This is a genomic window from Bacillus sp. z50 (assembly GCF_058313585.1).
Map to the genome: position 1 here is coordinate 922,745 of NZ_JBZFQL010000001.1, position 115,343 is coordinate 1,038,087.

General features: G+C 38.5%; 120 protein-coding genes and 2 riboswitches (2 of these 122 running past the window's edge). Of the genes, 17 read left to right on the top strand and 103 right to left on the bottom strand.

What is annotated here, in order from left to right; translation table 11 throughout:
- From AC4G3N_RS04335 to AC4G3N_RS04355, 5 genes are all read right to left on the bottom strand, one after another.
- Positions 1-683, bottom strand: partial view of an alpha-ketoacid dehydrogenase subunit beta gene (locus AC4G3N_RS04335; RefSeq protein WP_066104899.1) — the 5' portion only. 301 nt of this gene lie to the left of the window's left edge; 683 of the gene's 984 nt are visible here — the first part of the coding sequence; its start codon is at positions 681-683; its stop codon lies off the left edge, out of view.
- A 3-nt stretch (positions 684-686) separates the two neighbouring features.
- Positions 687-1,691, bottom strand: a complete 1,005-nt coding sequence (locus AC4G3N_RS04340; RefSeq protein ID WP_139892477.1) for a thiamine pyrophosphate-dependent dehydrogenase E1 component subunit alpha — start codon at positions 1,689-1,691, stop codon at positions 687-689.
- 34 nt (positions 1,692-1,725) lie between these two features.
- Entirely contained in the window at positions 1,726-3,147 is a 1,422-nt protein-coding gene (gene lpdA / locus AC4G3N_RS04345) for a dihydrolipoyl dehydrogenase (RefSeq protein WP_139892479.1), read from the bottom strand.
- 208 nt (positions 3,148-3,355) lie between these two features.
- Positions 3,356-4,453 carry a branched-chain amino acid dehydrogenase gene (gene bcd / locus AC4G3N_RS04350; protein ID WP_491089800.1) on the bottom strand — a complete coding sequence of 366 codons (1,098 nt, stop codon included), beginning with the start codon at positions 4,451-4,453 and terminating at the stop codon, positions 3,356-3,358.
- 338 nt (positions 4,454-4,791) lie between these two features.
- On the bottom strand, positions 4,792-6,855 hold the full coding sequence (locus tag AC4G3N_RS04355) for a sigma-54 interaction domain-containing protein (RefSeq protein WP_139892481.1): 2,064 nt from the start codon (positions 6,853-6,855) through the stop codon (positions 4,792-4,794).
- Between the two features lie 148 nt (positions 6,856-7,003).
- On the opposite strand from AC4G3N_RS04355, the gene AC4G3N_RS04360 reads away from it, so the two are divergent.
- Positions 7,004-7,252 carry a DUF2627 domain-containing protein gene (locus AC4G3N_RS04360; protein WP_066104911.1) on the top strand — a complete coding sequence of 83 codons (249 nt, stop codon included), beginning with the start codon at positions 7,004-7,006 and terminating at the stop codon, positions 7,250-7,252.
- Positions 7,253-7,584: 332 nt separating this feature from the next.
- Here the strand turns inward: AC4G3N_RS04360 and AC4G3N_RS04365 are convergent, their stop codons facing one another.
- The 26 genes from AC4G3N_RS04365 to spoIIIAA all read right to left on the bottom strand — a co-directional run bounded on the left by AC4G3N_RS04365 (position 7,585) and on the right by spoIIIAA (position 31,326).
- The gene (locus AC4G3N_RS04365) at positions 7,585-7,887 is read right to left on the bottom strand and encodes a hypothetical protein (protein ID WP_066104914.1); all 303 of its coding nucleotides are present in this window, start codon (positions 7,885-7,887) and stop codon (positions 7,585-7,587) included.
- The gene (locus AC4G3N_RS04370; protein WP_139063837.1) at positions 7,887-8,117 is read right to left on the bottom strand and encodes a helix-turn-helix transcriptional regulator; all 231 of its coding nucleotides are present in this window, start codon (positions 8,115-8,117) and stop codon (positions 7,887-7,889) included. The genes AC4G3N_RS04365 and AC4G3N_RS04370 overlap by 1 nt, the downstream gene beginning before the upstream one ends.
- A gap of 655 nt (positions 8,118-8,772) precedes the next feature.
- Entirely contained in the window at positions 8,773-9,498 is a 726-nt protein-coding gene (locus tag AC4G3N_RS04375; protein WP_140462039.1) for a glycerophosphodiester phosphodiesterase, read from the bottom strand.
- A 453-nt stretch (positions 9,499-9,951) separates the two neighbouring features.
- Positions 9,952-10,743, bottom strand: coding sequence for a sporulation transcription factor Spo0A (spo0A, locus tag AC4G3N_RS04380; RefSeq protein WP_066104919.1), 792 nt, complete (start codon positions 10,741-10,743; stop codon positions 9,952-9,954).
- 259 nt (positions 10,744-11,002) lie between these two features.
- A complete protein-coding gene (spoIVB, locus tag AC4G3N_RS04385; protein WP_066104920.1) occupies positions 11,003-12,289 on the bottom strand; it encodes a SpoIVB peptidase in 1,287 nt (428 codons plus the stop codon).
- 182 nt (positions 12,290-12,471) lie between these two features.
- A complete protein-coding gene (gene recN / locus AC4G3N_RS04390; RefSeq protein WP_066104921.1) occupies positions 12,472-14,184 on the bottom strand; it encodes a DNA repair protein RecN in 1,713 nt (570 codons plus the stop codon).
- A 17-nt stretch (positions 14,185-14,201) separates the two neighbouring features.
- On the bottom strand, positions 14,202-14,651 hold the full coding sequence (ahrC, locus tag AC4G3N_RS04395) for a transcriptional regulator AhrC/ArgR (protein WP_066104923.1): 450 nt from the start codon (positions 14,649-14,651) through the stop codon (positions 14,202-14,204).
- Between the two features lie 145 nt (positions 14,652-14,796).
- The gene (locus AC4G3N_RS04400; RefSeq protein WP_066104926.1) at positions 14,797-15,633 is read right to left on the bottom strand and encodes a TlyA family RNA methyltransferase; all 837 of its coding nucleotides are present in this window, start codon (positions 15,631-15,633) and stop codon (positions 14,797-14,799) included.
- A gap of 2 nt (positions 15,634-15,635) precedes the next feature.
- Entirely contained in the window at positions 15,636-17,531 is a 1,896-nt protein-coding gene (gene dxs, locus AC4G3N_RS04405; RefSeq protein WP_139892485.1) for a 1-deoxy-D-xylulose-5-phosphate synthase, read from the bottom strand.
- 5 nt (positions 17,532-17,536) lie between these two features.
- Entirely contained in the window at positions 17,537-18,151 is a 615-nt protein-coding gene (locus tag AC4G3N_RS04410; RefSeq protein ID WP_066104932.1) for a CNNM metal transporter family protein, read from the bottom strand.
- A gap of 719 nt (positions 18,152-18,870) precedes the next feature.
- A complete protein-coding gene (locus AC4G3N_RS04415; protein WP_066104933.1) occupies positions 18,871-19,758 on the bottom strand; it encodes a polyprenyl synthetase family protein in 888 nt (295 codons plus the stop codon).
- Position 19,759: 1 nt separating this feature from the next.
- Complete coding sequence (xseB, locus tag AC4G3N_RS04420; RefSeq protein WP_066104937.1) at positions 19,760-19,996, bottom strand: exodeoxyribonuclease VII small subunit; 237 nt, start codon at positions 19,994-19,996, stop codon at positions 19,760-19,762.
- 1 nt (position 19,997) lies between these two features.
- Positions 19,998-21,341: an exodeoxyribonuclease VII large subunit gene (gene xseA / locus AC4G3N_RS04425; RefSeq protein WP_066104940.1), complete on the bottom strand. Its 1,344-nt coding sequence runs from the start codon at positions 21,339-21,341 to the stop codon at positions 19,998-20,000.
- Between the two features lie 109 nt (positions 21,342-21,450).
- Positions 21,451-22,299, bottom strand: a complete 849-nt coding sequence (folD, locus tag AC4G3N_RS04430) for a bifunctional methylenetetrahydrofolate dehydrogenase/methenyltetrahydrofolate cyclohydrolase FolD (protein WP_140462037.1) — start codon at positions 22,297-22,299, stop codon at positions 21,451-21,453.
- A 39-nt stretch (positions 22,300-22,338) separates the two neighbouring features.
- Complete coding sequence (gene nusB / locus AC4G3N_RS04435; RefSeq protein ID WP_066104944.1) at positions 22,339-22,725, bottom strand: transcription antitermination factor NusB; 387 nt, start codon at positions 22,723-22,725, stop codon at positions 22,339-22,341.
- A 372-nt stretch (positions 22,726-23,097) separates the two neighbouring features.
- Positions 23,098-23,505: an Asp23/Gls24 family envelope stress response protein gene (locus AC4G3N_RS04440; protein WP_066104947.1), complete on the bottom strand. Its 408-nt coding sequence runs from the start codon at positions 23,503-23,505 to the stop codon at positions 23,098-23,100.
- 29 nt (positions 23,506-23,534) lie between these two features.
- Positions 23,535-24,887 carry an acetyl-CoA carboxylase biotin carboxylase subunit gene (gene accC, locus AC4G3N_RS04445; protein WP_066104950.1) on the bottom strand — a complete coding sequence of 451 codons (1,353 nt, stop codon included), beginning with the start codon at positions 24,885-24,887 and terminating at the stop codon, positions 23,535-23,537.
- A 13-nt stretch (positions 24,888-24,900) separates the two neighbouring features.
- The gene (accB, locus tag AC4G3N_RS04450) at positions 24,901-25,392 is read right to left on the bottom strand and encodes an acetyl-CoA carboxylase biotin carboxyl carrier protein (protein WP_066104953.1); all 492 of its coding nucleotides are present in this window, start codon (positions 25,390-25,392) and stop codon (positions 24,901-24,903) included.
- Positions 25,393-26,146: 754 nt separating this feature from the next.
- Positions 26,147-26,704 carry a SpoIIIAH-like family protein gene (locus tag AC4G3N_RS04455; RefSeq protein WP_066104956.1) on the bottom strand — a complete coding sequence of 186 codons (558 nt, stop codon included), beginning with the start codon at positions 26,702-26,704 and terminating at the stop codon, positions 26,147-26,149.
- Positions 26,705-26,724: 20 nt separating this feature from the next.
- Positions 26,725-27,384 carry a stage III sporulation protein AG gene (gene spoIIIAG / locus AC4G3N_RS04460; protein ID WP_066104959.1) on the bottom strand — a complete coding sequence of 220 codons (660 nt, stop codon included), beginning with the start codon at positions 27,382-27,384 and terminating at the stop codon, positions 26,725-26,727.
- Positions 27,381-28,007: a stage III sporulation protein AF gene (gene spoIIIAF, locus AC4G3N_RS04465; RefSeq protein WP_066104961.1), complete on the bottom strand. Its 627-nt coding sequence runs from the start codon at positions 28,005-28,007 to the stop codon at positions 27,381-27,383. The genes spoIIIAG and spoIIIAF overlap by 4 nt, the downstream gene beginning before the upstream one ends.
- 12 nt (positions 28,008-28,019) lie before the next feature.
- A complete protein-coding gene (spoIIIAE, locus tag AC4G3N_RS04470; protein ID WP_066104964.1) occupies positions 28,020-29,216 on the bottom strand; it encodes a stage III sporulation protein AE in 1,197 nt (398 codons plus the stop codon).
- 39 nt (positions 29,217-29,255) lie between these two features.
- Positions 29,256-29,639, bottom strand: coding sequence for a stage III sporulation protein AD (gene spoIIIAD, locus AC4G3N_RS04475; protein WP_140462035.1), 384 nt, complete (start codon positions 29,637-29,639; stop codon positions 29,256-29,258).
- A gap of 26 nt (positions 29,640-29,665) precedes the next feature.
- Positions 29,666-29,869 carry a stage III sporulation protein AC gene (spoIIIAC, locus tag AC4G3N_RS04480; RefSeq protein ID WP_049670184.1) on the bottom strand — a complete coding sequence of 68 codons (204 nt, stop codon included), beginning with the start codon at positions 29,867-29,869 and terminating at the stop codon, positions 29,666-29,668.
- Between the two features lie 21 nt (positions 29,870-29,890).
- Positions 29,891-30,406: a stage III sporulation protein SpoIIIAB gene (gene spoIIIAB / locus AC4G3N_RS04485; protein ID WP_140462034.1), complete on the bottom strand. Its 516-nt coding sequence runs from the start codon at positions 30,404-30,406 to the stop codon at positions 29,891-29,893.
- The gene (gene spoIIIAA, locus AC4G3N_RS04490; RefSeq protein ID WP_140462033.1) at positions 30,403-31,326 is read right to left on the bottom strand and encodes a stage III sporulation protein AA; all 924 of its coding nucleotides are present in this window, start codon (positions 31,324-31,326) and stop codon (positions 30,403-30,405) included. The genes spoIIIAB and spoIIIAA overlap by 4 nt, the downstream gene beginning before the upstream one ends.
- A 56-nt stretch (positions 31,327-31,382) precedes the next feature.
- Between spoIIIAA and AC4G3N_RS04495 the strand changes: the two genes are divergently transcribed.
- The gene (locus AC4G3N_RS04495; RefSeq protein WP_180350001.1) at positions 31,383-31,526 is read left to right on the top strand and encodes a hypothetical protein; all 144 of its coding nucleotides are present in this window, start codon (positions 31,383-31,385) and stop codon (positions 31,524-31,526) included.
- Positions 31,527-31,604: 78 nt separating this feature from the next.
- Here the strand turns inward: AC4G3N_RS04495 and efp are convergent, their stop codons facing one another.
- The 4 genes from efp to AC4G3N_RS04515 all read right to left on the bottom strand — a co-directional run bounded on the left by efp (position 31,605) and on the right by AC4G3N_RS04515 (position 34,283).
- Positions 31,605-32,162: an elongation factor P gene (gene efp, locus AC4G3N_RS04500; RefSeq protein WP_066104976.1), complete on the bottom strand. Its 558-nt coding sequence runs from the start codon at positions 32,160-32,162 to the stop codon at positions 31,605-31,607.
- Between the two features lie 21 nt (positions 32,163-32,183).
- Positions 32,184-33,245 (bottom strand): M24 family metallopeptidase, encoded by a 1,062-nt coding sequence (locus tag AC4G3N_RS04505; protein ID WP_491089802.1) that lies wholly within the window; start codon positions 33,243-33,245, stop codon positions 32,184-32,186.
- A gap of 22 nt (positions 33,246-33,267) precedes the next feature.
- Positions 33,268-33,702 carry a type II 3-dehydroquinate dehydratase gene (gene aroQ / locus AC4G3N_RS04510; protein WP_491089803.1) on the bottom strand — a complete coding sequence of 145 codons (435 nt, stop codon included), beginning with the start codon at positions 33,700-33,702 and terminating at the stop codon, positions 33,268-33,270.
- A 68-nt stretch (positions 33,703-33,770) separates the two neighbouring features.
- Positions 33,771-34,283 carry a YqhR family membrane protein gene (locus AC4G3N_RS04515; RefSeq protein WP_491089804.1) on the bottom strand — a complete coding sequence of 171 codons (513 nt, stop codon included), beginning with the start codon at positions 34,281-34,283 and terminating at the stop codon, positions 33,771-33,773.
- Between the two features lie 132 nt (positions 34,284-34,415).
- Here AC4G3N_RS04515 and AC4G3N_RS04520 point away from each other — a divergent pair, with 132 nt between their 5' ends.
- Positions 34,416-35,363 carry a DUF1385 domain-containing protein gene (locus AC4G3N_RS04520; RefSeq protein WP_066104984.1) on the top strand — a complete coding sequence of 316 codons (948 nt, stop codon included), beginning with the start codon at positions 34,416-34,418 and terminating at the stop codon, positions 35,361-35,363.
- Between the two features lie 86 nt (positions 35,364-35,449).
- Positions 35,450-35,842: an SA1362 family protein gene (locus AC4G3N_RS04525; RefSeq protein WP_077248061.1), complete on the top strand. Its 393-nt coding sequence runs from the start codon at positions 35,450-35,452 to the stop codon at positions 35,840-35,842.
- Between the two features lie 155 nt (positions 35,843-35,997).
- On the opposite strand, the gene AC4G3N_RS04530 is transcribed toward AC4G3N_RS04525, so the two are convergent.
- From AC4G3N_RS04530 to AC4G3N_RS04570, 9 genes are all read right to left on the bottom strand, one after another.
- Positions 35,998-36,606, bottom strand: a complete 609-nt coding sequence (locus AC4G3N_RS04530; RefSeq protein ID WP_066104987.1) for a hypothetical protein — start codon at positions 36,604-36,606, stop codon at positions 35,998-36,000.
- The gene (locus AC4G3N_RS04535) at positions 36,606-37,223 is read right to left on the bottom strand and encodes a phosphate starvation-inducible protein PhoH (protein WP_491089805.1); all 618 of its coding nucleotides are present in this window, start codon (positions 37,221-37,223) and stop codon (positions 36,606-36,608) included. Before AC4G3N_RS04535 ends, AC4G3N_RS04530 begins: the two co-directional genes overlap by 1 nt.
- Before the next feature lie 832 nt (positions 37,224-38,055).
- A complete protein-coding gene (locus tag AC4G3N_RS04540) occupies positions 38,056-38,844 on the bottom strand; it encodes an ABC transporter ATP-binding protein (RefSeq protein WP_066104997.1) in 789 nt (262 codons plus the stop codon).
- Positions 38,845-40,338, bottom strand: coding sequence for an ATP-binding cassette domain-containing protein (locus AC4G3N_RS04545; RefSeq protein WP_491089806.1), 1,494 nt, complete (start codon positions 40,336-40,338; stop codon positions 38,845-38,847).
- Positions 40,319-41,305 (bottom strand): ABC transporter permease, encoded by a 987-nt coding sequence (locus AC4G3N_RS04550; protein ID WP_139892494.1) that lies wholly within the window; start codon positions 41,303-41,305, stop codon positions 40,319-40,321. The genes AC4G3N_RS04545 and AC4G3N_RS04550 overlap by 20 nt, the downstream gene beginning before the upstream one ends.
- The gene (locus AC4G3N_RS04555; RefSeq protein ID WP_491089807.1) at positions 41,298-42,881 is read right to left on the bottom strand and encodes an ABC transporter substrate-binding protein; all 1,584 of its coding nucleotides are present in this window, start codon (positions 42,879-42,881) and stop codon (positions 41,298-41,300) included. The genes AC4G3N_RS04550 and AC4G3N_RS04555 overlap by 8 nt, the downstream gene beginning before the upstream one ends.
- 301 nt (positions 42,882-43,182) lie before the next feature.
- Complete coding sequence (locus AC4G3N_RS04560; protein WP_066105006.1) at positions 43,183-44,079, bottom strand: patatin-like phospholipase family protein; 897 nt, start codon at positions 44,077-44,079, stop codon at positions 43,183-43,185.
- A 61-nt stretch (positions 44,080-44,140) separates the two neighbouring features.
- A complete protein-coding gene (gene splB / locus AC4G3N_RS04565; RefSeq protein ID WP_066105011.1) occupies positions 44,141-45,169 on the bottom strand; it encodes a spore photoproduct lyase in 1,029 nt (342 codons plus the stop codon).
- A 96-nt stretch (positions 45,170-45,265) separates the two neighbouring features.
- The gene (locus AC4G3N_RS04570) at positions 45,266-47,818 is read right to left on the bottom strand and encodes a vitamin B12-dependent ribonucleotide reductase (RefSeq protein WP_491089808.1); all 2,553 of its coding nucleotides are present in this window, start codon (positions 47,816-47,818) and stop codon (positions 45,266-45,268) included.
- Between the two features lie 579 nt (positions 47,819-48,397).
- Between AC4G3N_RS04570 and AC4G3N_RS04575 the strand changes: the two genes are divergently transcribed.
- Positions 48,398-48,781 (top strand): rhodanese-like domain-containing protein, encoded by a 384-nt coding sequence (locus AC4G3N_RS04575; protein ID WP_225983605.1) that lies wholly within the window; start codon positions 48,398-48,400, stop codon positions 48,779-48,781.
- A 57-nt stretch (positions 48,782-48,838) separates the two neighbouring features.
- Here AC4G3N_RS04575 and AC4G3N_RS04580 read toward each other — a convergent pair whose 3' ends face one another.
- Positions 48,839-49,441 carry a DUF1836 domain-containing protein gene (locus tag AC4G3N_RS04580; protein WP_491089809.1) on the bottom strand — a complete coding sequence of 201 codons (603 nt, stop codon included), beginning with the start codon at positions 49,439-49,441 and terminating at the stop codon, positions 48,839-48,841.
- Positions 49,442-49,523: 82 nt separating this feature from the next.
- Positions 49,524-50,201, bottom strand: coding sequence for an NAD(P)H-binding protein (locus tag AC4G3N_RS04585; protein WP_491089810.1), 678 nt, complete (start codon positions 50,199-50,201; stop codon positions 49,524-49,526).
- A 120-nt stretch (positions 50,202-50,321) separates the two neighbouring features.
- Here AC4G3N_RS04585 and AC4G3N_RS04590 point away from each other — a divergent pair, with 120 nt between their 5' ends.
- On the top strand, positions 50,322-50,447 hold the full coding sequence (locus tag AC4G3N_RS04590) for a DUF4023 domain-containing protein (RefSeq protein ID WP_077248062.1): 126 nt from the start codon (positions 50,322-50,324) through the stop codon (positions 50,445-50,447).
- 645 nt (positions 50,448-51,092) lie between these two features.
- On the opposite strand, the gene AC4G3N_RS04595 is transcribed toward AC4G3N_RS04590, so the two are convergent.
- The 5 genes from AC4G3N_RS04595 to AC4G3N_RS04615 form a co-directional block, all read right to left on the bottom strand.
- Positions 51,093-52,175, bottom strand: a complete 1,083-nt coding sequence (locus tag AC4G3N_RS04595; protein ID WP_491089879.1) for a DNA/RNA non-specific endonuclease — start codon at positions 52,173-52,175, stop codon at positions 51,093-51,095.
- Positions 52,176-53,322: 1,147 nt separating this feature from the next.
- Positions 53,323-54,333 carry an NAD-dependent epimerase/dehydratase family protein gene (locus AC4G3N_RS04600; RefSeq protein ID WP_139892499.1) on the bottom strand — a complete coding sequence of 337 codons (1,011 nt, stop codon included), beginning with the start codon at positions 54,331-54,333 and terminating at the stop codon, positions 53,323-53,325.
- A gap of 155 nt (positions 54,334-54,488) precedes the next feature.
- Positions 54,489-56,525: a Na+/H+ antiporter gene (locus AC4G3N_RS04605; RefSeq protein ID WP_491089811.1), complete on the bottom strand. Its 2,037-nt coding sequence runs from the start codon at positions 56,523-56,525 to the stop codon at positions 54,489-54,491.
- 99 nt (positions 56,526-56,624) lie between these two features.
- On the bottom strand, positions 56,625-57,296 hold the full coding sequence (locus AC4G3N_RS04610; RefSeq protein ID WP_491089812.1) for a hypothetical protein: 672 nt from the start codon (positions 57,294-57,296) through the stop codon (positions 56,625-56,627).
- Positions 57,250-57,459 carry a hypothetical protein gene (locus tag AC4G3N_RS04615; RefSeq protein WP_148630112.1) on the bottom strand — a complete coding sequence of 70 codons (210 nt, stop codon included), beginning with the start codon at positions 57,457-57,459 and terminating at the stop codon, positions 57,250-57,252. The genes AC4G3N_RS04610 and AC4G3N_RS04615 overlap by 47 nt, the downstream gene beginning before the upstream one ends.
- A gap of 133 nt (positions 57,460-57,592) precedes the next feature.
- Here AC4G3N_RS04615 and AC4G3N_RS04620 point away from each other — a divergent pair, with 133 nt between their 5' ends.
- Positions 57,593-58,210 carry a kinase gene (locus tag AC4G3N_RS04620; protein WP_491089813.1) on the top strand — a complete coding sequence of 206 codons (618 nt, stop codon included), beginning with the start codon at positions 57,593-57,595 and terminating at the stop codon, positions 58,208-58,210.
- A gap of 58 nt (positions 58,211-58,268) precedes the next feature.
- Here the strand turns inward: AC4G3N_RS04620 and AC4G3N_RS04625 are convergent, their stop codons facing one another.
- The 15 genes from AC4G3N_RS04625 to AC4G3N_RS04695 form a co-directional block, all read right to left on the bottom strand.
- The gene (locus AC4G3N_RS04625; protein ID WP_148630117.1) at positions 58,269-59,711 is read right to left on the bottom strand and encodes a DEAD/DEAH box helicase; all 1,443 of its coding nucleotides are present in this window, start codon (positions 59,709-59,711) and stop codon (positions 58,269-58,271) included.
- Between the two features lie 138 nt (positions 59,712-59,849).
- The gene (locus tag AC4G3N_RS04630) at positions 59,850-60,242 is read right to left on the bottom strand and encodes an acetylxylan esterase (RefSeq protein WP_491089814.1); all 393 of its coding nucleotides are present in this window, start codon (positions 60,240-60,242) and stop codon (positions 59,850-59,852) included.
- Between the two features lie 81 nt (positions 60,243-60,323).
- Positions 60,324-61,451 (bottom strand): SGNH/GDSL hydrolase family protein, encoded by a 1,128-nt coding sequence (locus AC4G3N_RS04635; RefSeq protein ID WP_491089815.1) that lies wholly within the window; start codon positions 61,449-61,451, stop codon positions 60,324-60,326.
- A gap of 120 nt (positions 61,452-61,571) precedes the next feature.
- A complete protein-coding gene (locus tag AC4G3N_RS04640; RefSeq protein ID WP_491089816.1) occupies positions 61,572-63,452 on the bottom strand; it encodes a beta-N-acetylhexosaminidase in 1,881 nt (626 codons plus the stop codon).
- On the bottom strand, positions 63,449-64,168 hold the full coding sequence (locus AC4G3N_RS04645) for an alpha/beta hydrolase (protein ID WP_491089817.1): 720 nt from the start codon (positions 64,166-64,168) through the stop codon (positions 63,449-63,451). The genes AC4G3N_RS04640 and AC4G3N_RS04645 overlap by 4 nt, the downstream gene beginning before the upstream one ends.
- Before the next feature lie 16 nt (positions 64,169-64,184).
- A complete protein-coding gene (locus AC4G3N_RS04650) occupies positions 64,185-65,066 on the bottom strand; it encodes an ROK family protein (protein WP_139892510.1) in 882 nt (293 codons plus the stop codon).
- A complete protein-coding gene (locus AC4G3N_RS04655) occupies positions 65,063-65,782 on the bottom strand; it encodes an N-acetylmannosamine-6-phosphate 2-epimerase (RefSeq protein ID WP_139892513.1) in 720 nt (239 codons plus the stop codon). The genes AC4G3N_RS04650 and AC4G3N_RS04655 overlap by 4 nt, the downstream gene beginning before the upstream one ends.
- 156 nt (positions 65,783-65,938) lie before the next feature.
- On the bottom strand, positions 65,939-67,114 hold the full coding sequence (locus AC4G3N_RS04660; protein ID WP_139892514.1) for an alpha amylase family protein: 1,176 nt from the start codon (positions 67,112-67,114) through the stop codon (positions 65,939-65,941).
- 15 nt (positions 67,115-67,129) lie between these two features.
- Complete coding sequence (locus AC4G3N_RS04665; protein ID WP_491089818.1) at positions 67,130-68,704, bottom strand: FAD-dependent oxidoreductase; 1,575 nt, start codon at positions 68,702-68,704, stop codon at positions 67,130-67,132.
- 39 nt (positions 68,705-68,743) lie between these two features.
- Positions 68,744-70,273 carry a DUF4127 family protein gene (locus AC4G3N_RS04670; RefSeq protein WP_491089819.1) on the bottom strand — a complete coding sequence of 510 codons (1,530 nt, stop codon included), beginning with the start codon at positions 70,271-70,273 and terminating at the stop codon, positions 68,744-68,746.
- A 38-nt stretch (positions 70,274-70,311) separates the two neighbouring features.
- Positions 70,312-71,145, bottom strand: a complete 834-nt coding sequence (locus tag AC4G3N_RS04675) for a carbohydrate ABC transporter permease (protein ID WP_257469160.1) — start codon at positions 71,143-71,145, stop codon at positions 70,312-70,314.
- A 14-nt stretch (positions 71,146-71,159) separates the two neighbouring features.
- Complete coding sequence (locus AC4G3N_RS04680; RefSeq protein WP_491089820.1) at positions 71,160-72,059, bottom strand: carbohydrate ABC transporter permease; 900 nt, start codon at positions 72,057-72,059, stop codon at positions 71,160-71,162.
- A 58-nt stretch (positions 72,060-72,117) separates the two neighbouring features.
- Positions 72,118-73,395: an ABC transporter substrate-binding protein gene (locus tag AC4G3N_RS04685; protein ID WP_491089821.1), complete on the bottom strand. Its 1,278-nt coding sequence runs from the start codon at positions 73,393-73,395 to the stop codon at positions 72,118-72,120.
- Positions 73,396-73,566: 171 nt separating this feature from the next.
- Complete coding sequence (locus AC4G3N_RS04690) at positions 73,567-74,163, bottom strand: DUF624 domain-containing protein (protein WP_139892526.1); 597 nt, start codon at positions 74,161-74,163, stop codon at positions 73,567-73,569.
- A 28-nt stretch (positions 74,164-74,191) separates the two neighbouring features.
- Positions 74,192-75,049, bottom strand: a complete 858-nt coding sequence (locus AC4G3N_RS04695; RefSeq protein WP_139892528.1) for a MurR/RpiR family transcriptional regulator — start codon at positions 75,047-75,049, stop codon at positions 74,192-74,194.
- Positions 75,050-75,366: 317 nt separating this feature from the next.
- Between AC4G3N_RS04695 and AC4G3N_RS04700 the strand changes: the two genes are divergently transcribed.
- Positions 75,367-76,437, top strand: a complete 1,071-nt coding sequence (locus AC4G3N_RS04700; RefSeq protein WP_491089822.1) for a hypothetical protein — start codon at positions 75,367-75,369, stop codon at positions 76,435-76,437.
- A gap of 376 nt (positions 76,438-76,813) precedes the next feature.
- On the opposite strand, the gene AC4G3N_RS04705 is transcribed toward AC4G3N_RS04700, so the two are convergent.
- The 4 genes from AC4G3N_RS04705 to gcvT form a co-directional block, all read right to left on the bottom strand.
- A complete protein-coding gene (locus AC4G3N_RS04705) occupies positions 76,814-77,314 on the bottom strand; it encodes a GNAT family N-acetyltransferase (protein WP_139892643.1) in 501 nt (166 codons plus the stop codon).
- A 121-nt stretch (positions 77,315-77,435) separates the two neighbouring features.
- Positions 77,436-78,893, bottom strand: a complete 1,458-nt coding sequence (gene gcvPB, locus AC4G3N_RS04710; protein WP_066105034.1) for an aminomethyl-transferring glycine dehydrogenase subunit GcvPB — start codon at positions 78,891-78,893, stop codon at positions 77,436-77,438.
- Entirely contained in the window at positions 78,886-80,232 is a 1,347-nt protein-coding gene (gene gcvPA / locus AC4G3N_RS04715; RefSeq protein ID WP_066105037.1) for an aminomethyl-transferring glycine dehydrogenase subunit GcvPA, read from the bottom strand. The genes gcvPB and gcvPA overlap by 8 nt, the downstream gene beginning before the upstream one ends.
- Positions 80,229-81,347 carry a glycine cleavage system aminomethyltransferase GcvT gene (gene gcvT / locus AC4G3N_RS04720; protein ID WP_491089823.1) on the bottom strand — a complete coding sequence of 373 codons (1,119 nt, stop codon included), beginning with the start codon at positions 81,345-81,347 and terminating at the stop codon, positions 80,229-80,231. Before gcvT ends, gcvPA begins: the two co-directional genes overlap by 4 nt.
- A 176-nt stretch (positions 81,348-81,523) precedes the next feature.
- Positions 81,524-81,615, bottom strand: a riboswitch (glycine riboswitch).
- A gap of 3 nt (positions 81,616-81,618) precedes the next feature.
- A riboswitch (glycine riboswitch) is annotated at positions 81,619-81,709 on the bottom strand.
- A 463-nt stretch (positions 81,710-82,172) separates the two neighbouring features.
- Here gcvT and AC4G3N_RS04725 point away from each other — a divergent pair.
- Both AC4G3N_RS04725 and AC4G3N_RS04730 read left to right on the top strand, forming a co-directional pair.
- Positions 82,173-83,804 (top strand): DEAD/DEAH box helicase, encoded by a 1,632-nt coding sequence (locus tag AC4G3N_RS04725; RefSeq protein WP_491089880.1) that lies wholly within the window; start codon positions 82,173-82,175, stop codon positions 83,802-83,804.
- Entirely contained in the window at positions 83,782-84,576 is a 795-nt protein-coding gene (locus AC4G3N_RS04730) for a YqhG family protein (protein ID WP_148630124.1), read from the top strand. Before AC4G3N_RS04725 ends, AC4G3N_RS04730 begins: the two co-directional genes overlap by 23 nt.
- 145 nt (positions 84,577-84,721) lie before the next feature.
- Here AC4G3N_RS04730 and AC4G3N_RS04735 read toward each other — a convergent pair whose 3' ends face one another.
- The 9 genes from AC4G3N_RS04735 to comGA all read right to left on the bottom strand — a co-directional run bounded on the left by AC4G3N_RS04735 (position 84,722) and on the right by comGA (position 89,457).
- Positions 84,722-84,901 (bottom strand): YqzE family protein, encoded by a 180-nt coding sequence (locus AC4G3N_RS04735; protein ID WP_491089824.1) that lies wholly within the window; start codon positions 84,899-84,901, stop codon positions 84,722-84,724.
- Positions 84,902-84,969: 68 nt separating this feature from the next.
- Entirely contained in the window at positions 84,970-85,473 is a 504-nt protein-coding gene (locus AC4G3N_RS04740; protein ID WP_066105050.1) for a shikimate kinase, read from the bottom strand.
- Between the two features lie 17 nt (positions 85,474-85,490).
- Positions 85,491-85,904, bottom strand: coding sequence for a hypothetical protein (locus AC4G3N_RS04745; protein ID WP_491089882.1), 414 nt, complete (start codon positions 85,902-85,904; stop codon positions 85,491-85,493).
- Positions 85,861-86,349, bottom strand: coding sequence for a competence type IV pilus minor pilin ComGF (gene comGF / locus AC4G3N_RS04750; RefSeq protein WP_077248063.1), 489 nt, complete (start codon positions 86,347-86,349; stop codon positions 85,861-85,863). Before comGF ends, AC4G3N_RS04745 begins: the two co-directional genes overlap by 44 nt.
- Positions 86,285-86,578 carry a hypothetical protein gene (locus tag AC4G3N_RS04755; RefSeq protein WP_066105056.1) on the bottom strand — a complete coding sequence of 98 codons (294 nt, stop codon included), beginning with the start codon at positions 86,576-86,578 and terminating at the stop codon, positions 86,285-86,287. The genes comGF and AC4G3N_RS04755 overlap by 65 nt, the downstream gene beginning before the upstream one ends.
- 19 nt (positions 86,579-86,597) lie before the next feature.
- Entirely contained in the window at positions 86,598-87,041 is a 444-nt protein-coding gene (comGD, locus tag AC4G3N_RS04760; protein ID WP_491089825.1) for a competence type IV pilus minor pilin ComGD, read from the bottom strand.
- 2 nt (positions 87,042-87,043) lie between these two features.
- Positions 87,044-87,352, bottom strand: a complete 309-nt coding sequence (gene comGC, locus AC4G3N_RS04765; RefSeq protein ID WP_491089826.1) for a competence type IV pilus major pilin ComGC — start codon at positions 87,350-87,352, stop codon at positions 87,044-87,046.
- Between the two features lie 13 nt (positions 87,353-87,365).
- Complete coding sequence (gene comGB, locus AC4G3N_RS04770) at positions 87,366-88,406, bottom strand: competence type IV pilus assembly protein ComGB (protein ID WP_491089827.1); 1,041 nt, start codon at positions 88,404-88,406, stop codon at positions 87,366-87,368.
- Positions 88,396-89,457 carry a competence type IV pilus ATPase ComGA gene (gene comGA, locus AC4G3N_RS04775; RefSeq protein WP_066105067.1) on the bottom strand — a complete coding sequence of 354 codons (1,062 nt, stop codon included), beginning with the start codon at positions 89,455-89,457 and terminating at the stop codon, positions 88,396-88,398. The genes comGB and comGA overlap by 11 nt, the downstream gene beginning before the upstream one ends.
- A gap of 341 nt (positions 89,458-89,798) precedes the next feature.
- Here comGA and AC4G3N_RS04780 point away from each other — a divergent pair, with 341 nt between their 5' ends.
- Both AC4G3N_RS04780 and AC4G3N_RS04785 read left to right on the top strand, forming a co-directional pair.
- Positions 89,799-90,506 carry a helix-turn-helix transcriptional regulator gene (locus tag AC4G3N_RS04780; RefSeq protein WP_066105070.1) on the top strand — a complete coding sequence of 236 codons (708 nt, stop codon included), beginning with the start codon at positions 89,799-89,801 and terminating at the stop codon, positions 90,504-90,506.
- 101 nt (positions 90,507-90,607) lie between these two features.
- Entirely contained in the window at positions 90,608-90,850 is a 243-nt protein-coding gene (locus tag AC4G3N_RS04785) for a DUF2626 domain-containing protein (protein ID WP_066105073.1), read from the top strand.
- A 32-nt stretch (positions 90,851-90,882) separates the two neighbouring features.
- Here AC4G3N_RS04785 and AC4G3N_RS04790 read toward each other — a convergent pair whose 3' ends face one another.
- A complete protein-coding gene (locus AC4G3N_RS04790) occupies positions 90,883-92,004 on the bottom strand; it encodes a class I SAM-dependent methyltransferase (protein ID WP_491089828.1) in 1,122 nt (373 codons plus the stop codon).
- A gap of 119 nt (positions 92,005-92,123) precedes the next feature.
- On the bottom strand, positions 92,124-92,756 hold the full coding sequence (locus AC4G3N_RS04795; RefSeq protein WP_491089829.1) for an MBL fold metallo-hydrolase: 633 nt from the start codon (positions 92,754-92,756) through the stop codon (positions 92,124-92,126).
- Positions 92,757-92,976: 220 nt separating this feature from the next.
- Here AC4G3N_RS04795 and AC4G3N_RS04800 point away from each other — a divergent pair, with 220 nt between their 5' ends.
- Complete coding sequence (locus tag AC4G3N_RS04800; RefSeq protein ID WP_066105081.1) at positions 92,977-93,150, top strand: DUF2759 domain-containing protein; 174 nt, start codon at positions 92,977-92,979, stop codon at positions 93,148-93,150.
- 79 nt (positions 93,151-93,229) lie between these two features.
- Here the strand turns inward: AC4G3N_RS04800 and AC4G3N_RS04805 are convergent, their stop codons facing one another.
- The 6 genes from AC4G3N_RS04805 to AC4G3N_RS04830 all read right to left on the bottom strand — a co-directional run bounded on the left by AC4G3N_RS04805 (position 93,230) and on the right by AC4G3N_RS04830 (position 98,137).
- Complete coding sequence (locus AC4G3N_RS04805; protein ID WP_490551142.1) at positions 93,230-94,396, bottom strand: M14 family metallopeptidase; 1,167 nt, start codon at positions 94,394-94,396, stop codon at positions 93,230-93,232.
- A 490-nt stretch (positions 94,397-94,886) separates the two neighbouring features.
- Complete coding sequence (locus AC4G3N_RS04810; RefSeq protein WP_491089830.1) at positions 94,887-95,030, bottom strand: hypothetical protein; 144 nt, start codon at positions 95,028-95,030, stop codon at positions 94,887-94,889.
- Between the two features lie 167 nt (positions 95,031-95,197).
- A complete protein-coding gene (locus AC4G3N_RS04815) occupies positions 95,198-96,244 on the bottom strand; it encodes a DUF2332 domain-containing protein (protein WP_066105087.1) in 1,047 nt (348 codons plus the stop codon).
- 58 nt (positions 96,245-96,302) lie between these two features.
- Positions 96,303-96,743, bottom strand: a complete 441-nt coding sequence (locus tag AC4G3N_RS04820; protein WP_491089831.1) for an NUDIX hydrolase — start codon at positions 96,741-96,743, stop codon at positions 96,303-96,305.
- 185 nt (positions 96,744-96,928) lie between these two features.
- Positions 96,929-97,903 carry an ROK family glucokinase gene (locus AC4G3N_RS04825; RefSeq protein WP_066105090.1) on the bottom strand — a complete coding sequence of 325 codons (975 nt, stop codon included), beginning with the start codon at positions 97,901-97,903 and terminating at the stop codon, positions 96,929-96,931.
- Positions 97,904-97,909: 6 nt separating this feature from the next.
- Positions 97,910-98,137 carry a YqgQ family protein gene (locus tag AC4G3N_RS04830; RefSeq protein ID WP_066105666.1) on the bottom strand — a complete coding sequence of 76 codons (228 nt, stop codon included), beginning with the start codon at positions 98,135-98,137 and terminating at the stop codon, positions 97,910-97,912.
- 223 nt (positions 98,138-98,360) lie between these two features.
- Between AC4G3N_RS04830 and AC4G3N_RS04835 the strand changes: the two genes are divergently transcribed.
- Positions 98,361-99,236, top strand: coding sequence for a hypothetical protein (locus tag AC4G3N_RS04835; RefSeq protein ID WP_066105093.1), 876 nt, complete (start codon positions 98,361-98,363; stop codon positions 99,234-99,236).
- A gap of 10 nt (positions 99,237-99,246) precedes the next feature.
- On the opposite strand, the gene AC4G3N_RS04840 is transcribed toward AC4G3N_RS04835, so the two are convergent.
- The 7 genes from AC4G3N_RS04840 to AC4G3N_RS04870 form a co-directional block, all read right to left on the bottom strand.
- Positions 99,247-100,782: a rhomboid family intramembrane serine protease gene (locus tag AC4G3N_RS04840; RefSeq protein WP_139892552.1), complete on the bottom strand. Its 1,536-nt coding sequence runs from the start codon at positions 100,780-100,782 to the stop codon at positions 99,247-99,249.
- 84 nt (positions 100,783-100,866) lie between these two features.
- Positions 100,867-101,022 (bottom strand): protein YqgO, encoded by a 156-nt coding sequence (yqgO, locus tag AC4G3N_RS04845; RefSeq protein ID WP_175354273.1) that lies wholly within the window; start codon positions 101,020-101,022, stop codon positions 100,867-100,869.
- A 59-nt stretch (positions 101,023-101,081) separates the two neighbouring features.
- On the bottom strand, positions 101,082-102,038 hold the full coding sequence (locus AC4G3N_RS04850) for an L-lactate dehydrogenase (RefSeq protein WP_066105102.1): 957 nt from the start codon (positions 102,036-102,038) through the stop codon (positions 101,082-101,084).
- Positions 102,039-102,088: 50 nt separating this feature from the next.
- Positions 102,089-102,877, bottom strand: a complete 789-nt coding sequence (locus tag AC4G3N_RS04855) for a DUF92 domain-containing protein (RefSeq protein ID WP_077248066.1) — start codon at positions 102,875-102,877, stop codon at positions 102,089-102,091.
- A complete protein-coding gene (locus AC4G3N_RS04860) occupies positions 102,870-103,433 on the bottom strand; it encodes a 5-formyltetrahydrofolate cyclo-ligase (protein ID WP_066105107.1) in 564 nt (187 codons plus the stop codon). Before AC4G3N_RS04860 ends, AC4G3N_RS04855 begins: the two co-directional genes overlap by 8 nt.
- A 67-nt stretch (positions 103,434-103,500) precedes the next feature.
- Entirely contained in the window at positions 103,501-103,650 is a 150-nt protein-coding gene (gene rpmG / locus AC4G3N_RS04865) for a 50S ribosomal protein L33 (RefSeq protein WP_066105110.1), read from the bottom strand.
- 63 nt (positions 103,651-103,713) lie between these two features.
- Entirely contained in the window at positions 103,714-104,283 is a 570-nt protein-coding gene (locus AC4G3N_RS04870; RefSeq protein WP_066105112.1) for a hypothetical protein, read from the bottom strand.
- A 223-nt stretch (positions 104,284-104,506) separates the two neighbouring features.
- On the opposite strand from AC4G3N_RS04870, the gene AC4G3N_RS04875 reads away from it, so the two are divergent.
- Positions 104,507-104,869 carry a hypothetical protein gene (locus AC4G3N_RS04875; RefSeq protein WP_491089832.1) on the top strand — a complete coding sequence of 121 codons (363 nt, stop codon included), beginning with the start codon at positions 104,507-104,509 and terminating at the stop codon, positions 104,867-104,869.
- A complete protein-coding gene (locus tag AC4G3N_RS04880; protein WP_066105120.1) occupies positions 104,866-105,327 on the top strand; it encodes an MltG/YceG/YrrL family protein in 462 nt (153 codons plus the stop codon). The genes AC4G3N_RS04875 and AC4G3N_RS04880 overlap by 4 nt, the downstream gene beginning before the upstream one ends.
- A 19-nt stretch (positions 105,328-105,346) precedes the next feature.
- On the opposite strand, the gene AC4G3N_RS04885 is transcribed toward AC4G3N_RS04880, so the two are convergent.
- Entirely contained in the window at positions 105,347-105,739 is a 393-nt protein-coding gene (locus AC4G3N_RS04885) for a hypothetical protein (RefSeq protein WP_066105123.1), read from the bottom strand.
- A 224-nt stretch (positions 105,740-105,963) separates the two neighbouring features.
- Between AC4G3N_RS04885 and AC4G3N_RS04890 the strand changes: the two genes are divergently transcribed.
- Positions 105,964-106,581, top strand: coding sequence for a LysE family transporter (locus tag AC4G3N_RS04890; RefSeq protein WP_066105670.1), 618 nt, complete (start codon positions 105,964-105,966; stop codon positions 106,579-106,581).
- A gap of 69 nt (positions 106,582-106,650) precedes the next feature.
- Here AC4G3N_RS04890 and phoU read toward each other — a convergent pair whose 3' ends face one another.
- From phoU to AC4G3N_RS04930, 8 genes are all read right to left on the bottom strand, one after another.
- Positions 106,651-107,310: a phosphate signaling complex protein PhoU gene (gene phoU / locus AC4G3N_RS04895; RefSeq protein WP_066105126.1), complete on the bottom strand. Its 660-nt coding sequence runs from the start codon at positions 107,308-107,310 to the stop codon at positions 106,651-106,653.
- A gap of 29 nt (positions 107,311-107,339) precedes the next feature.
- Positions 107,340-108,140 (bottom strand): phosphate ABC transporter ATP-binding protein PstB, encoded by an 801-nt coding sequence (gene pstB, locus AC4G3N_RS04900; protein WP_140462017.1) that lies wholly within the window; start codon positions 108,138-108,140, stop codon positions 107,340-107,342.
- Positions 108,141-108,172: 32 nt separating this feature from the next.
- On the bottom strand, positions 108,173-109,087 hold the full coding sequence (gene pstA / locus AC4G3N_RS04905; protein WP_066105131.1) for a phosphate ABC transporter permease PstA: 915 nt from the start codon (positions 109,085-109,087) through the stop codon (positions 108,173-108,175).
- Positions 109,084-109,971, bottom strand: a complete 888-nt coding sequence (gene pstC / locus AC4G3N_RS04910; RefSeq protein ID WP_066105134.1) for a phosphate ABC transporter permease subunit PstC — start codon at positions 109,969-109,971, stop codon at positions 109,084-109,086. The genes pstA and pstC overlap by 4 nt, the downstream gene beginning before the upstream one ends.
- 71 nt (positions 109,972-110,042) lie before the next feature.
- Entirely contained in the window at positions 110,043-110,939 is an 897-nt protein-coding gene (locus AC4G3N_RS04915) for a phosphate ABC transporter substrate-binding protein PstS family protein (protein WP_139892573.1), read from the bottom strand.
- 282 nt (positions 110,940-111,221) lie between these two features.
- Complete coding sequence (locus AC4G3N_RS04920) at positions 111,222-113,306, bottom strand: peptidoglycan D,D-transpeptidase FtsI family protein (RefSeq protein ID WP_254654710.1); 2,085 nt, start codon at positions 113,304-113,306, stop codon at positions 111,222-111,224.
- A gap of 93 nt (positions 113,307-113,399) precedes the next feature.
- Positions 113,400-114,608 (bottom strand): MFS transporter, encoded by a 1,209-nt coding sequence (locus tag AC4G3N_RS04925; protein WP_066105141.1) that lies wholly within the window; start codon positions 114,606-114,608, stop codon positions 113,400-113,402.
- Positions 114,609-114,770: 162 nt separating this feature from the next.
- Positions 114,771-115,343 carry the 3' portion of a superoxide dismutase gene (locus AC4G3N_RS04930; protein ID WP_140462014.1) on the bottom strand. It continues 36 nt past the right edge of the window, so only the last 573 of its 609 coding nucleotides appear in the window; its start codon lies beyond the right edge, outside the window; it ends in the stop codon at positions 114,771-114,773.

A 115,343-nucleotide genomic window follows, 5' to 3' on the forward strand; every position in this document is an offset into this window, starting at 1 on the left:
CCATCCTGAGCTAATTTTTCAGCAGCCTGAAGCGCAAAGTGAACACAAAGTCCATAAGTGATAACCGTAATATCATCTCCATCTCTTTTTACATCCGCTTTGCCTATCGGCAATACATAATCATCATTGGAGACTTCCCCTTTGATCAGACGGTACGCACGTTTATGCTCAAAGAAAAGTACAGGATCTTCATCACGTATTGCTGCTTTTAAAAGCCCTTTTGCGTCGTATGGTGTAGATGGCATAACAATTTTTAAACCAGGCTGGTTGGCAAAAATGGCCTCTACTGATTGTGAATGATATAAGGCACCGTGTACCCCACCACCGTAAGGAGCACGTATGACCATCGGACAATGCCAATCATTATTGGACCGATAGCGGATTTTGGCAGCCTCAGAAATGATTTGGTTTATTGCCGGCATAATAAAATCCGCAAATTGTATTTCTGCAATCGGTCGCATTCCATACATTGCAGCTCCGATTCCTACTCCCGCAATAGCAGATTCAGCCAAAGGCGTATCAATTACTCGATCTTCACCAAATTGCTCGTACAGCCCGTTTGTAGCCTTAAACACTCCTCCTTTTCTGCCAACATCTTCACCAAGGATAAAAACTTTTTCATCTCGTTCCATTTCTTCTTTCATCGCCATGGTTATTGCATCAATATATGAAATGACAGGCATGGTTTACTCTCCTTCCGTCTCAGCATATACAAACTTCAAAGCATCTTCTGCTTTTGCATACGGAGCATTTTCAGCGTAATCTGTTGCTTCATTTACGATTTTCATGACCCTTTTATTGATTTCTGTTTCTTTCTCTTCATCCAGAAGGTCAATTTCCTTTAAATACGCCCCAAATGTGAGAATCGGATCCTCCGTTTTTGCCTTTTCCACTTCATCTCGAGCACGGTAGCTTCGATCATCATCATCACTTGAGTGCGGAGTAAGCCGGTAGGATACAGTTTCAACCAAAGAAGGGCCTTCCCCGCGTCGGGCACGGTCAGCAGCCTCTTTAACAGCTTTATACACTTCGAGCGGATCATTGCCATCTACTGTGACACCAGGCATCCCATATCCAATAGCTCGGTCTGACACTTTTTCACAGGCTAATTGTTTTTCAATTGGTACCGAAATTGCATATTTATTATTTTCAACCATAAAAATAACAGGGAGTTTATGTACACCAGCAAAATTGGCACCTTCATGAAAATCTCCCTGATTTGATGAACCTTCACCAAAAGTTACGAATGTAACCAAATCTTTCTTTTCCATTTTTCCAGCCAATGCGATTCCGACTGCATGGGGAACTTGAGTGGTAACCGGCGATGAACCTGTTACAATTCGATTTTTCTTCTGACCAAAATGACCTGGCATCTGCCTGCCGCCGGAGTTTGGATCTTCCTGCTTGGCAAATCCTGAGAGCATCAACTCAGTTGGTGTCATACCAAATGTTAGAACTACCCCCATATCGCGATAGTAAGGCAGTACATAATCCTTTTCCCTATCAAGGGCAAAAGCTGCTCCAACCTGAGCTGCCTCCTGACCCTGACACGAAATCACAAACGGAATTTTCCCAGAGCGATTTAACAGCCACATTCTTTCATCTATACGCCTTGCCATCAGCATTGTTTCATACATTTCCAATACCATTTCGTCCGTTAATCCCAGGACTTCATGCCTGTTTTTTGTCATTTAGTAAACCTCCTCTAAAGCCTTGCTCAAATTTTTACGAATGAATCGCTTTTCCATCAACAGCCAGAGCTGCTTCTCCAATCACTTCAGACAATGAAGGATGCGGATGAATAGTATGAGCAACCTCCCAAGCTGAAGCATTTAATACAAGGGCCAAGCCTGCCTCAGAAATCATATCTGTTACATGCGGGCCAATCATATGTACACCTAATAAATCATCCGTTTCTTCATCAGAAATCATTTTCACAAAACCGTCTGACTCTCCGAAGACCAATGCCTTTCCAATTGCTTTGAACGGGAATTTTCCGACCTTGACCTTATGACCGCGCTGAATAGCTTCATCTTCTGTGATTCCTACACTTGCTGCCTCAGGACTACTATATATGCATCTGGAAATAAAATCGTATTGGATAGGATGTGGACTTTGGTTAGCTATATGCTCCACTGCAGTGATTCCTTCATGGCTTGCGACATGAGCCAGTTGCATGCCTCCAATCACATCACCAATGGCATAGATATGCGATTCCTTTGTTTGATAAAACTCATTAACAGCTATTACGCCGTTATCAATTTGTATATCGGTGTTTTGAAGACCAATCCCTTCAACATTTGCCTGGCGACCAACCGATACAAGAATTTTTTCAGCCTTATATTCCTTCTTTTCTCCGTTTAATTCTGCGGATATGGATACGCCCTGTCCTGTTTGCAGCGTTTCTGGCATTACTTTTGCTTTAGTAACGATCCTAATACCTTTTTTCTTTAAGATCCTTTGCATCTCTTTCGAAATATCTCGGTCTTCTGTTGGTATAAGACGATCTGCGTATTCCAGTATAGTTACCTCCACTCCAAAATCAGCCATCATCGATGCCCATTCTACTCCAATAACTCCTCCTCCGATAACAAGCAAGGAAGATGGCAGTTCGGATAGCTGTAAAGCTTCATCTGATGTTATTACGGATTCACCGTCAATTTTTAAACCCGGCAAGGATTTTGGTCTTGAACCCGTTGCAATAATGACATTTTTCGGAATTAACATCTCATTTTCCGTTCCATTATTCATCTCAACTGAAATGGTCCCTGGCATTGGCGAAAATATGGATGGTCCAAGAATGCGTCCATACCCTTCATATAAATCGATTTTTCCTTGTTTGATTAGATGTTGCACACCTTTATGGAGCTGTTCAACGATTCTTTCTTTTCTTTCCTGTGCCTTTAGAAAATTTAGACGAGGTTCGGATACTTCCACGCCAAACTCTCCTGCATGTTTGATAGTTTGGTAGACCTCTGCACTGCGTAAAAGTGCTTTTGACGGTATGCATCCAGCATGGAGACAGGTTCCGCCTAGCTTGCCCTTTTCAACAATAGCTGTTTTCAAACCTAACTGGGAGCCTCTTATGGCTGCTACATAGCCGCCTGTGCCGCCGCCCAAAATGACCAAATCATAATCAGTTGCCATTTAAAATCCACATCCTAACATCTATATTCAGTACTTAATATTTAAGAGATACACACTTTCTCATATAACTCCATCCTTATTCTACTGGTCTTACCACATGGTCAGAGATTATTAAGTTAAACCCCTTTCGCAAACCAGAAATGAGCCTGATTAGAGAACAAGAGTCCGCAAGTTTACACGTATACGGACTCTTCATTCTCAGGTGACTCTAACGGCGACGATTTAGTATATGGCGGCCGTTTAATAAAAACTGGCTTCTGGATTGTTTTAATTTTTCAATTCTCTCCTCAGCCATTCGGTCCGCTGCAACATAGGTCGGAATTCCGTCTCTTTTAGCAATCTCTATGACTCTTTCAATATTGCTATATATACCCTCTACTTTTTTCAATGCCCGATCCTTGTTATAGCCATATAACTCATCTGCGACATTAATAACCCCACCGGCATTAATCACATAATCAGGTGCGTAAACGATACCCATTTCATGAATGGCATCTCCATGACGAGTTTCCTTTAATTGATTATTAGCTGCACCCGCAATTACTCTTGCTTTGATTCGCGTAATAGTTTCATCATTTATAGTTGCACCGAGCGCACAAGGTGCATAGATATCACAATCGACACTATATATATCTTCAGGATCCACTGCTTTTGCTCCAAAATCCTCCACAGCACGATTCACTGATTCTTTATTAATATCTGTCACTATTAATTGTGCACCCTCTTCATGTAGATGCTTACAAAGATTATAGGCCACGTTTCCTACTCCCTGGATAGCAATTACTTTTCCTTCCAGCGAATCTGTGCCAAATGCTTCTTTTGCTGCTGCTTTCATTCCTCTGTACACGCCATAAGCAGTGACAGGGGATGGATTTCCTGATGAACCAAAAGCAGGTGAAATACCCGTTACATAGTCCGTTTCCTCATGAATTATATCCATATCAGCCACTGTTGTTCCAACATCCTCAGCCGTAATATATCTTCCATTCAACCCTTGAATATAACGCCCAAATGCACGGAACATTTCTTCATTTTTATCTTTACGCGGGTCACCGATAATAACGGTTTTACCTCCGCCAAGATTCAGGCCGGCAGCTGCATTTTTATACGTCATTCCCCTCGCTAATCGAAGAGCGTCCTCTATTGCAGCATCCTCTGTATCATATGTCCACATTCTTGTGCCGCCAAGCGCAGGTCCGAGGGTTGTATCATGTATGGCAATAATAGCTTTTAAACCAGATTGTTTATCCTGTACAAACAGCAATTGTTCATAATCATATTGCTCCATATATTTAAAAATTTCCATTTTTCATTTCCCCTCTCTATCTTCGGTCTAACCTTTACTTTTTACTGACCTTTCACACTTTAAGATTTAAAATGAAGTTATTTGGCTTTTTAGGTCCTTTTAGGGTGTAATTCTAAATCGTGCTTGAACTTGCCTCCTCTGCAGACTTGTTATGAACAGCATAGCTGCTGTAAAACTCAAGCCATACCATCTTGGCCCCTTGTTTTGGTTCACCCACAGTCTTTAGATGCAAGAATCGTGCCAACATGAATTTTGTTGAGTAATCGACCTTTTTAGAAGAATCCTTTTTTCATAGAACCTGCAAAAATTTGCACACACGAAAAATTCTGCATGCAAGTTTATTCAAGACTAAACTTTTGCAATTTATAATAAAAATTACGAATGGACAAACCCAGATCACGGCTGGCAGCAGTTTTATTCCCATTATGCTTTTCTAAAGAACGCATAATAATGCTTTTCTCCACTTCATCCAATTGATCCGCTAAACTTTGTTTATTATTTAATGTTGGTCTTTTTTCGATTGTATGGTTAGGAGAACCTTCTGCAGCCTTCAATAATTTTTCAGGTAAATGCTTCTTTTGTATAATTTTTTCATGCTGATCCATAAAAATTATGGCTCTCCCTAATATATTCTCTATTTCCCTTACATTTCCAGTCCAATCATATTCCTGAAGCATGATGAGTGCCTCACCGCTTATATCCTCAATACTTCGGCCATACTCCAAATTTAACTTTTTGATTAAGTGGACGCATAATGGGGGAATATCTTCCTTACGTTCCCTTAAAGGCTCAATATAAATAGGCATTCTGTTAATTCGGTAATATAAATCTTCTCTGAAGTTTCCTTTTGCAATCGCTTTCTCAAGATTGACATTGGTCGCTGTTATCACACGCACATCAATGGAAATAGGCTTGGTTCCTCCTACACGAACTATTTCATTCTCCTGCAAAACGCGAAGAAGCTTTGCCTGCATATTTTGAGAAAGCTCACCAATTTCATCAAGAAATATGCTGCCATTATTGGCTTCTTCAAACAGTCCTCGTTTACCGCCTCGCTTTGCACCTGAAAAAGCTCCATCTTCATAGCCAAATAACTCACTCTCCAAAAGCGACTCCGATATCGCTGCGCAATTCACGCGAATGAATTTATTATATTTTCGATCACTGGCATTATGGATTGCATGGGCGAATAATTCCTTGCCTGTACCCGATTCACCCCTCAATAATACGGTAACTGGCGTACGGGCACATAAACGCGCCTGCTCCAATGCCAATTTCATCTCTTTAGATTGGCCAATAATATCGTCAAATGTATATTTGGCCTCTAGATTACGAATGATTTGTCTCGCCCTTTTCAGTTCCTGTGTTAGGCTTTGTATTTCAGAAAGGTCATGAATGACGCCAACGCTTCCCTTCAAATGACCATTCACCATAATCGGTGCTACATTAACCACCACATCCCGGTTCGATGCCCCTACCTTCATTCGTACGCCCCGGACAGGTTTTTTTGTTTTCAAAACCTGCATATGCATACTTTTACCTTCTGTAATATCTGCCGTAGCCGGTTTGCCCAGGACATCCTCTTCGGTCAACCCGGTAATTCTGGTATACGCAGGATTAATTAAGATTCCATTCCCATCCTCATCCACTACAGTTATTGCATCTTCACTCGAATGAATAATAGCTTCGAGCATGTTTTGAATATGCTTTAAATTTGTAATTTCCTCTGCTAAGCTTGTAAATTCCGTGATTCCTTTAAAAACGGCCAAAGCTCCCAGTAAACCGCCTTCTTCATTCTTGATAGGCATTCTGGTTGTTACCACATCTAAATTTTTATCCAAATGAGCCCGCTGATTGCTCTCCGTTTTTCTTGTTTTGAGGATTTCAGGAAGACGGGACGCAGGAATAACTCTATGTATGTGCTGACCGATTGCTTGTTTTCTGGGGACACCGGTAATCGTTGCTGCAGCCTGATTAAAAAAGATGATTTTCTCTTCTGTATTAATAAGCACCATCCCGTTATCGGTCGCATTCAAAACTAATTCATGTAAATATGCCTCTTCTTTCGACTTCCTGATTAAACTTTCTTTCTCTTGAATCAGATTGGCTAACAGAAAGGCAATCTGCCCGTGAACTAAAAGAGTGTGATTACTTTTATGGCGGGCTATATCCTGGTAAACTTGCTCATCCCCTGTCACTTCAAAAATGATATCCGAGCCATCAGTGATAAAATCTACCCAGTCACTGCCTGTTTTTATATGATTTTGTTCAGCTAATTGAAGTCCCACTGCACTCGAATGACGATCCACTACTCCTATAACCTGATAATCCTTTGCCTCAAGTAAGATTTTTAAAATGGATAGCCCTCCAGTGCCCGCCCCAATAATCAAAACTGTTTGCAAGGCAATCTCCTCCTTTTGAAGTGAAGGTGCAGAATAGTGCAAATTTTTTCATTGTTTCCTCTATCATAAGTTATTTGAATAAACTTGACAAATTTTCTATATTTTATAAAGTTGAAGATAGAAATACACTTAATCAGGACGTGATGAATTGCAACGGATAATCGCCTTTGCGCTTTTATTGATTCCGGGCCTTCTAACCGCACTCGGAATTAAATGGATGAGAGACATGATTTTTGGCAGACTCAGCCCAATGCTACCTGCCCTTTGGGTACAATTTTTATTAGGTTTACTATTATTTATTGGCGGACTTTCTTTTATTGCCGGATTCGTGTTTTATCGCGATCGAAAACGTAATAAAGTTCAAAATCGATTTAGTGAGAAACCTGTCCGTAAATGAATTTCAGGTGATCCTTACAGGCATACAACCATTAAGTTTTGCAAGGGTGCCAATAGAAGTACCAATTTTGAAGACCAGATCCTACATGATTTGGTCTTTTTTTATGACACATATTTAAAAGAGTTGGTAATTGAAATGTTATTTAAATTAATCGCTATATGAGGATAAGGCAGGAGGTGAGGGAATTATAAAAGGATTTGTTCGTAACCTTGGTACTTATGACTAAAGAAGGAGACAGCTTTTATTGGCTGTCTCCTTAATTGACCTAATTTCGCAATTAGTTCTAAAAGATGTAAAACTATTTTATTTAATGGCTGAACTTCCAGTAAACTTTATGAAATCCTTTTCAAATTATATAAACTAACAGCGTGAATAATATAGGTTCCAGTTAATAAGAACCATATAGCCATTTTGTAACCATCAAAAGAAAATGGTGTTATAAATTCATCAATTAAAAAAATAAAGAACCATCCTAATATGAATATCGGGAAAGCAATTGAGTAAGATGTGTTTAATATACCCTTCCCTCTCTCATCCTTACTCTCGTCTCCAAATTGGAATTTCACACTAAAGAACACAGAACCAAAAAAGATCAATATATACGCGATTATAGCGATAAGCAGAAACACTGCCATTATAACCCCTCCCCTTTTTTTCTATACTGGAATACTTCATTAATCCCAACATTAAAAGCTTCTGCAATATCAAAGGCTAGCACTAATGACGGGGTATAGTTACCTTTTTCTATCGAAATAATTGTCTGTCTGCTAACCCCTGCGCTTTTAGCTAAATCCTGTTGAGTCATTTTTCGTTCGGCTCTTAGAATACGAATTCTATTTGATAATAAATATCCCTCTCCTCCCACACAAGCCCTCCTTTGTAAATATTTGTTAAGTTAATTGTAAAACTAATTTTACCAAAAGTAAAGTTTGTTTTACAAATTAGTTTAAAATTGGTAACCTCATTCCACTCTTCTAACCGTTAGCTGAAAAAGTATATATTCGTTTTCCATTTCCGAAATACCTTTTTTCATACTAAAAAACGAACGTATACAATACGTTCGTCTGTTATAATGCTATTCACGAAACACGATTCCACGCTTCGACTATATCACGATTAGAAAGGCTCCAACCAAAAGATATCCTATTGCTATATCCTACTTTAGTTGATCTATTTATGTACGCATATATCTAATTTTAAACCAAAGGCTGCCCATTTTAGTCTACTTATATGATCTGCCTTCTTGCAAATACTTTTGGTAGGCCTCTTTTACTTTATCTTTTCTTGGCTCATCTTTTAAAAGATAATTATGTACCTTAGTTATAAGGTATAAGCTTCTGACAAGACATCCTAATACTATTCCCAAAACAATTATACCGCCATATAAGTAGCCAAATATCGCAAAGGTAAAATACCCTATAACTATGCAGCCGACGATACAGAGTAACACTAACAATTCATCATCCCCTATTTATCTATATGGATAAATATACCACGAAAATGGATAAGTTCAGATGAAATTATTGATATTGATTCCTGAGCTGAATCGCTTTATCTGGGTCATCCGTAATAAATGCAGTGCATCCCACCTTAAATAATCGCTTCATATCTGCTTTGCGGTTCACCGTATAAGGCCTGACTGCAATCCCAGCTTTCATAGATTCCTCAATGATTTCATTAGGTGCTGCTTTGTATTTTGGATGAATCCCTTTCGCTTTTATCGAGCTTGCATAAATCCAGGGCATATATAGCCCATCTGAGTATAATGGCGCTGTTTCAATCTCAGGAGCCAATCGATGACAATAGACCATACTATAGTGATTAAACGAGGACAAAACCGTCCTCTCTTCCATGTCATACTCACGAATCATTTCAATCACTTTTTCTTCCATGCCTGGATAGGGAAATACCCCATTTTTTAATTCAATGTTCAATAGTAAATCATTTGTAGCCAACCACTCCATAACTTCCCGAAGAGTAGGTATACTAGCAAATTCTACAGTTTTGGAGTTATTGGCAGCATTGAGCTTTTTAATCTCTGCAAGAGTAAAATCACGAACATTACCTTCTGAGTCTGTCGTACGGTCAACCGTTAGATCATGGATGACAACAAGCTCACCATCTTCCGTTAATTGTACATCCAATTCAATCCCATCTGCACCTGCATTAAAGGCTTCGATAAAAGAAATCATCGTGTTTTCCGGATACACAGCAGCATATCCTCTATGTCCAAATATTAATGTCAATATTCATACCTCCGTTCAAAACATATAAATTCCTATTCCCTATATCAGTTTATTTCATGCATCTATTTTATAGGACAGGATTTAGAATACAAACTAACAAAACCGGAGGAAGTAGGATATTTTCTCTGGAGGTAATTATTAAACAGTATTCCCGTAAAGGTAGCTGTTCTTTCATTTTTGAGTCTCACAAGATTAGGAAAATCTGCAAGGCATAAAGCTAGGGGAGTACATGAAGAAGGGGTTAAAACAAAACGGGTAGACTTTTGTAGCTAATATGTGGTATTTAATCCAGATTAAAGGTCAGATGATTAGAAAGAAAAGAAGTATCCATGCAAATTTCATTTCACAGATACCTCTTTATGATAATAAACCAGACAGTTGGTACATAAGGTTTATTAATTAATCGCGTCGCACCACTAAGGGTTAGATCACAAGTACGTCAATTACATATGATTAAGATGCTTTATGCTCGAGTCGAAGCTTATCAGCGACCATTGCAATAAACTCACTGTTTGTCGGTTTCGCTTTCGTCATACTGACTGTGTATCCAAATAATGAGGAGATGGATTCAATGTTTCCTCTGCTCCATGCGACCTCAATTGCATGTCGAATAGCACGTTCTACACGGCTCGCAGTAGTGTTGAATTTTTTCGCAATATCCGGATAAAGGACTTTAGTAATCGAACCAAGCAGTTCAATGTCGTTATAAACCATAGAAATTGCTTCACGTAAATACATATAGCCTTTAATATGCGCAGGTACCCCAATCTCGTGGATAATGCTAGTGATACTTGCATCAAGGTTTAGAGGCTTAGATTCCGATGGCTGACGCGGTGTATATGTGCTCGTTCTCGCTATGCCAGCACCCTTTTCACCTGTCTGTCTAATATGATTGACAAGGTTATCCATATCAAATGGTTTAAGTATAAAATATGACGCTCCTAGTTCAACCGCTTTTTTCGTAACATCTTCCTGGCCAAAAGCAGTTAACATGATGACATTCGGAACACTCGTTCCTTTTTGAGAATCTTTAATTCGCTCCAAAACGGCCAGACCATCCAAATGCGGCATGATAATATCAAGTACTAAAACATCCGGCGTTTGCTGTTCAAGCATGCTTAAACAATCCTGTCCATTATGGGCAACCCCTGTAATCTCCATATCCGGCTGTTCTGATATATACTCTTCCAATAAAGCAACAAGTTCACGATTGTCATCAACGACACATACTTTTATTTTTTTCAACCAGATATCCTCCTCAGACATTTCCTTTATTTTCTATCATTTCTAATCTTTATTCTAACCGAGAAATTCGACATTGCAATATAAAAAGCATTGAAAAAATGAAAAATACTTAAAATTATATATTAATACAAGTTTTGCTCCTGAATCCTCTTTATTTCGACTGTTTTCGTCTTAACATGCAAATAATATTATTCATTTGTCGAAAAATCTCCACTCTACTCCCCATTATACTACCAATAAAAGGAAAAAGCAGGCTGAATTACCCTGCTTTTTGATCCTTTTGATAGATATTAATACCTGCTTCATTGAGCATCCATTCAATATGAACTCCGTATCCGCTTGTTGGGTCGTTGACAAAAACATGCGTGACTGCGCCAATAACCTTCCCTTTTTGTATAATTGGACTCCCACTCATTCCTTGCACAATCCCGCCAGTTTTGCTTAATAAATCTTTATCGGTAACCTTCAAAACCATTCCTTTAGTTGCCGGAAATTTTTGCGGAATAGTACTGATTATCTCAATATCGAATTTCTCTACCTTATTTCCGTTCACAACTGTATAAATCTCAGCTGGTCCTTCTTCGACTTCATTTGATAAAGCAATTGGCATTGGTGTATCATTTACTCCATTGTCCACTTGCCGATTCAACCGTCCAAAAATACCGAATGGAGAATTACGGTTTATATTCCCGATTACTTCCCGATCAGCTGCAAAACGAGCCAGCTTTTCTCCAGGATTTCCATTGCTTCCTTTTTCTATCGAGGTAACGGTTGACTTAACAATTTGACCATCCTTCACTACAATTGGCTTTTTTGTATCCATATCAGAAATAACATGACCTAAAGCCCCATATTTTCTCGTCTGTGGATGGTAAAAGGTCATTGTACCTATACCCGCAGCTGAATCACGAATATATAACCCCAATTTAAATACTTTCTCATTCTTATCCTTTAAAGGAGATAATTGTTTGGTCAATTTTACATTATCCCGAAATATATCTACAATCAGCGGTTTATTATTCTTCTCAAATTCCTGAACGAAAGGAGCGACATCCTGCATTTTGGTAATTGGTTTCCCGTTTATAGCAGTAATAATATCTCCAACTTGCACTCCTGAAATCTCACCTGGCGAAAGATTGCCTTTCTCGGTTGCTATTTGATGATGGCCTACCACAAGGACACCCAATGTATTCAATTTCACTCCAATGGATTGCCCTCCCGGAATTACCTTAAAATCCTTTAAAACCTCTATGTCAACCGTTTTAACAGGAATACCTGCAATATTAAAAACGACTTGGTTATACCCATTTTTAGAGCCCTTAATATTCAGAGCCTTGGAACGATTATCAATTAAAACTCCAGAGTTTGCAGAGACCACTTCTGCGTTAAGGAACTGGCTTTTTTTAAATGATTTATTTTGTCCTTCAAATAAAGTAAGTTTGGTGGGAATTTCAAAATATTTTTGCATTGGGTGGCTAAAAATAACGGCTAACAGCGAAACAAGGAGAAATACACCGAAACATTTTCTTATTGATATCGATTTCATCCATTCACTCTCCTCGTTTCTATGGCTACCCTTATAATTTTGCCGAGAGGGATTGACTTTATAACAAAAGTACAAAATAAAAAGCTACCCATTATGGATAGGAATAACAATGGTAAAATATTTACATAAGATAATTTTAATGAGGAGACAATAGTATTGAAAAAAACTGAGGAGAACGCTCCTCAGTTTGTCTTTATATTGTATTTAATTTGATCAGCCTGATTCAGCATTTCTTTTACATGCTCTTCTGTTAAAGCTGTTAATTCTTTACCGGAAATCATTCGGCCAATCTCTATTACTCGTTCCTCTTTTTCAAGCGGTTTGACATTCGTTTTTGTACGGCCTTCTGTAATTTCCTTAGAGATAAATAAATGAATGTCTGCCATAGCTGCTACCTGCGGCAAGTGACTGATACATAATACCTGCGAGCCTTCCGACACACGGTATATCTTTTCGGCTATTGCCTGTGCAACCCGTCCGCTGACTCCTGTATCTACTTCGTCGAAGATAATCGATGTGATTCCCTGGTGTTGAGAGAAGATATTTTTGATAGCCAGCATAATACGTGAAAGTTCTCCACCGGAGGCTGTTTTGGATAGCGGCTTTACAGGCTCGCCAGGGTTAGCAGAAATATAAAATTCCACCTGATCTATCCCGTTCTCACCAATAAGATTGGATTGATCTTGTCCAGAATGATGAAAATACACTTCAAATACGGCTTTATCCATGTACAGCTCTTTAAGTTCACGGTGGATTGCGTCCGTTAGAAGATGTGCATATTTTTGTCTCAGCTCTGACAGATTTGTGCCCTCTAGGATTACTTCTTTCTCTAAAGCTGATAGCTGGGTTTTTAATTTTTCAAGATGTGTTTCGCGATTCAATATCGTATCAATCTCTTCCTCAATGGTTGCAGCATACTCCAGAATTTCCTTGATCGTCTTACCATATTTCCGCTTCAAATGATTAATTTCATTAAGTCTTGCATCAATATCATGAAGTCTTTCAGGATCAAACTCCAATAAATCCAATTGGGAACGAATCGAGCTTGTTACATCCTCAAGAATATAAAACGCATTTTTCACTGATTCAGATAACTCTTTATATTGTTCATCAATGTGTTCAATTCCTTGTAGGTCTGTCATCGCATTACCGACCCAATCAAGTCCGCCATTCTCATTATTTAAGGACATATAGGAATTATGTAGACTTTGGTGAACCTTTTCAAAGTTACTCAGTTTATGCTTTTCCTCCATTAATTGCTCTTCTTCATCAATCTCCAATTCAGCCTTTTGGATCTCATCAAATTGAAATTGTATCAAATCAAGCCTGTGTGCCATTTTCTGCTCATTTTCACTTAATTTTTTCATTTGCTGACGGGTTTCATTATATTGCTTATAAAGCTTCCGATATTCAGTCAGAGATTGTTTAATATCCTGCTCGCCAAATTGATCCAATAAAGGGAGATGAAAATCGGGATCCATTAACTCCTGGTGTTCATGCTGTCCATGAATATCAATTAATTTTCTCCCTACCTCTCTTAAGGTTGAGATTGTAACCATCTTCCCATTGATTCGGCACACACTTTTCCCTGAGGTATACATATCTCTTCTGATAATAATTATATTGTCTTCAGATTCAATCCCAAATTCTTTTGCTTTCTCTATGGCTGGGTGTAATGAATCCGGCAACTGAAACAAACCTTCCAGTTCAGCTTTTTCTTCACCATGTCTTATGAATTCAGACGATCCTCGTCCACCGGCCAATAGCTGTACTGCATCAATGATTATAGATTTACCGGCACCTGTTTCACCAGTAAGTACAGTCAAACCTTTATCGAGGGAGAGCGTTTGTGATTCAATGATGGCGAAATTACGAATGGAGAGTTCCAATAACATCTTTCATCCCAACTTTCTTAAAGCATATCAAGAAAACGTTTTGATATGATTTCAGCATCTTTTTCATCTCTGCAAATAATTAAACATGTATCATCTCCGCAAATCGTTCCGAGAATCTCTTCCCAATCCAAATTGTCCATTAACACACCAATTGCCTGAGCATTACCTGGTAATGTTTTCATGACCAATAGATTGTTGGCTGAATCAATTCGCACGAACGCATCTACCAATGCCCGTTTAAGTTTTTGAAAAGGGTTAAAGCGCTGATCTGCTGGCAGGCTGTATTTATAGCGTCCATCCTGCATTGGTACTTTTGCCAGATGCAGTTCTTTAATGTCTCTTGATACAGTCGCTTGCGTAACATTTACCCCTTCCGCTCTTAAAATATCCACTAAATCATCTTGTGTTTCAATATTATTATTTGTAATGATTTCACGTATTTTTATATGTCTTTGACCTTTATTCATCTAGTTTGACACCTCTCAATATAATGCCTTCCATACCTAATGTTAGCGGATTTTGTCACAAAAGTACATGTATTTTATGTATTTTTATGCAAGGATTGCATAAAGAAATAACCCCCATGGCAAAGCCACCGGGGGATTAAACATTTCACTTATCTTCACCTTTATTCGTTTTTAACGCTTCGTGTGCCGCTTCAACTACCTGCTCAAGATTCACGACTACATCTTGTGTACAATCGGAACCTTCCCCTGGCCAGTATAAATGGAATAAAAATTCAATATTTCCATCCCCGCCTGTAATGGGGCTAAAAGTAGCTTCTTTTAGTATATAGCCTTCCTGGATAGCAAAGTCTCGAATTTGCTCCACAACTTGAAGATGTACTTTTTTATCACGAATAATTCCTTTTTTTCCAACCTGCTCACGACCAGCTTCAAATTGCGGTTTTACAAGACTTACAACATCGCTTCCAGGCACAAGAATTCGTTTTAAAGCCGGTAAGATAAGCTTTAACGATATAAAAGAAACATCAATTGTAGCAAATTCTGGCAGACCTTCAGTGAAATCCTCAGGTACTGAATGACGGAAGTTCGTTCTTTCCATTACGACTACCCGCGGATCCTGTCTCAGCTTCCAAGCCAGTTGGTTATAACCGACATCAACAGCATATGATTTTTTTGCACCGTTCTGCAGGGCACAGTCTGTGAACCCTCCCGTCGATGACCCAATATCAATCATTAACTTATCCTTAACGGAAATAGTAAATGTCTCCATAGCCTTTTCCAGCTTGTAGCCGCCTCTTGATACATAAGGCATTACTTGCCCTTTTATGGATAGCGGCGCATCGGTAGCTATTTTTTCACCAGCCTTGTCCATTCGCAGGTCGTTTGAATAAACAATACCAGCCATTACTGCCCTTTTTGCCTTTTCTCTTGTTTCCGCTAATCCACGTTCAACCAATAATACATCTACACGTTCTTTTTTCATATTTAATACGCCTTTTTCGTCACTTTATAGGTCATCTTAGATAATTTTTCTACCACTTGTTCAGCCGTTAGGTTAATATCATGAAGCAATTTACCGACGCTGCCATGTTCTACAAATTCATCCGGTATTCCAATTCTTTCGATATAAGCTTTATGGAATCCATTTTCCTCTGCAAATTCAAGTACTGCACTTCCGAAACCACCCTGAAGAACAGCTTCTTCTATTGTTAGGATTGGCAAATTGGCAGACATTAATTCAGCAAGCATTTCATGATCCAATGGTTTTATAAAACGAGCGTTTACTACCTTCACATGAATATTATCCTTCTGAAGTCTATCAGCTGCTTCCATCGCCATTGGAATGGTTGTGCCGAATGTTAATATGACAGCATCATTTCCTTCACGCAGGACCTCCCAAGTACCAATCGGGATTGTTTTTAGCTCTTCATCCATCGGAACACCCAAACCATTTCCTCTTGGGAATCGCATGGCAATCGGACCATCATTATATTGAATAGCCGTATTCACCATATGCTGTCCCTCATTTTCATCTTTGGGCATCATAATAACCATATTAGGCATAGGGCGCAGGAAGGAAATATCAAATACACCCTGATGGGTTTCTCCATCTGCTCCAACAAGTCCTGCTCGATCAATCCCAATGAAGACATTTAATTTTTGTCGGCATATATCATGAAGAACCTGGTCATAAGCACGTTGCAAGAATGTAGAATAAATCGCTAGGAATGGCTTCATTCCCTGCGTGGCAAGTCCTGCAGCAACAGTAGTCGCATGCTGTTCCGCGATTCCGACATCAAACATTCGATCAGGGAATTCAGAAGCAAATCCGAGCAGCTTCGAACCTACCGGCATTGCCGGAGTAATCGCTACAATCCGCTCGTCTTCTCTCGCCAATCTTCTGACAGTCTCGCTGACTAGTGCACTCCATGCCGGAGGTGCATTCAATTCCTTGATTATATCGCCTGTCTCGATTTTATATGGCCCCGTACCATGCCACGTACCAATTGCATCTGTTTCCGCAGGTTTATAACCTTTTCCTTTTTTCGTAATCACATGCAAAAGAACAGGACCTTTTGTTTTTTTAGCATATTTAAGGTTTTCAGACAAATCTTCAAAGTCGTGTCCATCAACCGGACCTAAATAAGTAAAGCCCAGTTCCTCAAAAAACATTCCGGAAACAACCAGATACTTCAAACTGTCTTTTATACGTTCAGCTGTATTAGCAAGCTTGCCACCCACAGCCGGTATTTTTTTAAGCAGTTGTTCCAGCTCATCTTTAACATAGTTATATTTGCCTCCTGTCCGCATTCTTCCGAGAATAGAATGCAGGGCACCTACGTTTGGAGCAATGGACATCTCGTTATCATTTAAGATAACAATCATATCTTTTTTTTCATGTCCTATATGGTTTAATGCTTCAAGGGCCATACCACCTGTTAAAGCACCATCACCAATAATAGGAATGATAAAGCTTTTTTCTTTTTTCAAGTCACGAGCAATCGCCATACCCATTGCAGCTGACAAAGAAGTTGAGCTATGACCTGTCTCCCAAACATCATGCTCACTTTCATTCATCTTTGGAAATCCACACAGCCCTTTGTATTGACGGAGAGTTTCAAACTGACATGCCCGCCCTGTCAATATTTTATGAACATAAGACTGATGGCCGACATCCCACAAAAATTTATCCTTTGGGCTATTAAACTCCTTATGTAAGGCGAGCGTTAACTCTACTACACCCAAGTTTGGTCCAATATGCCCGCCGGTAACAGATAGTTGTTTAATTAAAAAATCCCTAATATCCTGTGCCAAAGACTCCAATTCCGCATTGGACATCTTTTTAAGAAAAGATGGGTCTTTTATGGATAGCATATCCATCAGGATCACTCACTTTCATTTCTTTTTCTTTTGAGTCTCTTTCCCTTATTTTCCTTTATAATAACAATTTGGAAATGTTCTTCGAGAATGTACAATACTTTGCCCACTGCAAATATAATATCCTTTGAATATCGAATAGCAAGGGTTTTGCCCATTGCTTTACCGCCCACTGTCAATGCTGCGATTAAACTCGTTAAAATAATCGAACCAACACTTTCAGCTACTGACGCTTCATTCCAGTCAAAGCTGATTGATAATTGCACAATCACAATTGCAGTTGCTGTTCCACTAACAATACCCGAAATATCCCCGATTACATCATTGCAGAAGCTTGCAAACCTATCGGCATTTCGAACGATCCGAATAGAATGCTTCGCTCCGTGTACCCGATTGGAGGCCATTGCATGAAAAGGAATTTCATCAGCAGCAGTAGCTGCAATACCAATCATATCAAAGAAGATACCAATAAGTACAATGCTAAGAACAATCGCCAAACCACTTATCCAACCAACGCCATTTAAAGCTACGGTAGATACGACTGTAAATATAGCTGCAAGAAGAAACGTAATAACGGTAATCGTAACTGTCCATCTGGCTGATTCTTTCAATATTTTTTTCATAATATATATACTCTAACCATCCTATATGCAAAATAAAGCCTGCTATCAGCAAGCTTTTAAAGTAATTTTTATAGGAGAGTGGTCATATAGGAAGTTAATTTTACGGCTTAGGTCCAGTAGGATTTCCCAGTCAGTTACCGAATGTCGCCATATCGGCGGTTCCCCTTTAAATCTGACTCAACTGCGTTTCCGTCAATTGGACTGGATTGCCACTTAGTCCGTACCTTAATCCTTCATATATGTCATTGAACAGTCTAGGAGATTTCCCCGACAGCCCTTAACCAATTCTTTAGCCTCTTTTGCAAAGCCGATTTCATGCGATGGCAGTAGATATATCAATGGCCAACTGATGTATATACGCTCCTTTCGCAATCCCCTCAAACTTCACTCAAGGCAGGCTACGCTGCACACAGTTTCCTGTTTATGCAGGTTTTCCAATATTCCAATTTATTTTCAAATCAGAATAAAGCCTCCGCGAAACCAGGGTCAACGCCCACATGCCATTGTGGATCGCCCTAATTCCTTACTTCCTGAATCGACCCAAAGCTGGGCGCCCCGAGCCAATCCAAGAACCATCATCGATGTGCCCTTTAGTGAATTTTTAGGCTCACTCTCCAGAACGGTAGACCGACTAGAATACTGCACCACTCTTAGATACCAAAAAGTATAGCATACATCATAATTCTAGGTAAGTGGATTTGGATGGAAAACCTTCCAAATCAATGGTCACGGTTTGCTACCAATTCAACAAACTTCAGTAATAAGGTCTCATTAAAATCAATTTCGGAAAGTAATATTCTTGCTGAATGAATATGCTGATCCAGCATTATTTTAGCTTTATCCATTGTTAAAAGGGATGGATATGTACTTTTATGATTAGTAACATCGCTTCCTACAGGTTTACCTATTACACTTTCGGAACCCTCAACATCAAGAATATCATCGCGGATTTGGAAAGCAAGGCCAAGATGGCGGGAAAACTCCCTTAGCTTCTCCTTCTGTTCCAAGCTTGCTCCCGCAAGTATGGCTCCGGCCATAATGCTGTACCCAAGTAGTTTACCAGTCTTATTTTCATGGATATACTCAAGACCCTGTAAATCAACACCATTTTCCTCTGCTTCTATATCGGCCACTTGACCCCCAACCATGCCCTCAGCTCCGGCTGCTCTCGCCAATTCAAGAACTAATTCAAGTTTGACTGACGGGTTTATTTCATATTTAGACTGATTAGCAACGACTTCAAATGCTAATGTAAGGAGTGCATCGCCCGCCAGGACTGCCATTCCCTCTCCAAATACCTTATGGTTCGTTGGCTTGCCTCTTCTTAGGTCATCATTATCCATACACGGGAGATCGTCGTGAATCAATGAATACGTATGTATCATTTCAATAGCACATGCTGTATCAAGGCCAATCTCTCCCTCTTTGCCAAAGGCATGTAAAACAGCCAGCACTAATAAAGGCCTTAGTCTTTTTCCGCCGGCTTCCAAAGAATAACCCATTGCCTTTTGGAGAGTTGACGGGGTATTTAAATTAGAGACGATTTCTTCCATCCTTGACTCAATTTGATGTTTATTACTATTTAAGAAGGAAGCAAACTCTTCCATGTTACTCCTCCTCATCAATGGAAAATGGCTTAAACGCATCTTCTTTCATAATTAACGTTAATTGCTCTTCAGCTGTTTTAAGCTTATCATGACACCATTTGGATAACTCCATTCCTTCTTTGTAAAGATTAATCGACTCTTCCAATGGTACTTCTCCATCCTCGAGTCGCGCCACGATTCCTTCAAGCTTAGACATTGCCTCTTCAAATGTGATAGCAACCTCTTCCTTTTTACTCATATCAATCACTCTCCCTAATATCATTAACCGTACAGTCGATTTCACCGTCTTGTACAACAACTGTTATTTGATCGCCTATTTTTACAGACTCAGTTGATTTTATCAAGTTATCTTCATCTTTATAAACCAGTCCAAACCCCTTTTCCATAATCTTAAGAGGGCTGACTGCCTCAAGAAGCGTTACCGTATTCAAATAATCCCGCTGTTTACTTTTAACTGTATGGACAGCCGCACGGGTCATGCGAGACTCTATTTGTTCAATTTCACGTATTTTTCTCGATATCGAATTCAATGGAATATTACGCTCCACCGCTTTCGTGAGTGCCAACAATTGGTCTTGTTTACGTTCGAAATAAAGCTTGCTGTTCCGTGAAATACGCTCCGCCACTCTATCCAGCTGCTCTAATTTTTGTTGATATAACAGGTGGGGATATTTGAAAGCATATGATTTATGAATAGCAGACAAGCGATTTTTCTCTGTTTCAATCCGCTGATTAGAGTAACGAATCAGCTTCGTTTCCATTATAGTAATCCGTTCTGCAATATCACTTACCCTTGGCGCTGCCATTTCTGCTGCCCCAGTAGGAGTAGGAGCTCTTAAATCAGCTACAAAATCACTGATCGTTGTATCTGTTTCATGGCCAACAGCTGAAATAATCGGTATTTTAGAAGCATAGATAGCTCTTGCGACTATTTCTTCATTAAATGCCCATAATTCTTCAATAGATCCACCGCCCCGACCGACAATTAAGACATCAATCGGATACTCATTTGCTTGTTCAATCGCTTTTACGATAGAGGGTGCTGCCTGTTTCCCTTGAACTAAAGCCGGAAAGATCAAAATTTCCCCAATTGGATAACGCCTTTTTAAGGTCGTAATAATATCGCGAATCGCAGCTCCAGTTGGAGACGTAATCACTCCAATTTTAGCCGGAAACAGGGGGATTGGCTTTTTATACATCCTTTGAAAGAGTCCTTCTTGCTCGAGCTTTTTCTTCAACTGCTCAAATGCAATAAAGAGCTCTCCAATCCCATCAGGCATCATTTCTTTTATGTACATTTGATATCCGCCGGTAGGTTCATAAACACGTATTTCTCCTCGCAACAGAACCTTCATCCCGTTTTCAGGAGTAAACGCGAGCGATTGTGCAGATTTAGCAAACATCACCGCATTAATTCTTGATTTATCATCCTTTAATGTCAAGTACATATGACCGCTGGAATGCTTTTTGAAATTTGATATTTCTCCCTTTACATAAATATCCGCAAGATGAGGATCTGCATCAAATTTTCGTTTAATATACTTGGTTAAGGCGGCCACAGTTAAATATTGATTTTTCTCCATTTTATATATGGCCTCCTTCTTCGAATTATTATTTTACACATAAAAAAGCTGCCGTAAATGTTATTATAGCAATTTTCGGCAGCTTTTTATAATCATACTCTTTATTATTTTACAAAGATTTTTTAGCAACTTGAACCGTATTATACATGAGCATCGTAATTGTCATCGGACCAACACCACCGGGAACAGGCGTGATATAAGATGCTTTGTGTATGACATCATCAAAATCGACATCACCGCATAATTTATTCGATTCATCCCTGTTCATACCAACATCAATTACTATAGCGCCTTCTTTTATATCATCCGCTTTAATCATTTTAGCAATTCCCACCGCTGCAATCAGGATATCGGCCTGCTTAGTGAAGTGTCTCAGATCGACTGTTTTTGAATGACAATAGGTTACGGTCGCATTCTCATTTAAAAATAGCTGTCCGACAGGTTTGCCGACAATATTACTTCGACCCACAACCACAACATGTTTACCGGCAATCTCAATTCCTGTTTTTTGTACCATTTTTAATATCCCAAATGGTGTACAAGGCATCAATGCCTCCTGCTTGGTCATCATTCGGCCAATATTAATTGGGTGAAAACCATCTACATCCTTAGCAGGATCAATCGTTTCAATTACCCGTTTTTCATCAATATGCCCCGGTAAAGGTAACTGAACTAAAATCCCATGGATATCCGGACGATGATTCAGCTCTACAAGCTTATCAAGAAGCCTGTCTTCGGAAATAGATGCAGGGTAGGTGATCAACTCGGATTTCATCGCCAATTGTTCACATGCTTTTTCTTTATTTCGCACATATGTTTGCGATGCCTGATCGTCACCGACCAGGATAACCGCAAGACCTGGTATAATGCCGTTTTCTTTTAATAATTCAACTTCACTTGCAATCTCTTCGCGGATTGTTGCTGATATCGATTTCCCGTTAAGTATCTGTGCCGGCATGACAGCAGCTCCCCCTTAAAATCTTATCATCTTTTCTATTTATAAAGATTCTTTTATCTTGGATAATACTGCATTAATAAACTTCGGAGACTGATCATCCCCAAATAGTTTAGCTAATTCGATTGCTTCGTTAATGGCAGCGTTCTGCGGAACTTCTTCGTTGAATAACAGTTCGTATGTAGTTATTCTTAAAATATTACGATCTATATTAGAAAGACGGTCCAATTTCCAATTCTCTAAATTGGATATAATAAGACTATCTATCTTTTCCAACTGATCTGTCGTTCCATTTACCAATTGAACCAAATAGGGATCTGCCTCTGATTCTTCCACCACATGTTCTATAGCTAGTTCTCTTTCTACTTTCCCAACGTCTATTTGAAAAAGAGCTTGAAGAGCTTTTTCTCTTGCCTCTCTGCGTTTCATGAATAATTCTTACTCCTTTACTTTCGAAAAGTACACTAAACTTTGTGCACCTCGTATCATATATGAAATCATACCACATCATGACAAGTAAAGGTAGTATAGTAACATCATTTAAAGATTGTCATTAAGTGATTTACTATTAACTTACCTGCAGATGCGAACGACATCTTAGATCTCCCATTATTTCCCTTATAGTGAACTATATACAAAATTTGTTTCCAAAAAATAAAAGCACTCAGTATGGCTGATCTACCCCAAGAAAGTTAGATGAATACCTAACTCAATATAGGGAAGTTCAGTTCTGAGTGCTTTTTAGTCGGTGCGTCAGTGCCACAATGAGGGCAGCCTATACACCATTAGTTATACAATTATTTAGATTGTATCCTGGTAATCTGATTCAGCTTTAGCTGTTTCAAATTGAATGCCAACAATATGAATATTCACTTCAGTTGCTTCAAGAGCAGTCATATTTAATAATGTTTGGCGGATATTCTCCTGTGCTTCCTGAGCTACTTTCGGGATAGATACACCGAATTTCACAAGGCAATAAACATCAATTTTAATGCTGTCCTCATTAAGTTCAACTTTTACACCTTTGCCATGATTCTTTTTACCAAGCTTTTCTACAACACCTGAAGCAAAATTACCTCGCATTTGGGCAATTCCTTCTACTTCACTTGCTGCTATACCAGTGATCACCTCAATAACTTCAGGGGCAATTTCAACCTTGCCCAATCCATCATCATAGCTCTCTAAATCTACTGTTTGATTTTGTTCCATGTCATACACCTCCAAATCTTCTACCTCTATTATGGATTCATAACGTCATAAGTTTCAAGAAATTTTGTGTTAAAATCTCCAGAAACAAAAACATCATGGTTCATTAACCTTAAATGAAAGGGTATGGTTGTTTCAATACCTTCGACTACAAATTCTGATAATGCACGTTTCATTTTTTGAACAGCTTCGTCTCTCGTTGGAGCATGGACTATCAATTTTGCTACCATAGAATCGTAATATGGAGGAATAAAATAGCCTGTATATGCTGCCGAATCAACCCTTACGCCAAATCCACCTGGGGGTAAATACATTTCCACTTGACCCGCTGACGGCATAAAATTTTTATTCGGATTTTCCGCATTGATTCTGCATTCAATTGCCCAACCGTTAAATTGAACATCATTTTGCTCAACCGATAATTTTTCACCGGAGGCTACTCTGATTTGCTCCTTAATTAAATCAATTCCAGTCACCATCTCTGTAACAGGATGTTCAACTTGAATCCTTGTATTCATTTCCATGAAATAAAATTTTCGCTTGTGATGATCGAAAATAAACTCAACTGTTCCCGCTCCGGTATAATCGACAGCTTTTGCTGCAGTCACTGCCGCTTCGCCCATTTCGGCTCTCATTTCACTATCAATTGCAGGCGAAGGTGTTTCTTCTACGAGCTTTTGCATTCTTCTTTGAATTGAACAATCTCTTTCACCCAGATGGATGACATTCCCAAACGTGTCCCCTAAAACCTGAATTTCAACATGGCGGAAATCTTCAATAAATTTTTCAATATAAACACCGGGATTGCCAAAAGCAGTTAATGCCTCTTGGCGGGTAATGCGAAAACCTTTTAGCAGATCGGCTTCATCTCTTGCTATTCGAATCCCTTTACCGCCGCCCCCGGCAGTCGCTTTAATAATGACCGGATATCCGATGTCAGAAGCAACCTGAATGGCAGCATCTTCATCATCCACAATTCCTCTCGAACCTGGCACTACCGGTACACCGGCCGCGCGCATGGTCTCTCTAGCTACATCCTTTGTACCCATTTTTGAAATGGCATCCGCTGACGGGCCAATAAAAATCAGATGACATTCTTTACACATTTCGGCGAAATCAGCATTTTCGGCTAAAAAGCCGTAGCCTGGATGAATAGCATCACATCCTGTTAATTTTGCCAGACTGATTATATTTACCTTATTTAAATAACTGTCCTTAGAGGCAGTGGGCCCAATACAGTAGGCTTCATCCGCAATTTGTACATGCAGGGCAGTTTTATCAGCTTCAGAATAAACAGCTACCGTTTCAATATCTAATTCCTTGCAGGCGCGGATAATTCGAACGGCAATTTCACCACGGTTTGCAATTAGTACTTTCTTTATCATGAGTCGGTTCCTCCTATTCGGCTTTTACTAAAAACAGAGGTTGACCGTATTCAATCAATTGGCCATCTTCCACCAATACTTCCACAATCTCACCGGAAACTTCAGCCTCAATTTCATTAAACAATTTCATCGCTTCCACAATGCAAACAATTGTATCCTTCTTAACTTTTTCACCAATTTTTATGTATGGGTCTTCATCAGGCGATGATGCTCCATAAAATGTGCCAACCATTGGCGAAGTAATCTTGTGAAGGTTGGATGGTTGTTCTGTTTTTTCTCCCACAACAGGCGGTTTCTCTTCTATACTCTCAGATTGAACCTCTTGTTTAGATACAGATTGTACTGCCGGTGCAGGCACTGGTGCATCTGTTGGTTGTATACTGTTTTCTAATCCAGTACTTTTAATAATTTTTATTTTTGTACCCTCTTGTTCAAACTCAAACTCATTAATAGTTGTTTGGTTAATTAATTTTATAATTTCTCTTATTTCCTGTACTTTCATCAGGAACCACCCCTCCTATTTATGACCAGATACTAATATAATACTATAATAGCTGGTAGAAATTCAATTTTGATAAATAGATACCCCTTTTGCAAGTTTCTAATTTTTGTTAAAAAGATTATTAAAAAAATCCAGTTATTCAGTCTGTATGCGCATACAAAACTTACTCTAGCTGCTTGATTCGGCAATGAAGTGAGTAGTTTATTTCCTCAAAAAAAGCATTTAAATTTCACTAGTAAAATCTCTATAGATCAATTTAGAAGCTTTCCTAATTTAACTCCCTCCTCTGCTTTCTCTTATGGCAGGTTATTTACAAGTTCGATAAAAACACCTCACAATCCTTTTTATTTACATATAAAATTATTGGATTGTTTACTAAAACTAATAATCCCACCCTGAGATGAGCTACGTTAAATATCTGTAAAACTATATAAACAGAATTTTGCCGGCCTGCTTTTAAAGAGTTTCCTAATCTCTCTGGACGTATTCCAGATAATCACAGATTACCTAAAATCCTTTTTCAGATACGCCAACTTGTCCGATTCCATTTTTATTTACTGATGGCTACACAGAGTATAGCTTCCTGCCAATACTAACATTTTGAGAACACTGTTCACCTGATTACGCTCCATCATTTGCTGGTAGTTGTGATTTGAATTATATAAACTAGCAATTATGGAGGGGAATTGACTTTTAACTCTTTCCTTACACCAAAAACGATATCGGCAGCTCACCGATATCGTTTCATAGATTGGTATTATTTTTCCGGTTGAAATTCAACAGCAACTGCATTTGTTTTGCCAATTTCTTTTGTGACCATTTGGATAATTTCATTTGCAGCCCCTGCATCCTGTTTATCAGCTTTTACAGTAATTTGAATTTGATCACCATCAGCCCTTACCAATGCGTCTTTATAACCAAGCGCAATAATCATCGTCTCTAGCATATCCTCTTTTGTGGACATTTCGGCCAATGCCTCAATCTGTGCGTGTGCTTCCACTCTCTCTTCTTCCGATAAATCGCTTGAAGCAACTTTATTTGTCAGTTCCTCTTTCTGCCTGCTTCTTTCATCATTCAGATCAATACGCATCGCTTCAAAAATAGAATCACTTGATTCATTTGTTATAACTGTGGAAGACTCTTCATTTTCAGTTGAATCTTTAGACGAATTTGTATTTGTTTTTTCTTTCGTAGTCTGAGTATCCTGTTCCTGATTTACCGCTGTATCCTGTGGTGTTGTTATATAATATACACTTAGCACCGCCACCAAACTTAACATCGTCAATAACCAAACTGTTTGCTTTCTTAACAACATATTTTTCCTCCTTAAAATCCTTATTTTTTAGCTGATACGGCTACACGGTGACTTGGTACATCCAGCACCCTGGTTACCGCATCAATGATTTCCTTTTTTACACGAACATCATCTGCTCCCTTTGCCACAATTAATACTCCACGAATAGCCGGTTTCTTCGTTTCTCTAACCAGAGGAACCTCTTTATCCCCTTCGCGTATAATCACAATCTTTTCATCTGTTGAAAAATCCTCAACCTTTCTCTGCCCGCCATCACGGTCTGTTTCTTCTGTTGTTTGGCGCTGCGCGACTGAATTCTTTTCGTAAACCTTTGTTTCTGTTGCGTCAATATTGACGATAACGGATACATTTGATACCCCTTGCATCGTTTCCAATGTACCCTTCAATTCACTTTCATACATTTTTTCAATATCTCCGATTGATCCAGACTTTTTTGATGAAGTTGATTTCCAGGTCGTGACCGCTTCCTCTTCTTTCTGATTTTGCGTAGAACTCGCTTGAAAAACTTTATTTGTTTGTCCATTTTCAGAGGTGGGTTTATTCGTAAACATGCTTGCCACCATCAGTAATATACCGGCAATTAAAATAATGGCAAGATACCGATATGTTTTCTTTTGTTTGCCTCCCTCATCTCCTTTGGACAATAAGTCCTTAATCTTTTGAATCCAATCATTCTTCAAAGCCCATCACCCCCTTCATTTAATCCGATTACAATTTTATTTGAATCGATCCCCCATATATTAGATAGTATTGTGGATAGTTCGGATGACGGTATATCATTCATATTGGTTTGTTTCTGATCAATGTTAATATCAATTTTTTCTACGGGCTGCACAACCTCTGAGCTGGACTCTTGGCTTTCTGCCACAAACACGTGTATGGTTTCAATATTTTCTACATTCATTTCTCCATTCTTATCCAAAAGTGTAATTGTAATATCTTGAATGGCATAATTACTTTGGTCCATCAGCTCCTTTTCTGCTTCATTCTTTAATTGGACAGCCATATGTTCCAATATATATGCCTGCTGTGTCTCTTCTATTTCTCTTTTCTTACTTTCCATTGAATTTTCTAATTTTGGATTTTTCCATGTACTGCTCTGCATGATTTTTTCCTGAATGTTACTTGTAAAATTTTTATTAAAAATAGATAGAATGGGAGCGATGAAAACAGCGATCAAAAGTAACCCGATAACTAGCTTTGTATATTTCTGCATGGTTGAGTTTGGGAGGAGCATGTCCAAAATGATCGCAAATAAGATAAAAACGATTATATTAGTTACCCAGTCAGTTAAAATACTCATTCATTCAGCCTCCTATCGAACCATCATCGTGATATTTCCTGCAGCCACGATTACAGTAACGGTCAGGAAGAACATAAGGCTGACAATGGCCAATGCAGCGAAAACGAAAATGATATTTTTGCTGATAATCTCGAGACACTTAATCATCTGCCCAGCTCCAAGCGGTTGTAAAATCGCTGCAGCCACCTTATATACCATGGCGATTAACAATATCTTTAAAGCTGGAAAAGCTGTCATAATCAATAGAATGACCACACCCGCTATCCCAACTGTATTTTTTAAGAGGAGAGATGCTCCAATTACGGTATCAGCTGCATCGGTAAACATCCTTCCAACTACCGGAATAAAATTCCCAGTCACAAATTTTGCTGTTCTGATCCCAATTCCATCCGCCACTGCAGTTGATACTCCTTGCACGGAGATCACTCCTAGAAATACGGTCATGAAGATACCCAGCAATCCCACACTCCAGGTTCGTAATAATCCAGCTAATTGAGTGACCTTGTAGTGCTCAGAAAGCATGCTGACTATGCTTAGCAGAGTCGATAGAAATAACATCGGCAAAACAATATATTCAATTAACGCTCCACTCGTATTCATTAAAAACAGGAGCATCGGATGAAAGAATGCTGATGACAGAACACCTCCAGAGCTTGCGATTAGCGCAAGCAATAAAGGGATTAAGGCAACCAGAAAATCCGTGATGGCGGCAATCGTATCTATCACATAATCAACTGCTACATAGAAGCTATTCAGTGCAATAATCATCAAAACCATAAAGACAATTGCATTTGCCACTTTACTGACAGATGTTTTTTCAAATGTGCTTTGCAATGTTTGCAGAAAGACACTGAATACAGTCAACAGAATGAGCGTTCCGAGTAATTTTCCATTAGCAATAATTTCATGGAAGATGAATTTGAGAATACCACTGAGCCATTCTTTTAAAGAGAATTTTTTCTCTCCACTTATAAAATCTACAAAGCTTCCTTTTTGGGACTCAGGCAAAAAACCTCCATATTCCTCGTAAACCGAATCCCAAAATTGTTTTAAATCATCAAGAGGAATATCGCCCACATTAAATGTTTCAACAGCCTGCGTTTCTTCTGGCAAATCAGTAGAGGTGGGAGAGGCTTGAGTTGTTTGGCCATTGCTTAAGCTAAGAATTAGAAATAGAATGATGATACTTGTCCACTTTAATTGCTTCATTTATATTCTTCAGCCCCTTTAAACCTTTCACCACAATGATTAGTTAGGAATCATCTGAATGACACTTTCAATAATGACCGTTAAAATTGGAATGGCCATCGTGAGGATAATAATCTTTCCAGCCAATTCAATTTTTGAAGCAATTGCACCCTGCCCAGCATCTTTTGTTATTTGTGATGTAAATTCAGCGATATAGGCAATTCCAATGATTTTCAAAACTGTTTGTAAGTAAATCATATTCACATTTGCATTAACGGCCAATTGCTGAATCATTTGAATGATTTCGTAGATTTTATCTATCAGAAAAAGAAATATAGCGCTTCCGACAAATACAACAAGTAAGAAAGCTAAATTTGGCTTTTGTTCCTTGATGATCATTGCCAGAAATGCTCCAACCAGTGCAACACCCGTTATCTGCAACATTTCAATGGCTCATCACCCCAATATTCCTATTGAAATAAAAACACGGATTTAATTCGATCAATCAACTGACCTACCACCTGTGCCACATTAAATAAGATATAAATAAAACTCACCAATATGACCCATTGTGAATATTCCTTCTTGCCCACCTGATCAAGAATCGTATGAATGAACGCAACAATCAGCCCGACCCCTGCAATTTTAAAAATAATATCGATATCAATCCCCATAACCCACTATCCTCCCTCTCGCTACATCATTAAAATGGCAATGAGCAGACCTGCAAAAAAACCTAGACTTCTGGCCATTTTGTCGTATTTCACCTGCTTATCAACGGCATCTGCTTCCTCCCTCTCGAGATGAACCAATGCCAACTGAATTTGTTTTTGCTGGCTCTCCCGATCATGTCTACCTAATGTTTCTCCGAATTGGAGAAGGATATCTATTTCTTTTTGCTGTAGTTCTGATTGTTTTCTTACCACTTCAAGACTTTCACCCCATGCTGCCGACACAGATTGATTGGCTGAGCCGAGCCTGCCTGCAAAGTCCGTAAAAAGAATCGAAACTGGAGCAGGAATTTGTTTCGCCAGTGTTAATACCGCTTCTTTTAAGGGAGAATGCCCATACATAATTTCAGCTTCCAAAATTTGAAGTGCCGCTCGTAAATCACGGATATGTTTAGGTCTGGTGATTAATTTTTTAGAAACTTCAAAGCCGATAAGGGATGTAGCTATAACAATTAAAACTGCACCTAAAATTTTAATCATATTCTCACTCTTTCCCCATCAAATAGCACCTTGCCTGTACGATCTTTTATTTTTGATATACATCCTGGCCGATCTATTCTCTTGAGTTCCACAATTCTCTCAAAATTAGCTTCCTGTACGATGTTTTTCATGATGGGTCTGGCTAATATATCATCAAGCGAATGTCCATGCGCCGTTATAAAGAGCGTTATACCAGCGTTTACGGCTTCCATCATCGCCTCAGCATCTTCTATTCTTCCGATTTCATCGGCCGCAATGATTTCCGGGCTCATAGATCTAATCATCATCATCATTCCTTCAGCCTTTGGGCAGCCATCAAGCACATCTACTCTGATACCGAAATCCATTTGTGGAACTCCTTGAACACATCCAGCAATTTCAGATCGCTCATCTACAATCCCCACTTTCATCGCACGGATCGGATAGGAGCGATCTCCACTGGAAGCATAGCGGGCTAGATCTCTTAAAAATGTTGTTTTCCCCGTTTGCGGCGGTCCGATAATCAGAGTCGATAGCCAACGATTATGATATAAATACCGAACCCATTCATTTACCAACCCCTTCTTTTGTCTGGCAATCCGGATATTAAAAAAAGTGATATCTCTAAGTCCCTTCACTCTTCCATTTTCCAGAATAACTCTCCCTGCCAAACCAATACGATGTCCTCCCTGAACGGTTATATAACCGCGTTTTAACTCTTCCTCGAGCATATAAAAGGAAAACTGGCTGACTTTATTAAGAAATAAATCTGCATCCTCCCGTAATACAGGCTTATGCCCATACGAGATTCGATTTCCGAACATGACTTCAAGCGGTCTTCCAACTCTAATTCTTATTTCTTCAATATCCCCCGGGTTTTTGGCTATTTCTTTTAGCTCTGCGCCAATAGCCGGAGGTAATAATTCAATGATTGAATCCATATCTCTCCCTCGCCTGGTCTGTCATTATTTAAAATGTATTCATGGACAGGCCGTTTATGACTTTTTTAGAAACAAACGCGCGGTTAAATGACTATAACCGTAAAATAAAAATCTCTTTAGATTCGGAAAAAGGTATAGAGATAGAAGAATCCAGTAAATTAATTGGAATGGCGGAACTAAGGAAAGGTGGAATTGGATGACGGGGTTGTTCACTATATATTTTGGCTTAAACAAAAAACTCCCGGGAATTTATTCCCGGGAGTCTTTACACCTATTTATTAACCTCTTGATACATAAGATGCATCAGAAGTATTGATGATCAGTTTGTCACCTTCATTTACAAAGAAAGGAACTTGAACAGTAAGACCAGTTTCAACAGTAGCTGGTTTCGTACCGCCTGATGCTGTATCACCTTTGATACCTGGTTCTGTTTCAGTTACTACCAATGTAACAGTTGTTGGAAGCTGAACGCCAAGTGTTTCCGTTTGGAACATCATGATAGACACTTCCATGTTTTCTTTCAAGAATTTCAATTCATATTCGATTTGCTTAGATGACAATTCGATTTGATCATATGTTTCGTTATCCATAAACACATGATTATCTCCACTTGCATATAAGTATTGCATTTTACGGTTTTCGATATGTGCTTTAGCAACTTTTTCACCAGCACGGAAAGTTTTCTCCTGGATAGCACCTGTACGAAGATTACGTAATTTAGAACGTACAAACGCAGCTCCTTTACCAGGTTTTACGTGTTGGAATTCAATTACTTGCCAGATACCGCCATCCACTTCAATTGTTAAACCAGTTTTAAAATCATTAACAGAAATCATACAATATAGCCTCCTACAGCCTTATAAAATAAGTAAATCTTTCGTCGAATGAGTAAATGTTTCGTTAGAATCCTCCGTAATAAGGAGATCATCTTCGATTCTTACTCCTCCAACTCCAGGTAAATAAATACCAGGTTCACAAGTGACAGTCATGCCTTTTTCCAAAATAATATCAGATTTAGCAGAAAGTCCAGGACCTTCATGCACTTCAAGTCCAATCCCATGTCCAAGGGAATGACCGAAGTATTCCCCATATCCTTTGGCAGCTATGATATCTCTTGCAAGAGCATCTGCTTCGCGACCTGTCATACCCGGTTTAATATGCTCCATTGCATACAACTGAGCTTCCAGGGTAACATCATAGATTTTCTTTAATTCATCAGTTGGGTCACCGACCGCCACTGTACGTGTAATATCAGATATATACCCATTATAAAGGGCACCATAATCCATTGTGACAAAATCGCCTTTTTCTATTACTTTTTCTGTTGCAACACCGTGCGGCAATGCAGAACGTGCACCAGAAGCGACAATGATATCAAATGATGATGAAGTAGCCCCTGCTTTACGCATAAAGAATTCTAATTCATTTGATACTTCTATTTCAGTTAAACCTGGACGAATATACTCAATAATATGTTTAAATGCAGCATCTGCTATGTCTGCTGCTTCCTTTAATATCTTAATCTCTTGCGGTGTCTTAATCAAGCGCAATTTTTCAACAACATTGGAAACAGGAACAAGTTCACCTTCCACAACTTTTTCATATAACTTATAGGTAGCATAAGTAAGGTCATCCTGTTCAAACCCGATTTTTTTTGCATCCATTTCCTTCAATTGAGCCGCTATCTCATCTTGAATTGGTCCGCTGTGTTTGACAATCTCAAATCCAACTGCCTGTTTGCCCGCTTGCTCCACGTATCTAAAATCTGTAATAAATTTTGCATCCTTCTGGGAAATTACGACTACTCCCGCTGTTCCAGTAAAGTTAGAAATATATCTACGGTTATATGGGTTTGTAATGATGATAGCATCAATATGTTCCTGACTTAATCTTTCACGCAATCTCTGAATTTTTTCCATTGAATAGACCTCTCCCTCATGATTAAGTAGTCAATAAAGCACGTAACGCCAATTCATAGCCATTCAACCCAAGCCCTACAATTTGACCCTTCGTTACAGGGGCAGTGACAGATTGATGACGAAAAGGTTCTCTGGCATGGACATTTGAAATATGTACTTCTATTACCGGAACTGAAATAGAGGCGATCGCATCCCGTATCGCATAGCTGTAGTGCGTAAATGCCCCTGGGTTTAAGATAATCCCTGAAGCCGAGTTTGTTTCCGCCTCATATAGACTATCTATTATCGCTCCTTCGTAATTGGATTGAAAACACACCAATTGCGCCCCGAGTTTTATAGACTGATTCACTAACGACTCTTCAAGATCTGCGAGAGTCGTTCTTCCATAAATCTCGGGCTCTCGAAACCCCAGATAATTTAGATTTGGTCCGTTGATTAAATAAATTTTTTTATCCATAACCAGGCTCCCGTGTTTTAAAGTGATACTTTCAATTTTAACACAAGAGTGAAAAATTCGACTACCTATTACTGGACGGAATCCACTTTTACTTTCTTTCCTTCCTCTGCCTCAAGTTTCCGTTCATGATATTCAAAACTAATGGAGTACCCGACAAATAGTCCGTACAAGACAAAGATACATAGTGTCGTTACAATGGTATCCGCTGATAGTTCCCCAACCGTTTTCATTCCTGGAAATAATGGCCTTAATACAAGGAATGGAAGACCCCATAGAGCAATCCCATAAACAATACCAATCCAATAAGATTGCATCTTACGAAAAATAAAGGAGTAAACATAAGCAAAGAGCATAGAAATAAGACACAGGCATAAAATTGACAGTACCACGCCCATCCACCCTTTAACAAAATCGGCTTTCACCCATGTGCGAAGAAGAAATGTTGGGCCTATTTCCGTAAAATGAAAATAGTGACAGATTTGAAAAATCGCACCCCAAAGCAATCCTCCATAAAATCCAACTGAATTAATTACACCATAATAGCCCATCGGCTTTTTCAGCTTTTCTTTTGCTGTTTCCATATCCAATCACCTCACAACTGCTAGTATGTGCGAAATAGACAAAGTTCATAAGAGAAATGGAAACAATCACTAGTGAAATAGAGAAAAATTCTGTAGAATAGATAATATAGACAACTTAACCATTATGGAGTGATGAATAAATTGGATAATAAGCCAATCTACGGCGGACAGGCTGTATTAGAAGGTGTAATGTTTGGAGGCAAACATTGTACCGTTACAACCATTAAACGAAAAGATGGATCATTCGATTCCTATGCATTGCCAAAAACAAGCCATCCCCTGCTGATAAAATTAAAAAAGATTCCGTTTCTGCGTGGTATTGTGGCTTTATTAGAATCCAGTGCAATCGGCTCCAAGCATTTATCTTTCTCTACAGATCGATATGACGTTGACCCAGCGGATGACCATAAGATTGAAGAAGAAGAAACGTCTAAACTGGGTATGATTTTGGGCGTAGCAGGCATTGGGATTTTATCCTTTATACTCAGTAAATTACTTTTTACCGTAGTACCAATATTTTTGGCTGTTATTTTTAAGAGCATAGCACCCGGAGAAACAGTACAAGTATTATTAGAAGGTTTTTTCAAACTCACATTATTATTACTATATATCTATATCGTATCGTTAACACCGCTCGTAAAAAGAGTCTTTCAATACCATGGGGCAGAACATAAGGTTATCAACGCATTTGAAAGCAATAAGGAATTAACGGTGGAAAATGTTCGTAACGCATCTAGATTGCATTATCGATGCGGAAGCAGCTTTATTTTATTCACCGTATTTGTTGGAGTTTTTCTATATATGTTCGTTCCTTCTGATGTCCTTTATATTCGTATTTTAAACCGAATTGCCTTAATACCAATTGTCCTAGGTGTATCATTCGAAGTACTGCAGTTAACCAATAAAGTACGTAACGTTCCTGTATTGCGCTTTTTAGGTTACCCGGGACTATGGTTGCAGCTTTTAACGACAAAGGAACCAAGCGATGAACAAATTGAGGTAGCCATCGTATCATTTAACAAAATGCTCGAAACTGAAAATAACTACAAACAAGGTTTACTCGAAGAAAAAATAGTGTAAAGAATAATAAAAGAAAAATAATTTCCTTGCTTATTGTTTATTTTTTCCTAAATATGCCAATGATGCTCTTAAAGGAGGTGCTTTCTGTGAATCGTAAGAATTCGATGATTATTATTTATATCCTTCTTGGTTTCGCAGCTTTGGGGTTAATTTCCACTTTGATAAATAACCCGTTCGAACTAATTAAAAACGTACTCATTGGAGCCGCTGTTGTTGGGTTGATTTATTTTGTTATTACACGATTCAGGAATGGTAACTCGGGTGGAGAGTATCAGGCATACAGGAAAGCAGCCCGAAAAACAATCAAGAAGAAACGTAAACATGAAATGATTAAAACAAAAAGAAGCAAACATAATACACATGGATTAACCGTCATTTCTAAAGAACAGCTGATTAACAGACCTAAGAAAAAGTCAGATGTCAAACTGACTGTCATAGAAGGAAAGAAAGCACGTAAAAAAAACCGGGCCCTTTTTTAAAGAGTTCGGTTTTTTTACGTGCTTTCGTTAAAGAACAATATATGATACTTTATCCTTATTTCACCTAACGGGTAAAATAAGAATAATAAGCTAGGGTGATTATAATAAAGGATAATCCATAAGTTATAGATTAAAAGTTTAACTGATAAATTGACTTATTTAAATTCTCCACGATACAACCATGGAAAAAGGCCATCTAAAAATCGTTCAGTTGCCGGCATAAAATAGGAACCATAATGATAGTCAGGATCAAGAGTCGTAATAATCCAAGTGCCCTTAGTTGATTGTTCATCTATATACAGTACAGATCCGCCATCATCCGTAGCTATAAGTGTGGTAGCATGCTCTGGTGGCCAAAATACTCCGTGTTGATGCCATGTTGAATCCTCAAGCGTAATATACTTAAAAAATTCATGGTCATCATTTTTAGTTACTAACCCACTATTTGCATTTTCTTCAAGCCACCACCAAAAATTCGTCTCGCGTTCTTCCCATTTTTGATTAGGGAGCCATTCCCATGGCTGTGGACCCATAGCCACAATAATACCGCCCTGATCAGCAAACTCATAGAACTTCTCTTTATTATCAAGCAGTATTTGACCATTTAATTGAGAAGGAACAATCAACACATCAAATCCTGTTAAATCAAAATCTTTCAATTCAAGCTGATAAATAAGAGAGTCTATGAATTGCGCATACTTTGGCTCATGAAAAGTTCTATAATGCGGCGCATGCCCGCCATAAATCACAGCTATTTTTCTCATTATGCCTCAACTCCTTTGGTGCGTACTAATTCTTTCTTAAGGACCTCTATAAATTGAGGAGTTATTTGGTTTGTTGTGTTTTTCCGCTGACCATATCCTAATAAACTCCTGCCAGCATGAACAATAACTGTCCCATTCGTTGTTTCACGATCAATGTACGTAATGGCCTTACCATCTGTAAATGTTAGGCAAATCTCCGCATGTTTCGGTGGCAAATAAAAACCTCTTGCAAAGAAACCTGCAACACCCTTCGTATATACCATATCCTCTACTTTTACACCTTTAAAAATCGGTGAATTCTCAGGAACCTCTACTAGGTAATCCTGATGGCCGCGAATCTTCTTCGGCATCATTGGTATACAGCCAGGCAGCCAAGCTCTAAACATGTGGCCACAAAATACAACAATCTTTCCTTCGTTTAAGAATTGCTCTATTTTTTCTTTATGTTTATACAAATACTCCTGATCTGCAAAATCCGTAATAACCAAAACATTGTATGGAGCCAATTCAATGTTTGCAAACTCATATTCCATTAATTTAGTATGTTGACCGGATGATAATTCTGTTTTATAACCAAATGCATGATTCGGACATAGTTCCAGTATTTTAAGTTCCATTGTATCTCCTCCTTGTGTTGAGTAATCTAGCTTCAACTCCTAACTCCTCGAGTCATAAGTGTAGCCACTACAGGAGGAAAGATCACCTCCCTACGTGCCTCCTCTTATGCTTGTCGGAGCTGGGCAGTCGCTTTAACGGCTAGAAGCTCAGGACATAAGCATAGTCTCTGCGGAGGGCTACAGGACGTAGGTCACGAAGGCGTTGCCACACGATGTGGCGCTCTTAGCCTTTGTTCCTTAAAGCCTTCCCCTACGAGCCTCTGTCTTATGCTCTTCGCGGGCCTACAGGATGTAGGTCATGAAGACGTTGCCACACGACGTGGCGCATTTAGTCTTCGTTCCTTAAATCAGCCGTCTCAGCTTTTTATTTAATCCAGCTTCAGGGCCTAGCCGCTCGAGGTCGTAAGAATAGCCACTACGGAGGCCAACACGATGTTGGTCACAAAGACGTTACCACAGGATGTGGTGTCTTTAGTCTTTGTTCCATCAAACACTCTCCCTGCGCACCTCCTCTTATGCTCTTCGCGGGCCTACAGGATGTAGGTCATGAAGACGTTGCCACACGACGTGGCGCATTTAGTCTTCGTTCCTTAAATCAGCCGTTTCAGCTTTTTATGTAATCTAGCTTCAACGGCTAGAAGCTCAGGACATAAGCATAGTTCCTGCGGAGGGCTACAGGACGTAGGTCACGAAGGCGTTGCCACACGATGTGGCGCTCTTAGCCTTTGTTCCTTAAAGCCTTCCCCTGCGAGCCTCTGTCTTATGCTCTTCGCTTCTGGGCAAGCCGTTTCAGCTTTTTATTCAATCTAGCTTCGACTCCTAGGAGCTCGAGTCATAAGCAAATACTCTGCGGGGAAGAACTTTCCCTTCGAGTATTCGTCTTATGCTCTTCGCTCCTGTTCAGTCGTCTCAGCTTTTTATTTTCAAAGTAGTAGCATGCCTCTACTAATTTTTTTGTGTAGGGATGTGTTGAGTGGTTTAGAACTTGAGAAGGAGGTCCGCTTTCGACAATGGTCCCTGTTTCAAGTACCATCATTCGATCTGCTACATTACCGACAGACTGAATTCGGTGCGTAATGTATAAAACAGACATATGAAATTCAACCTGAAATTTCTTTAATAGGTTGATGATTAACTTTTCTGTTTGCGGATCCAGAGCAGATGTAATTTCATCGGCTATTAAAAGCTTAGGATTCATTAATAAAGCTCTAATAATAGCTAATCTCTGTTTTTGTCCTCCGGAACATTGGCTTGGTTTTTTTGCTAATAATTCCGTCGGTAAGTCCGCCTTAGCCATTAATTCTTTTATTTTCTTTTTTATTGATTCCGGCTTTTCCTTTTTAAGTACAAGCGGTTCCATTAAACTTTTCTCCATTGTCCAAAACGGGTTAAAGGAACGCTCCGGATTTTGGTAAATATATTGAATCGTACAACATGGCTCTTTTTCAACAAGTCCGCTTGTCGGTGATTGAATTCCCATAATAATTTCAGCCGTTGTAGATTTACCTGACCCTGATTCTCCTATCAAACAAATAAATTCATTGCACAAAATCTCAAAATTGATTCCCCGAAGCACATCCTGGTTTTGGTAGCTTTTATTTACATCTTGAACTCTTAACATTCATTGCACTTCCTTCATCAGTTGTTTATCACTTAAACTAAAAATCCGATCCGAGATTGCATACGCTACATCTAAATCATGCGTGATAAATAATAGACTGATCCCATGTGAACGGACTTTTTCCTCCAAGAGTTCCACTACTTCTTTTTTCAATATAGGATCCAGCGCACTTGTGCATTCATCTGCAATCACAAAAGCTGGTTTATTTACCAGAGAGAGTGCGATTAGAGCCCGGCTCAACATGCCGCCGGAGCACTCATGCGGATACTTGTCCAAAATGTTTTTATTTAACGCGACTTCTTCAACACTCTTCTCAGCTTCCGCAAGACTTATACCGGTTTCTAAAAACTGTTCTTTTAATTTTAATACTGGATTAAATGCCGCCCGTGCATCCTGATAGATAAATGAGCATGTTTTCCAGTAGTGCCTTTCCCTAAAGGATTTCTCACGAACAGACTCACCGTCATATGTAACATCGCCACTCCAGTTCTCAGCCGGCAACAATCCGTACAAAGCTCTGGCTATCGTTGTTTTTCCACTGCCTGAAGGCCCAATCAAACTCACAATCTCTCCTCTTTTAATCGTAAACTCGATATTTTCAACAATAGTAGTCTCGTCATATGTAACCTGCTCCAAGTGACAATATAAATCGCGAGACTTGCCGGTCACTGGTGTTGTACCCTTTTGTTTCTTTGTTTTTGAAGACTTCTTCTGTTTATCTTCCAATAAGAAAGCAAGCGAAACCGATGTGATGAGCAGCATAATCACTGGCGGCAATACAATCCATGTCCATTGGCCAGTTAAGAAAATAAATGTTTGTGTGAAAGCCATATTTAACATGCTTCCCCAAGATATCACATTCGGGTCACCCAAACCTAGGAATGCTAAACCTGCTTCTGTCAAAACAGCAGATTGAAATGTCATCACGAATTTAGTCTTTATGATGGGCTGCAATTGCGGAAGAATATGAGATTTCAATACATAAAAAGAACTGCCACCAAACAGCGCCGATGCTTTTACAAATTCTCTTTCTTTTAATGTTAAAACAGAGGATCGAATAATTCTCATATAACCCGGCCACGATAAAAGACTTAAAATGATTACAAGCTGAATTACACCGGAACCCGTAAAAGCAACAACCAATAATATCAAAAGCAAATTTGGAAGCACTAATAAAATATTGGCCAGCCCGTTAATGAATTTATCGAATTTCGGCAAATATCCCGCTGCCAGTCCCAGCAATACACTTAAAACTGTCGAACACAGAGCAATACAAAGTCCAATTAAGACACTTGTACGGGTTCCATATAATAATTGGCTAAATATATCCTGACCTAAACGATTTGTACCCAGCCAATGCTCAGATGAAGGAGGTTCAAACAATCCTCCGCTATAATCCATTGCTGAATAAGGAGAAAGTAATGGACCAAAGAATGCCAACAGCATGACCACGGCTAAACAAAGTAAAGGGAACTTATAGAACTTTTTCAACATGTTTGCCCCCTCTAACACGTGGATCTAGTTTAGGATAAATAGAATCTGCCAGTGCATTGCAAATCAAAATCATAACAGCAAATAATAAAAACAGACCATGCATCAATGGGTAATCCCGTGAAAGAATGGACTCTTTTAATAACTGCCCAATTCCCGGGTAAGAAAATAACGTCTCTACAAAGATTGCTCCTGTAAAGGTGTAGCCAATTCTTATCATAATCAGAGTAAATATAGGTATTAAAACATTTTTAAACGCATGTCTGAAAACTAACCGGATTTCCCTGACGCCCTTCATCTTCGCAAATTCAATGTAAGGTGAGGAAGCTACCTGAATCGTTTCATTACGCACGAGTAAATAGATCCTTGTCAGGTTTACCATGGTTAATGTCACTATTGGTAAAATAGCATACTTAGCCGCATCATTAACTTTTACCCATATTGATTCGCTATCCATAAACGGTGTATGGGCTCCGCTCATTGGAAGCATATCCAGCATAACTCCAAACACAATAAGCAATAGCATACCGAATAAAAATTCGGGTAAAGCGCCAATTGCCAGCATTGTTGACATGAATGTTTTATCACCTTTTTTATGATGAACCCAACCCGATAACAGTCCTAAAAAAATACCAATTACAATAGATAGAACAGAAGAAATTCCGACAATCCATAGCGTGTAAGAAATATGGTCCATTATGATATCATTAACAGGCAATTTATAAGTATATGAAAATCCAAAATCAAACTGTACGATGCCAACTATATAATCAATAAATTGTTCAGCCATTGAATCATTCAGCCCATAATATTCAATCATTGAATTCTTTTGTTGCTCTGTTAAAGTTGCACCGCTTTCCTGCCCCTCTAAATATTCAAGAGGTCCCCCCGGCATTAGTCGAGGAAGAAAAAAATTTAAGAGAATCAAGATAAGAAGAAGAGAACCGTACAGCTTAAAAATTTTAATCATATTCAATAAACGCTGCCTTGTTATCTGTTAATGGAATTCCGTCTGAAATACCACCATATGTGTTAAACCATCCATCAAATACATTAGCATCATAAACAAAGTAGAACGGGCGATGGTAAATCACTAATGTAGGCAGCTCTTCAGCTAAAATATCCTGCATAGAATCAACTGTTTCGTTACGCTCTTCCCCTTCTTGAGACAGTTGTTTACTAGCCAACTCGTTAAATTCTTGATGATTGAATACAGCATTCCCAGCATATGCATTGCTTGCCTGACCAGAGAACCATAAGCGGAGGAAATCAGGATCCCCACTTAATCCAATGTGCCCTGTTAAAGCCATATCATATTTCCCTTCACTCATAGCAGTTGTAAAAGTAGCTGTATCTACTGTTTGAATTTGCAATTTCACCCCTACATCAGCAAGCATTGATCTCATTAATTCGGCTTCCTGAGGAGTAGAAGAAACCAGAAGTTTTAAGCTAAGCTCTTCTCGAACACCATTTTTATTTTTTTCATATCCGAGTGAATCTAACATTTCATTTGCTTGATCCACATCATAATCATATTTTTTTACATCTTCATTAAACCAATCCGAATCAGGTGGAATTACCCCTCCGCTACCAACAATGGTTTTGGAATTCCCCAATACTTTTTCTGCTATTTCACCTCGATTAAGTGCATAGGCAATTGCTTGACGTAGCCTTTTATCACTTAACTGTTCATTTTCCAAATTAAAAACAATACGAACTGCGCTTCCTGTTGGATTACTTTGAAGCGCTTTAAACCCTTGTTCTTCCATTTGCTTCACTTCTGTATAGTTATACGTCATGCCGCCGGTTATTTCCCTTTTTTGCAGGGAGAGCATTTTATTCTCTACATTCAAATATTGAACTTCCTTAACCGTAACATCACCTTTGAAATAAGCCTCATTTGCTAGGTAACGATAATTACCAGTCGAGCTGTTATAGCTATCAAGAACATATGGACCTGTACCTATTAATGCATTTTCTTCCGTATATTCCATTGGATTTTCGATTTCTGACCAGATATGCTCTGGTAGAATTGGAAGAATTCCGGCAATTTCAGTGATAAATGGGGAATATTCCTCGGTCAACGTAATTGCAACTTTGTGATTTGATATTTTCTTTAGTGAAGCTATTTTAGACATATCTGCATTCCACTGGAACGCATGTTTCTTAAAATAGTTATATGAAAAGACAACATCATCGGCGGTTAATGATTCTCCATCATGAAACTGCACATCTTTTTCTAAATTAAACGTGTATGTTAGCTTGTCCTCAGATACTTCCCAGGAAGATGCCAGCCAAGGAATTACCCCAGTCTCATCTTTCCAAGTAAGCGAGTCAAAAATGAAACTGCTGCGTAAATATCCTCCGGGACCATTTGAGGTAAATGTAAATGGAGATGGGAACCCACTATCTGCCCATGCAATCTTCACGGTCTTATTTTTTTCAGATGCCTTTGAATCTGTATTTGTATTTGGTGAAGTGCCACCACCTGAACATCCTGCGAGCAGGATGAATAATGATAGTAGTAAAAATGAAATCCTTTTCATCCATACAACTCCCTTTCAACATATGATGGTTCTTATCATATAACAGTTGATAATGATTATCAATATCATTATTTTAAAAAATTATAATCGTTTAATAAATGAGAAAAACGTCCTATACAAAATACACTATATAATGGAAAATATTACTAATATATAAAGAAAATGTTTTTATTTTCTCATTCAATTTATTATATCAACATATTCTTATCGTTTATAACTATTAAGAGCCACTCTTTTTGAGACAAAAAAAGCACCCTACTATTAGTAGATGCTACAAAGTGTACTTGTTTATTGTTTTATATCATCTGATTCGGTAAACCCAATCCTTAAGAAAATGCTTCGCCGCTTCTTTACCTTGATCAATTAATACTAGCCGCTGATTGTCAGAAATAGAAAACTCTATAAATCCCGCCTCTTTAATTGGTATAAACACAATGTTTTTAACGAATTTTCTTGAAATATATCTGGCATCATGAGCATTCCTCATCGTTTCAAATAAAGATGTAAAAAGTTCGATTGCATTATTGATATCACGCTCATGGACCACTGCTTGTTGTTTTTCTGGTACCAGCCTTAATCCCAGCACCGGTCTCTCAGCGATAACATTATCTTGATCAAACAGCCACATAGGAAAATTACTTAAAACCCCGCCATCTACGATAACCCTTTTCTCCCCTACCGTTCGAAGCGTAATCGGCTGAAAGAAAAAGGGGACAGAGCAGCTCATACGAATCGCTCTCGCCACTAAGAACTGATTGGGGTTTATATTATATTTTGGCAGATCATCCGGCAAAACCATCAATCTTCCATTTGTTAGATCAGATGCAATAACTCTCAATTGTTTATCAGCTAAATCTGCAAATGTCCTAATATTTTTCCTGGCCAATACCTCTTTAATCCATAGCTCCAAGGCATCCCCTTTGTAAAGTCCCATACTCCAATATAATTTGAGCCATTTGGCTAGTGGAAAATGTTTATTTTTTTTTGTTTCCAATAGCTTCGTTAATTTAACGCTTTTCATAATTTCATTAATTTCGCTCCCTGAGTACCCCGCTGCTATAAACCCGGCAATGATTGCGCCTGCACTTGTTCCGGCTACTCTTTTAAACCGATATCCCTGCTTCTCTAATTCAATTACTGCCCCAATAAGAGCAAACCCTTTTATACCTCCTCCGGAAAACACTCCGTCAATAAACAAATAAAACCCCTCCCCCCTTACTTACTCATTTTTAATCTGGGAGAGAGAGGTTTAGAACACATTAGGTAAAGTATTGTATTTCTGCATTCGGAAAGAACTCTTTGATGGAGTTTTCTATATGAGTTTTCAAAGCATTCGCTTCTTCATCAGGATAGACATATTTCCCTATACCGTATTTCCCCCATTTATACTTACGCTTCGTTTCATCCATCTCAAGCTTTGTCTTAGGATATCGTGCTTGAATAACTTTTTTTGCCGGCTTTGTAAAGCGATGCTGGATGAGTTCAAAGCTAATTTTCATCATGGACAGCTCTTCACCTAACGCATGCCTCAAACGATCAAATAATTCGTAATATCCTTCTTCCCAGCCTTCATGCATATATATCGGAGCGACTATAAACCCAAGATGATATCCCGCTGCTGCCACTTTTCGAGCAGCCTCCAACCGCTCATCAAACGAAGAGGTTCCTGGCTCAAAATTTTTTATAACATAACGGGAGTTTATGGAGAAGCGGAAACTGGTTTTTCCATTATGTCTAGCATCAAGCAAATGATCGACATGATGAAATTTAGTTACAAATCGTAATCTTCCATATTCAGTACTGCCGATAAAATTAATCGTTTCCTTTAAGGAATGCGTGAGGTGATCAATACCTACTATATCGGAGGTACAAGCCGCCTCAAATCTTGTGATTTCCGGCGCTCTCTGTTCCATATATTTACTTGCCTGTTCAAAAATCTCTTCTAGATTCACGTACACTCTAATATAGGGCTTACTGCCAAGCGTTGTTTGTAAATAACAATAATGACAATGCCCCATACATCCTGTAGCCAGCGGGATCGCATACTCTGCTGAAGGCTTTGATGTATCAAATTTTAATGTCTTCCGTATTCCAATCACCATCGTGGATTTGGCGATTCGATATTTTTGCAGTTCATTATCACCGGGCAAATCGCGAATCTGATTATGGGATGTGGTTTGCCTAATTTCCACTGGCAGGCTCTGAAATTTTTCATATAAAGCCTTTCCTAACGGATATTCCAATGCTTTAGGTTCAAAATAAACTAATTGAGGAATAAATGGTTTCATGTTTTTCACCTACTTAACAGATAGTGTGTTCAGAAATAAAAAAAAGGATGGCGTTAATCTTTACCATCCTTTTTATCACTTATATCAATTTTTTATTTACAATCCACATTTAAGCTGAGCACCGCAGTTCGTACATGTATTGCACCCACCAAGTTCCTCCACTTTTCCTTGGCGGCAGACCGGGCAAGTATTTCCAACTTCGCTTCCGATTGTTACGCTTGTTGATTCAAGTGCATCAATTGTGTCGATAAGAACAACATGCTGCTTCGTATGTTGTGGCTGAGTGGATTGATCCGTATCGTTTTCAGCCTTTAACGTTAATACCTGTGTATCACGGCTTCCATCTACGTATACAGTTCCACCCTTAGCTCCGCCTTTATATAGACGCTCATACACTCGTTCTACTTGTTCAACGGAATATCCTTTCGGTGCATTTACCGTTTTACTGATCGAGCTATCAATCCAACGTTGGATAATGCATTGTACATCAGCGTGTTTCTCAGGAGTTAAATCCATTGCAGAAATAAACCATGAAGGTAGATTATTGCTGTCTGCATTAGGATTGCGACGTAAATACTCTTCTACTATATCAGCTTTCACTTCAATAAATTTACCCAAACGTCCGCTTCTGAAATATGTGAATGAGAAGTATGGTTCAAGACCTGTAGAAACACCTACCATTGTACCAGTGCTTCCAGTAGGAGCAACTGTTAACAAATGTGAGTTACGAATACCATATTTCATGATTCCTTCACGAATATGTTCAGGCATTTTTTTCATATACCCTGTATTAATAAAACGTGTGCGCAATTCTTTCGTTTCTTCCTCTGATTCACCAACTAAGAATGGGAAGCTACCTTTTTCTTTCGCGATTTCAATAGATTCCTCATATGCTGCAGTTGCAATTGTTTCAAATACAATATCAACCAGCTTATTTCCTTCTTCGGAACCATATTCTTTTTCACAATAAATAAGCATATCATGCAGACCCATTACACCTAGGCCAACGCGTCTTTCCCCTAGAGCCTGTTTTTTATTGGCTTCAAGGAAGTATGGAGTCGCGTTAATAACATTATCCTGCATGCGCACGCCCACTTTTACCGTTTGTTTCAGTTTCTCCAAGTCCACTTGTTTGCGATCTTTATCTGTCATTTCAGCCAGATTGACAGCAGCCAAGTTACATACAGAATAAGGAGCCAATGGCTGTTCCCCACAAGGATTCGTCGCAACTACTTTTTGACCGTACGCTTTAGCGTTTGTCATATCGTTTGCATTATCGATAAAGAAAATGCCCGGCTCCGCAGAATAAGTCGCACAGATATTGATTAAATTCCATAATTCGCGAGCTTTAATTTTACGATATACACGCACAGCATAACCTAGTTTCTCCCATTCGCGTACATCACCGCAATCAGCCCATTTTTCATTATAGGCTCTCATATCTTCTTCATTATAGGACTCAACATCCGGGAATCGAAGTTCATATTCTCCGTCATTTTCTACAGCTTCCATAAATTCTTTTGTTAAGCACACTGAAATATTGGCACCTGTTAAAAAGTCTGGATTATGAACAGTATCATTTCCACCAGCGGAAAGTTTTTCTTCTGCTTCCTTAATGATTGCCTCATTAAATCCGCCAAACCCCGAGATGTTTTTATAATTGACTATGCCTTGATACATGGCTTCCTCTTGCATTGTGAGCGGAGTGAATTTCAATTTTTCAGATGCATGTCTACGAATTACTTCATCCTTGCTGACTTTCATTAAGAAGCGCAAAATTTTAGGATTTTGCATTTTTGAGATGATAAATTCTACGATATCCGGATGCCAGTCAGAGAGCATAATCATTTGAGCTCCGCGACGGGAACCACCCTGTTCAACTAAGTGAGTTAATTTTGCAATATCATCCAACCAGGATACTGCACCTGAGGATTTTCCGTTTACACCGCGAGCAAGCGTGTTTCTTGGACGTAAAGTGGAACCATTCGTACCGACACCGCCTCCGCGACTCATAATTTCCATCACATGTTTGCGATGTTCAGAAATCCCTTCACGGCTGTCATTAATAAATGGCATTACATAGCAGTTAAAGTAGGTTACTTCTGTTTCAGAACCGGCTCCATAGAGCACACGTCCTGCCGGGATAAAATTCGTTTGAACTAATTCATTATAAAATTTATCAAACCATTCCTTGCGTTTCTCTTCCGTTTTTTCAACTTCAGCCAAACCGCGTGCATTCCGTTTCGCAATCTGTTCATAATAAATTTCAAGTGGTTTTTCAATGACGTCGAGTGATTTACAAATCAGACCGGTTTTAATTTCATCATGCTTGTCCAAGGATGAGCGGAATTCTTCTTCAACCAATACATGTGCTTTCTTGGCTTCCCAATCAATATGTTGGATGTACCCAAGTCCACGGGCAGGAAATTTTGGGTCTTCTTTAATGGTAAGTACAACAAAATCTCCATTACTAAGTGTCATTTTTTCCGTATCTTTGAAGGAATAGCGATCTATCATCACAAGCCTTGAAACACCCTTATACGTCTTATTCATGTCTGGAGTAATCGGAAAAACTTGCGGAAATAGGGCTATATCTTTATTTAACCTTTCGACATTTATAGACAACTTGCGATTTGTTACAGTAGGCAATTTGATCTCTCCTTCAACCAATAATATTATCTCTTTTTTATTTATCTTTGTTAAGTTCTTAAATGAATATCTCTACGTTATCATAGGCTACATTTTAATTCAACATATAGTATTTGTATTTTTATAATTCATACCACATATAGTGTCTGGAGCATCTTCTGCTAAAATTGTCAATTATTAAAATTTTACAAAAAGTAAAGAAAATCAAAGATATAATCTTCTTTTTAACTATTTTCGAACCAAAATAAACAAAATCTCAGCTTGCATATTATGAAGCTTAACTATGCTTCATATAACAGCATTTTTGCATTTTCGACCCAAAATTTTTTTCCTAAAAAATAAATTTTTGTCCATAATGCACGATACTTGATTTATAGTGATTTGTAAACTTATTGTCCTTTCTAATAACGCTATATCGATATAACCATTATTTTGAATCCAAAGACAATATGTCTACCTTCCTAAATGCAATAATTTTTTATCACAAATTCGTAAACTATTACCAGAAAATTTTTTTGCCAGACAAATATACGAACTGTATAATAGTAAAGTGAACAGAAAGAGAAAGTGGGGATTGAATTGCCAACATCATTAATCGTATTAATTGTTCTGGCTGTATTGATCATTGGATATTCCATCTACAGTTGGTTCTCCAGCAAAAAAATGGTTACGACATTGTCCCAAGAGGACTTTAAAGCTGGCTATCGAAAAGCTCAGTTAATAGATGTTCGTGAGCAAAAAGAGTTTGATGGCGGACATATTTTAGGAGCCCGCAACATACCTTCAACACAATTGAAAATGCGTATGAAGGAACTCCGCAAAGATAAACCTGTTTATCTTTATTGTCAAAGCGGAATGAGAAGCACACGAGCTGCTCAGATGCTATATAAAAAAGGCTATCGTGAACTTTATCAACTCGAGGGCGGCTTCAAACAATGGAAGGGTAAAATTAAAACTAAATAAAATCAAAGAGCCAATGCAGGGTATGCACTTGGCTCTTTATAATTAAACGGATATTTTTTATGATTTCGTTTTATTACCACCGTTAAATTCATCTACCAGATTCTCTGCTGCTTTTTTATACAGCTGGCTCATATGAGAAAGAGAAGCGATCATTAATAATTTCTCAAAATATTCAACATCGCCGTTGAACTCATCCAGAGTGCCGCCTAAATGTACCCCTTCTTCTTTTGCCTCAGAGATACTCTCTAGTATGTCTTCTTTAAATTTATGAGCATTGTGATCAGTCAGGCGCAGAAAGCTGGAATACAGCTCATCAAGCTGTAAGTCTTCCTCTACTATCTTAGTGTTCAAGGGTCCCAGAATCGTTTTAATGTCACTTATAGAGAGTGTCCCTTTCAACTGATAAATCAGGCTGATTACTATTAAATGCCGCTTAGAATATTTTTTATTTTTAATAGGAAAAAATACTTTACCCTTGGCATAATTGTTGATCATCGTTTTAGTTAAAACTTTTTCATCATCATTCCGCTTAGACATTTTGAATTTACTCTCGAATAATTGAATGACTTGATCCATATATAAATCAATATCTGGTATATCCTCTAATGTGATTTTATCTTGCAATCCCAGTTGATTGATAAGTTCTTCATTGTTTTTCATTTTGTAACCTCTGTTTACTAATAGTAATTTCTATTATACATTAACCATTCAGATTCTGTAAGGATGGTGAACTTTTAGCATTTTATAATTTATCGGAATACACGGCAATTTGCTCTATCTCATAGGAAGCAACTTCATTTATACCCTTTTTATCCTGCAGCGCACATATATACATAGCCTCTGCCACCATTTTTCCTTGTACCGGCTTATATTTCTTAAGAGGACCTTTAAATACAAACGGGCAAGATTTACTGACTAAAGCTGCCAATCCCTCTCCCAATCTAAATTCTTGCCTATTCCCCAATAAAAGTGATGGTCTAAAAATGGTTAGACTGTTTAATTGAAGCTGTTTCAATGCAGTCTCCAGTTGCCCTTTTGTTTTGCTGTAAAACACATGGGATTTTTCATCAGCACCCATTGCAGAAATAATTAAGAATTGACGAACCTGGTGCTGTTTAGCATTCTCTGCAAGCATCAACGGGTATGTATAATCGACTTTCCTAAACGCTTCCTTTGTCTTCGCTTTCTTAATGGTTGTACCCAAACAGCAAAAAATACAATCAACATCACTTGGTAGAGGTTCCTGATCCAATTGTTCAAAATCCGGAAAACTTTCCCTAAGCTTTGAATGTTGAATACCCGTGCTGGTCCTTACCCATACAATCACTTTCTCAAATTCACGTGAATCCAAAAGCGTTGTCACCAATTCCTTTCCAACTAATCCGGTTGCCCCAATTACTAACCCTACTTTACCGGTCATCTATTTTCCTCCATCTACCCTTTATTTTCGTTTCCTCTATTATAATCTATTTTCGTCATGCATGAATTCCATTAAAATTGAGAAAATAACTATAAATCCATAAGAGGGAGGATGAAATATATGAAAGAAGAAAGCACTCATGAATTTGTAGAAAATTTGCATGAAAAGCAACAAAAGGCTGAAAAGAACCAAGCTAAACAAGGATATGGACGTCCAAGCAAAAAACTTCCAAATAAACAGCATTAATACCTTGTAATCGAATGCCATGAGTTATGTTTCTCATGGCTTTTTGCTTACTTGCCAGCCTTTCTTACGATTAATCCCATAAATAGAGTAACACCTATTAGTAGTACCACTAAAACCCATTACTTCCATTAACATAAAATTCCCTGTTAGATAGCATTATTTTATAAAGCCCTCAAAAATTCATAATATTGCTCCTTCTTATATTGCAGGTTAGTGGAATCAAACAACCTTATATATTCATATCTTAGGAAAAATGATTTGGGTGTGATTAAAGAATATGAAAACACATAATCAAGTTGTTTTCTATACGATTAGGTGGTCTACCATTAAAAAATTTTTAGTACTAGATTTTATAACAGGTACAGGTATTTATTATGCATTTAAAATTATTTCATCCAGCGTTTTAGTTGGTGTTTTAGGAAGTATTATTTGTACCGAAGGGATTAAACGGTTACCTGGCAAACTAATGCGTTGATTGGAAAGGGTAAGGATTCTAGCTAGTTATTATGTTTGTTAATATGAAAATAGCCCCACCAAAAAGGAAGTAGCTTATTGGACTAACGCTCTTTCAGTTTAAGTAATTTTTATCACAACAGAACCCTCCTATTGACTAGGAGGGTTTTAATATTTCTATAGTCTAGATGCCTACTCACCTACCATCCCATCACCATCGTTATCCCGCATATAAGGGTACAACCAGTGGTCACTCGTTATAGGCATACTGAAACCTGCATCTTTTGCTTCTTTAATCGTCACCTCACCATTACCGTTCGTATCGACACTAGAAATATTACCGCCTGTATTTGAACTGGTTGAGTTTTCACTTGAACTAGTTGAGTTTTTACTTGAACTGGTTGAGTTAGAAGACTTGCTTTCTGTTAAACCAAGTGATTGGTTTACTTCATCCGGGTTAACATTGTCAAATTTATCTACAACTTTGTTGCCCTTGATGGTATACGTATACTTATAGCTTGAAGGAACCTGTGTTTTTGTATTCGGATAGGTGATAATTGCTTCAAAATTTGTCGCACCACCTGCATCACGAATCACTTTTTCCATATATGCTTGGTCGCCATACCTGTTCAATGTACTTTCTTGTGGGGTAATATTATAAGCATTCGATACCCCTCCTAGAGAGTCAGCTATGATATGTCCTTCATCAAAATTATCACTTTCAACACCCGGAACTTTTGCCTCATCAGAGTAATATCTACCAGATGATGTTACAGGCTCGCTACTGTCATCTTGTAGAATAATCTCGTCCGCAATGACACGTACTAGTTGCCCGTATTCATTAGTAAACGCCCAATATTTGCGATCCCCATAGCCGATATCCACGACAACATTGGGTTCACGATAACCAGATAAATCGCCACCATCCACTTTGATAAGTTTGTATCCTGAGAACTGTGTCTCCTCTTTTTTCTTAGCTTCCGCCTTTGTCTTAGCTTCTGCTTCTGCCTTTGCCTTAGCCTCCGCTTCCGCCTTTGCCTTAGCCTCCGCTTCCGCCTTTGCCTTAGCCTCCGCTTCTTCCTTTGCCTTAGCCTCCGCTTCCGCCTTTGCCTTAGCCTCCGCTTCCGCCTTTGCCTTAGCCTCCGCTTCCGCCTTTGCCTTAGCCTCCGCTTCTTCCTTCGCCTCAGCCTCCGCTTCCGCCTTTGCCTTAGCCTCTGCTTCTTCCTTCGCTTTAGTTTTTTCTTCCTCTGCTTTAACCGTACCTACTTCTTGCAGTTGCTCTACCTGTGCGCTACTATCAGCAGACTCTTCTACTGGAGGAATTATTGAACTTAAAGTAATACATAATATCGCTGCAGCACCAAAAATCATTACTACATGCAACCTTTTGGCTTCAGGAGCTCTCTTCAAAACAAATCTCGGTTTAATTAAGCCCACAAATAAAGCTGCGATAGATACTAGAAATAGGATAAGAAGCAAATTATCAATTACTGAAGGTGACAGTATCCAAATAAAAGATACTGCTATTGCGCCCCCAAAAACCCGCCACACAAATGGCTTATTTCTTTTAGTTTCTGGAAGCCATGAAAGAACAACGTTCGGATCATTCAAACCTACGATTAGACCTAGAAAAGATATTAAAAGCAGTCCAACCAACAAAGCCATCTTTCTTCCTCCTTCTATTTTTGTAATTAATATGGATAACAAATAGGCTTTTCATAATAGCTCATATTCTTATTTACCACTCGGCAATCCGAACTCAATCTAGATATTATTTCCATATAGTAATAGAACGGGAAAATTATGAAGAGACCTCCAGAATCAATCCAAAGGTTTACGTTTTGAGATGCTTTTCTAAAAATACTCTGAAGTAATAACCTTTTTGATATCATAAATGGCATAAAGATAAAGAAAACACGCCCCAAAAAACGGCGTGTTTTCTTTATTATAAATATTACTTCTTCTTTAACTAATCCTCCATTAATTTATTAAAATGCTATCTACGCCCACAATTGGGTTCGTTCTTTATACTCCTCTGATAGATTCACCAGTCCCCCCTATTTCCTCCAAGTAGTATTATAGCTTCGTTTGTTATACAAGATCTCAGTCCACCTAGCCTTATATATATTTATACAAGTAGGGGGTGAACAGTTTAGCGGAGGAAATCCATATCAGTCCCACATCCCCGTAAATTCTACCCTGGCTACTGATAGAATAAATCCATATAAAAAGTTCAACCAGAAAGTCCTGGCTGAACTATATAATACGAACCATACCAACTTCCCCTTCCATACGAAAGCCACAATCTTTACGAAACAGCCTTTTGTTAAGGTTCTTTATAATGACCCATTACCTTTTTCATAACAAAAAGGAAGGAAACAAAGCTTCCCTTCCTTTATATATATTTTTCTCTCATGTAGATTTATTCAGCTTTCATATCAACTACGGCTTTTTTTCCTTCCAATATATCCAGACTTAACTGAACTGATTCTCCGATGGCTTTTTCTATATCATCTGGCTGTACACCAAAGTGGTCAACAATTGTCTTTTTATCAATGAAAAGATTTTTAGTAAAGATTTTTGCGAATTCAGCCGTATCCAATCCCAGTTCTATTCCAGCACTCTTTTGTTTTTCTGCTTTCGCCTTCATCGCTTCAATATAATTAGAGGCAGGAATTGTTATGATTTCTTTGTCCGGTGTTCCCATGTATTTATGGAAGATGGTCAGCATTTCTTTCCACTCCATATTATAATAGCCAACCGGATAATTACCTGTCTTCCCATTTATTAAGGCACCAGCAATGCACTCCCCGATCTGCTTCGCTGTCACCATGGTTGTTCCTCCTTCAGGATACATGACAGCTTCTTTCATATTTTGAATCTGTTCAACAAGGAATACCCAAACAGGCTTACGTCCCTGCTGGCTTCCAAAGACATATGGAACCTCCAAAACGGCTACACTCATATCATCATCCCCGAAGGATAAAGCCATATTAGCCTGATCTACACGGCTCCTTATATATGGATGGTGCTTCGTCAGTTCATACTCGGGTAGTTCTCTATTAAAATAAGCAAAATACGACCCAAGTACAACTGAATGTTTGACACCGCATTCCTTTGCTATTCTTAATAGCCGTTCTAATGGTGTAATATTATATTTTTCAAAAAATGAATAGATTGGTGATGGTGCCTCTACTCTTTCATCTACACCTGCCGCAAAAACAAATCCGTCACAGCCTGTTAAATATTTACGAATATCATCATCTGTCAATGTTAAATAATTTCCCAGAGTTATCTCCATTTCTTCAGGAAGGTTACTGCCTTCAGGGATAGGTGGCAGTGACAATGTTGCCACTTCATGCCCTTGTTCAATTAATACCCTTGCGCCTTCAGCACCTAATAAGCCCGTACCGCCAATCATAAATACTTTCATGTTGGTTGCCTCCTCCGTTTCATTCTCCTAAATTTTATCATCTAAGATAGTGGTATATTTGACCAAAAATGTATTTTATGTGAAATCTTATACTCACATTTCCCTTTACCTTTAAACGGTAAACAAAAAAGCTCACAGGTAGAACACCTGCAAGCCTATTCCTCAATTTCCTGAAGCATAACACTCTCCACATAATTCACAAATCGACGTAAATCCTGAGCCAGTTCGCGATTTATTTGGCCTTCTTCATACATTCGCTGAATGTCAGCTCGTTCAGCTTCAATAGCTTTGAAACGTAATTCTTCTTTTTGCTGATCCTTCATACTATTATTTGAACGGGCTTTATTTGGTTGCTTCAGTTTATCAATAATTCTTCGATACTCATAAATGATGGATGAAACATGTGAATTGTTCGTTTCCTCTACATATTTTTCTAGACTTTCAATGGCAGCTTTTGTCGCCTGAATCTGAATATCCCGCATATCATTTAACAAGACTGCTGTCTTTTCGTTTTCCTTGGTTATCACACGCTTATATTGCTTATACTTCCTATATAATTGGCCAAAAAGAGTCGTTATTTTGGACATGAAATTCTCTGTGAGTAAATTTTCTCTTATATCCAGGGACTTCTCGAGTCTTTTCACGATTTCTTCACTTACGGAACCATCAGCAGCAGCCTCCTGGATATAATGTCTTTCTGCTCTTAAACCAACTAAGCGAGCCTCTATTCTCTCTTTTTGCGATACCTTAATAAATTCTAAATCCTTATTTTCATAGCGAATTTGCTCAATCATCTTTTTATATTCACCAATTAACTCGTAACCAGCGGATTGATTCTCCGGCTCTAGTTCTTCTTCAATCCGCTTTATGGCAGTCCTCAATATTTTTAATTTCATCTGAGCATCTAAAAACTCTTTCTCTTCATCACTCTCTGGTTCAATGGCTTTTTTACTGATCAAAGGCAATAGAATAGTCGCAGCTAAAAGAGTAAATAAAATAACACCGCCTGCTATAAATACAATTAGAGACCGTTCAGGAAATAAATCTCCAGTTGCTACAAAGTATGGCATTGACAATACACCTGCCATGGTAATTGCACCGCGTACGCCAGTCAAGCCGGTTAGAAGGGCCACTTTCCAGCTGGGCTTCGATTGTTCTTTTCTGTTAGTTATGTAATAACCCATGCTTAAGAAGCAGTAGGACCAAACAATTCGGATAATCATGATAGCCAAACCAATCGCCAGGACATAACCGAGCACAAGCCAATTGCTGATTAGAGGATTCTCTACCGTTGCTCTCATAGAAGAAGGCAAACTCAAGCCCAATAATAAAAACACCACTCCATTGAGTACAAACAAGATGATCGACCACATATTCTCAGTGACCACCTGTTCCTCAGCACTTTTCATTCCAGTCTTTTCACTTAAACTGGAATGAACAATACCTGCAGCTACTACAGCAATTACACCAGAGGCGTGCAGGACTTCTTCTGAAACAATATAAACAATAAATGGCGTTACAAATTGCAGCAAAGAATAAAAGGTGACATCCTGTATCCCTTGTCTTCTTAGTGAATAACGGATTAGGATAGCTAATAATCCGAGGATAATACCAGCAATCGCACCAACAATTACCACATAAACAAAATCGGCTGCTGCCTCCTGTAATGAAAAATAACCTGTTACAACCGCAGCAACTGCATAATTAAAGGCAATTAAACCAGACGCATCATTAATCAACGATTCGCCTCGAACAAGACGTAAAATAATCGTCGGTAAGTAAATCCTTTCGGCAATTCCGTTCACCGCTACTGGATCCGTTGGAGAAAGGATAGCTGCTAAAGCAAAAGCAGCGGCCAACGGAATACTGGGAATCAGCCAGTTAATAAAATACCCGCCAATTATAGTCGTTAAAAAAACAAGAATAAATGCATTGGCCAATATTGGCCAGCGCATTTTCCATAAATCATCGCGTGGAAATCTACGTCCATCATTAAATAATAGTGGTGCAATAAATAAAAGCAAAAACCATTCCGCTTTCAACTCAAATGATAGATCCTGTATGAATAAAGCAAATAAAATCCCCAAAGCTATTTGAGTTAAAGCTGTGGGGATGGATGGAATATAGTGGCTAATAATATTCGATATTAAAAGCATCACTAAAAGCAATATAATTGATAAAAGTAAATCCATTATTCTCCCTCTAATTCGATATTATTAATGTTTATATTCTGCCACAAAAAGAGGCTACTTATTACCATACCCAAACAGTTATGTAGGAAACATTTCTCTTTAATCGGATTCATTACTGCGTTGTAATCGATCCGCTTCAATCTTATATCCAAGTTCCCTTAACTCACTTAAAACGAACTCCCTGACTTCTTCATCATCCATTATAATGCCAAGAGTTTGTGCATCTCTGACATAAGCAAGTTTATTTTCTACGGAAGCTTTCTGAAAGTATGCCTGTAAATCCTGAACGTCAATTTCCACATCCTCTTCCAATTCGTATTTATCGCGTGTGATTGGTTGATTACTTATCGGAATCACCCCAATCCCGTCTTGTGTATGTATAGCGATTTGCTGTTTTCTCTCCTTAAATAGATTCTTATAATATGACTTTACATCTTGAATAACCGTACAATTTAATGATTCCTTTAATTTTCCAAGTACATATTTCCTCTCTTGTAAAAACTCTTCTTCATCATATTCAAATTCCGCTTCGTCTTCACGTTCTTCCCCTTCATCAGCCATGTCAATTGATAGAAAATTTCCGATTTCGATCGCATCCTTCATCGTGAAAAGGAGATTCGTAAATTCCTTTAAATTACGAGCAGCCAAAAATACAGCTGATCCAAAGTCCATAGGACTAACATAAACCACATAGGCCTCTTCTAAATCGGTAACAGCTCCAAAATCAGTCAATAAACCAAAATGAATCCCATCCCGATCCGGTAGACGCAAATGTAATGACATCGCATGGTGTGACGAAATAATTCTGATCCTCCGTATCCAGCATTAGTCCAAGTGAATCTAAAGAATACCCGTCTTCTTCAAGATTGTCCTGCAGTTTCTGTAACTTTTGAAAAGTGGGTGGCATCTCTTTATAATGTCTAACAATATCCACGTAACTGCCTCCTTTGTATTGCCTTTTCTATAATTATAAAGGAAAATATTTCTAAAAGAGATTAAATAACAGAAAAATCCAAAAGGTTTATTTAAGTGAGGACAACTTCAAAGTACAGGAGGAAAGGAAATACTTGAGAAATTATATACAAAATCTAATTAATCAATTACCCGAACTTAAAGTAGGACAAAGATTTATTCTTGGTATTGATGGCCTCAGTCGTTCTGGGAAGACGACTTTTACCAAAAGAATGAAACAGTCACTTGAGAAACAGAGTCTATCATTTCACCTTTTTCATATTGATGATTTTATTGTAGATAAAGATAAACGTTATCATACTGGTCACGAAGAATGGATTGAATATTACCGACTGCAATGGGACGCGGAGTGGCTAAGAGCTAATTTTTTCAATCAATTAAAGAAATCAGCTGAGTTACTCCTGCCTGCATATGACCCCACCACTGATAAGCAAAAATGGCAAGTAATCCAGATTCCAGTAACCTCCCTCATTATCATTGAAGGTATATTTCTGCAAAGAAAAGAATGGAGAGCATTCTTTGATTATATGATTTACCTGGATTGTTCCAGAGAAACTAGATTCAGCCGTGAAAGTAAGACCACACAGGAGAATATTGATAAATTTCGAAATCGATACTGGAAAGCAGAACAGTATTATATAAAAACAGTTACCCCGCTAGAACGAGCTGATTTGGTTATCAAGAATGATGTTAGATCTTCAGCATGGATCTAATAAAACAGCCCTTCCGAACGATTCGGAAGGGCTGTTTAGATCGGTGAAGCAATTAGTATTATTCAAATGCCTCATATACCTTTAATTTCTTTCCTTTAATAGTTTTATTCTTCATAGCCTGTAAGACGATTGGACCTTTATTGTTCAATATTTCAACAAATGTAGCCTGGTCTTGAATTGTGATAATTCCAATGTCTTCAGCAGATATGCCTTCAATTTTTGCAATTGTCCCCACAAAATCGACAGCTCGCAATTTCTTTTTCTTGCCGCCATTGAAAAACAGCTTCATAATTCCACTGTTTAATTCGGTCGCTTTATCTTCCTTTATCTCATTTTCGAACATTTTTGATTCGAAATTCGGTCTGCATTTTTCTACTTCTGCTTCAGTTGGCTCCTCTTTTACCTGAATAGCAAAGCCTATATATTCTTCTGTCTCTCTCAATAATTCTTCATCAAAAGGAGTTACAAAAGAAATGGCTACTCCCGTATGTCCCGCACGACCCGTTCTTCCCGTCCTATGTACATAGGATTCCTTTTCCACTGGAAAATCGTAATTCAAGACATGCGTAATATTTTCAATATCAATTCCGCGCGCAGCGACATCCGTGGCAATTAAATATCGAAACTCACCCCGTTTAAATTGATTCATAACATCGAAGCGGTCCTCTTGATACATTCCACCATGAATTTTGCCGCATGAATACTCCCATTTAACCAATGTATCGAACAGATTGTTTACCTGTTCCTGTGTGCGGCAAAAAACGATGCAGCTATCCGCATTTTCTATCGTCGTAACTTTCCTTAGCAGCTCCGCTTTCTTTTCATGCTTGACCCTATAATAAGAGTGTTCGATCAACTGAGTCGTCATCTCTTTTTTATTAATTTCAATAAATATTGGTTCTTTTAAATATTGATTGGATAGGTTCTGAATATCATCCGGCAATGTTGCTGAAAACAGCATGCTGATTCGTTCCTTAGGTAATTCATTTATAATGGCTTCAACCTGATCAATAAAGCCCATATTCAACATTTCATCTGCTTCATCAATTACCAGATAGCGAAGTTCGCCAACGTTTAATGTTCCTTTTTGGATATGATCTAACACTCTTCCAGGTGTTCCAACGACAATATGATTTTTTTGCTTAAGCTCCAGCTGTTGCTTGGCAAATGATTGCTTTCCATAAACAGCTGCTGCTTTAATCCGCTTAAATCGACCAATATTCGTTAAATCTTCCTTCACCTGTGCAGCCAATTCTCTGGTCGGTGTTAGGATAAGTGCCTGAGGTTTATTTTCTATCCACTCTATATGATGACAAATCGGGATTCCATACGCAGCTGTTTTCCCACTGCCAGTTTGTGCTTTTACGATAAGATCCTGATTTTCCAGCGCTGTTGGAATTACTTTCTGCTGTACCTCTGTCGGTTGAAAATAATTCATTTTACTTAATGCCCGAATAATTTCGGGACTTATGTTAAAATCTTTGAAGCTATGTTCAGTCATGTATGTTCCTCTTTTTCGGTTACTTAGCTGATTCTCCACTTGAGAGATGCTTTTATTCATTATACCTGATTGGCACGGAATAGTTAAAATTTGATTGGTATTCTTTGAAATTCAAGCGAAAAGAGGCACCATTTAGTTTTAAATAGGTCCTTTATTTTCACCTCTTCTTCTTCCGAAAATAGTTGCAAGTTGCAGAACCGCGTACCCTTGGATAACCCATTTCATATAATTTGAAATAGAACCCTTTTCGCCACAATAACCGTGATAAAAAATGATACAAGGCACACTTCCGCTTCGTTCTTTAGGAAGAATATAGTATCCGTTTATTGGAGAACCTCCGAACCCTTGATAGAAAATAGTAAATGCTTCTATCTGCTTAATAGGATAGTTTATTTCTTCCAGTACGCTATTTAAAGGAATTTTGGCAGATTCTTTTAGAGTCTTCTCCCAAAATCTATGAAAATCATCTTTTTTGGTTAAGGCTGGCAAATAGCTAGTAAACTGCTTCACCTGATTTTCAAACAATAGCAAAATAATCCCTCACATTTCTTTGTGCCCGGAACGAACTGTCCAAATTCACTGGTTTGAAACTCAATATGAGAACCCCTTAATTTAGAGATCATCCCCTGCTTTAAGGCTCCTTAATGGCGTAAGTGCACTCTCGATCCGATTGGCCATTTCCATAAAGCCCAAGTCGTTGGGATGGATTCCATCGACTGTGCATTCATGCCAATATTCACCCAACAAAGAAGCGCCATCTATAAATGAAATCTGAGTATCCCCCTGTTGTCTTAACTGCACCACAGTTGATTTCGAGTATTTTCTACGCGCTTGAAAATCCTCATATTCACCTATCAACTTATCTTGTACAAAAGGAATTCTAGAGATTATGATAATAGGGACATCTGGATGATATTCCCTGTAGGATTCGATAAAGGGAATTAGTGTAGCTTTATATTCCATAAATGAGACATTCGCCTCATAATCAAGGACAAAGCAGGCTGGACGCTCGATTTCTCTGATGGTTAATGCTACCCCTTGTTCACCTCTGCCACTTCCGGAGAATCCTAGATTAATAAATTCTAAATGAAACCTTCTGCTCAGGATATTTGTGTATGACATACCTGGCCTGCTTGCACAGGCACCCTGAGTAATGGAAGTACCATAAAACAACACGCGATTATCTGAAACATACGGAGTAGGCGGTTCAATGATTGCACTAAGATTTGTTCCTATAAAAACCTCTTCTACCCCCTGATACAAAGGGAAATTCAATGTTACTTCTCTTGATTGCTCCTTGCTATGTTGTCCATTACTGTAAAAATCCCAAATAGTTCTCTCAAAAGATTGATCAAGAAGAGAGGGAATCGCAGACGCATAATAGCTTTTCTGCCCCGGCTCTCCCACGTATATATCAAAGCCGCATTGGCCAAGAGCAGTCATATGACCCATATCTGCAGCAGCAGTCAGTTTTACTTTTATTTCAAGCCTGGAGGCATTTGTCCGAAAGCTAATTTGTCCTCCGGATGTATGATTCGCCAATTCATCTACGCGCTCGGGTATCTCATAATCAGGTTGAGCCGGAAGCCGCCGATACCGGCCTTCCTTGTTAAACCACGCAAAACCACTTATGCGAAATGGCTCTTCTTTTGGGTTGTGCCATCGTATCTCCTCTTGCTCCTTTTTGAGCTCCCAGCCGACTTTCATCTGAGCGGAGTTTTTTTCATTAATACTTTCCATTTGTTCAACCTCATTTTCCACTCAATTTTAAAATTAATGAATCATGAAGCTTAATCTGTCATTGAAGTTTCTGGCACCATGGCTTTGGCCTATTAGTTCACCCTTTTCATTTGTCGGCCACTATAAATTACTAGCTGTCACAATCCGATGGTACGTCTCCCCTCTGCCCAATGTTACATTCTCTGGAAATTGTTCTGGACCATCGTATCTAAGCCGATCTTCCTCCAGCTCTTCTAATTTCGGAACTTTGTTATTTAACCATTCATCTAGTCGATATTGCGCTGTTTCAAGTCGCGCTAATAATCCTCCATATCTAATATCCAAAACTCCCCACCCAAAAGCTTTATTAACAGAAAACCATACATCTCTATGTTTCTTTCTTAACGTATCAACCTCTGCCTTAAGAATTTCCAGCTTCTCTTGACACACCTTTATTTTGGGTTTGTCAACCTTGTCATAGGCAAGCTTTAATTCAATTCCTAGTTCCGCTTTCACACTTAACACCCTTGCTAGCTGCTCATAAAAGCAAAACAACAATTCCATGCCCTGATTGCGCGCCTTGGCCACCCGCAGCTTCTCCACTAAACCACTGTAATGAGTTGCAATCGGAAATCCCTTTATATTTTCATCGAATAGTCCAACTAATATATCCTGCCAAAGTAAAAATTTGGAGGGGTTTGAGGAATATAAATTATCCTGTGTTACTCCTGGAATTTCATCAAATTGATTCAATATATAAAAATCATCTAGCTTGCAGCCTGTACAGTAGTAAAACCGTTCCTCCAAATGCTCTCTGCTCACATCTTGATGATAGGCATATTCAGCAAATAACTGCAGTCCGGGAAGTACGGTTTGAATTGGAGTTTCCGCTCCATTATCCCCCCACATTGTTGCAAAGACCTCTTTAATGCCTGTTTTTTTGCATGCATTTAAAGCGGCCTCCGTGTTCCTAAAAGCCCTTGCATAATTCGGAGAGATCCCATTCCATGTCCATAACCCGCCGGCAAAGATTGGGTCAGGGACAATTTGTTTATGAGTGTTTAGCATACCCTCATAAAAACTTTCTTCCTCGTGATAATAGTCCCAATACACCATCTTCACATTCGGAATTGATTGTTTTACTTCTTCAAGTAGCGTTGAATCAAAGTCATAATAATTTCCCTCTTTAGAAGCCAATCGAAAATACATATCACTCCAAATCATTGGCTGCAACCCGTATTCCTCCGTGATTGAAACAACTTCCTGAAGATGCTCATTCATTATTTTATATCGATTTCGATACCCGTTTTTTTCAATGTACTTTCCACGGCCTAGCTGAAGCGCTTCATCCATTCCGATATGAATCTTTTTCGTACGATAAGGCCTCGATGCTGCCCGAATCAATCTTTTTAAAAATTCATATGTTTTCGGTTCGCCAACAAGCAAAATGTCTTCCGTATCCTTTATCTCATTCGCATATCCCCATTTTAATGCTTCCTTTAAATGAGCCAATGTTTGAATACACGGGATCATTTCAATTCCCAAATGGAAAGCATAATTGTCACATTCTCGAATTTCATCATCCGTATATTTCCCGCGCATATATCCAAAATAAGGAGTTTCGGCAACCTCATAGGTATCCTCTGTATACACCATTACCATATTCAAGCCCATTACAGCCATTTGGCGCAATAGCATTTTAATACCATCAACAGTTAGTACCGCATTTCTGGACACATCAATCATGGCACCACTTGTTTCAAATTGAGGCTCTTCAGTAATATGGAATTCCTTGTCTTGGTTAATATGCTGTAGCCATAACCCTAATCCTCTAAAAAAATGAATTCTTTTATGAAAAAGGATTTGCGCCTTGCCATTTTTATTACGTACCTCCAAAGGTCCTTGACGGTTTATCACTTCAATTGGATACCCATCGTCAGTACTTTTTATTCCCAAATCAGCACTAAGGAGCTTAACTCCCTCTAACACCTCTGTAAGCTCGCCTGTAAAATGTATCTTCATGTTTGTACTCCCTTTACGAAAAATTGTAATGCGGCTGGTAAATCCCTTGCCCAAACCTCCCAAAGATGCTCGTCCTCAGATTCTCTATAATCCACATTTACATGACTTAAAAGAAAACTTTGATACAGTTCCCGATTCCTCTTTAGAATATATAATTTTTCTTTAGAGACTGAGGATATGAACTCATTTTCATACACCCCGACAGTTTGATATACATTCCATCCAGTTAATTTTACATTCTCCAGCTGTCTTATATCTCCATCAGAAATAGCCGGAGACTGAAGCAATAAATGCGTCCACAATCCGGGCTTTTCTAATGCAATATTCAAGCTAATGTTCCCTGCTAAAGAGTCTCCGAGAAGACCTCGTTTTGAAATACTTTCAATCCCAAGGTTACTTTCAATTTCGGGAATAAATTCTATATTCATAAAATGCACGTAATTATAAAATGAAGAGCCAGTTCGGGTGAATGAATTCCACCTTTCGGCCGAATCTCCAGGATGAATAAGAACGAAAATGAGATGGCTGGCCAGTTCAGGGTTTGCAAGAACTATATCCAAAATTGCTTTTTCCAGTCCTCCCAGCTCTAAATAGTCCTTACCATCCTGGACATATAATAAATAAGCATCTTCAATTTGCTGATTACATTTTATAATCTTGTAATCTAGGCTTTTTTGTAAAAACGAACTATAAAATTTACGATTACATGTATTCAATGTATTTAGCCCCTTTTCAGCTAAATTTGTGCAACGAAATCGCCCCATACAAGCCAGCTTTATTACCGAATTCAGATTTCACTATTTTTACATCTGAATAGCTATCCATAATGTGCTGATGAACCTTTTCAGAAACAAGTTTGATAGACAGATCTTGTTCCATGATTCCACCACCTAAAACGACACAGGTGGGGTTGAAGATATGAATTAGACTGGCAATACCGCGTGCAACTTCATTTGTCCAATGATCAAATACTTCAAACAGCTCCTTGCACCCGCTTTGTATCATTTCAAAAAGCTGCCTGCCGTTAGTGCAGTCGGAATTTACAGTTTGCGCCAGCCTAATAAGGGCTTTTGTCGAACCATATTGTTCATAACATCCCTGTTTCCCACAGCCGCAACGAACACCATTTGGGTAAAGATTCATATGTCCGAATTCTCCTGCTATACCAGTGAAACCACGATACAGTTTTGAATCAATTACAATCGCTCCGCCAATACCTGTACCAAAGGTCAAAAAAATAAAATCCCGATAGTTCCTACCTACTCCATAATAGTTTTCACCAAGAGCAGCTGCATTTACGTCGTTTTCAACCTTGACGGGAACATGGAACTTTGATTCTAGAAAATCCTTAATTCTTGTACCGGTATAGTTGGGCAGATTGTCATTCGCGTAAATAATATAGCCTTCCTCACAGTTCACTTGACCAGCAGTGCTAATACTGATCGCATCTATATCGTGGTACTGATCGATTATTTTCTCCAACCTTTGAATAATAGATTGCCCACCTTTTATACTTTCCGTTGGAACCTCTTTAAAGAGCTCCATCTTTCCATACTTATCGGTTAAGCAAACTTTTATAGATGTCCCACCAATATCAGCAGCAAAAATTTTCATAACTCTTTTACCTTCTTATGATTCACTTCTGGAAGAACTTGTACAAACCGTTTTGTAATTACTTGCGGGCGTGTGATTGCGGACCCTACTACAGCCGAGTGAACTCCTGTTGCCAAAACTTCCTTTAATTCTTCAGGTGAAGAGATGCCACCCTCGGCTATTACCGGTATCCTTAAATGATTGACAAATTGCTTAATCAAATCTATATTTGGTAATTTTACCTCTTTTGTATATTCTGTATAGCCGCATAATGTCGTTCCTGCAGCATCAAATCCCAATTTTTCCGCCTGAATTCCCTCTTCTAGAGTCGAACAGTCCGCCATAAATAATTGTTGTGGATATTTTTCTCTGATCTCAGGAAAAATCTCAGTAATTGTATGACCATCCGGCCGTACTCGGTTAGTGGCATCCAATGCGATCATATCTACCCCTTCATTTACAAGAAGATCAATTTCCCTCATTGTTGGAGTGATAAAAACATCAGTATTTTCATAATCCCGTTTGATAATACCGATAATTGGCAAGTAGGTTACTTTTTTTATTTCATGGATATCTTCTACACTGTTAGCCCGTATGCCGCTTGCACCTGCTCTGGTTGCAGCCTCCGCCATCTTACTCATAATATAGGAGCTATGCAGGGGCTCATCAGGCAGTGCTTGGCATGACACGACTAACTTTTTGTAAATTTTGTCAAAAAACACTTGTTTATCATCCATCTTATACACTCCACTCCAGTTACTTATTAATCTATGATTCAATCAATTGGTCCTGGTAGATTGGCACAAAGGTTCATATCAAGTTTGTGTGAAAATCCTTCTTGAAGATCTCACAAGCCTCCACCGGAGATGTATTTCAGTCAGAGAAAATCCCTGCTATAGTATTTCTTCCAGTTCGTTCCACCACTGATAATCCTCTAAATAAACTGTGTCAAACAGCATAACTCCATTTGTCCGTTCCTTGCAAAGCTGCACAGCTTTTTTAAATTGTTCAACATCATTGGTATAATCCTTCAAGAATAAACTAGCAATCACAGGAGTTTTTCCATTAATTGCTTCTTCACTCATCTCAATCGCACCTTCAACGCTATACCAACTTGCAGGTCTCCCATTGCTTTGCGCTTCCTTAATCGTTACATCTGAGTAATAGCAGCCTGTCATGATAAAATCAAATTCTTCTGCATATCCGGATGTATGATACGTCTCAGAAGCCCATTCTAAGGAAGGGCGATAGCTTTCACTTCCCCAATTGACGCCTTCGTTATAGTACAGTGGATACCATGAACCAACATATATTGAGAAAATGAAATCCGGATTTCTTGTTTTGACGACATTTTTAGCTTTTTGAACAAAGTTTTTAATGTTTTTAGCACGGAATTCAGCCCATTTTGGAAAAAGAGGACCAAACATAGGTTTCTTATCTTCAACAATCAGAATATCCGCTGGCCATTTTTTTACTTCCTTGCCTATAAAAGCTTCAAATCTTTGTTTACTTAACTTGCTAAAATCACCATAAACGTTCGGATATCGACATCTGTCTAAAACAACACCATCTATTTCATAGTTTCGAACAATTTCTTGAATGATATTTAGTTCATAGGCCTCTACTTCTGGATGAATCGGATTAACAAACACCGTTGGATCATTGTGATTTTCCGCAGCTGTCGGCATGGATGAAAATGCTTCGTTATAATGAACAACCTGCCACTCAGGCTGAGCATATACCATTCCTTCTTTGTCTATACCATTTCCTTCTGCGAACACATCGACATTTGCGATAATCTTGAGACCAGAGTTTTTTGCATGATCAATCATTTCTTGAAGAAAATCCCGGCCCTTCCAATCATGGTACTGTTCGTCCTTCAATTCACTAACATGATATGCATACTCACTAGGATAGGTTGTAAATCCATATGGAATTTTCGCATCAATGACAAGATGTGTGACCTTACAGTTCAGTGCATGTTGAATGAGCTCTTTCGTTTTTTCTGGATCTAATAATCGAGTACCATTTGCTAAAAAATCCACCCATAATATGTTTGATTGGTCCATTTTCCTCCCCCTTCCTTATAGGTCAATATCCTCTGGCCAATGAAGCTGGACTCCTTGCTTTATTAAGAGATTTTGATAGTCGTTCAGGTGCTTTTCCTCTTGTCTAACCTGGTAAGGGGTAACATTGTTTCGCAATGAATAAGCCACTAAATAACCCCCTGATTCCCCAATATTCCATTCCGTCGGTTGAAGCCTGTAGCACCCATTGGTAATTTGAGTCGTTCCAATGTTTTTACATGCTGGAATCAGATTTTTCACTCGCACTGGTATTAGAGCTCCAAGGGGAATTTCATAAGGTAAATTTGGAATATAGAAACTTCGGTTCGATACCGTTGTATGATGCAAATCTAAGTGATAGCTTCCAACACCCACACTATCAAAATACCTGCATATTCCTTGATCCCCTCTTATTTCTTTACTAACATCCTGTTCGGTAATGGTGTAAACCGCTTTGATTCTTCTTGATTCACGAATATACGGATATTTTGCAAGGCCATCCTCTGTATCCAATACATCCTTACGCAGCCTTAAGCCAGGGTAGCCTTTTCCACCGTCAATTCTTGGTGCTTCAGTTTGAAGCCAGTACAGGAGGGATAAGCTTTGCTGTTTGGCGTTAAATAAGTTTTTTTCAGCTTCTTCTTCTGTTACTTCATAAATCGGTCCTAGGAAGTAGTCATTTTGCGCCCAATTGATCAGAGAAATATCACCTTCGTATAAATCCCCGTCCAAGTTTTCTGTATCAAGTATTCTTCGATAAGTAAATAAGGAAGGAATTCCTTCCTTATTAGGGAATAACGTAAATTGTTTTAGCTTTGATGTATCATCTGCATCTGTCGCATACCAGCTGAAAAGGGGGAAATGTGAAAAGCTCGGCATATATTCACGCCAAAACTCATACTGCTCAGGTTTATCTATGATAAAATTCCCATCCTCCACATAATCAACCGCAAACACATAGGTAAACGATTGCATATCGATTGGATTTGCTTCCTCCAGTGCATGAGGTTCGCCTGTATCTTTTCTTGATTCCGCGCCTGATACATAGTCAACCCCGGCAATTGGCAGAACATCCCCACATTCTGTTGCATCTATAAAGTATTGGCCAATCAATTCAATTTTTTGTGCTTTCCGGATGTGAGTCACTGTAACGGATTTTACGACATCATCTTCTGTTATCGCTTCTTGCGGCTTATAGTTGTAAAGGACTTTTATTTTCCCACTGTTCATGTATGGAGCAAGCATATCACCAATTACCTTTAAGGCAACTTTAGGTTCATGTGCCAACCGGCTTACCCATCCATTTCCAGGGTTCAATGTGTCATTTTCCTTTGCTTCCTTCGTAAGCTGATAATTATCACGATAATATTGGCGAACTCGATCTCTAAATTCACGATACGTAGCGGTACAACCATATATCTCAATCCACTTATGTTCATCAGGAGGTACTGCCTGACTTGTAAGCTGTCCACCCAACCAATCTGTTTCTTCCGTCATAATGACCTTTAAACCCATTTTAGCAACAGCCAATGCGGCCATGCAGCCACCTAAACCTCCACCTATTACCACTACATCAGCAAATTCTTTCTTCATCGTAGCAGCCCCTTTATTCCCAACCATTTTAGTAAAATACTAGTTTTTCATTTTCGGTATATGTTTAACAACCAGACCGACTTCAAACATACGGCTCCATGGCATGTAGCAATCTTGAATATGTAAATCGTTTTCCTCATCGCTAAGATATTCGCCAATGAACTTCATTAATTGCTCCTGAACTAGATCAGTAACCTTTCCTTTTTTTCCGTCAACGAGGAAATAATTTAATCCTAATCCAGGCAAATGATTAGCCGTGATATTTTTTCTGACGATGCTGCAATAGCCCGCATCCTCGACATACCGTAATGCAAGAAAGTTACAATGAGTTTGCGAACTGCCATATATAGTGTGAAGCATTCCCTGTGTGATGCATGTTCCCAACGTATTAGAACTTGTATTCCAACCAGCGTAACCAGCTAATTTAAAAAGAAGCTTCTTTCTTTTTAATAACGTTAGCAGCCCTAAGTCGGCACCGTTCGCAAATGCAACATCAGCCACCACACACTGGATATTTCTTTCATTCACTGTATACTCAAGCTGCTCGACAAAATCGATTAAATTTCGATTCACCTGATATTTTGTACTAAGATTGTCCTGGTAGGCAGCTTCCATCATCGGCTCTACTGGTGAATTAACAAATAATACAAAATCTGCTAATGTACTATCGGAAGTTAGCAGTCCACCGGCTGCTAAAATTTGATATTTGAGAGTTTCCATTAAAGGGCGATCTTCATATAACGGTATAACAGACGGACCTTGTATACTTGAGAAAACTGGATATACAATTGGTCTTTTCTTTTTAAAGCTATTAAGCATTCTTGCCAGCAATGTACATCCAACTTCATCTGCACCTGGATACATATACACATCTAGTTCAAGATGATGCGAGGCGATTGCTCCTCTAACCACCTGTTGGTCAAGGGCCGTCCATCCGTAAGGCGCGGAATCGTCCTGAGGAATAACCAAGAAATCTATAATTCCATTATTCACATAGCCAAGGACGAGCTTATTTACCTCAACATTGATTTTTCTTCGAGTTAAATAGTCATCCACTACCTCTTGTGGCAGCTGCAACCTAAGGTTTTCATATTGTTGTTGGTCTTCTTCAGATGCAAGATTGGCAGAAATCAGGTGTTGCAGTCTTCCATACTGGAAGATTTCACTCCCCCAATCTGCATAATAGTCCGGTTCCTCATCACTGCTTGAATATTTAGGACATCTCATAATCAAATTGAATGCGTATAGTTTTACATCCGGATTGATTTCTTTCAGGCGGCCCAGTCTTAAGAGTGAAGTTCTGATCTCATCCAATGTTAGCTGGTGCAGGCGAGAAGGAATGATTCCGCCATACAACAATGTATCTAATGAAAGAATGAGACCATCTGCATCCCTTGCTTCTTCAAACAGCCATTCCCAGATCTTCTCCGTGTTTCCCGGAACCTTTTTATCCCCCATCAGACTTGAACTGGGTTTTACTATATTGACATCTGTTTGTTCTGTTAAAAGGCTTGGAAAAGAATAATTACATGGCCGTTCATCTAATGGGATATAAACAATTTTATTCATGTAAATCTCCTTTTTTAGCACTCATTATTTCGGATGAATTATCCTTTTACTGCGCCTGAAATTCCTTCCATATAATACTTTTGCGTAAATATGAAGACCACGATAATCGGCAATACGGAGATGATTGTCCCAGCGGCAATCCACCCAAAGTTATACGAAAACTGGCCCTTCAAAAAGCTAAGCGCAGCGGCTAACGGATATTTATTTGTTTCTAACACAATGATCGGCCAGAGGAAAATATTCCAGTTCGCCATAAACTCAAATAATCCAACCACCGCGACAGACGGTTTGATCATCGGCATCATTAATTGGCCCCAAATCCGAAATTCCGAGGCGCCATCCATTTTCCCTGAGTCCCTTATATCCAATGGAATTCCCATGAAGGCTTGTCTGAATAAGAAGACATTGAACACGGAAACAAGCGTCGGAAGGAGAACACCGGTAAAGGTATTGACTAAGCCGAACATATTAATTGTCAGGTAGTTAACTACAAGTCCTGCGGCTGCGGGAATAATCATCGTCGAAACGAGCAGCAGGAATATTAAATTTCTTCCTTTAAAGTTAAACACGGCCAACGGATACGCGGTTAATGCACTAAATAAAATGCTCAATGTAACACCAAAGAAAGTGATAATCACCGTATTCCAAATATATTTAAGGAAGTCCATGTACTGCCATACTTCGATATAATTCTTAAAATCAATAAAGGTTGGCAGGATTGCAGGCGGAAATGAAAAAACGTTCTTTCCAGGCATTAGGGATACACTTAACAGCCATAGAAATGGTCCCATCATAAATAGGGCAAGTAGAATGAGTAACGCATAAATAAAAATTCTATTAATCATTTTCTTGAATGATTTCTTCTTTTTCATAGGGGCATCCATAATTAATATGGATTTACACCACCCTTCTTGTTAAACATGAAGATGAACACACTGAGGAACATAATAATGAAGCTAACCAATAACCCCAATGCGGATGAATATCCAAATTCGAATTTTTCAAAACTTTGTTGGTAAATATACACACTGCTCGTTAAAGTTACGTTTCCTGGCCCGCCAGACGTTAAGACGAACACCTCATCGAATACCCGAATGGCTCCCATTAAGGAAATTAACGTGCAGAAGAACACATATGGCTTTAACAAAGGGATTGTGATTTTTCTCATAATCTGGAAATTACTGGCACCATCAATCTTTGCCGCCTCGATACAATCTGTTGGAACAGCTTGCAGGCCAGCAAGATAAATCATCATATAATACCCTAAGCCCTTCCATAAGGTAATAAACATTAACGACCAGAGTGCTGTATCCTTATCAGAGAGCCAATTCAACTTTTCATCCAAAATCCCAACTGACATTAAAAGATAGTTAAGAACTCCGTTTGAGCTCATCAGCCAGCCCCAGATAATCGCGACAGCAACCATGGAGGTAACCACAGGAATATAGAAGGCGGTCCTGAAAAACTTAATCCCCGCGATATTTCGATTCACAAGAATAGCCATCAGGATTGAGATGATTTGGATAAATGGCACAATAATCATGTAAAGAAGCGAGTTTTTGATCGATGCAATGAAATTCACATCTGTAAATGCCTTTTTAAAATTATCAAGCCCAACAAATGCCGTTTCACCAATAACCGAGTAGTTGGTAAATGCCAAAGGAAAACTGTAAATAATCGGCCAAAAGGTGAATAGAGCAAGCAAAAGTAACCCTGGCGCCATAAAAAGCCAAGCTGTTTGAGCCTCGGTAAATCTGCTTAAACCGACAGTCCTCTTCTTCCCCATAGAGTTATTCCTCCTAATCGAAAATGGGCAGAAATTCATCTGCCCATTCAATTTTCATCTATTTATCAGCTAAAATATCATTGACTTCCTTCTCAGCCGCTTCAATCTCGGCATCAAGGTCCTCCCCATTGATGTAGATGTTCTGCAGATGCTTACTTATCGCACTGTCCACATCGCCGGCGGCTTCAATGCCAAGATAAAAGTCTGTTGCACTTTCAAGGCTTTCAACAGAAGCAGATAGCGCTTGGCTTTCTAATGTTCCATCATTTTTAAAGAAGAATTCATCCTTGGCAGCAGCCTTTGTAGAAGGGAGAGTGTTTGCCGCTTTTGAGAAGGCCAATTGATTTTCATCGTTTGACAGATAATGCGCGAACTTAGTGGCAGCCTCTACATTCTTTGAATCCTTTGGAACCACTAGATTCATCGTATTGGTGAAACGGATCCCCGCTTTTCCTGTTGGGGAAGGAACGGCAATTGTATTTTGATAGACATCCTGTGAAGCCGTTTTTAATTGGTTGATAAACGAAGAGCTAGAGATAATCATTGCTACCTGTTCACTGCCAAAAAGCTCAATCTGCTTGGCAAAGGTCGGTACGTCAGCCGGGATTACTCCATCTTTAATCAAATCAACATTTCCTTGGATATACTCTTTTACTTCGGGGTTATTGAATATTGCTTTATCATTCTCGACAATTTTAAATCCTTCTTCAAGAATGGAACGGGTTTCCATAGAGAATACGTAGCCAAAAGAGTCTGTTTTCTCTTTTATTTGTTTTCCCCAGTCCACTAGCTCTTCTTTGGTTTGTGGAGGATTGTTGATATCAAGGCCTGCTTTTTCGACCAAGTTCTTATTGATAAACAGGACTGGAATACCTGTATACCAAGGAAGCGCATATGTACCGTCGCCCTGTTCAGTAGATTGATAGATTCCTTCAAAATAGATCGATCTTTGCTCATCCGTTAGTTCTTTATTGAAATCAACCAAAGCACCTTTTGAAGCCATTTGGTTTGCTAAAATGGTATTTAAGTTAACAACGTCAGGTGTTTTTTTACTTGCAATACTTGTCATTAGCTTGTTTTGAATCGCATCATACGGGAAATCCTTCCAGTCGACTTTTACATTTGGATTCTCTTCCTCGTACTTTGCAATAAGGTCATTGAAATAATCATTAAAGGTTGGTTGAAGCGCAATTGTCCAAAATTCAACCGTTGCTTTTCCGTCTTTACCTGAACCTGAATCCTTTGTTCCAGACTCTTCGGAGTTACATGCAGCTAAAACTCCGAAAACTAGCAATAACGACATAGCTACTGAAAATACTTTTTTAAAACTACCCATTCCTTACACCCCCTGATTGATTTTTCGGTATTTCGATTTCTAGCAGTAAATGTTTTTTTGTACACCTCACCGAAATTGAAACTAAGCTTTATAACATGAGAGTACCATTTTATGGAGATTAAATCCACCTTTTTTTAGAAAAGTAAAAAAATATCCATTTTTCAAACTAATCTAATTATTATTCACTTCAGAATTCCTTGTGAACAGTAAAAAATAACAGGTGAATGCAAGAAGGCTAAAAGCAATAATAAATGGAATAAACCTTAAATAGACTGATAAAATCAGATAAATAGCACTGATTAAAATGACTAGTATGGGCTTTAGGGGATGTCTAAGAAGCAGAAAAAAACTATTAATAAATAACGGTTTAATACGATGTTCACCCAAAATAAATAGTTTTATAAGATTAGTAAATATCCCAAACAATAGAAGAGGCATGATTACAGTAAAGGGAAGCAGTAAATTCTGTAATGCATTGGGCAAATAAAACACAGCGATAATGTCTCCAGCTATAACGATTGTAGCAAAAAGAAGAACCACCCATACTTTCATTCCTTTTTTAAGATAGTCATAAAAGAGCTTGAAAAATTGTTTCCAAGCTGGGGCTGATTCTTCTTCTGACAGAGTTTTAATAGTTTCTACTAATGCCACAAAAGCGGGATAAGCAGTGACGACAGGAAGTGAGCACAAGATGAATAAAAAGTTTAAAAGAACCAAATCAAAAATATATTCAAGCACTTCAAATAATTTATTACTTGAAGAAACCATGATTTCCACCTTTTTTCAATTAGTTTTGTTAGTACAATTTATCAAGAACCGCTTCTGCTGTATTTTTTATTGCTTTGGATGCTTGTTCTCTATTATTAAGAGCAGCTTTCGTTGCCAGAATATCCAACAGTAACAGCTGAGCAATCTTAGAAGAGAAGATTCCGCCTTCAAATGGAGATTCTTTATTTGCTGCCAGAAGAATTAAATCTGCATATTTTGTAATTGGTGATCTCGCTTGATTTGTAATACAAATAACAAAAGCACTGTTTTCCTTCGCGATTTTGACAGCATCCACAACGTCCTTTGTGCTGCCAGATGAAGATATCGCAATAATTAAATCTTCCTTACCCAATAAAGAGGCGGTCATGGACATAAAATGTGAATCTGAGACATGTTCAGTATTATAGCCTAGCCTCATTAATCTATGTTTTCCTTCCAATGCCGTAAATCCAGATGATCCCACACCAAAGAAATAAATCTTCCTGGCTTTGTTTATCTTTTCTATCGCAGACTGCAGCGTGCTATCCTTGAGTAATGCCACAGTATCATTTAAAGCACTTACATTTTGATTAGCTATCTTTTTTGCAATTACCTCTACAGAATCCCGTTCATCGATTTTCCCATAAACATGTTCGTCAACTTCCATCAGGTTTTGCGCAACGGAAAGTTTAAATTCTTGAAAACCCCTATATCCTAATTTTCTGCAAAATCGCAAAACGGTAGTTTCGCCAACTCCAACCATTTCAGCTAAATCAGTTACAGAGGAATATACAGCTTCCTCATGATTGCCCATAATATAATCGGCAACCTTTTGCTCTGTTTTCGTAAGTGAGTTGTATACAGATTTGATAATGATAAGAGGGTTTACTTTCTCAATCTTCTGCATAAAAAATCTCCTTCAACTAGTTTTTAACATCAAATATGAAGAAAAATTCCTCCAATCGACCACAAGGAGGATATATCTTCCAACTCAGAATACATAAGCCTTCTCTATTCGTCAAGGGAGTATATTAAATGCCAATGATCTTGATATAAAAATGACTTGACCTTTAAGGAAGAAAAAAACAATCCACTATCTTTAATAAAAAAGGAGGAATTTTCCTGAGTATATTGAATAGTACAAATATTGAATCCCCATCTAAGTTCTTAAGCTAATATGAAAGTCGTTTTGGGATTTCAATAAAATAGAGAGGAGGAATAGAAATGAAAATCAAGCCCGCTATAGTTATAGGTTCTGTTCTATTAGCATGTCTTTTACCAGCCCGTTCGTATGCCAATGAAAATTATGTTCCAATTGAAACACTTAAGCCTGCAGTTCAACTAGAAAAACCCGAATTAAAACAAACAGGTGGAAAACTAATCCTTAGTGATTCACCGGAAACATACTCCGACGATGGTGCGTTTTACCGGGACACCGCTACAGGCGAGTTTCGTGTATTTTGGCATCACCAGAATAATAGTGGGGAGAATCGAAACGTTAGCCTAACTCTGACAAATACATCCGATGAATCAGTTATGCTATATTCTAAAGGCGTTGGAGCATCAGTCAATATTTATCCTGATGTAGCTGGAAAAGAGGCGTTAGTACAATTCCTGGAAGAAAAAGCTAAAAAAAATTACATTAAAACCCTCCAGCCAGGTGAAAGTTATTTCCTGGAAACAAATGCAAACGATGGAGAAACGGTAAGCGGGATTGCCCAGTATGATATTTACACAAAACACGGCCGCAAGCCTGCCACCGTCACCGCAACCACACTTAACTATACAGAACGTCCAGCCGACCCGCTTTCTTTCGAAATTTTACCACCTGACTCACATGTTCGTGGTAGTTTTCCACATTTCGATCGTAAGGGTACACTTACGTATGATACCGCAATAGGAAATGCCTTTATTCGCCTATCTTCGGCTGCTTATGGTCAATGGAGCGATAAAATGCCGGGAGAATACGAAGAAGGCATTAGTGTTGTCGATGGAAACAAATCGGTGATCAACAATGGGAACTATGGTGTTTTATATGACTTAGACGTCAAGATAGAAAATAGTTTGCATCGTCCATTGCAAATTTCACTTTATGATAACCCTGCCGGCGGATTTGGTCATTTTTCTATGCAATGGAACGGTAAACTTAACACTACTGGGTTTTTAAGCTATGTTAATGCATGGAAGTTTGCGTCTGAAAAAATCGGAGCCAACGGGAATCAATATGATTTTGTCACCAGTCTTCCAGGAGGAGCATCTGGTCCATCTGTGATATACTTTGTTCCAGAAAAATAAGCGAAATCAAAAGTAGAGGCTGTCCCAAAAGCTACCCTTTGGGCGCCTCTTTGGCGAAAAATTTCCCTGAAAAGGCACACCTTCTTTGCATTTTGAACGAGTCTTCGCGTATCCGCTACAATCACACCCATATGTGCTGGTTTCGACAAAAAAGCTGGTGATTGGTAACTGGAAAAATGTTAACATCCCTTTTTATATGTTCCTCCATTTCTTTTTTTGGGATTGGATGCTGTAGTACAATTTTTCCTATAAAAACATCCGGACTTGATTGTCAATAAGATGATTTCAACTCCTAGATGAGTCCAGTATTGATTTTGTTAAAATAGCCTTTACAAGGCAGATAGTTTTAATGGGAGCCTCATTTGTCTTTTTATTTTTACAGCTCATGTTCTAATACACTATAGAGAATTGAATCACGCCAGCCTTCTCTCATGATCAAATGGTCGCGAATGATTCCTTCCCTAACCATTCCAACTTTCACCAACACCTTTGCTGAACCTATATTTCTTGGGTCACAGGTTGCAAATATACGATGCAGGTTCAGTTCCTTAAATCCAAATTCAATTAACAAAGACGCGACTTCTGTCGCCACTCCTTTTCCCCAATAATCCGGATTAACAATATAGCCAATTTCTCCAGCTTTATTAGTGAAACTTCGTATAGTAAGCTCTCCAGCCCCAATCATATTTCCATTATAAATAATTGCGAAGACAAACCTTGCTCTTGGTTTTTTTGTTGAATCTTCGATTACTTGGCTCACAAATTTTTTCGATTCTTCTTCCGTATTCGGTCCCCAGGGCTGGTACTGACAAACGATATCTTGTGATGCGTATTTATGTACATCAACCCAATCACTACTAATCATTTCTCTCAGCATGATTCTTTCATTTGAAAGGCAGAATATATTTTCGATCGTATTTCCCTCCCTATCCTGAACCACTTCATTCTTCTAAAAAAGCAGCTATCTGGTCATGATAGCTGCTTAAAATTTATTCTTATTAATTTTGATATCTCAATACAGGCTTACGAGCAGCCAGTGCCTCATCCAAACGGCTGATTACCGTTGTATGCGGTGCTTCCTGTACAATTTCCGGATTCTCCTCTGCTTCCCTGGCAATTTGAATCATAGCATCAATAAAGCCATCCAGTGTTTCTTTTGATTCTGTTTCTGTTGGCTCAATCATCATGCATTCTTCCACATTCAAAGGGAAATAAATGGTTGGTGGATGATAGCCAAAGTCTAACAATCTCTTGGCAATATCAAGAGCCCGAACACCAAGTTTCTTCTGACGTTTTCCGCTGATAACAAACTCATGCTTACAGTGCTTATCATATGGGAGATCATAGTACTCTGCCAATCTTCTCATCATATAGTTTGCATTTAAGACAGCATACTCCGTTACTGCCTTCAATCCGTCTGGTCCCATAGACCGAATATACGTATAGGCACGGACATTGATTCCAAAATTTCCATAGTACGGCTTTACTCTGCCAATTGATTGCGGACGATTGTAATCAAGCTGATAGCCATTCTCTTCTTTTACAATAAGCGGTTTTGGTAAGAACGGAATTAACTCCTTCTTAACCCCAACCGGCCCTGAACCTGGCCCACCGCCGCCATGTGGTCCAGTAAATGTCTTATGCAAGTTAAGATGAACAACGTCAAATCCCATATCACCCGGGCGAGCCTTGGATAGTACAGCATTCAGATTGGCACCGTCATAGTATAGTTTTCCACCGGCATCATGAATAATTTCGGCCATCTCGATGATCTGTTCTTCAAAAAGCCCCAGTGTATTCGGATTTGTAAGCATTAAGGCTGCTGTATCTTTCCCTACAACACTCTTCAAATCTTCCAGATCTACTAAACCATCCGGACCTGACTTCACGGTAACAGTTTGCAATCCCGCAACTGTGGCTGAGGCAGGATTCGTACCATGCGCAGAATCAGGAACAATTACTTTTACGCGGTCAAAATCACCATTCGCCTCATGATAGGCACGAATCATCATTAATCCCGTCCACTCTCCATGCGCTCCCGCAGCCGGTTGCAAAGTGACTTCGTCCATACCTGTGATTTCCTTTAGACTTTGCTGCAAATCATACATTAACTCTAAAGAACCCTGTACAGCTTCTGCATCCTGCAGAGGATGAACATGTGCAAATCCATTTAGACGGGCAACATTCTCATTAATTTTCGGATTATATTTCATGGTACAGGAACCGAGCGGATAGAAACCGGAATCGACGCCATGATTTCTTCTCGAAAGTGCCGTGTAATGACGCATGATATCCAACTCGGATACTTCAGGCAGCTTTGGTTCCTCTGTGCGAATGAACTCCTCAGGCAAAAGCTCAGTTAATGCTGACTCCGGAACATCCATTTCCGGCAACGAATAGCCGATACGGCCCGGCTTGGTTTGTTCAAATATTAATGGCTGATCCTGTTTATTCATGGAAATCCCCCAATTCCTGTGCAAATCTATCAATCTCTTCTTTTGTACGCAGCTCCGTCACTGCCACAAGCATATGATTGGTTAAGGCAGGATAATCACAAGCTAAATCATAACCACCAATTATGCCTTTTTGTAGGAGCATTTTATTAGCTGCAGCTACAGAACCATTTAACTTAACAACAAACTCATTGAAAGAAGGTCCTTCAAAGGCAATTTCAAGTCCATTTGCTTTTAATTGCTCCTTTGCATAATGCGCTTTTTGGAGATTTTGAAGCGCCATCTCCTGCACGCCTTTCTTACCTAACGCAGTCATTGCCACAGAGGCTGCGAGAGCATTTAATGCTTGGTTAGAGCAAATATTCGAGGTCGCTTTATCGCGACGAATATGCTGTTCCCTCGCCTGCAAGGTTAATACAAACCCACGCTTCCCATCCTCATCAACCGTTTGGCCAACCAAACGTCCAGGTACTTTTCTTATCAGCTTAGAAGTAACTGCAAAATATCCGCAATGAGGTCCGCCAAATGCAGCCGGGATTCCGAACGGCTGTGCATCCCCTATGACAATATCTGCACCAAAATCACCCGGCGGTTTCAAGACACCAAGTGAAAGTGGGTTACTTGAAACAATTAACATTCCTTTATGTTCATGAACAATTTGTTCAATTTCAGCTAAGTTTTCGATTCGGCCAAAGAAGTTTGGATATTGAGTAATAAAACCAGCTACCTCATCAGTCATCATACCCGCCAATTGTTCTGTATCCGTCACTCCATTTTTACAGGGGACAACTTCAAGCTCAAGATATTGGCCTTTTGCATAAGTGGATAAAACAGCCCGTGATTCCGGGTGCACTGTCTCTGAAACAAGCAGTTTCTTACGACGTGTATGTCCTGCTGAGAGCATGGCTGCCTCGGCCAGAGCAGTTCCCCCATCATACATGGAGGAGTTCGCCACATCCATTCCGGTCAGTTCACAAATCATCGTTTGAAATTCAAAAATAGCCTGCAATTCTCCCTGGGAAATCTCCGGTTGATACGGTGTATAAGCGGTATAAAACTCTGATCTTGAGATAACGTGATCAACGATGACTGGCATGTAATGGTCATATACTCCCGCTCCAAGAAAAGAACTATGGGTCCTGAGATTGGCATTTTTCTCGGCTAGCTCTGTTAATTCTTTCAGAAGTGCTGATTCAGACTTTGCTTTTTTTAGCTTGTATTCACCCTTAAACCTTACTTTTTCAGGTATATCAGAAAATAAGTCATCGATTGATTCTACACCAATCGCTGTTAACATCTGTTCAGTATCCTGCTCTGTCATTGGTAAATAACGATGCTTCATTTTTTTACTCCTCCTGCCTGAGTGCGTTTATAAAATGGAGTACTAACAATTTTCGCCTTTAATCTTTTTCCCCGTATCTCAACCTCGACTACCTCATCAAGGTTAGCGAATTCTACATTAATCAGGACAAGGCCTACGTTTTTCTTTAAGGTTGGGGATTGTGTTCCAGTGGTCACTTCCCCGATGTTTTCATCCTTAACGAAAACCGGGTACCCATGTCTCGGAATACCGCGGTCAATCATTTCGATTCCGACAAGCTTTCTAGGGGCGCTATTTTCCTTCTGTTCCTTTAAAACTTCCTTACCAATAAAATGTTCTTTATCGGTTTTTACAGCGAACCCAATCCCCGCTTCGATAGGTGTAATCTCTGGAGATAACTCTTGGCCATATAAAGGAAGTTTTGCTTCAAACCGAAGCGTATCTCTTGCCCCAAGTCCACATGGAACCAATCCCTTATCCTTACCGAATTCTAAAAGATCTTTCCAAAGCTTCACTGTATCTTCGCTCTTACAGTACAATTCAAATCCATCTTCACCGGTGTAGCCAGTTCTTGAAACAAGTACACTAATGCCATTTATCATGACATCTTCACGAAAAGCAAAGAAACCAATGGTATTGAGATCTACTTCCTCTGCAAGGTTCTGTAATATATCAGCTGCAAGCGGTCCCTGTAATGCCAATTGCCCTATTTGTTCCGATATATTTTTTAGTTCTACATCTTCGCTCGCATGCTTTTTTAACCACTCAAAATCTTTATCAATATTAGATGCGTTCACAACTAACAAATAATCATCTTCACCTTTTTTATAAATAATCAGGTCATCAACCGTTCCGCCATTCTCATAGCACATAGCAGTATACTGTGCCCGGCCCGTTTTCAGCTTACTGACATCGTTGGTCATCATCAGCTGCAAAAATGGTAAAGACCCAGCACCCTTAATCATGAATTCGCCCATATGTGATACATCAAAGAGGCCTGCTTTTGCACGCACTGATTCATGCTCCTGTTTAATGCCTGAAAATTGGACAGGCAGTTCCCAGCCGCCAAAATCAATTGTTTTTCCTCCATACTCCCTGTACACACTGATCAGCGGAGTCTGCTTTAATTCTCCCATCCTTACCCTCCTAAAAAATTCGATTCGTTTTATACGGATACTCTTGCTTGTTATGCCATTTAAACGATTGCTTGTTAACTTATTAAGTAAAACGCCGCTTTTCCACATTTGACCGAAGCGATATATCCTTCAGCGATCCACGAAAAAAAGGACAGAAACCTCCCTTATTAGGGGGGCTCTGTCCTGATACCTGAAAGTTTACCGCCGGGTAACGTACTTCGGCGTTTCCTCTTGGGTGGCTTCACAATAAAGGAAGCGCTCTCCAGAGATGCGTCCAGCAAGAGTCTCTGTACCTGAGAGATTCATGGATTCACCATTTGCTCCTTCGGTGCCGCAAATACGGTCTCTCCCCTTGCCTTCATTCGCTCATATAATTATGTAAATTGGTCATACTAAACAAAAAGCAAGAGATAAGCCGTTTTCTAAATAGTCTTACATTTATATCCTACCATCAACAATTATCAGGTGGCAACATTTACGTTATCTCGATGAATGATTGGAAACTAAAAAAATATCAGTAACACCTCAGCTTTATTGGGGCAAAAAAATTGTTTAGGCGTCACTGAATAAATTCCTTATAATTTTCTGCCATCCGCATAAAGCATTTAATCAGATTTTAGCCGGAGATTAAACTCCTACTATTGTTTAGAAATTAATGACACCACCTATACCTATATAAGGTAAGAGAATTCTATTGAATTTAGTTAAATTACAATCAAGCATTTATCTAACTAGCTTAAATAAAGAAAGTTGGGATTCACATTGAGTTTAACACCAAAGGTCTATTTTGATGAAGATTGGGAAAAGGAGCTTGAGGAAAAGATTATGGAGGATGGCCCCTGGTGCAGCTACTCCCTTTTTAAACTCGGATTGGATGCCGAAAAGCATAATCTGATTCCAGATTTCAACGGCCTCCTTGCACCAAAGCATTTATCAGGATTTACACCTTTAACCCATCAGCTCGAAGCTGCTACCGAAGTCATCGAAAGAATGAATGGTAAAGCCATATTAGCTGATGAAGTAGGTCTTGGTAAAACAATAGAGGCCGGTCTGATCTTAAAGGAATATATGATTCGGGGCCTGGCAAGCAAAATACTAATACTAGTCCCAGCCTCTCTCGTATCTCAATGGGCACAGGAGCTTAATCAGAAGTTTCACATACCAGCTGTCATATACAGAAAGGGGTATGGGTGGGATTCTGAATGTATAATCACTTCCATAGATACTGCTAAACGAGAGCCTCATCGTTCTGCCATACTCGAACAAACCTATGACATTGTCATCATAGATGAAGCTCACAAGTTAAAAAACAATAAAACCAAAAACTATGAGTTTGTACAAAAAGTCCAGAGAAAGTTCTGTCTACTGTTAACGGCAACCCCTATTCAAAACAAGCTAGAAGAAATTTTTTATCTTGTATCATTGCTTAAGCCAGGGCATTTGGGAAGTTATGCCAAATTTAATGAACGCTTTTCTGCTAAGAAACGTTCATTAAAGGATGATGCTTATTTGAAAGAATTGGTTAATATGGTGATGATTCGAAATAAACGTCAGGATACCGGCATTGAATGGACTAAGAGAAAGGTTGAAACCATTTTTATAGATTTCACCGAAAAGGAACAGGCTCTATATGATGGGGTTTCTTCATTTAGGAAAGAATTACCGGAGGGTATCGGGAGTACATTTTCTTCGTTAATCCTTCAGCGTGAAGCATGCAGCAGCAGGGAAGCCGTCTACTTTACGCTAAAAAATATGCTCGATCGAAACCCGGATGCCGGACTAAGCTTTAAGGAAGCCATACATAACCTTATCAACCTGGTCGAACTGGTTGATTGCAATTCAAAAGCGAAAAAAGCACTTGAATTGATTCATTCTATAAAAGATAAGGTTATCATTTTTACCGAGTATCGAGCCACGCAATTATATTTGCAGTGGTTTCTTAAGCAAAATGGAATCACTTCTGTTCCATTCCGCGGCGGATTTAAACGTAGTAAGAAGGACTGGATGAAAGAACTGTTCGAAAAACAAGCACAAGTCTTAATTGCTACAGAAGCAGGTGGAGAAGGAATTAACCTGCAGTTTTGCCATCATATTATAAACTTTGATTTACCTTGGAATCCGATGCGACTGGAACAAAGAATCGGCCGAATTCACAGACTTGGACAAACAGAAGATGTCCGAATCTATAATTTTGCGACCAGGAATACCATTGAGGATCATATTATGAAAATTCTCTACGAAAAAATTCAATTATTTGAACGTGTCGTTGGGGAACTTGATGATATTCTAACGAGGCTGGAGGTTAAGAATCTTGAAGAGCATTTAACTGACATCCTCAATAAATCAAAAACAGAGGGTGAGATGAAGGTTAAAATGGATAATCTCACGTCTTTAATACAGCTTGCTCAAGATCTAAAAAAGGAGATGCCTTCACATGCAGCAACAGGAAATTCTTGAGTTTCTCGTTCAATTTTTCACAGCCAATCAATGCGAAATCATCAATCAAGGGCCAGGTCATCTAACTGTGCAGTTGACAATTGATATGGATAAAGAACTGATGAACCGACCTTTTTATTGGCATTATCTCGAGAAAGTTGGCGGAGTGCCTAATCCGATGAGCTTAACGTTTATCCTCGACAAAGAGGCAGCTCCTCCTGATTTAAAAGGGGAATTCATACATTTTGGATCCCCTCGCCTGCACCAAATATTCGCGTCTGCCCAAAGACTATCGAAGCATATCCGCTTATTTGAGGAGATTAAAGTGACTAGTGGTCAGATGCCTTTATTTCCCTGGTTAGGTGTAAATGTTAATATATCCTATGAATGCGACCGAAAAAAGGATTTATTCTTTTCAATAGGATTGAACCTGATCAACGGTCTTTTTGTAGAAAATTTTATTGATTCAGCTGATAAACTCTCGCTTACACCTAAAATATCTGACTATACATTTACCCTTACACCCATTATTCGTTATCAAAGCGGGTTGCATCGTATCAAAACTTACATCCAAAATAAAATTAATCAGGATGACCATGGGTGGGCTGATGAGGCTCTCGTGCGCTGGAATAAAGACTTGAGTTTGCTGAACCATTTTTATGAGGATAAAAAAGAAGAGGAAACTCACATGTATGACCTTGAAAAAGAAGCATTACGAATGCAATACGAACCCAGAATCCGTGTCAGCATTATAAATGGCGGACTTTTTTATCTTAGCGGTCAGGCTATCTAAAAGAGGTATTTAAAGTTAAGGCTGAATTCTCGCATCAACTAAACAATAGTTTAGAATAAAGCTTAATCTTTGATGAAGATATAAAAATGAATACAAAAAAGCAGTGGGTTGCAAAAAAATCCACTGCTTTTTTAAAGAAACTTTATTACGCCTTACGTTTAAAGAGCATTTCAATTGATAACGGAATGATTCCGAACCAATGGTTCATTAATGGCGGCCGATCATCTCTATGATGACGGCGTTGCTTTTTACGTACTTCCTTTGGCTGCTTCATATACACTAACCACTGAATTGTTAAAAATTTTATATAATCATTTGTTTTCATCGACATTCACCCATCAGAAGTATCTCCATTTATCATGGATGTTATTCATTAATTTCTAAAAAAGATGGCTAGTTTATGGTGATTTTCATTAATATCTCTTCTGTAATCTCCATTTTTGTTTTTCTGTCCGTATGAACCTGTAAATCAGCAGCTAACTTATATAGGTTAACCCTCTTTTGATAAAGCTGCACTATTTGTTCCTCTTTATTTCCGGACAATAAAGGGCGTGATGAGTCAGTCTCGAGCCTTTTTATGATTTCTGTCGGATTGGCATGGAGCCAAATAACGGTTCCCTTTTCCTTCATATATTTCCGGTTGTCTTCCCTAAGAATGATACCCCCGCCTGTCGCAATGATACAATTTTCGATAGGTAATGATTGCAACGCCTGCTGTTCTAGGTCCCTGAATCCATCTTCACCTACTTCATCAAAGAGCTGCGGAATCGACCTTCCTGTACGTTCAACCACCGTCTGATCACTATCATAAAAGGGACAACGCATTTTTTCAGCGAGAGCCCTACCCACAGTCGTTTTCCCAGCTCCCATAAATCCAATTAAATAAATGGCTTTCATCTCGCTCCCCCTAACTCCTAACTATCTATCCATTTCACTACTTTCTTTGCTTCAATTGAGTACGTAATCGTCTCCCGTCTCACCGTATGATCAGTCTGAATATACAATGAGATCTCATAGAACCCTCTCTCAAGCGGTTTTATATGATAGCCTATTCTTCCATTATAATAAATCCATTCCCCTTTTGTCTCAGGAACACTATCATCATCAAGCATTAAGATTGCAGCATGTGTACCCGTATCACCCAGATAGGTGGTAATTAACCATTCGGTTTGATACTTATGATAATTCACTTCCTGAGCCATATTTCCTATCGAATACATACAAATGATAAAAATAACCGAAAAAAACAATAAAGCAACAGGCATAAATATCCCACGTTCATTTTTAAGAAGGTTCAAATTTGTATCGTTTGAACAGCCGTTTTTCATACATATCACCATTTATAAGAGTCACAGATATGATCAGTGACTCTCCTTCTTTTTTAACATGAAAGCTCTTAATATCTTGAAGGACCATTTCATGCCCAGCGCCATCCACTCGCCTTCTTACCATATTGTTATAGACTTCATATGTTATTTCTTCTCCACTTTTATCAAGTAAAAGGACATTGCTTTTAGGTACTCCAAAGTCTTTTGTCTTTTGAAATTCTCGTTCCAATTGACGTATAAAGATATTCCATTCCATCCTTGTATTTGTGTTCGTATCCCTGACATGCCAGTCTGTTATACTGGCAAGTGCACTCGTCATAAAGACACTTAATAACGAAAATAAACCAAGAGCAAATAATATCTCTACCAAAGTAAAGCCATCATCTTTCAGGCAGCTTTTCATACACTTTCTGTAATTTATCCTTTGAGTTGCTATACTCTGCATAATAAACGTTCCCTTCAAGATAAAAAGTATAGGCTTTCCCCTCAATCTCTGCTTGTCCAGTAAACAGTGGACGGCCGTTTATCTGATATTCATTTAAATTTTCAAACAATCTATTAAGAGCGGCTTCCTCCATTCTTAAGTCATTCTTTAGCGTAATGCTTTCCATATATGCCGGAAGCAATAAACAGCAGCATAAGATAAGTATTCCAAACGAAATCAGCAGGTCCAAGATAGCATATCCATGCTCTTTATACTTTTGATATATAAAATCTCCCCCTCCCTAATTGAAAGACAAGCTTGTATATCGTTTTACCATTTTTATCGGTTAAATAGATTGTTGTTGGATTTTGGATATTTCCTGCTGGAATATAGGTAATTGGCACATTGCCAACTTTTTTAAACTTGATTGATTCGGCCTTCTGAGTCGAAATAATATGACTGTTTGTTTTGTATGAGTAAGCTGAATATTCATTTTGGTCAGTTACAAATCTTAGTAAGACATAGGTATTATTTTCCATCGCATAGACCTGAGCATAGTAAATATCCTTCTCCAGTTGATTTAAAAATGCCTGCTGTTCATACGTTTCAAACATTTTACTTGTAACCGCACTTGCTATAGTCAGCATTAACGTCAGACATCCAAGTACAATCAATACCTCTACTAGCGTAAACCCTTTTTCATTCTTTTCCATTTTTATTGTTCCTGAAGAGTTACAGTCCCATCATCCGAAATCACCGCAGTTTTTCCCTCCGGACATTTAACATCCTCTCTTAAAAAACCAGAAGAGATAAGCTTTTCCATCGTCGGAAGCGTACCTTCCTTTAATTTATAAGCTTGTACCTGTCCCTCAACCATCTTTACGTATGCCTCGCATCCCTTGCTATTAACTGCTTCCTGGTTTTTCATTACATTGGGTACTGTAATAATCAATAGAACTGATATAACCAGCATGACAATCAGCATCTCAATCAAGGTAAAACCTTGTTCATTTTTGTATTTCATCAAAAACACCTTCCTATATCGTATTCATCAATGAAATCATTGGCATTAAGATTGCCAAATACAGAAGGATCACTAAAATGGCAACAAGGCCAAACATTAATGGTTGAACCACCTTTATATATTTTTCAGTCTGTATCTCCATCTCATTTAACAGATATCTGCTGTAGTAAAGAAGTTCTTCTCCTAATAAACTATTTTTTTGCCCATGGCTGATTACTCGCTCAAAATCATTCATAAAGATTGTTAGATTCCCACTAATGCTTTCCAATGAATCTCCCTCCTGAAGACTTTTAATCATGTGATGGGTTATTTCCTTAACTAAGCTTTTTGGATCCTGCTGGCTCATAATCGTTAACGCATCAATAATCGAAATACCACCCTTTAATAATGAGCCCAGCTGCATAGAGAAATAATACGTCGTGGAAAGCTTTCTAAACGAACGCAATAACGGAATTTTATTCATCAGTAATTCCTGTTTTATTTTGGATAGTTTTTTTAAATAATAGTGGTATATAAACAAATGCATGGTTAGGAGCACAATGATAAAAAATGGAAGATTGTTAACGAGGGTTGCCAGTAAAACGGATAGCTTTAAGAATATATTTGATTCCTGCCCTGCGCCCTGATACATACTTGAGAATTTGGGCAACAAATAATTTGTAAATACTTGCAGTAAGGTAAATGTAAAAACGAGTAGGAAGACTGGGTAATACAATAAATTTTTTAGTTTTGCGCGATCCTCACTTTTCTTAAGCCATATTTCCCCTCCATTCTGCAAGGATTTGGATAGCTGTCCGTGTTTTTCACCGTAGGATACTAAACCAACGAGCTCTTGTTCAAAATCCAGCCATTCTAAAAAATCCCTAAAAGTATGGCCATCTTTCAATAGTTCCAAAGCATCCTTAATTTCTTCTCGATATTTCTTTTTTCCATGAATAAGAGAAAATTCAATACCCTCATAAAGAGTAAAGCCATTCTCCAATAAATCGCCCAATTCCTGAAGAAATCTCGCCTGATCCCTGCAAGACCATCGGGACTTTAGATTACTCCTCATGCACCCACCTCTCATACTCTTTTTGATCCACAAATCCATAGGCAACAGCCTTGCTGATGAGAGAAGATAATTCCGGATAATGAAAGTTCACATCATCTCCCTCCATCTCTGCCCAAACCTTCGCCAATTCATTGCCATAAATCATTTCATGCACACTTACCCGCCCTCTGCTCTTTTCCATAAGGCAGTACGGTGAGCATTCACCCTTACAAAAAGGACAGTGCAATTCCAATAATCTTTGGGAGGTTACACCTAAAAGAGTTTGCTTTGCCTCCTCCTTGTCTATCCCAAATTCCAAAAGCCTTCTAACTGCACCCAATACATCACTGGCATGCATCGTAGTTAAGATTAAGTGGCCTGTTAAAGCGGCGCGCACCGCTATTCTGGCCGTTTCAGCATCCCTGATTTCTCCAATCATGATAATATCGGGATCGTGGCGCAGGGCAGCTTTCAAGCCTACTGAATAACTGATACCGGCTTTTTCATTAATCTGGACTTGAATGGCATCATCGGACTGATGTTCAACAGGATCTTCCAGTGTAATAATATTTCGGTTAACGGTATTTTTGGCATGATGGAGCATGGAATATAAAGTTGTAGTTTTACCACTTCCAGTCGGTCCACAGATGATCATTAATCCATGGGAATGTTTAAGCATGGAAATTAACGTAGTTGACATTTTTGGAAATAAGGAGATTTCTTCGATTGGGAGAGTTTGTAAACTTGGAATAATACGAATGACGAGAGATTCAGAGTATGGGGTAGGCAAGGTGGATAATCGGAGACCAATCCATTTATTTGAAACAAACATCGTTAAGGCCCCTGACTGAGGACGTCTTTTTTCTCCTATATCCATGCCGGCCATAAATTTAAAATGAGAGATGAGTCGTTGGGCCCTGTCTCTTTGGTAACTGCCTTCTGAAAATAAGCGATTGTGAATCCGATAGTAAAGATGGGTTTTCTTGCGTTGGGGAACAATGTGGATATCTGAGGCTTTGAATTTTACTGCTTCTGTTACAACTTTTTCAGCTAACTTATCGATGGTGAGCAATTCTCGTTTCACCTCCTTATATGTTACTCTCTTATGTTATTAGACATTAATTTTTCAATCCCTGCTGGCATAACGAAAGTTTCAAAATCTGTCACAATTCGTCGTTAATTTGGGTAATTTTTCATAATCATGAAATATTTCATCCCTTTTATTCTGTTAACATATTTACAGATTAATTTTAAAATTAAGATAGTAATATATACATGTTAAATATTGATTTATCAAAATGTGGCTAAATTACAACATATGTTTCCAAAGAGTCAGAATAGCCAAGAACAGCATATCAATGCTTGATTGACTGTATTATAATGGAACTATTAAGGAGCGCGAGGTGGACCACAATGGACCAAACATTAAAAATTACCAATGTATTATCAGATCCGACCAGATACTATATTTATCAGCATATAGCTAAAAGGCACAGCGAGGTGACGGTACAGGAAATTGCGGATATATTTGAGATTCACCCCAATGTTGCGCGTTTACATTTAACAAAGCTCGAAGATGTAAATATGCTTGTTTCTGAAACTAAGAAAACAGGAAAAGGTGGAAGACCAAGCAGATTATATAGATTATCAGATGATGTCATACAATTAAACTTCCCTTACCGCGATTACCAACTGCTTGCAAAAATAGCCCTTCAGACAATGTTCTCACTGGGAGAAGCAGGGAAGGAAGCGTTATTCAATACCGGAAGATTATTTGGGAAAGATTTGGCTGAACAGCATATGAAAGGAATTGGAGAAAGTCAGGACAGCCTGTCTTTCGACCACAAACTCTCTATCATAAAAGATGCATCGACTACTGCTGGATTCTATCCGGAATTCATAACAGCTGAGGATCATTCAACCATTTTCTTTAGAATACACAACTGTCCTTTTAAAGAAATTGCCTTTGAGCAAAAAGAAGCCGTATGCGGAATGCATTATGAGTTTTTACGCGGTATGTTCAGCGTCCTTTTTGATTCAATCGAATTAATAGAAGAGGAAAATATGTTTGATCATGCAGGTTGCCAAGCTTGCACATACAAGATGCTTGCCGGAAATTAATCACACAATTCAGTCATCCTATTTTAAGATAGTTTACATTCTTTAACAATATCCTTATAATAGTAGTGATGGAATTATAAGGGGATAAGGGAGGTTAAGGAATGGACAGAATGTTCAGAGTATGTGGTTTCTGGACTGGAATTATGGCAGTCATGTTCTTTGTTGGCGGTATGCATACTACATCACTCATCTTTTTCGGTCAAACTGGTTTCTTTGTTATTTTAAGCTATTTAAAATTGTCTGAAAGAATGTACTTATATGTTTTCGGTGCTTATTTAACAGTTTTCTTTGCAGGGTTCACCTATTGGACAACGTTCATGATGACTCCTGGAGCGGGACATTAATTTACAGTAAAACCTTGATTGAGCTGGAGCAATCAAGGTTTTTTTATATTCTTAGATTGAACTAAAACACTGAAACTATCACTAATCCAGTCTCCCAGAACTAACTGTTTGATTTGTCTGTTGCGCCTGGCGACAGGAGAAAAAGGATCTGCATCCGCATGTGGAACCAGCTCATCCAATATCCCTTCCTCTAATAAAAATGACTGTTGTCCTCCCCAGTACTCTAGATCAAGCCCTCTTCTCTTCCCTTCACATTTAAGCAATGAAAAATTGACGGTACTCGTTATATCTGTTTCTCCTGGATTTTCGAGAATTGAGCCAATTAATTGATGGTCCTTAAATCCTCTTAAGGTACCGTTTTTTCGAGCAGGTATATAGAAATCCTCCATATCCATTCCATAATCTATTGTCATAAGGTATCCGCTCTTTATTTTGTCGACAATTTGCTCATAGGCAAGCATCATTGGACATGGCACCTCTATTCGATTGATAAACTCCGGAATACCCAACTTCTCTATAACGGCTAAAATCCTCTGATTATTGAGATTTCTGGCGGTTTCAAATAGCTCTCCATTCTTTACTGTGACGCCTGCTTCTTTCCACTGATTTTTATCTTTAATCAAAACACGGACCGGAAAAGCATCAAAAAATTCATTTGAAAAAATGAAACCTTCTATTAGTGGCATATCCTTGATAGAATCTAACAAACGAATTCTATGATCCTTTGCCGCCGTATCTAAAATCAATTCTCGATGATAGGCACTGGATTCAACAATATAATAAATTGCATTAGATGCCAGCTCTGGGTTGTACAGTTCCAATCCTCTCAAAAAATCACATGCCATCTTCCCGGTGCCACCGCCAAGCTCACATATAGCGGGAGGCAGGTCAGATTCAATTAGCTTCCTTCCTGCCCATTTACCTATAAATTCACCAAAGACAGGGGACATACTCACCGAAGTATAGAAATCACCGCTACTTCCAATTTTATCTTTTCTCCGTTGGTAATAGCCATATTCAGGATGATACAATGCCAACTCTATATATTTGTCATACGGTAAAAATAAATCTTCTGTTTCCTCAATGGACCGAATGATTATATCTTTCATAAATTCACCCAATTTTGTAAATATTTCCACAACGGGCATTGACATCACATTATCCCTATTGTAAATTTATGGTATAACTTAAAATGGCCCCTCCCATTTTATAGGAAATACCCCCTGACCCTCCTTATCTAATTGTTAAGGAGGGTCTACAATTAGTACACCTATTACCTTAAAAATGGATTATGATTCATCTCATCTTCAATGATGGTTTCCGGCCCATGTCCAGATAAACAAAGCGTATCTTTTGGAAGAGTTAATAATTTTTTATGAAGACTATCCATTAGCTGTTGATGATTTCCACCAGGTAAATCGGTCCGGCCTATACTCATATGAAATAATGCATCCCCTGAAAATACAATCGCCTCGTCCTTATCATAATAAGAAACACTTCCTGGAGAATGTCCAGGTGTAAACAGTACATTAAATGTGAAATCCCCGATTTTTAGAATACCTTCCTCTGAAATCACATTTTCTGCGGGAGCAGCCTTAATCTCACCAAGTTGGAAAAATCGCGAACCGTTCAAAGCTGGATTTGTTAACCATTCTGTTTCTTTTTTGTGTACATAAACCGGAATACTAAAGACTTCCCGTACCCTGTCCACTGCCCCTATATGATCAAAATGAGCGTGAGTTAAAAGAACTGCAATTGGTTTCCATTTCTTTTCACGAATGATTTGAATCAGCTTTTCTGCTTCCTCGCCCGGGTCGATGATTAAACATTTACCGTCCTGCTTGGCATATAAATAACAATTTGTTTGCAAAGGTCCTAAAGGAACTCTTTTCCATGTTTTCTTCATGTCTTTCCTCCTGAAGTCTCAGTTTAGTTTCTTTTATTTTACACAAGTGATGGTTTTGTATAAAGAGTCTTATACTGTATTGTTCCTATTCCTTCCAAATTGCCTATAATATCTCGACAAATAATCTGAAAAGAATTAAAATACTATTGAATGCATTTATTTTACAATTTAATGATTTATTGGGTTTTATTACTTAATAATTCCAGGGGAGGTAAATGAAATGGGATTGGTAATTATTTTTGGTTTAGTTGCCATTTTGGCTATTTTCGCATTAATCAGCGCCTTTAAAAACAAAAATTTCCTTGGTCTAGTATTCGCTTTGGGTACTGCCGTTGTATTTGGCTGGTTCGCCATCATGACCTTTATTAGAGACGGCTATCCTGCTGTACATTAATTATTGTATACGCTTTACATCTGAAAAAGAGGAATCCTTTAAACAGGATTCCTCTTTTTCGTTCAACAGTTCCTGTCTTCTATAAATAAAGACAAGCATTTAAAATTGGTTTTGTATCCCGATAAATTTGTTCAAATTGTGATAAAGGAAGAGGATTGATTCCTTTACCCAGCTCTAATGTAAATCCAGGCTTCTTGAACTGATCAATAAACCAATCCTTAAAGCCTGCATGGCTATCAATATAGCGAACGGCCTTGTAGCCTGATCTTGCAGTAAATTCCATAGCCATAACAGAGGTGATTTCCGGCTCTTTTTTCTCATATCCCCAGTAAAATTCTTCTCCCTGGGTGTGCAGAGAAACTACACGATCGAACCCTTCCTTCAGCACAAGTGCAACCAGTGATTTCACTTCACTTTCTGTTAATGGCTCGATTCCAGGAAAATCTCTTGCTGCTGGTTTTTTCGGCCGTTTTCTCTTTTTCTCAATCTCCCAGTTTGCCGGAAATTGATTATTTAAGTCAACTCCTCTAATATTCGCTTTCCAGCCTAAAAATTCTTTTCTTCCATCATTCATCCTAATTAAATCTTTTTTCATTTTTTCAGATGGACCATTTACTACTAAATCTACACCATCAGGATTCACCATCATAACAAGTGACAAATCACACTCCAGGAATAGCTCCAATGCTGAACATTCTCCTAAATTTGTCCCCGTTGTTAATGCCAGTAAATAATCATTCAGCCACTTCATTAAAACCAAGCTAGTAATCCATTCATTCGCATGCATCGAGGCATTCATATGGACTTTTTTCGGACCAATACCAATTCGCAGTTCCCAAATATCCTGGCCAAGTTCAGATTTCCCGATAGATTTCATCTGCAGGAAAGGATAGATGGTTGTAAGTATTTCCATGTCATTCATGCATTTACTTGATGAGTATGGACAAGTCTGATCCACAATACTATGTTGAATTTTCACAGGCAATCTAACAGATTGCTTCGGATTCTCTTCCATACTCTCCATTGAATTAGCTACCTGAATTCTTTCACGTTCTACAGGGTGTGTGATATCCAAGGACGATAACCTTTCCTCCCTTGTCCAATATCCAGGTATATGAACCATATCGCCAACAGATAGCTCATTATTACTAATATGTAAATTACATTCCCGTAAAAGTGCGAACGGTATAGAATACAAAACGGCCAATCTCGATAATAAATCAGGCTTCTTTATGATGACTTCCATAGAATCACATCCTTTTCTACTCATTTTATGAATACTCCGATCAAAAAATACAGAAGCTAACAGATATTATGTATAGATTCGTAAAAAACAGCTTGATTATAGTTGCCTTTAACTGTATAAGCCTTTTTAGTATGCCATTTAGCGGGGTATGGGCTGGGGAAAGGCAGGGTGTAGATGGGGCATAGGTGTTTCATAGGTGGGGCATAGCTGCTTTCCTACACACTTCACCCACCTTTCAGGCACTTTTACCCCGGTATAGCTGGAGCATAGGTACTTCATAGGTGGGGCATAGCTGCTTTCCTACACACTTCAACCACCTTTCAGGCACCTTTACCCCGGTATAGCTGGAGCATAGGTGTTTCATAGGTGGGGCATAGCTGCTTTCCTACACACTTCAACCACCTTTCAGGCACTTTTACCCCGGTATAGCTGGAGCATAGGTACTTCATAGGTGGGGCATAACTGCTTTCCTACACACTTCAACCACCTTTCAGGCACCTTTACCCCGGTATAGCTGGAGCATAGGTACTTCATAGGTGGGGCATAGCTGCTTTCCTACATACTTCACCCACCTTTCAGGCACCTTTACTACCCCGGCATATGGTTTGGTGCGGCTATCTCTGTCCTTTGACAAGTACCTCCTACATCCTCACTCAACTATCCAATTCAAACCGAATGAAAAACAGTTGGGTCAACGAAAAAAAAAAGGCATTAACCCGTATTGGATTAATACCTAATTAATTGATTTAGTTAAAAATATCCCGTCAAAGAAAACAAATTCAAAAGGGCGAATTTCATTTCCTACTGACTAATTGTCCGCTCACTCTCCCATAACCATTTAAACCATCTGCCGTGCCCGTCGGTTTCTGCAATCGTATTTTTGTTCAGAATGCCATCCAAATAATAATCCAGATGCAAATATCTATCTTGAATATTATTATAAATATGAAATACCTCTCTCATCTTCCCAATATCCTTGATGGTTTCCAACAGATGCTTTTTCACATCCATTGGCATTTGGTTAGCAACATGTGTATGAAAAATACAAACAGCATGATTCTCTGGGATATCCTGTATACAGTCAGGTAATAGATCAGCGCCATCACCATTTATCAATCTTAAGGAACTCCCCTTCACATAGGCTGCAGCTTTTTCAAACATAGACAGCCGCTCCGCATGCTCGGGCCATATTAAGGATTTAAGCCACAATTTTTCGTCCTCAACATTTAAATCAACCGTATGTAAATCCAAGCCAATCCTAATTGAAACTGGCGGCGGCATGAAGGGAAGGTTTGGTACATTTTCTCCTTTTATTTCTGCTGAAATTGTAAGTTTAGATTCTGAATTTCCATAGGTACTTTCTTGCCCATATGTATATGAATAGTGATCCCAAAGAAGCTGTAATCCTGCACTTGTTCCAATTTCAATAAGTGCCAAGGGTTTCTTTGCTATCTCATGAACAGTACAAAAGGCGGGGTACAGGTATGCACATCTTCGCACTTCATTGGTTTGAACCCGTCTCGATCTAAGAATAAATTCAATCTCTTCTCGATAAGTAAAGCAAAAATCCCTAAAAGGTCCATAAGATTCCATATATGCTTTCGGATACTCAACCAAACTAGGATAATACTCTTTCAGTGAATGTTCTTTACCCTTTAACAGAAGATAGTGGACAGCACCGAATAAGAGATTTGGTACTGGCTGACCCTCCCTCGCATTCATACATATCTCTAAAAGCGCTTCATCTCCAGAAATTTTTATAGATAAGTGCTCGTATAGCCTGCTAGAGCCTATACATTCTCTTTCAGCAAAATTTATAAAGGTTTGAGACAGAACACTATTAAACAAATGGAAACCCCCTTTTAAAACTAAATAAATGACACCCGCTGTTTGATTTTGATTGGCTTTATTCACCTATAGCTCCCTCACGATACTTACCATTAAATTCTACATAAAACGGCTGAATGCTTTCGTCCAGACAATACTCGATTCTTTGTCTAAAATTATTCCAGGTTACCATTTCCAATGCCTCTGCTATGGGATAAAAACCTACCTCTAAACTTTCAGGGCTGGTAGTGGGAGTACCTCCAATCGCCTTACCCAAGAATAAGGTGTTACAAATAGAATGGTCTATATTTTGAAAAACACCACAAAATTTAGTTACTACGATATCAATCCCCGATTCCTCTTTTGTTTCTCTTATCGCAGCATCTTTGAGTGACTCGCCTTCCTCGACTTGTCCTCCAGGCATTTCCCACCCCCGGTGCGGACCCCTAATCAACAAAATTTCCCCAGCATCGTTTAATACAACCGTTGCTGCAGGTACAATATGCTTCGGCACCCTCATCCCCCAAACCCTCTATCATCGGATTTTCATGTTATACTCATCAAATTAATTTCGACATATGGTTTTTATTTTCCTTTATAAAAACTTTTGCAAATAAAAAAGCACTTCAACAAAATACATTGAAATGCTTCCAAAATTAATTAAATTCTACTAAGTAATTAACGTTTACCTCAGCACGTGGACTCTTAAATCTCTTGTCCTAGTTGCTGCATGATTAAGCCCGCTGCGCCTATAACACCCGCATCATTACCAAGAGATGCAACTTTGATTTCAGTTGATTCCGCAACCCGCGGAAAGGCAAATTGCTTAAAGTATTTCTCAATTGGTTTTAAAATAATGTCCCCAGCTTTTGAAACACCACCACCGATTACGATGATGTCGGGGTTAATCATATTGCCCACATTGGCAGCTGCAAGTCCAAGGTATTTAGCTACCTCATCAAGGACATCCTGACTTGCCTGGTCTCCGCCTATAGCACAATCAACCACGTCTTTAGAAGTGATCAACCCATTTTCGTTAAAAACAATCGAGAGGTCCGAATCTGGTTTCTCTTTAATCTTCTCTAACGCCAGCCTTACGATACCGGTAGCTGAGGCGATCGTTTCAACACAGCCTGTTTTCCCACAGTTACAAGGAGCTCCACCCTCTGGCTGAACCGTTATGTGACCGAGCTCACCAGCTGCCCCACTAATTCCATGCACCAAATGCTTATTAGTGATTACACCGCCACCCACACCAGTTCCGAGAGTGATACAGACTAAATCATTTGTACCTTTTCCTGCTCCCTTCCAAAACTCACCGAAGGATGCTACATTCGCATCGTTATCAACCACTGCAGGAATTCCTAATTCTTTTTCCAGCAACTCCTTTAAAGGAAAATCTCTCCAACCGATATTCACGGCCACATAAATTGAACCGTTCTCAAAATTAACTGGACCAGGAGCACCCATTCCGACACCTACTAAATTACCATCCTGCCATTCTTCCAATTTTGCCCTGACAGATTTGCCGATGTCAGAAACGATATGCAGACCATTTTCTTCCGTTCTCGTTATGATTTCCCATTTATGTACAATGGTCCCTTCTTTATCTATAAAAGCAAGCTTAATCGTTGTACCGCCAATATCAATTCCCAGTAACCAATCTTGTTTCCCCAGCATATTGATTCACCTTTTCGATTGTTTTTGTTTTAGCTGTTGCTTTTCCTTCTCATACTCTATTTCTTGTTTCAAGATTAAAATTGCCGTTTGATAATCTCTGATTTCAATCAATTGAGAGTGAAATAGCTCTCTTAATTCTCCTGCCATCATCTCTAGATCAGCTAATCGATCACCCATGTATATGATGGTTCCAAACCTCTTTAAATATTGTTGAATTTCATATACGGATTTCATTTTTGTCACATTCCTTCCTGCTTCTTTAGTATATCTGAATTTAGTTGTTCTCCTCAAGATACTTTCTTTCTGTATTCCGTCAATTGTGACATTTATAAACAAAGCATATGTATTTAGAGTTACACATATATTGCTTAGGACAAAGCATCCGTCTATTTATCATTTGACATCCATTTAAGAATATATACGTAAGGCAATAATCTAAAGTGAGGAGAGAATCCTTTTGAAAAAATATATTGGTTACCTAATAGTCGGTTTAGTACTCATATTTACCTTTATGTGGTGGAAACAGCTTTATATACAAAGGGATATAGCTGTTATTAAATATTTTCCACTTAATCAAAAGGCTGCGTTTATTAAAACAACCTCTTCCCTTGTCATGCCTAAGCAGGAAAAAGATACAGAACAGTACGATGTTGCGTTATCGACTGAATCTATTTTAAATCAAACAAGTTATCTCAGACAGGATTTCTCACTTCTTTTTCAAAACGGTCGTTTAAAAGAGTTTACAAAGAAATGGGAGCAGAATACAGATCGAATATCCCAAAAGACAACCGTAAAAGCTCATGAATCTTCTTTATTTCAAGTGGTTACCATTCATTATGCTGAGATTCATACGGAAAACGACAAGATTACCAGCTCATTTAAATTAACTGATAGTAATCTGTTTGTCATTGCTTCACGTTATGGACCAACCAAATCATTTCATTCTCCTGAAACCGAGGAACAAAAGGAATGGGCCTTTACCCTGTCTTCTGTAAGTAATTCCAGGCTGACTAAAGTGCTCAATCGCTATACAGATAACAAAAAGATTGATATTACAAGGTATCACGTAGTTCCCCTGACACAGTTTTCGACTGAAGAAAAAAGATTATTAGCCGGATATTCAGAGCAAAAGCGTCTGGAGATTACGGAAAAGCTATGGGAAGCTTTTTATTCCATTTATGTTTCAGGAATAAAAAAACAGGATGGTACAGTCATAAATCCGATAGACAGTACCATCCCCTTGATTTTGCGTAAACAAGACTCAAACAAACTAATTATTCTTATTCAGGATAAATCAGGCAATATACATGAATATTATCAGCAGCTGCCTTAAAGTAAGATAACTATTCGGAATCAAGCTCATTCAGCGTTGTTTTATAATCTTCATTATCCGGTTCCTGATAAACTGCTATTTGGATATAATCTTTAGCTTTATCGATTTGTCCCAGTTGCCAGTAGAGCAGTCCAATATCATAATATGCTTCTGGAAACACTTCTTGCTGTTCAATGGCTTTTAGAAAATACGTCTCAGCCGCTTTCAGATCATATTGATGATACTTTATATATCCTGCTAAAAAATATGCTTCTGGAGCGTCTTCTTCCTTTAGATAGCCTTCGATAAGCTCATAGGCTTTGGCATATTCCTTAGAATTCACATATTCATGAGCAAGAGTGACATCATTATGATATTTATGGTCAGATTCATTTGATGAATACCCATATACTAAAGCTCCTATTGTTAACAAAACGGTCAGGAGCAGCGCACCCATTTGCACGGCAAGCTTAGGATTTTTCGGCAATCTGACAATCGCTGCTGCGAGGAATCCACCTATTAAACCGCCGATATGGCCGGCACTATCTATAGCATCTGCAGAGAATGTAATAACCAGGTTGATGGCCAAAATTACAATCACATTCCATCCCATTGTTCTGAAAAAGAGATTGGGGTGGAGTATACCAAACAATAGCAAGGCACCGAGTAAGCCAAATATCGCACCACTGGCACCGGCTGATAGATTGGGCATCAAAATAAAACTTGCTACCGAACCAATAAAGCCTGCAAAAAAGTAAATAACCAGAAATCTTAAGCTTCCATAAATACGCTCAACAATAACTCCGACAAAATACAAACTTAAGGTGTTCAGAATCAAGTGTGTAAATCCAATATGAAGAAAGATGGGTGTGAAGAATCTCCACCATTCCCCTTCCATAATCAATGGGTTATACTTTGCACCAAATTGGATGAGGGTTTCAGTGTTTGTACTTCCGCCACGCATCTCGAGTAAAATAAACACAAGAACTTGGATGGCCATTAACAAGTATGTAAAGATTGGTTTGCCATGGCTAAAGATTTGTTCATCTTGTTTCTGCTTTTGGTAAGAAGCAGCCAAAGCATCTTCTTTAAGATGGTTAATTTCATTTTCTTCTATAAACTCATAATCCCTGTTGACCACTTCCAACGGAAACCCCAGAAAGCTTTCCAATTCCGTCAAAGATTCTTCCATAGCCTCTGTTTGAAAAATCATGGTATCAATCGTAATTTTTGCACGACTTTCGTTTGAGTATCTTCCAAGGACATCCGAATAATCATCAACCGGAGCATATTGACTAACATAAATGGTTTTAACAGTTAGTTCCTTCCTGGAAAGAAACCTACGAATCTTCTCTGCATTCTGCAGTACAAGATTTCGGTCACGCTTCATATTATTGGACCAATCCAAATCTTCTCTTTTTATACGGATTAGGGGATCTATCCGACTCGACTGATTTTCAAGCCATATTTCTTGCTGATCAGTGGATGCAGATATAAATCGATACCCTTTTTTCGTAATCAATTGATTGATAAAGGACCAATAGATATATTCTTCTTTAAAACTCACGGATTCCCCTACTTTCTCTCCCTAAAAAGTTTCTATATCTATTTTATCATTACGTAAGAGGAACAGAAATAATTCCTCTGGTCATTATGTTTGATCTTGCACAGTTTTAAAAATTGGCAATTCCATTAGAACGGCTATAAGGATGTTGCGCAGTACTTGATTCTTCATAATGGAAGACCTCTTTTGAAACACTATATACCCTATTATGCCAGATACGAAAATAATTAAGAATTTATTCATGTAAAAATCCCTCCTGTATTACCATATAGTTTGGTGAACAGGAGGGATTTTTATTCTACTTATAGTAACTGATCAAGAATTGGATTCATCGTTTCTTTTAATACTTTAACAGAATGTGAAAATTTCTCTTGCTCATCATCTGATAATTTCAGTTCGAGGATATCAGAAATTCCTTCACGGTTTACTATCGCAGGGACACCTACATACACATCTTCTTGTCCGTACTCCCCATCTAGGAAGGTTGACACTGTCAAAATGCTGTTTTCATTCTGAAGGATGGCTTTTGTAATACGAACCAGACCCATGGCAATTCCATAGAATGTTGCACCTTTTCGATTAATGATTTCATAAGCTGCATCACGTACATTAATAAAAATCTTATCCAAATCTTCCATGGAATGATTAGGTTTATCTTTAATCAGTTCGTTCATATTCTTTCCGCCTACATTGGCATGGCTCCATACAGGTAATTCTGTATCCCCATGTTCTCCAATGATATAGGCATGGACATTTCGAGGATCCACTTCAAAATAATCGCTTAACATAAATCGAAATCTGGCCGTATCAAGAATCGTACCAGAGCCAAGTACGCGATGTTTAGGAAGACCTGAAAATTTCCATGTTGCATATGTAAGGATATCAACTGGGTTCGCAGCCACAAGAAAGATCCCATTAAATCCATTAGCCATAATTTCTCCAACAATGGATTTAAAGATTTTCATATTTTTTTCAACTAAATCTAAGCGTGTTTCACCAGGCTTCTGATTCGCTCCTGCAGTTAGAACGATAATGTCTGCATCTTTACAGTCTGAATAATCTCCGAACCAAATTTTCGTTCTATTCGGTGCAAATGGAGTTCCATGATTCAAGTCCATTGCATCGCCTTCTGCTTTATCCTTATTTAAATCAATTAAAACAAATTCTTCAGCAATTCCCTGATTTAACATAGCGAATGCATAGCTGCTTCCAACAAAACCTGTACCAACAAGGACAACACGATTTACATTCTTTTTCATTAACAAAAACCACCTTTTCACACTGCATACAAGCTCTTTATACCCTAGTATTATGTGATACTATACCAAGTTATTATACAAAAAATAGTGCTTATCAGAATTGAGCTTAGATTTACAGTTTCGTTATTAATCCAGTTAATTCCTTTCCTTTTAACAGTCCGTGTATTGCAGTGCACTTTTTTCTCCGTATGAACCGAACAAACTGGGCATATATATTCGACTTGCAGGAAAGCCCCCAGTAAGGTATCCAGAATACTGCCCAGAAATCCGAATGCACTCAGTAGGAGAATTGTTGAAAATGACAGATTAAACAGTATACCTGCTATTACTGCAATGAATATGGAGCCAAACAGCCCGGCCAGAGTTCCATGGACTGAGACTGCCCCTGAAGTACCCCGTTCACATCTTTTCAAACTGATTATATGGATTGGGTCAGATTTACTCAATACTCCAAGTTCAGATGACCATGTATCAGAAGTAGCTGCTGAAATTGATACGATAAAGGAAATTAACCAAATATCAGAACCGTCAGATATAAAATAAAGTAAAGAACTTATACCAGCAGGACCGCCATTTACTGCTACCTGGGCCCAATTTCGTCTGCTTCCGTTTGCTAATTTTTTATCAATACTCTGCTTAATTCTTTTTTTATAACTGGAAAACAGACTAGATGAGGAAAAAAACAAACCAATTAGTAGTAAACCTTCCCATCCAAGTCCTATAACAATTAAAGCTCCCAAAAGAAATGCTGCGAGAGCACCGGATTTACTCAGAGCTTTAAGCCGATATGCCCCGTAGGAGCCGACAGCAACAGCGCCGTAAATAATTAAGTTACCCACAATTTATTACCCCTTGTTCTGTGAATAGATAGTCGACAGGGATGTCGAACTCTTCTGTATGGATATCATCTCTTATTTGCATCATAAACGCCAGCGAAAGTTTGATTCCATAAAATGATGCCAAATAACGATCATAATAGCCGCCGCCAAATCCAATCCGATATCCAGTTGTTGAGAATAGGAGTCCCGGAACTACCATTATATCGATTTGGTCGGATTCTATCTTTTGTGTTTTATCCGGTCTGGGCTCTTTTAAACCACTATAAACTGACTCAAGTATCGTATTTGGACGATAGTCATAAAATTCCATATGCTTTGTGTGTGGATAGCATTTTGGAATCACGATATTCTTTTTCTCTTTCCACGCTCTCTCGATAATCTCTTTCGTTTCAATCTCAGGATGCCGAGAAATTGTGATTCCGATTGTCTTTGCATTCTTCCATATGTCATGACTAAATAAGTATTCAACAATTTTAGATGTATATGTATCCCGCTCGTATGACGGAAATTCCGCTAATAAACTCCGATAAGTCGATCTTAATTCTCCCTTTAACATTGCGTTAAATCCCCTTAAATTCTATATAATCCCAAAAAAAAACAACAGGAGAGAACCTCCTGTTGTTTTATTTTGTTTCGCGGTGTGCAGTTGTACGCTTCTCTCTTGGGCAATATTTTTTAAGCTCAAGACGATCAGGATTATTACGTTTATTTTTTGTGCTGATATAATTACGCTCACCGCACTCTGTGCAAGCTAAAGTAATGTTTACACGCATGTGAGTCCCTCCAGTTCATTCAAAACTTCATTTTATACGACTTTTCTATAATATCACCTTTCACTAATAAATGCTAGTCTGATTTTTGACCAAGTAATCAAACAGCATGACTTCCTCTTTATTCTTGCCTGTAATTATCCAATTAGAAACCCCCATTTTCACTCCGGGCTCCACTAGAAGCTTGTACATCGTTGTACAGACAACTAGACCTCTGGCTAAAGGAGAGTGGATAATTTGGCCATTTTCCATTAATTCGTACACCGCTTTTTTATGTTTTCGTTCCATTATCGATATAGATGCACAATCATTTCCATTTAATAAGCTTATCGTATTCTTACCATATAAATAGATTAAAGAATCCGCAGGACTATAAAAACTTGCTGATACTTCACTAAAGGCCTCATGAACAAAAAATATCTTAATTTCAAGTGGTCGATCCCCATCATTTTTGCAGACTACATCTACTCTATCGAAATAATCATTATTTGTTAACTGTACTGCAGCAGATATCCCCTCTTGATCTTGATCGTTTTTGCACCAAAGATAGGGTACGATTAATCCGGATTTATCATCAACAAGCCTTTTACAGCTGGCTTTTTTAGTACTTTTATTTAAAGAGTCTAACTGGTCCATGCGGTACCACCCCTTTCATTTATCTTACCTGCTTTAGCGAGCCACTAATATCTTCCATTAAATCCTAACACTCCCTGAACTAGATGACAATGAACGCATATTGTCGAAGAACCACTACCTACTTCCAAATTATGAGCAACACTTCCTTTTTCATATATTTTTACCAAAATCCGGTGAAAATTGTTGTACAATAGGGATTGTAATTTAATTTGGGAGGGTATTCATGATAATCATTTTGATTTGTTTATTTTCTCTATCTGCCTTACTGTTCTTACTATCGTTATTTTATAAAGGACAGGAAACTAAAGTAGAAAAAGAGATTGAACAGCTTTCATTAGAGCATGTACAAGAAATGTATATAATTAAAAAACGAATTCGTGCACTTGAGGAGGAAATCCTGCACGAGGAATCGTTTTCGGAGGTATCTTTTTTAACTAATTCCTCGCCCATACACGAGGTTATTCAAAATCAGGTCATTCATTTGTACAAACAAGGATTATCGATTGAACAAATTTCCAGGCAATCTGCATTATCAAACAATGAGGTAATTAGGATCCTTGAAAGTCAGGGAGGCGATCTTCATTGAACCGACTATACATATCTGGAGCAGCTGCAGGTATTTTTTTAGCCACAAGCGTATTTACGGCATATTATCTTGCCACAGATGAATCAGCAGCTAAAAAGGTGCCCCTTTCAAGCGAGGACGCTCAAAAAACTCTACAGGAGGATGGTTATCATGTTTTATCAAAAAGTGAGTGGGATGACTATCAAAAGAACCTTCAATCTATTAATCAACTAAAAACAGAAAATCAACAAAGTAATAAAGAAGAAACTGTAGCCATTAGATTATCGATTAAGCCTGGAATGGCTTCCGACGAGATTATCAGCCTATTAAAAGAGGAGCGCGTGATTGAAGATACCGATAAGTTTTCTACCTACTTGAATAATCGGGATCTCACAAAAAAGATTCAGACTGGGACCTATACAGTTTATAAAAACATGGACTATGCTGCCTTATCTGCCATTTTAACGAAGGGTAAATAGTGCATCAAAGTGGCAGCTTTTAAACTGGGATGACCTTTGCAATAACATCCCAGATTTTTCTGTTTTGATCAATACTCTCTTCCCCTGAATCGATAATATCGGCCTTTTCAATTAAATTATTCATCGCATGATCAACAAAGCCGGGTAAAGGCAGTTCTTTTATAGCTTTGGCCATTTTTTCTGGATAAATATGACCATAGATTTCAATAGCCATAGAGAGCTCAGATACCGATAATTCCCTTCCGTATTTCTTTTGATAGTTTGCTTTCAGTTTCCTTGCCAGCTTAATGGCTGTTTTAGGGTTTGGGATGATGGATTCCAATTCTTTATTATTGTCTATATGAACAGCTTTTTCACTCAGAAAATAGGTTATAGGTACTCCGTCCACTTCTACTGTCTCTTTTTCCTTCATTCTCTAATCCCCCTTTTATTAATAAATGTTATTTTCTTATATCCAAGTCACCAATTTATAAACCTCTTTAAGGATTGTCCGTTAGTCGGATAAAGCTAGAATTTTAATTAAACGCTTTTTACAACCTCAATAAAACTGTTATACATACTTATCCACTTTTCTTCATAATATGTACAAGTTACTAATACATAAGAAGATGGAGTGAAAGCGTGAGCGGACATATTATGTTTAGTTATTTTTTGTTAGGAATAACATTGGCGGCACCCATTGGTCCGGTTAACTCAGCCCGAATTGATAAGGGGATCAAAAACGGTTTTTTACACGCCTGGGTAGTAGGCGCAGGATCTATGATTGCGGATGGAATATTCATGTTATTGGTCTATTTGGGTTTTGTACAATTTATTACGATTCCATATGTCCAGATTTTCCTTTGGCTCTTTGGAGGATTTGTTCTTATTTATACCGGAATTGAAAGCATTTTGAGGGTCCATACACTTTCATTGGAAGATTATCGTACGAAAGACTCGTTATCGAAATCTTTTTTAACTGGATTTATAATGTCCATTACAAGTCCATTATCCATCCTCTTTTGGATAGGAATATATGGGTCGGTTCTCGCTAAAACAGTTACTTCGTACGGTACAAGCTCTCTTCTCGTGTACAGCTTGATGATTTTTCTCGGGCTAACTTTTTGGGACATTACCGTTGCCTTTCTAACAACTGGGTTCAGAAGATTTCTGAATGACACTAGCTTGAAAGCTATTTCAGCCTTTTCTGGAATTTCTCTGGTCGGTTTTGGAGTATATTTTGGTTTTCAGGGCATAAAGACATTATTTTTTTAAGCATTAAAAATAGGCACAAGAAAAAATGGAGTTCCCTATATGGGAATCTCCATTTTTATTATCACAATTCTATTCATTTAAATGATAGTGTCTTCCTTTAATCATATAAAGGGTTTCTTCCGCCATATTAGTTATATGATCGCCTATTCTTTCATAGTGGCGGACAATAAACAATAACTGAGAATTTTCGTTAACCGTAGCAGACTCAGGATGCTTCATTTCAAGTATTTTACGGATTTCCTGTCCATATAAATCATCCACTGTATCATCGAGCTCTGCAAGTTCCTTAGAAAGGACAATATTTTCCTCCATAAAGGATTTATTGAACATATCAAGCATTTTCATACAAGTAGCGTGCATTTCGCCTACAGCCTCATTAACAAAGGGCTTTTCTTCCTTTGATAATCTAATCGCAGTTTTGGCAACATTCTTTGCATAATCACCAACCCGTTCAATTTCAGAACCGATTTTAATAGCTGAAACAATATGCCTTAAATCCGTTGCAACAGGCTGCTGCTTTGCAATCATCAAGATAGCCAGTTCATCAAGCTCTTCTTCCATTTTATCAAGCTTTTTATCATCCTCTATAACAGAAAGTGCTAGCTCTACATCATTTTTCAGCAATGCTTGGTACGATTTATTCAAGGCAGATGAAGCAAAACGTTCCATATCTATTACTTTAAGCTTTAATTCCTTTAGCTCGCTCTCGAATTTTTCTCTTAAAACCATTTTTTATTCTCCCTTCAAAATGATCTGGCTTATCCGAAACGTCCTGTTATATAATCTTCTGTTCTCTTATCATATGGGTTTGAGAAAATCTTATCTGTCTTGTCATATTCAATGACTTCACCATTCAAGAAGAAGGCAGTTTTGTCAGATATACGAGCTGCTTGCTGCATATTATGCGTAACGATAATAATACTGAATTTCTCTTTCAACTCTTGTACGAGTTCTTCAACCTTTAATGTTGAAATTGGATCTAATGCGGAAGTCGGTTCATCCATTAATATCACATCAGGAGAAACGGCAAGGCATCGTGCCAAACAAATACGTTGCTGCTGTCCGCCTGATAGTCCGTTGGCGTTTGTATGCAATCGATCCTTAACTTCGTCCCAGATTGCTGCACCACGCAAGCTTTTTTCTACAATTTCATCCAATTCTTTTTTGTTTTTAATACCATGTATTTTAGGTCCGTATGCTACATTTTCATAAATAGACTTTGGAAAAGGATTTGGCTTCTGAAATACCATTCCAACTTTTGTCCGTAATTCTTCCACTTGAAAATCTTTATCAAAGATATTCTGTCCCCGGTAAAATATATCACCAGAAGTACGAACACTTGGAATAAGTTCAATCATTCTATTTAATACTTTAATATAAGTAGATTTCCCACATCCAGATGGGCCAATAATGGCTGTAACCTCATTTTCATTAATGGCAAGATTAATATCCTTTAAAGCATGGTGATCACCATACCACAAATCCAAACCCTGTGTATCGTAAACAAGTTTACTAGACTTTTCCGTTTTAGCCGGGTTGGCTTCTTTTAATTCTATCATCTCAATTTCCCCCTTGGTAATGGTGATTTCACTTAAGACACAGATGCCTTTTGTTTTGTTTTACTTTTGCCGCCTTCAAAATGTTTTTGGATAATTTTTGAGAATAAACGTGCAAGGAGATTAAAGATTAATACCATTATAATCAATACTGCTGCTGATTTAGTCGCGATTGCCGTTGCATCCGGAACAATTCCTTCAGAATTTAATTTCCAAATATGAACAGCCAATGTCTCTGCAGGTCTGAATATATTAAAAGGATTAACCGGACTTGTTAGATCGGCTGCTGTATTCAAGATTGGTGTTGTCAATCCTGCTGTAAAAATTAACGCTGCTGCTTCACCAAAAATACGACCAGCTGCCAGGATAACTCCCGTTATAATTTGTGGCATTGCTGTAGGAAGAGCAATTTTTACAATTGTCTGCCATTTGGTAGCCCCAAGTCCCAGACTGGCTTCTTTAACACCGGCTGATACCTCTGTAATTGCCGCTTCACTGACACGTGTTAAACTCGGTAAATTCAGAATCGTAATTGCTAGTGCCCCTCCGATAATGGTGTACCCCCAACCTGTAGCTGTGACAAATACCAATAAACCAAATAAACCAACTACAATGGACGGGAGAGAGGCCATCGTATCAATGCATAATCGGATAAACGTTAATAACTTTCCGGGTTTGGCATACTCCGCCAAATAAATACCTGCGCCTAAGCCAAGCGGTACAGAGATTATCAGAGTAATAATTAACATATAGAAAGAGTTAAATAGCTGATATCCGATTCCCCCACCAGCATCCATATTGCTAGAACGACCAGTCAGAAAAGATGGGTCCCAGAAACCCCAGCCCTTTTTGAGTATTTCAAATACTAAATAACTCAATAAAATAATGACAAAAATAGCAACGATATAGAAAATACCCGTCCAGATTTTATTTACTGTTCTAGCGCTCATTTCTGTGCCCCCCTATTCCCGATAAAACGAATAATCATGATGAATAAGAATGACATGATTAAAAGTATTAGCGCGAGGCTCCATAATGCATTATTCCATGCAGTTCCATTCATTGTATTAGACATGTCCATCGTTAAAATTCCAGTTAACGTTGCCGTGGGATCATTTAAGCCAGTCGGCAATTTAACCGTATTTCCGATAACCATCTGAACGGCAAGTGCTTCACCAAAAGCACGTGCAAGCCCCATAACGATTCCTGTAAAGATGCCATTCTTTGCGGCAGGAATGATTACTCGGCTGATTGCCTGCCATCTCGTGGAACCGAGCCCATAGGAGGCTTCCAGAAGCTGTGGCGGGACATTTTTTAACGCATCTGTTGCCAAGCTTGCAATAGTCGGTAATATCATGATACTAAGTACAATTATCCCGGCTGTTAAACTGAATCCTACTCCGCCGAATGTGTTTCTAAGTAGGGGAACTAATAAAGTCACACCTAGCAAACCATAAACAACGGATGGAATACCAACCAGCAATTCCAAAACCGGCTGCAAGACCTTTTTTCCGAATTTCGGGGAAATAAAGTTCGTAAATATTGCTAGAGCTATTGCAATAGGTGCACTGATAACAATGGCACCAATTGATACAAGTATAGAACCGATGATAAATATCAATGCTCCATATTTCCCATCATTGGGACTCCAGTTTGTTGAGGTCAACATCTCCACTATAGAGATATTACTGTTTGTAAATGACTGAATACCCTTTCCTGTAATAAAAACGATAATAGCCAAAGTTGTTACAACGATTAATAGTCCACATAATGTAACAAGAATCCGTCCGATATATTCACTTTTCCAATAGTTGATTGGTTTATGATCATTCAAGCCTTTTCGCTCCTTCCGGCAAACAGATGATAACCAGGCTGTTTGACTTCCTGTTTACTTCATCCTTGGAATTATTCTTTATTTTCTAGCTCTAACATTGGAATGTATCCCATTTTCGTAACGGTTTCGGCAAACTCATCACTCCTAATGAAATCCATATAACCTTTAACAGCTCCGCCTATTTCGCCTTTCGTTACCATATATTCATAGGACCAAAAAGGGTAGCTGCCATTTACCACATTCTCAATTGTGGGTTCAGCCCCATTAATAGTTACCGGTTTTAAGGATGAGCCTTTCCCCTCAGCGAGGTAGCTCATAGCCAGATAACTAATAGAACCAGGTGTGGAATTAATCGAGTTTTCTACAGCACCGTTAGAATCCTGAGTTGTTCCAACCCCTGTATTCATGCTGACATCCTTCATGATTGTTTTTTCAAAGGCATATCGGGTACCTGATGATTCTGGTCTGTTCACGACATTTATTTCTGAATCAGCTCCGCCAACCTCTTTCCAGTTTTTAATTTTTCCGGAGAAGATTCCTTGGATTTGTTCAATTGTTAAATTATCTACATTGGCATCATCATTCACCACTATGCCAAACGCAATACCGGCTACTTTATAATCGACCAGTTCTTCTGCTAATTTCTCATCTTCAATTTTATCTGCTGAAGGTAGATCAGAGTTTCCGATATTGACTGCACCACTCGCCACTTGATTTATACCTGTTCCGCTTCCACCGCCTTGAACAGTAACCGATACATTTGGATTTTTCGCCATAAATTCAGTTGCTGCTTCATCTGCCAATGGTAGTAAAGCTGTAGAACCAGCTGCATTTATGATTCCTGTGTATCCTTCTTCTTCAGAGCCGCTTCCCGCCTTTGCTCCTCCTCCATTATTACTGGTACAAGCTGCCAGCAATCCGATTATAAGTATCAAAGTAATCATAAATGCTGTTTTCCTTCTACGCATTTCCAATCCTCCCATATACTTTGGCTATTTATTTGTAATTTTTAATTTTCACCCTTTACATTTTCTATAGTAAAGATAAAGTTTAAATACTGTGTTAAAGAATTGTAAACGTAGTGTAAAAAATCAAAAGTTTATTGTAAAGATGACTGCAAAATCCTAGAAACCGCACTATTTATTTGTAATAATAATCCAAAAGAATGATACTTACCTAAATTATGCTGGCAGTAAATAAAAAAAGGTCTGCCCCATAAATCAAGGCAGACCCAATTTTCTATTAATCTTTTATTTTTGTTTAGCTCGTTCTTCTTTTAATTCATAATATTTTTCATAAACTTCTTTTGCGATTTCGAGGTTCATTTTATGTCCTGACGAATTTTGGTAAGCCCATGGTACTACTACACTCATGGCAATTTCCGGGTTATCGGCAGGAGCATAGGTAACAAAGGTTATATTATAGGTTTCTGGCTGTACAGTACCCTTTTCCCATTTAGGTCCATCATAAAAGGCTTCCGCTGTACCTGTTTTACCTGCTGGTTTATAGTCAGCATTTCCAAAATAAGAGTAGGCGGTTCCTCCGGTGGATTGGGTAACTTGTCTAAATCCTTCCTGGACACGTTCAATCCATTCAGTTTTCATTGGAAGAGTATTCATCACTTCTGTTTTAACCTCTTTAATAACCGGTCCAAGCGTATTATCTTCATCATCATCCACTGGCTCACGGACTTGTTTTAAAACATGCGGTTTTATACGGTTACCTCCATTTGCAATGGTAGAAACATATTGAGCCAACTGCAATGGAGTATACGTATCGTATTGGCCAATGGAAAAGTCCATTAATAATCCGGCACCCTGCGAGGATCCTTTATAGCCGATTTGTTCACCAGGTAAGTCTATACCTGTTTTAACACCTAAGCCAAATTGACTGTAATAATTCCTCATTGTGCTGAATGCTGAGTTATTAACTTTCAGAGAGCCTCCCGGAACATAGTTTCCTTTACCAAGAGCAATCGCTGTTTTAAACATGTAGACATTGGAGGATACTTTCAGTGCTTCAATGTCACTAATATTCCCAAAATTCTTCCATGATTTTTTAATTGGCGTAGCTTTAATCTTCATTGGTCCATCATAAATGACTTGTCCAGGTTTTATTGCACCGGTCTGGTATCCCGTTAAAATAGTTGCTCCTTTAACTGAAGAGCCCATGGCATAGGATGAAGTAAAAGTTCCCAATGCCATATCATTCATTTGCATTTTTCCATTATCATCGGCTGCATATTGTTTACCAGCCAGAGTTAGGAGTTCACCAGTATTAGGATTCGTTACAACAACAAAAGCACGATCGAGATATTTTGTATTCCCGCTTGCTTTCTTTTCCTTCAATTGCTTTTCAATAATTTCTTCTGTGGCTATTTGAAGATCCATATCAACTGTTAATACAAGATCCTTACCTCTTTGTCCTTCAGAAATAACCTCCGTGCTGACAATATCGCCGGATGTATTAGTTACATTTCTAATTTTCTCCTGTTGACCGCGTAATAAATCTTCATATTGCTGTTCTAAGTAGGAGGTTCCAACTCTATCATTTCGACTGTAGCCCCGAGCTAAATAATAACTTGTTTTATCAGAGGGCAATCCTTCGCTGGCACTTGATACTTTACCTAAAACAGATTTAAGCGTATCGCCATACGCATATTTACGTTCCCAATCTGTTGTTGTATCAACGCCTGGAAGAGATTCAATCTGCTCATTAACTCTCGCTACCTCTTCATATGTCGTTCCTTTATTTTTCACAATTTGCGGAGTTAAATAGTAACCGGCAATAAACTTGCTATAGATCGCCAGCACTTCCAACTCACTTTGACTGTAATCTATTTCTTTTTCAGTAATTCGCTCAAGCTGTAATTTGTATATATCATCATCTGTCAGCTTTCCATCACTTAATTGCTGATATTCTTTTTCTGTTACTTTCTTTTTAGCAGCTTCTGGGTTATTTAAAATCCAAAAGTCTTTCATATCCCTTTCACGAACTTTATCAGTATCAACCTCAATTAGCTTGGAAAGTTTTTCAGCAGTTTCAAGCATCTCTTTGCTTGAGGTTTTTTGTGTACGTGTGTAAGTTATCGCATATAAAGGTTGATTATCAACGATGATTTTTCCATTTCGATCATATATTTTTCCCCTCGGCACAGAATTGCTCACAGTTACATCCTCTGTCCGCTCTATTTCACGCTTATAGTCATCTCCATATACAATCTGAACAATTCCTAAACGGAGTATTAATGCAGAAAACATTACAAATACTGCAAAAAACAGTAGATTCAGGCGAACAGGTACATGTTTTTTCTTTTTCTTTTTTCTGACTTTCACTGTCCCCATCCCTTCTAATACACATTTCTTATCATTTTATTATCAATTTTTAAAGATTAACAGAAGTAAAAGATTCCAGCAACTTTTAGTTTCTTACATCTTGATGTCTTTTACAAAATAATAAACAAACAGATGTCCGGACCCTAATAATAATAGCAATATTTTGATGCCGGTACTCTCCGGCAAAATTTTAATGAACAATATAAACATAAGAATCGATGCGGCTCTTCCCATATTTAAAAATAATTCCCGGATTACCACATATTCGATACGATGTTCCCCCGCTTCCCAGGATCGTCCTATTACATCATACGTGACAGACATATAGGGGACAAGCAATAAGGGATAAGCTACTGCAAGAATAGACGCATATGTAAGCAGTTTAGTGAATGACACTTGATATATCAGAAAAAAGATTGAACCATAAAGGAAAATGGCCCCCACCAGCATCGACCATTTTCGGTAACGAACCTTTATATATCTGCTGACTAAAAAATAAGCAATAAATGATACTCCTGAACTAATTAATCCATATGTACCTAAAGCCATTTCGCTACCCGTTTCGACAAATACAAAAACGGAAACAACAAAGAGAAACGTCCCTTCCCTTAGCCCCTGCGAAAAATTAGCATACGTAATTCTTCTCCAATCTTTATTATTTTTTCTTTCATCAAGAATACGCTTCAGCATATACTTCCCATTAGCTGCTCTGCTTTTTAATAAGAAACTGACAAGTACTGCCACGATAAACAAACACAGGGAAACTCCAAAAATGAACAGATAACCATTGTTATCAGTCAAAACCGTAATAATATATCCCGCAAAAAAAGGACCAATCATTCCGCCGATAGACCCAGTTATCCCTTGGAGCCCATTAAATGTATCTCTAGTTTCAGGTTCGGTAATTTCGAATGTCATGAGATTATATGCAAGCCAATAGAATCCATATCCTATTCCAAGTAAACCACCAATCAGAACAAGATAAAGGTGAGAGGTAGAACTGAATGTCAGGACCGCTATATAAAATGCAGCTAAAAACAAGATTCCAATCCTCAGTACAATAATACGATCTATGCGTTTAGCCAATTTCCCAGCTAAAATAAAGGTAACTCCCTGTAGGATTACAACGGACAGATTATAAATCCCCAGATTGATCAATGCCTCAGACTGTTTCCATAAATAGATATTGACAAAAGTATTGGAAAGAGCCGTACTCAATGAATAAAGTGCTCCAATTAACAAAAGGATATAAAGTTCTTTATTTGTTTTTATTTTATTGACAAATTGATTATCCATTTTCATAAAAACTCCCCTTCACTTCCGGTTAGTTTTCCTGTAGATAATCCTCTTATGTAGAATTAAATCATTTGGTATTTGTTAACAGCACAATCCTTTATTTTTTGCACAAAAAAAGATACAGGAAACGAATCGGATTCATTTCCTGTACCCACACTTATTATACGATTATTTTGCTGCTGCGTAGCGCTTAGAAACTTCATCCCAATTTACAACATTCCAGAAAGAATTAATGTATTCAGGACGACGGTTTTGGTAGTTTAAGTAGTATGCATGCTCCCAAACATCAAGACCTAGGATTGGTGTTTTACCTTCCATTAATGGAGAATCCTGATTAGCAGTGCTGGAAAGTTCTAACTCACCATCTTTAACAGTAAGCCAAGCCCAACCGGAACCAAAACGAGTTGTAGCAGCTTTCGCAAACTCTTCTTTAAAGTTTTCAAAGCTTCCAAATTTAGCTGTTAGTGCATCAGCTAATTCACCTTCTGGTTGTCCGCCCCCATTAGGAGATAGAATATTCCAGAATAATGTGTGGTTAGCATGTCCACCGCCATTGTTTCTAACAGCAGTACGAATGCTTTCAGGTACAGAGTCGATGTCAGCTAAAAGATCTTCCAAGCTTTTTGCTGCCAATGTTTCCTGTCCTTCTAAAGCATTGTTTAAGTTAGTCACATACGTGTTATGATGTTTTGTGTGATGAATATTCATTGTTTCTTTGTCGATATGAGGCTCCAACGCATC

What these genes read in the sequence shown, in the direction of transcription:
- nusB (WP_066104944.1), bottom strand. Translation starts at nt 22,725, where the DNA reads ATGAAACGCAGAGAGGCAAGAGAAAAAGCTCTTCAAGCTCTTTTTCAA.
- AC4G3N_RS04655 (WP_139892513.1), bottom strand. Translation starts at nt 65,782, where the DNA reads ATGGATGATAAACAAGTGTTTTTTGACAAAATTTACAAAAAGTTAGTC.
- AC4G3N_RS04530 (WP_066104987.1), bottom strand. Translation starts at nt 36,606, where the DNA reads ATGAGAAAAATAGCTGTGATTTATGGCGGGCATGCGCCGCATTATAGA.
- bcd (WP_491089800.1), bottom strand. Translation starts at nt 4,453, where the DNA reads ATGGAAATTTTTAAATATATGGAGCAATATGATTATGAACAATTGCTG.
- AC4G3N_RS04915 (WP_139892573.1), bottom strand. Translation starts at nt 110,939, where the DNA reads ATGCGTAGAAGGAAAACAGCATTTATGATTACTTTGATACTTATAATC.
- AC4G3N_RS04625 (WP_148630117.1), bottom strand. Translation starts at nt 59,711, where the DNA reads ATGACTGAACATAGCTTCAAAGATTTTAACATAAGTCCCGAAATTATT.
- spoIIIAD (WP_140462035.1), bottom strand. Translation starts at nt 29,639, where the DNA reads ATGTTGCAGATAACGGGTGTTGCACTGGTTGGAGCATTTCTGGCAATG.
- comGC (WP_491089826.1), bottom strand. Translation starts at nt 87,352, where the DNA reads ATGAAATACAAAAATGAACAAGGTTTTACCTTGATTGAGATGCTGATT.
- AC4G3N_RS04365 (WP_066104914.1), bottom strand. Translation starts at nt 7,887, where the DNA reads ATGGCAGTGTTTCTGCTTATCGCTATAATCGCGTATATATTGATCTTT.
- AC4G3N_RS04585 (WP_491089810.1), bottom strand. Translation starts at nt 50,201, where the DNA reads ATGACCGGTAAAGTAGGGTTAGTAATTGGGGCAACCGGATTAGTTGGA.
- AC4G3N_RS04690 (WP_139892526.1), bottom strand. Translation starts at nt 74,163, where the DNA reads ATGGTTTCTTCAAGTAATAAATTATTTGAAGTGCTTGAATATATTTTT.
- AC4G3N_RS04800 (WP_066105081.1), top strand. Translation starts at nt 92,977, where the DNA reads ATGGGATTGGTAATTATTTTTGGTTTAGTTGCCATTTTGGCTATTTTC.
- rpmG (WP_066105110.1), bottom strand. Translation starts at nt 103,650, where the DNA reads ATGCGTGTAAACATTACTTTAGCTTGCACAGAGTGCGGTGAGCGTAAT.
- AC4G3N_RS04875 (WP_491089832.1), top strand. Translation starts at nt 104,507, where the DNA reads ATGATAATCATTTTGATTTGTTTATTTTCTCTATCTGCCTTACTGTTC.
- AC4G3N_RS04515 (WP_491089804.1), bottom strand. Translation starts at nt 34,283, where the DNA reads ATGGAAACAGCAAAAGAAAAGCTGAAAAAGCCGATGGGCTATTATGGT.
- AC4G3N_RS04820 (WP_491089831.1), bottom strand. Translation starts at nt 96,743, where the DNA reads ATGAGGGTGCCGAAGCATATTGTACCTGCAGCAACGGTTGTATTAAAC.
- AC4G3N_RS04825 (WP_066105090.1), bottom strand. Translation starts at nt 97,903, where the DNA reads ATGCTGGGGAAACAAGATTGGTTACTGGGAATTGATATTGGCGGTACA.
- AC4G3N_RS04830 (WP_066105666.1), bottom strand. Translation starts at nt 98,137, where the DNA reads ATGAAATCCGTATATGAAATTCAACAATATTTAAAGAGGTTTGGAACC.
- AC4G3N_RS04550 (WP_139892494.1), bottom strand. Translation starts at nt 41,305, where the DNA reads ATGATTAAAATTTTTAAGCTGTACGGTTCTCTTCTTCTTATCTTGATT.
- AC4G3N_RS04805 (WP_490551142.1), bottom strand. Translation starts at nt 94,396, where the DNA reads ATGGAAGTCATCATAAAGAAGCCTGATTTATTATCGAGATTGGCCGTT.
- comGD (WP_491089825.1), bottom strand. Translation starts at nt 87,041, where the DNA reads ATGGAAAAGAATGAAAAAGGGTTTACGCTAGTAGAGGTATTGATTGTA.
- AC4G3N_RS04340 (WP_139892477.1), bottom strand. Translation starts at nt 1,691, where the DNA reads ATGACAAAAAACAGGCATGAAGTCCTGGGATTAACGGACGAAATGGTA.
- gcvPB (WP_066105034.1), bottom strand. Translation starts at nt 78,893, where the DNA reads ATGAATAAACAGGATCAGCCATTAATATTTGAACAAACCAAGCCGGGC.
- phoU (WP_066105126.1), bottom strand. Translation starts at nt 107,310, where the DNA reads ATGGTTTTAAGAGAAAAATTCGAGAGCGAGCTAAAGGAATTAAAGCTT.
- spoIIIAC (WP_049670184.1), bottom strand. Translation starts at nt 29,869, where the DNA reads ATGGGGATTGATATCGATATTATTTTTAAAATTGCAGGGGTCGGGCTG.
- AC4G3N_RS04455 (WP_066104956.1), bottom strand. Translation starts at nt 26,704, where the DNA reads ATGTTGTTAAGAAAGCAAACAGTTTGGTTATTGACGATGTTAAGTTTG.
- spoIIIAF (WP_066104961.1), bottom strand. Translation starts at nt 28,007, where the DNA reads ATGAGTATTTTAACTGACTGGGTAACTAATATAATCGTTTTTATCTTA.
- AC4G3N_RS04520 (WP_066104984.1), top strand. Translation starts at nt 34,416, where the DNA reads ATGAATAAATTGGATAATAAGCCAATCTACGGCGGACAGGCTGTATTA.
- AC4G3N_RS04735 (WP_491089824.1), bottom strand. Translation starts at nt 84,901, where the DNA reads ATGAAAACAAATGATTATATAAAATTTTTAACAATTCAGTGGTTAGTG.
- AC4G3N_RS04745 (WP_491089882.1), bottom strand. Translation starts at nt 85,904, where the DNA reads ATGAAAAACGGCTGTTCAAACGATACAAATTTGAACCTTCTTAAAAAT.
- AC4G3N_RS04540 (WP_066104997.1), bottom strand. Translation starts at nt 38,844, where the DNA reads ATGTTAAGAGTTCAAGATGTAAATAAAAGCTACCAAAACCAGGATGTG.
- pstB (WP_140462017.1), bottom strand. Translation starts at nt 108,140, where the DNA reads ATGATAGAATTAAAAGAAGCCAACCCGGCTAAAACGGAAAAGTCTAGT.
- spoIVB (WP_066104920.1), bottom strand. Translation starts at nt 12,289, where the DNA reads ATGAAATCGATATCAATAAGAAAATGTTTCGGTGTATTTCTCCTTGTT.
- AC4G3N_RS04870 (WP_066105112.1), bottom strand. Translation starts at nt 104,283, where the DNA reads ATGGACCAGTTAGACTCTTTAAATAAAAGTACTAAAAAAGCCAGCTGT.
- AC4G3N_RS04600 (WP_139892499.1), bottom strand. Translation starts at nt 54,333, where the DNA reads ATGAAAGTATTTATGATTGGCGGTACGGGCTTATTAGGTGCTGAAGGC.
- AC4G3N_RS04605 (WP_491089811.1), bottom strand. Translation starts at nt 56,525, where the DNA reads ATGGATTTACTTTTATCAATTATATTGCTTTTAGTGATGCTTTTAATA.
- AC4G3N_RS04495 (WP_180350001.1), top strand. Translation starts at nt 31,383, where the DNA reads ATGACTTTTTTAGAAACAAACGCGCGGTTAAATGACTATAACCGTAAA.
- AC4G3N_RS04410 (WP_066104932.1), bottom strand. Translation starts at nt 18,151, where the DNA reads ATGAAAAAAATATTGAAAGAATCAGCCAGATGGACAGTTACGATTACC.
- AC4G3N_RS04640 (WP_491089816.1), bottom strand. Translation starts at nt 63,452, where the DNA reads ATGAAGATACATTTTACAGGCGAGCTTACAGAGGTGTTAGAGGGAGTT.
- AC4G3N_RS04545 (WP_491089806.1), bottom strand. Translation starts at nt 40,338, where the DNA reads ATGTTGAAAAAGTTCTATAAGTTCCCTTTACTTTGTTTAGCCGTGGTC.
- AC4G3N_RS04740 (WP_066105050.1), bottom strand. Translation starts at nt 85,473, where the DNA reads ATGAAAGCCATTTATTTAATTGGATTTATGGGAGCTGGGAAAACGACT.
- xseA (WP_066104940.1), bottom strand. Translation starts at nt 21,341, where the DNA reads ATGGAGAAAAATCAATATTTAACTGTGGCCGCCTTAACCAAGTATATT.
- comGB (WP_491089827.1), bottom strand. Translation starts at nt 88,406, where the DNA reads ATGAGGAGTAATCTAAAGTCCCGATGGTCTTGCAGGGATCAGGCGAGA.
- dxs (WP_139892485.1), bottom strand. Translation starts at nt 17,531, where the DNA reads ATGGATATGCTATCCATAAAAGACCCATCTTTTCTTAAAAAGATGTCC.
- AC4G3N_RS04555 (WP_491089807.1), bottom strand. Translation starts at nt 42,881, where the DNA reads ATGAAAAGGATTTCATTTTTACTACTATCATTATTCATCCTGCTCGCA.
- AC4G3N_RS04635 (WP_491089815.1), bottom strand. Translation starts at nt 61,451, where the DNA reads ATGGAAAGTATTAATGAAAAAAACTCCGCTCAGATGAAAGTCGGCTGG.
- AC4G3N_RS04665 (WP_491089818.1), bottom strand. Translation starts at nt 68,704, where the DNA reads ATGAAGAAAGAATTTGCTGATGTAGTGGTAATAGGTGGAGGTTTAGGT.
- accC (WP_066104950.1), bottom strand. Translation starts at nt 24,887, where the DNA reads ATGATAAAGAAAGTACTAATTGCAAACCGTGGTGAAATTGCCGTTCGA.
- spoIIIAE (WP_066104964.1), bottom strand. Translation starts at nt 29,216, where the DNA reads ATGAAGCAATTAAAGTGGACAAGTATCATCATTCTATTTCTAATTCTT.
- AC4G3N_RS04650 (WP_139892510.1), bottom strand. Translation starts at nt 65,066, where the DNA reads ATGAAAATTTTTGCTGCTGATATTGGTGGGACATCTATAAAAGTTTGC.
- AC4G3N_RS04795 (WP_491089829.1), bottom strand. Translation starts at nt 92,756, where the DNA reads ATGAAGAAAACATGGAAAAGAGTTCCTTTAGGACCTTTGCAAACAAAT.
- AC4G3N_RS04890 (WP_066105670.1), top strand. Translation starts at nt 105,964, where the DNA reads ATGTTTAGTTATTTTTTGTTAGGAATAACATTGGCGGCACCCATTGGT.
- comGF (WP_077248063.1), bottom strand. Translation starts at nt 86,349, where the DNA reads ATGCAGAGTATAGCAACTCAAAGGATAAATTACAGAAAGTGTATGAAA.
- AC4G3N_RS04440 (WP_066104947.1), bottom strand. Translation starts at nt 23,505, where the DNA reads ATGGAACAAAATCAAACAGTAGATTTAGAGAGCTATGATGATGGATTG.
- AC4G3N_RS04580 (WP_491089809.1), bottom strand. Translation starts at nt 49,441, where the DNA reads ATGAAAAACAATGAAGAACTTATCAATCAACTGGGATTGCAAGATAAA.
- yqgO (WP_175354273.1), bottom strand. Translation starts at nt 101,022, where the DNA reads ATGAATAAATTCTTAATTATTTTCGTATCTGGCATAATAGGGTATATA.
- AC4G3N_RS04925 (WP_066105141.1), bottom strand. Translation starts at nt 114,608, where the DNA reads ATGAAAATGGATAATCAATTTGTCAATAAAATAAAAACAAATAAAGAA.
- AC4G3N_RS04695 (WP_139892528.1), bottom strand. Translation starts at nt 75,049, where the DNA reads ATGCAGAAGATTGAGAAAGTAAACCCTCTTATCATTATCAAATCTGTA.
- spoIIIAA (WP_140462033.1), bottom strand. Translation starts at nt 31,326, where the DNA reads ATGGATTCAATCATTGAATTATTACCTCCGGCTATTGGCGCAGAGCTA.
- AC4G3N_RS04780 (WP_066105070.1), top strand. Translation starts at nt 89,799, where the DNA reads ATGGACCAAACATTAAAAATTACCAATGTATTATCAGATCCGACCAGA.
- AC4G3N_RS04790 (WP_491089828.1), bottom strand. Translation starts at nt 92,004, where the DNA reads ATGTCAATGCCCGTTGTGGAAATATTTACAAAATTGGGTGAATTTATG.
- efp (WP_066104976.1), bottom strand. Translation starts at nt 32,162, where the DNA reads ATGATTTCTGTTAATGATTTTAAAACTGGTTTAACAATTGAAGTGGAT.
- AC4G3N_RS04400 (WP_066104926.1), bottom strand. Translation starts at nt 15,633, where the DNA reads ATGAAAAAAGAACGTGTAGATGTATTATTGGTTGAACGTGGATTAGCG.
- AC4G3N_RS04700 (WP_491089822.1), top strand. Translation starts at nt 75,367, where the DNA reads ATGAAAATCAAGCCCGCTATAGTTATAGGTTCTGTTCTATTAGCATGT.
- AC4G3N_RS04505 (WP_491089802.1), bottom strand. Translation starts at nt 33,245, where the DNA reads ATGGAAAAAATTCAGAGATTGCGTGAAAGATTAAGTCAGGAACATATT.
- AC4G3N_RS04660 (WP_139892514.1), bottom strand. Translation starts at nt 67,114, where the DNA reads ATGGACCAATCAAACATATTATGGGTGGATTTTTTAGCAAATGGTACT.
- AC4G3N_RS04535 (WP_491089805.1), bottom strand. Translation starts at nt 37,223, where the DNA reads ATGGAACTTAAAATACTGGAACTATGTCCGAATCATGCATTTGGTTAT.
- splB (WP_066105011.1), bottom strand. Translation starts at nt 45,169, where the DNA reads ATGAAACCATTTATTCCTCAATTAGTTTATTTTGAACCTAAAGCATTG.
- ahrC (WP_066104923.1), bottom strand. Translation starts at nt 14,651, where the DNA reads ATGAATAAAGGTCAAAGACATATAAAAATACGTGAAATCATTACAAAT.
- gcvPA (WP_066105037.1), bottom strand. Translation starts at nt 80,232, where the DNA reads ATGAAGCATCGTTATTTACCAATGACAGAGCAGGATACTGAACAGATG.
- AC4G3N_RS04680 (WP_491089820.1), bottom strand. Translation starts at nt 72,059, where the DNA reads ATGGGGAAGAAGAGGACTGTCGGTTTAAGCAGATTTACCGAGGCTCAA.
- AC4G3N_RS04860 (WP_066105107.1), bottom strand. Translation starts at nt 103,433, where the DNA reads ATGTTAAAGGGAGAATTAAGATCGACTTATCGGAGTTTATTAGCGGAA.
- lpdA (WP_139892479.1), bottom strand. Translation starts at nt 3,147, where the DNA reads ATGGCAACTGATTATGATTTGGTCATTTTGGGCGGCGGCACAGGCGGC.
- AC4G3N_RS04785 (WP_066105073.1), top strand. Translation starts at nt 90,608, where the DNA reads ATGGACAGAATGTTCAGAGTATGTGGTTTCTGGACTGGAATTATGGCA.
- gcvT (WP_491089823.1), bottom strand. Translation starts at nt 81,347, where the DNA reads ATGGGAGAATTAAAGCAGACTCCGCTGATCAGTGTGTACAGGGAGTAT.
- AC4G3N_RS04725 (WP_491089880.1), top strand. Translation starts at nt 82,173, where the DNA reads ATGGAGGATGGCCCCTGGTGCAGCTACTCCCTTTTTAAACTCGGATTG.
- xseB (WP_066104937.1), bottom strand. Translation starts at nt 19,996, where the DNA reads ATGAGTAAAAAGGAAGAGGTTGCTATCACATTTGAAGAGGCAATGTCT.
- recN (WP_066104921.1), bottom strand. Translation starts at nt 14,184, where the DNA reads ATGTTATTGGAACTCTCCATTCGTAATTTCGCCATCATTGAATCACAA.
- aroQ (WP_491089803.1), bottom strand. Translation starts at nt 33,702, where the DNA reads ATGGATAAAAAAATTTATTTAATCAACGGACCAAATCTAAATTATCTG.
- AC4G3N_RS04885 (WP_066105123.1), bottom strand. Translation starts at nt 105,739, where the DNA reads ATGAAGGAAAAAGAGACAGTAGAAGTGGACGGAGTACCTATAACCTAT.
- spoIIIAB (WP_140462034.1), bottom strand. Translation starts at nt 30,406, where the DNA reads ATGATTAAAATTTTAGGTGCAGTTTTAATTGTTATAGCTACATCCCTT.
- folD (WP_140462037.1), bottom strand. Translation starts at nt 22,299, where the DNA reads ATGCCGGCACAGATACTTAACGGGAAATCGATATCAGCAACAATCCGC.
- AC4G3N_RS04675 (WP_257469160.1), bottom strand. Translation starts at nt 71,145, where the DNA reads ATGAAAAAGAAGAAATCATTCAAGAAAATGATTAATAGAATTTTTATT.
- AC4G3N_RS04730 (WP_148630124.1), top strand. Translation starts at nt 83,782, where the DNA reads ATGCAGCAACAGGAAATTCTTGAGTTTCTCGTTCAATTTTTCACAGCC.
- AC4G3N_RS04590 (WP_077248062.1), top strand. Translation starts at nt 50,322, where the DNA reads ATGAAAGAAGAAAGCACTCATGAATTTGTAGAAAATTTGCATGAAAAG.
- pstA (WP_066105131.1), bottom strand. Translation starts at nt 109,087, where the DNA reads ATGAGCGCTAGAACAGTAAATAAAATCTGGACGGGTATTTTCTATATC.
- AC4G3N_RS04670 (WP_491089819.1), bottom strand. Translation starts at nt 70,273, where the DNA reads ATGAATAAAATTGTTTATATCCCATTAGATGAACGGCCATGTAATTAT.
- AC4G3N_RS04850 (WP_066105102.1), bottom strand. Translation starts at nt 102,038, where the DNA reads ATGAAAAAGAATGTAAATCGTGTTGTCCTTGTTGGTACAGGTTTTGTT.
- AC4G3N_RS04705 (WP_139892643.1), bottom strand. Translation starts at nt 77,314, where the DNA reads ATGCTGAGAGAAATGATTAGTAGTGATTGGGTTGATGTACATAAATAC.
- AC4G3N_RS04415 (WP_066104933.1), bottom strand. Translation starts at nt 19,758, where the DNA reads ATGGAAGAGTTTGCTTCCTTCTTAAATAGTAATAAACATCAAATTGAG.
- AC4G3N_RS04685 (WP_491089821.1), bottom strand. Translation starts at nt 73,395, where the DNA reads ATGGGTAGTTTTAAAAAAGTATTTTCAGTAGCTATGTCGTTATTGCTA.